This window comes from Nonomuraea sp. NPDC050404, from assembly GCF_040655495.1.
Taxonomy (GTDB): Bacteria; Actinomycetota; Actinomycetes; order Streptosporangiales; family Streptosporangiaceae; genus Nonomuraea.
This window is the reverse complement of sequence record NZ_JBFAKB010000004.1, coordinates 1-112,692: the sequence shown is the minus strand read 5'-3', so window position 1 is coordinate 112,692 and position 112,692 is coordinate 1. Positions and strand designations below refer to the sequence as shown.

The following is a 112,692-nucleotide window of genomic DNA, read 5'->3' as shown; positions in this document are numbered from 1 at the left end:
GCCCGCGTCGTCGGCATCGACGTGCGGCGGATGGGCCTGCTGGCGTTCGCGCTGGGCGGACTGCTCGGCGGCATCGCCGGGGTGCTGGTGACGCCGCTGCGGCCGATCTCGTTCGACACGGACGTCACGCTGATCGTCAACGGCTTCGCCGCGGCCGTCTTCGGCGCGCTCACCCGTCCGGTGGTGGCGCTCGCCGGGGCGCTGCTGCTGGGCGTGGCCGAGACCATGGCCGCCGGGTACGGGTACGGCTCGCACCAGCTGGAGGTCGCGCTGGGACTCATGATCGTCGTCATGATCGTGCAGGCGAGCCGCCGCTCGGCCATCTCGGAGGAGGCGACATGATCAGAAGATTGGGCCTCACGGCCGGGCTGCTGGTCGCCGCCATCACCCTCGTCCTCCCCGCCGTACTCGACGACAGCGCCCTGGCCGTCTACATCCTCCTCGGCCTCGCCGCCATGGTCACGGTCGGAGTGTCCCTGCTCATGGGCTACGCCGGCCAGGTCTCCCTGGGCCAGGGCGCCTTCTACGCCATCGGCGCCTACACCGCCGCCCTCCTCACCCTGGCCGGCGTCCCCCCTCTGGTGGGCCTGCTGGCCGCCCCCGCGGCGGCGGCCCTGTCGGCCCTCATCATCGGCACCCCACTGCTCCGCCTACGCGGCCACCACCTCGCCTTCGCCACCCTGGCCATGCAACTCATCCTGCTCTCCCTGGCCGGCCAGCTCGAATTCACCGGCGGCGACATCGGCCTCCAGGGCATCCCCCAGTTCAGTGTGGGCGGCTTCGAGGCAATCGGCGCCTCGGTCTACGCGTACATGACATGGGCGGGCCTGGCCCTGGTCATGCTGATCACCCACAACGTCATCACCTCCCGCCCCGGCCGCGCCCTACGCGCCCTGGCCACCAGCGAAACCGCAGCCGCCTCCTCAGGAATCCCGGTGGGCCGCTACAAACTGGTGGTCTTCGCCCTGTCAGCCACGTTCGCGGGCCTGGCCGGCGGCATCTACTGCTTCTACACCGGCTACGTCGCGCCAAGCTCCTTCCCCGTGCTCATCTCGATCCAGTACATCGTGATGGCCGTGGTCGGCGGCCTCGGGACAATCTGGGGCGCTGTGGTCGGCGCCACCGCCATCACCCTCCTGGTGCAGGGCCTGGACCTACTGGCCGCACTGCCGGGCATGCCGACGTACGCACCGAGCGTCCTGTCGTACGCCGTGTACGCCCTGGTGCTCATCGTGGTCGTGCTCTTCATGCCCCACGGCCTGGTACCCGCCATTTCCCGCCGCCTGCCGCGTGCTCTCACGAGGCGTCGGTAGGTGTGTATCGGTGAAATCACCGGTCTCTCATGAACGTCCCCTTTCAGTCCTGACATCTGCGCGTAACACTGGATGACGTGTCCCCTGTCATGCCCGTACCCGTGTTACGTGGCCGCGGCGAGGAGGAACGCGCCCTGCAGCGGCTGATCGACGGCGCCCGCGCCGGCTCCGGCGGCGCTCTGCTGCTGGTCGGGGCCCCCGGCATGGGGAAGACGGCGCTGCTCGACCTGGCCGCCGCGCGCGCCGCGCCAGGCTTCCGGGTGCTGAGGGTCTCGGGGGTGGAGTCGGAGTCGCGGCTGCCGTACGCCGGGCTGCACGGCCTGCTGCGGCCGGTCACCGCCTGCGCCGCCGCCACCCTGCCCGGCACTCAGGCCCGCGCGCTGATCTCGGCCCTGGAGTCCGGTACGGGCGGCGCGGGCGGGCTGGCATTGCCCGCCGCCGTACTCGGGCTGCTGTCCGCGGTGGCCGCCCGGCAACCGGTGCTGGCCTGCGTGGACGACGTGGACCTGCTGGACCCGGCCAGCCGCGAGGTACTGTCCTTCGCGGCCAGACGCCTGTCAGGCGAGCCGGTGGCCCTGGTGTTCGCGACCCGCGAGGGCGAGCGGACCCCCGGCGGACCCAAGAGCGGGTTTGGAGGCGGGCCAACACTGGGAAGCGGGCCAGCGTTGGGGGGCGGGCCGACGCTGGGAAGTGGGCCGACGCTGGACGGGCTGGGCGGTGTGCCGGTGCTGGCGCTCAGCGGGCTGGACGCGCGGGCCGTACAGGAGCTGGCCGGTGACCTGGCGCCGGGGAAGGTGGCCGAGGATCTGCTGGCGGCGCTGGACCAGATCGCGCACGGCAACCCCCTCGCCCTGGCCGAGCTGATCGGCTCGCTCACCCCCGACCAGCTCGCCGGCCTGGCCGCCCCGCCCGCGGCGTTGCCCAGGGAGGGCCGGTTGTGGCGGGAGCACGCGGCCCGCCTGGCCGCGCTGCCCGAGGAGGCCGCACGGCTGCTGCTCCTGATCGCCGCCGACCCAGGTCTCGACGTCCCCACCCTCATCCGGGCCGCCCGGCCCGCGTGCCCGCTCACGGCGCTGGAACCGGCCGAGCGCGCGGGCATCCTGCACTCCACCGGCGACCGCTACGACTTCCGCGACCCGGCCATGCGCGGAGTGGCGTACTACGGCGCCTCCCTCTTACGCCGCCGCAGCGCCCACCGCCTGCTGGCCGGCCTCCTCCAAGACGATGAGCATCCCAGACCCGCAACCGGCCACCCCGACCGCGCAACGAACCAACCCGGCCAGAACGGGCCCACCAGCGGCCGATTACGCCGAGCCTGGCATCGGGCCTGCGCGCTCGACGGCCCCACCGCCGTCCTGGCCGACGAGTTGGCCGCCGCCGCGATCGAAGCCCACCCCGCCCACACCCACCCCGAGCCGTACCTGGCCCTCGAACGCGCCTCCGAGCTCACCGACCACCACAACCCCGCCAAGGCCGAACGCCTGGCCGCCGCCGCCAGGTACGCCTGGGTGTCGGGCCGCCCCCAGGTCGCCAGGTCACTCCTCGCCAGACTGCGCAACCTGGCAGCACCGGACGAATTACGCGCCCACGTACAACTCCTGCACGGCAGCCTCGAACTGCTCGGCGGCGAGACCGGAAGCGCCCGCGAAGAGCTGCTCTCCGCGGCGGCCTGGCTGCTGGAGAGCCACCGCATGCTGGGCGTCCGCGCCCTGGTCAGAGCCGCCGACGCCAGCTACCGCGCCGGCGACAACCGGGCGTTCATCGCGATCGCCCGCCAGGCCGCCGCCCTGCGCCGCCCGGACGAGACGGTGCCGACGCAGCTCATGTTCGAGTACCTCGCCGGCATGGCCTCCACGTTCAGCGGCTCGCACCGGGAAGCGGCGGCCCCGCTGCGGCGGGTGGTGGAGCTGGCGGGCACGGTACGCGACCCGGCCGTGCTCGTCTGGGCCTGCGTGGCCAGCATGTTGCTCGGCGAGGACGCCACCGCCCACCGCCTGTCGGCCCGCGCGGTGGAGGCGGCCCGCGTGCGCGGCGCGGTCTCGGCCATGCCGCAGCTCCTGGAGTACATGATCTACCCGGAGATCTGGATGGGCCGCTACGGTTCCGTGGCCGCGACCGCCGCCCAAGGGCTGCGCCTGGCGCAGGAGACCGGCCAGCTCAACACGGCGGCCCAGCACCTGGCCTGGCTGGCGATCACCGCGGCGGTCGAAGGTGACCAGGAGACCTGCCGGGTACGCGCCGACGCCGCCATCGGCCTGGCCGACGCCCACGACCTGGGCATCGCGGGCGCCATCGGCAACTGGGCGCTGGCCTATCTCGACCTGGCCGCGGGCCGCCCGGCCGACGCCGCCGGCCGGCTGCGCGCGGAGCGCCGTAACAACAGCCACGTCGTCATCCGGGTCATGGCCACGCCGCACTTCATCGAGGCGTGCGCGCGTACCGGCGACCATGAGGCGGCCCGCGCCGCGCTGAAGGTGATGGAGGGCTGGGTGGGCAGCACGCGCAGCCCCGACCTGCGCGCGCTGGTGTCGCGCAGCCGCGCGCTGCTCGCGGCCGGCCCCGGCGAGGCGGAAGAGCTGTTCAGGGAGGCGCTCGACCTGCACGGGCAGGGTGTGTACGAGTTCGAGGCGGCCCGTACCCAACTCCTGTACGGCAGTGCGCTGCGCCGCGACCGCCGCCCCGGCGCGGCCAGGACCCACCTGCACTCGGCGCTGGAGACGTTCGAGCGCTACGGCGCGCGCATGTGGACCGAGCAGGCCAGGACGGAGCTGCGCGCGTCCGGCGAACCCGTCCGCCCGGCCCCGGAGGCGACCATGGGCCAGCTCACGGCGCAACAACTGCAGATCGCCCGCATGGTGGCCGAGGGCGCCACGAACAAGGAGGTGGCCGAGCAGCTCTTCCTCAGTCGCCGTACCGTCGAGCATCACCTCAGGAACATCTTCAGCCGGCTCGGCATCCGCTCCCGCGTCGAACTGGTACGCCTCATGTCCTGATTACAGGACCGGTGATTTCACCGATGCACGGCTGACTGCGCATCCGAACAATGGCGACAGACAGCTGTCACCCCCCAGCGACACCCCCAATGAGCAGGGAGTAAGACGACGTGCAGCTTCCTACCCCCCGATCCGGCGCGCGAACGTTGACCAAGCTCGCCCTCACCGTCTCACTGATCGGCGGCGCCCTGATGGCCGCCTCCCCCGCGCAGGCGGCACAAGGCCCGTACGACCGCGGCCCCGACCCCACCGACTCCATACTCGAAGCCAGCCGCGGCCCGTTCTCGACCTCGCAGACCAGCGTGTCCTCGCTGAGCGTGAGCGGCTTCGGCGGCGGCACGATCTACTACCCGACCGACACCAGCCAGGGCACGTTCGGCGCGATCGCCATCTCTCCCGGGTACACGGCCAGGTGGTCCAGCCTGTCCTGGTTAGGCCCGAGGATCGCCTCACACGGCTTCGTCGTGATCGGCATCGAGACCAACTCCGTCTACGACCAGCCCGCCAGCCGGGGCCGCCAGCTCCTGGCCGCGCTGGACTACCTGGTCGAGGACAGCACGACCGCGGTACGCAGCCGCATCGACGGCTCCAGGCTCGCGGTCGCCGGCCACTCGATGGGCGGCGGCGGCACCCTGGAGGCCGCCAACGACCGCCCGTCCCTCCAGGCCGCCGTCCCCCTGGCGCCCTGGAACCTGACGAAGTCGTGGTCGGGCGTACGCGTCCCGACGATGATCATCGGCGGTGAGAACGACAGCGTCGCCTCGGTCACCACGCACTCCGAGCCCTTCTACAACAGCATCCCGTCCTCGTCGGAGAAGGCGTACCTGGAGCTGAACGGCGCCAGCCACTTCTTCCCGCAGACCACCAACACCACCATGGCCAAGTCGATGGTGTCCTGGCTCAAGCGGTACGTCGATGACGACACCCGCTATGAGCGCTTCCTGTGCCCGCCGCCGAGCGGGTCGTCGATTCAGGAGTACCGCCACACCTGCCCCGGCTCCTGATTCTCTTACCCGATGGCGGCCGCAGGCGGGCGGCCGCCATCGGCCTTGTTGTCAGTGCTTCGGGTACGCTCAGGCGGCTCCGTGCCAGGCCTTGCCCGCCAGCGCGGCGTCCAGAGGCGTGCCGGTGGCGTTGGCGACCCAGTTGGCCATGGTCGTGAACGCCGCCTGCGTGATCGCCTCCAGCACCTGTACCTGCGAGAACCCGGCCGCCAGCACCGCGTCGAGCTCGTCAGGGCCGACTGGCCCGCCGGAGCGCGGCAGCGCCCTGACGAAGGTGGCGAGCGCGTCCATGCGCTCGTCCGGCAGTTCGTCCTTGCCGGCCCGCAGCGCCTCGATGACCTCCGGCGCCAGTCCCGCCCGTTCGGCGAAGGCGGAGTGCGCGGCCACGGACCACGCGCACCGGTTGGCCACGCTGACCGCGATCCCGATCACCTCTCGCTCGGCCCCGGTGAGCGTGGTCTGCCGCAGCGCGCGCTGCAACTCGTTGAAGCCGTCGATCGCGACCGGAGACCCGGCGATGGAGCCGGCCAGGTTGGGCACGAACCCCACCCGCTGCCGCAGTTCCTCCAGCGGCTGCCGGGACGCCTCAGGAGCCGATTCGACGGAGTGAACGGTGAAGACGGTCATGGCGAGACCTCCATTGACCGGCCACGGGCTGTTCCCTGGCCGGAGTCCTCACTGTCGGCGGCCCCGCGCCCCGTTCCAATTCCCTCCGAGGGAAGTGCGCTCGGACATCTCAGGCCGTTGACTGTGAGATGTGCGCACACCAGCCCGCTGCCCGCTGGGGGATCTGCTGCGTCATTGGCGGCAGGTACGGCGGATGAGCCAGCTCGCCCTGGCCCACCACGCCCAGGTCTCACCGCGTCATCTCAGCTTCGTCGAGAGCGGCCGCTCCACCCCCAGCCGCGCCATGATCCTCACCCTCGCGGGCGCCCTCGATGTCCCCCTGCGCGAACGCAACGACCTCCTGCTCGCCGCCGGCTACGCCCCCGCCTACCGCGAAACCGCCATCGCGGAACCAGCCATGGCCGCCATCCGCAGGGCACTGGAACGGGCTCTGACCCACCACGAGCCGTACCCGGCCGTCGTCATGGACCGCCACTGGAACATCACGCAGACCAACCGCCCCGCCAACATCATGTTCGCCTTCTTACGTGGCACTCCACCCCCCACCGACAGCACGAACGTGATCAGGCTCATGTTCGACCCCCGCGAGCTGCGCCCGCACGTCGCCAACTGGCCCCAGGTCGCCCCCGCCCTCATCCAGCGGGTCCACCGCGAAGCCGTCGGCGGCATCCCGGACCCCACCACCAAGGCCCTGCTGGCCGAGGTTCTCTCCACCCCGGGCCTCCCCACCGGCTGGCACGAACCCGACCTCACCGCCCCGATCCTGCCGATCGTCCCCATCCACTTCACCAAGGGCGGGGTGGCCGTCAGCTACTTCTCCATGATCACCACCGTCGGCACCCCGCAGGACATCACCGCCCAGGAGCTACGAGTGGAAAGCTTCTACCCCGCAGATCCCGAAACCGAGCTGCATCGCTGGACATAAGCCTCATAGGTTAACTCGATGACCAAAGTCTTCACGGTGTCCCAAGCCACCCCAGCCGATGGCGACGCGGTGGGCGAGATCCACGCCGAATCCTGGCAGGCCGCCTATGCGAGTTTCTTCGCGCCGGAGTTCTTCGCGCAGGCGGTGCTGAACCGGCGTACCAAGTGGCGTGACGTGCTCGCCGAGGGCAAGGACACCGCCCTGCTCGCCGCACTGGACGGCCGCCCTCTCGCCTTCTCCTTCTTCGGCCGCTCCTCCATCCGCCCCGGCTCGGCGGAGATCTTCGGCTTCTACGGCCACCCGGAAGGCTGGGGCAGTGGCATCGCGCAGGCCCTCATGACCGCCGTCCTGGACCGGATCCGCGCGGACGGCTTCACCCACACCCACCTGTGGACCCTGCGCGACACCCCGCAGTCGCGCCGCTTCTACACCAGGAGCGGCTTCACGGAATCGGGCACGGTACGCGATCACGACTACGGCGACGGCAACCCGCTCGCCCAGGTCGAGTACGAACTGCTCCTGCGCTGACGCGTCGCGACAATCGGGTTGATGGCCATGGTCGCGCGTTGGTAGAACTCGGTCATGTTGCACGGAAAGCTCGTCCGCCTGCGCGCCACCACCCCGGACGACTTCGAGGCCATCTGGCGCTGGGGGAACGACCCCGACGTGGTGCGCTGGATGTTCGCCGGATATCCCGAGTCGCTCGAACAGGCGCGCGAACGGCTGGCCGCGATCCCGCCCAACAACTACCGGAACTGCCGGTTCATCATCGAGTCGCTCGACGACGGGCGGGCCGTCGGGTTCATCCGGCTCAGGGACGCGGAACCGGAGGTCGGGCATGCGGAGCTGGATGTCCAGATCGGCGAGAAGGACGTCTGGGGCCGGGGTTACGCGACCGAGGCGATGCGGCTCATGTGCAGGTACGGGTTCCGCGAGATGCGCCTGCACCGGATCGGCCTGGACGTCGTGACGGAGAACGCGGCGGCCAGAAGGATCTACGAGAAGGTGGGCTTCGTCGAGGAGGGCCGGCTGCGCGAGTGCTTCCGCCAGGACGGCGAATGGTACGACATGATCCTTATGGGCCTGCTCGAAGACGAACTGCGCGACGAGTGACCGTCCCGGCAGGGGGTCTACTCGGCTGTGGGCTCGTCCCAGATCGAGGTGCCGTACAGGACCTGGTAGCGGTCGGCGGGGATGATGATGTCGGCGGTTTCGATGGGGCGGGTGTCGGCGTAGTACGTGCGTTCGATGGTCAGGACGATGGCCGGCGCGCGCAGGTCGAGTTGTTTCGCCTCCTCCACCGTCGCGTTCCTGGCCGACACCACCTCGGCGGCGTGGGTCACCTGGACGCCGATCTGGCGCATGCGCTCGACCACGCCCTTGCCCGCGTGCGGCCCGTCCTCGGGCAGGACGATCGGTGTCCCGCGCGTCATCCCCAGCGGCTCCCACGTCGTGGACAACATCACCGGCCGGTCGTCGCCACGGAAGACATAGCGGGTACGGATCACGTCAAGGTCCTCGGCCGACTCGTCGAGGCCAAGCCGCCGGCGGATCTCCGGTGGGGCCGAGGCGGTGCGACTGTCATAGCTCCAGGTGCCCGCCTGCCCCTGAGCCGCCATCTCAGCGGCGAAGGGGCTGCCGCCGCGTGCGTTGCGGTTCCAGCTTCTGACCAGTTGTTGCACTCTTGGCCTTGCCCGCACATAAGTGCCGGAACCCGAGCGAGCCTCAGCGATCCCCTCAGCCACGAGAATGCCGAGTGCCCGTTGCGCGGTGTTGGAGGAGATCCCATGTTCACGGACCAGTTCGGGGATTGAGGGAAGCCGGTCTCCTTCGGAGAGGCCGCCGCTCGTGACGCGGGCCCGAAGATCGTCGGCGATCTCCATATACCGAGGTCGCGCGTCTCCCTCATTCACGGAAGCAGCTTGACAGGCCCGCTCCGCCAGCCTCAAGCTAGGGGTTAAGCAAGCATTTCTGAACCCCTAGCATGGCGGTCTTATGCTGCATCGAACATTCCCCGGCGCTCCCGAGTCCATCGAGACGACCTCCGCATGGATCACGACGACCGTCGACGCCCAGCAGTCCCGGATCTCCCTCGCCGACGCGGTACAAGTCGGCAGCGCGCTGGTGGCCGCGGCACTCCATCACACGCCCCGAGACGGCTCCTTCGAGATCAAGCTGCTCCCGATGCCCGACGGCGGCCTCGTCATTCTCGTCAAGGACCCCAACGCGCCAGCCGCCCCGCGCCCTGGCGGCTGGGCGGAAGTCTCCCGCCGGGTCAGGGCATTCGGCACGACCACCTCCCCGGAAGGCGGCCACATCGCGTGGTGCGAACTACCCCAGGCGGTGTCCCCATGACGCAACCACCCGACGGATGGATCAGCAGAGCCGACAGGCCGCCCCGCTGCCTCAGCCCGCACGTGAGCCCGCCCACCTCCCATTGCGAGCCGTTGAAATGGAACGTTCCAATACAAGACGGACGCGTACTGCTGTGGACGTGCGACTGCACCGGCACCTTCTACGAGCTGCGGCAGGCGGGCGGCCTGCGGTTCATCAGGCGGACCCGGCGCGACAGGGCAGGCGCGGAAGTGATCGAGCACAGCTACTCGTGGCCTGCCCCGGTCGCGGCGGCGCAGTGGAACGCCCTGCTCATGGGCCATCTCCGGTGAGACCTCAGCCCCAGAACTCCGCAAGGAGGGCGTTCACCTGCTCGGACGCCTCCACGTGCACGTTGTGGCCCGCACCGGGGATCGTCACGTGGCGGGCGCCGATGCGTTCGGCGGTGATCTGGGCGCACCTCATGAGGGGTGTGCCGCCCTGCTCCCGGAAGGACTGCGGCACGTTGTCCCAGGCTCCCGCGATCACTAGCTTGGGGAACGTGGCCGCCCGCAGGGCCGGAAGCGGCACTCCCGCCTCCCAGCAGACACGCTCGCGCAGGACGGTGGCGGCGGCGCGCAGGCGGCGCGGGGTGGGCTCAAGGGGTGGCAGGCCCATCGGCTCGGTGGCCGAGAGCAGCCACTGCTCGGGGGTCAGCTCCGGCAGGTTGGCGTAGGCGGCGCGGTTGGCGCGCAGTGCGGCGGCCACGGCCGGGTCGTCGGCGGCGGCCTGGTAGCAGCCCGGCTCGATCAGGGTGAGCGACCGCACCACCTCGGGGCGGCGGGCTGCGGCGATCATGGCGCCGACGCCGCCGTACGAGTGACCGACCAGATGGGCGCCCTCGCCGAGCAGTTCGGCCAGGTCGTCGGCGTCGGCCAGGTAGTCGCTGGCGAACCGCTCCCCCGCGTCCGGGCTGTCGCCATAGCCCCGCCGGTCCACGAGCAGCAGGCGGAAGCGGCCGGCCAGCGGGCGCTGCGCCGCGAACCCGGCCATCGGATCATCACCCCAGCTCGTGGCCCCATGCACGAAGATCACTCGTGGCGCGCCCTCCGGACCCAGCTCGGTCACGTGCAACTCGCCCGGCAGCACCCCGTTGGGGCGGAACAGCGGCTCGGCGGTCGCGGAGGCGGGCATCATGCTCCTTAAACGTCGTTCATCAACCCTTGAACCATGTATAAGACAGTTGAACTCCGGTCGTCAAGATCCGGTACGGTGGTCCCGTGGCGCTCACTGACTCCGACGGTTCCGTGTGGCTGCGCCCGCACCGGCCCCCGCGCGACCGTCAGCTCTCCCGTGACCAGATCGTCTCCGTGGCCGTCACCGTGCTGGACGCCGACGGGCATCGCGGGCTTTCCATGCGCCGGGTCGCCTCCGAGCTGGGGGTTACGGCCGGTTCGTTGTACTGGTACGTACGCACCAAGGACGACCTGCTCGAACTGGCCCTCGACCGGGTCCTGGGCGAGGTGCGCACCGATCCGGCCGAGGCCGACTGGCGGCGTGCGCTGGCGGCGCTGGCCCGTGGCAACCGCGAGATGTTGTTGCGCCACCGATGGGCGCTGCGGGAGCTGACCGTCAGGCCGAACCTCGGGCCGAACGCGTTCGCGCTGGCCGAGACCGGTCTGCAACTGCTGGCCCGTGCCGGGTTCGCCGACGCGGATGTGGACGCGGCGATGTCGGCGATCAATGATCACGTGGTCGGTGCGGTGATCTCTCAGGTGTCCTGGATCGACTCACTTGAGCGCATGAGCGAGGCCCGGATCGGGGCTGGGGCTGGGGGCGGGGGTAGCTGGAGCGAGCATGTCGCCACGACCTACCTGCGGGAGGTCGCCGATCGCCACCCGATGCTGGCCCGCCGAATGGCCGCCACCCGTGAGATCGACGTGGAGAGCGAGTGTGAGCGCCGCTTCGAGTTCGCGCTGAAGTGCCTCCTGGAAGGTCTGGCCGCCAGCCACGACGCGGCCGGCGAGCTTACGCGCCGCCCTTGACGAAGCCCATGACGAGGAACACGGGGAACCTGGCGGCGTCCGGACGCTTGGCCGCCCACTCCTGCGGGGGCTCGGGCTCGTACATCTCCTCCAGCAGCAGGCCGTGACGGCGGAAAGCGTTGAGGTACGTCGAGAGCGTGCGGTGGTTGGCGCCCACCTGACGGCGCAGCGACGACAGCTCGCCATCGGCCCGCCACCAGCCCTCGGCGTAATAACGGGCGTCGCCCGGCCATGACCCCGAGACGCTCTGACCACCGGGGAAGCAGGGGTGCAGGATCGAGCAGGCTAATACGCCGCCAGGACGCAGGGCGGCGGCGGTGGTCGCGAGAGCGCCTTCGAGGTCGTCAATGTCGGAGAGGCCAAAACTGCAGGCCACGGCGTCGAACGGGCCAAGATCTCGCAGCGCGTCCCCCGTTGTGACGTCGGCGCGCAGGTAGCGGATGCCCAGCGGCGTCTCGCGTTCGGCGCTCCGCGCCTTCTCGATCAGCGCGGCCGAGATGTCGGCGCCTACCACCTGGGCACCCCGCCGGGCCAGCTCACGGCTGATCCGCCCGTGCCCGCAGGCGATCTCCAGCACGCGCCGGCCCGCGATCGGCTCCAGCAGGTCGAGCAGGCGGCGGGAGGCCGGGTCGTCGATGACGTCGGTCCAGCCGGACGCGTAGAAGTCGGCGATCTCGTCGTAGCGCGCAACGCCCGTCATGACCAAGACCCTATGATCGGGCGGCCCGGCGGCAGAAGGGTGTTCGTCGAGCGCGGAAATCCGCTGTCTTCGTGCAGCGGACGCGAGCTAGCATGACGAACCATGGAGTGCTTCGCCGCCTGGCGTACCCGCCGCTGAGGGCGCTCGCCGCCAACAACTGGCCGACCGATGCCCTTGTCCATCGGACCCTCAGCCCGAAAGGCGCACTTCCATGCATATCCGTACGTACGTCGAGCACGATCTGGCGCAGCTCACCGAACTGACCATCGAGACGTTCGGCCCGTTCTACGAGGATCACTTCCGCCCCCTGGTCGGCGAGGTGATCTTCGCCAACCAGCACGGCGACTGGCGGGACGACTACCGCAAGCAGGTCGCCGACCTGCACGACCCCGCCTCGCACAAGTACGTCGCAGTCACCGAGGCGGACGACGCCATCGCCGGTTACGTCGCCTGGAGCGTCGATCCGGCCCGCAGGAACGGCACCATCTCGCACGTCGCCGTCGCGTCCGCGTACCGCAGGCACGGCGTGGGCTCCGCCCTGTGCGAACACGCCTTCGCCGAGATGCGTGCCCTCGGAGCCGAAGTGGTCGAAATCGGAACTGGCGGCGACCCCTTCCACGCACCCGCCAGAGCCCTGTACGAGAAACTCGGCTGCACACCACTCCCGGTCGCCGTCTACTACCGGCAGCTCTAAAAGCAAAGAAACGGCCATCACGCCCACGCGGCCCTCCCGGGCAGGAGGAGGATCGTCCCCGGGTCGAGCAGGCAAGACGCGGGGGTAGGACATGGGCGGCAGGCCCGGGATCGCGGCACTCATCGCGCTCGCCGCACTGGGCGGCGGCTGGACATTCGAGCCGGCCGCCGCCCCCACCCCGGCGTCGGAAGCCGAAAGCCCCATGCCTGCCGAAAACCCCAGACCTGCCGAAAACGGAAACCCCAGACCTGGCGACCGCCCCAGGCCACCCGAGACCCCCAGGCCGGCCGTCCTGCGTATCGCAAGCACCGTAACCCCAGACCCGATGATCATCGGCGCGGAGTCCGTCTACACCCTGACCGTCACCAACCTCGGCAACGGCGACGCCACCGACGCCGTCATCACCGACGTCCTCGACCAGAACGTCTCCCCCGGCCCGCTCCCCGGAGACTGCCTGCTCACCAACCGCACAATCACCTGCGGCGGCCCCGGCCTGACGATCCCCGCAGGTCAGCGCATCGTCTACGACATCCCGGTCACAACAGAACCAACCCTCCAGGACGGTACGAAACTCACCAACCGCGCCCACATCACAGCCCTCGACACGAACCCCGCCGAAACCCGGCTCCTCACCAGAACCCAGGCCAGAGCCGACCTGGAGCTCCGAAACAGCGCGGCCACGAGCCCCGGCGGCACGATCACCTACACCTTGACGGTCACCAACCACGGCCCGTCCCAGGCGACGGACGTCACCGTCCAGGGCCCCGGCCAGGCGAAACAACCATCAGAATGCGGCCAGGGCCGCTCCTGCCCCCTCGGCCCCCTCGCGCCGGACGAGAGCAGAACGCTCACGTACACCATCGCCCCCGGCACCACCGGCTTGATCGAGACCTGCGCCACCGTGCACGCCGCCGCCCGCGACGACCGTACCGCCGACAACAGCTCCTGCGCCCGCACGATGGTCGAGCCCGCGCAGCCCCCGAGCCAGAGCCCCGCTCCGGCCCCGCCGCAGCCCGCACCGAGCCCCAGCCACCACGAGCGGCAGGCCGTACAAGAGGACAAGGGCGCAGGTCCGGCGCGGCACGAGCCCCGTCAGGACGACAGCGGCACTCCCCCGGCCGCGGCCCGCGCGGAGGAGCCCGACGTGCCACCCCCGGCGCACCACCGCGACGACACCACCGAACTGCCCCTGACCGGCGCCTCGGTCTGGATGCTCGGCCTGGGGGTGGCGGTGCTGATGGCGATCGGCCTGCTCGTACGCTTCTTCTCACGCCAGGAGCGCGACGACGCCGGGCGACCGAGCTGACGGGCCACTCACGGCACCGGCGCCTCCCGAGTCCACGATCCCAGCACCAGCAGCGTCTTGGTCCCCGTCACGTCCCCCGCCCGGCGCAACCGGTCGATGACCTGCTGGAGGTGGCCGAGGTCGCGCACCCGTACGTGGATCAGCGCGTCCGGATCGCCGGCGATCGTGAACACCGCCTGCACCTCGGGCACGTCCGTCGCGGTGCGGATGATCTCGGCCACCGGCGTCGTGCCCGGATAGCGCAGCTCGGTGAACGCCTCAATGCCCCACCCCAGCTTGGCGTAGTCGATCTGCACGGAGAACCCGGTGATCACGCCGAGCTCCCTCAGCCGATCCACCCTCCGCTTGACCGCCGCGACCGACAGCCCGATACGCTCGGCCATCTCGGAGAAGGTACGGCGCCCGTCCTCCCGCAGGAGACGGAGCACCTGGTGATCGATCTCATCCACGTCAGGCAAGGAGAACGCCCCCCTCAGGCGCAAATAACCACATGCACGAAGCTCATGAACTCATATTGTTTGCGTCTTTGGCCCGCTTTCTCATCTAATACTTGCGCACATCATGCCCGCGTTGCTGTGCTGGAAGCCACAGGAAGAGCGCGTACGACGACGACCAGGAGGTCCGCGTGAGCGTGAGCGAGACTCCCGCCCCAGTGTCGCTCGACGACAAATACACGGCGCTCGACGGCCGGGTGCTCATCTCCGGCATCCAGGCCCTGGTCCGCCTGACGCTGGAACAGCGCCGCCTGGACGAGGCGCGCGGCCTGAACACCCGGGCCTACGTCACCGGCTACCAGGGTTCGCCGCTCGGCGGCGTGGACCTGGAGATGGGCCGCGCGAGCCGCTTCCTCGACCAGGCGGGCGTGGTGTTCCGGGCCGGGCTGAACGAGGAGCTGGCCGCCACGGCCATTGCCGGGACGCAGCTCCTGGAACAGGTTCCCGGCAGGCGCCACGACGGCGTGACGGGTTTCTGGTACGGCAAGAACCCCGGCCTCGACCGGGCCGCCGACGCCATCAGGCACGCCAACGCGGCCGGCACGGCCCCGCTCGGCGGCGCGGTCGCGTGGATCGGCGACGACCCCGGCTGCAAGTCCTCCACGCTGCCCAGCACGTGCGAGCCGATGTGCCAGAGCCTGTCCATGCCGCTGCTCGCGCCCGGCTCGGTCGCGGAGATCATCGAGTACGGGCTGCACGCGGTGGCCATGTCGCGAGCCACCGGCCTGTGGGTGGGCCTGAAGATCGTCGCCGACATCGCCGACGCCTCCGCCACCGTGGACCTCGGCCCGCTGCGCGCCGGCATCCCCGCTCCCGAGGCGCGGGTCAAGGGCGCGGCCCCCATCCTGCTCGGCGCGGCCGCTCTGGACGCCGAGCACGACATGCTCACCCGCCGCCTCGACCTGGCCCGCGAGTACGCCCGCACCCATGGACTGAACCGCGTCATGTCGGGCGCGGCCAACACGACCCTCGGCATCCTCGCCGCCGGCGGCACGTACGCGATCGTCGAGCGCGCCCTGGCGGACCTGGGCCTGGACCCCGACGAGGCCGGGATCCGGCTGATCAGGCTGGCGATGCCGTTCCCCGTCGCCGGGGACGAGCTGGCCGCCATGACCCGCGACCTGGACAAGGTGCTGGTCGTCGAGGACAAGGTGCCGTTCCTGGAGGGCCAACTCAAGCAGGCCTTGTACGGGAGCGAGCGTCCCCCGGCCGTCGTGGGCCGCGAACTCCTGACCGCCCGTGGCACGCTGAGCGCGGAGGACGTGACCAAGGCCATCGCCACCTGCCTGAACCTTGATCAACCCCGCCGGACACGACGGCGCGGCCTGCTTCCCGTGGTGGCCGCGCGCACGCCGTACTTCTGCTCGGGCTGCCCCCACAACATCTCCACCCGTACGGCCGACGGGACGCTGGTCGGCGTGGGCATCGGCTGCCACGCGATGATCGCGCTGGACGGGCACGGGCGTGGCACCCAGGTCGGCATCACCCAGATGGGCGGCGAGGGTGCCCAGTGGTTCGGGCTGTCGCCGTTCACCGAGGACCGGCATTTCGTGCAGAACCTGGGCGATGGCACCTACCACCACTCCGGTTCCCTGGCGATCAGGGCCGCCGTCGCGGCCGGGGCGTCGATGACGTACAAGCTGCTCTACAACGACGCCGTCGCCATGACCGGCGGCCAGCGCCCGGAGGGCAGGCTGGACGTGCCCGCGCTCACCCACGAGCTGGCCGTCGAGGGCGTGCGCCGGATCGTGATCACCACGCCGGAACCACAGACCTATCGCGGGGTCCGGCTGGCGCCGATCGCCTCCGTACGCCACCGCGACGACCTTCCCGAGGTCGAGCGGGAGCTGGCCGCGCTCGGCGGCGTGACCGTGCTGATCCACGACGACCGGTGCGCGGCCGAGGAACGGCGGCTGCGCAAGCGCGGCAAACTGCCCACGCCCACCCAGAAGGTCGTGATCAACGAGCGGGTCTGCGAGGGTTGTGGCGACTGCGGCGACGTCTCGACGTGCCTGTCCGTACAGCCGGTCGAGACCGCGTACGGCCGCAAGACCCGCATCCACCAGGCCTCCTGCAACTCCGACATGAGCTGCCTCAAGGGCGACTGCCCCTCGTTCCTGCTGGTCGAACCCGGTACGAAACAGCCACGCAGGACGCCCGACCTGCCCGTGGAACCGCCGGAGCCGATCCCCGACCACGGCGACGAAGTGCTGATCAGGATGCCCGGCATCGGCGGCACCGGCGTCGTCACCGTCTCGCAGATCCTGCAGATGGCCGCCCACCTGGACGGGCTGCACGCGGCCGGTCTCGAACAGACCGGGCTGGCGCAGAAGGGCGGCCCGGTGGTCAGCGACGTGCGGATCGGGAAGCGGGCGCCGAGCGGGTCCGTCCGCGCCTCGCGGGGCGGGGCCGACGTGCTCATCGGCTTCGACGTGCTGGGCGCGGCGGCCGACGCCACCCTCGACGTCGCCTCCCCCGAACGTACCGTCGCCGTGCTGAACACCTCCGTCGTGCCCACCGCCGCCATGGTGACCGGCCGCGCCCCCGTCCCCGGGCACGCCGACGCGGTGGCGCGCGTGGCCTCCGCCACCCGCGACCAGCTCTGCGTGGACGCCCACGCGCTGTCGGAGGCGCTGTTCGGCGACCACATGCCGGCCAACCTGCTGCTGCTCGGGGCCGCGTACCAGCAGGGCTGCCTGCCCGTCGGCGCCGCCTCGATCGAACGCGCCATCACCCTCAACAGGGCCGCCGTCGAACAGAACCTGGCCGCCTTCCGCTGGGGCCGCGCCGCCGTGTCCGACCCGTCTGCGGTCCTGGCGGCCCTCCTGCCGGACGCCGCCGAGCCTGCTCAAGGGCTGGAGGACGTGGTGGCGGCGCGCGTGACGGACCTCACCGGCTACCAGAACACCACTTATGCGCGTACGTACGCCGAAGACGTCCAGCAGGTGAAGTCGCTCGCCATCGAGCGCGCGGGCCAGGAGGCAGGCACCGCGATCACCCTCGCCTACGCCCGCGGCCTGCACAAACTGATGGCCTACAAGGACGAGTACGAGGTCGCCCGCCTCCACCTCGACCCCGCGGAGGTCCAGCGGCGCGAGCGCGAGTTCGGCGCGGACGCGGCCGTGTCGGTGCTGCTGCACCCGCCCGTGCTGCGCGCGATGGGCATGAAGCGCAAGATCAGGCTGGGCCGCTCGGCCGGGGTGCTGTTCCGCGGGCTGCGGGCCGCGCGGGTGCTGCGCGGCACGGCGCTCGACGTGTTCGGCCGCGCCGGGGTGCGCAGGGTGGAGCGGGAGCTGGTCGGCGAGTACCGCGAGCTGGTACGCACGGCGCTGACCCGCCTCACCCCCTCGAACGCCGACGCCGTCGAGGAGATCGCGGGCCTGCCCGACCTGATCCGCGGGTACGAGGACATCAAGCTCGCCCGGGTCGCCGAGTTCCGCGACCGCGCCAGGAAGTCCCTGGACAACCTCTGAGGGAGTAGTGACCGTGACAGTCGACCGCCTGCTGCCCGACCAGGACGCCAAGGACCTCATCGAGCTGACCAGGGAGATCGCCGACAAGGAGCTGGCGCGCCGGGTTGACGAGCATGAGCGCGCGGAGACGTACCCGGAAGGGCTGTTCGCCACACTGGGCGCGGCCGGGCTGCTCGGGCTGGTCTACCCGGAGGAGCATGGGGGCGGCGGGCAGCCGTACGAGGTGTATCTGCAGGTCATCGAGGAACTGGCGATGCGCTGGGCGGCCGTCGCGGTGGCCACCAGCGTGCACACCCTCTCCTGCTTCCCCGTGGCGGCCTTCGGCACGGCTGAGCAGCGCGAACGCTGGCTCCCCGACATGCTCGCCGGCCACCTGATCGGCGGCTACAGCCTGTCGGAGCCCCAGGCCGGCTCCGACGCCGGGGCACTGACCTGCAAGGCCGAACGCGTCGAGACCGGCTACCGCATCACCGGCAACAAGGCATGGATCACCCACGGCGGCATCGCCGACTTCTACGCCCTCTTCGTCCGTACGGGCCCGGGTTCGCGCGGCGTGTCCTGCTTCCTCGCGCCCGGCTCGGCGGACGGCCTCACGTTCGGACGGCCCGAGGAGAAGATGGGCCTGCACGCCGTGCCGACGACCAGCGCCCACTGGGACGGCGCGATCCTGGACGCCGACCGCCTGATCGGCGCAGAGGGCCAGGGCCTGCAGATCGCCTTCGCCGCCCTCGACTCGGGCCGCCTCGGCATCGCCGCCTGCGCCACCGGCCTTGCCCAGGCGGCATTGGACGAGGCCGTCGCGTACGCCAAGGAGCGGCAGACGTTCGGCAAGAAGATCATCGACCATCAGGGGCTGGGGTTCCTGCTCGCGGACATGGCGGCGGCGGTGGACAGCGCGCGGGCCACGTACCTGGATGCCGCCCGGCGGCGGGACGCGGGGCTTTCCTACAGCCGTCAGGCGAGCGTGGCGAAGCTGGTGGCCACGGACGCGGCGATGAAGGTGACCACGGATGCGGTGCAGGTGTTCGGGGGGTATGGGTATACGCGGGAGTTCCGGGTCGAGCGGTACATGCGCGAGGCCAAAATCATGCAGATCTTCGAGGGCACCAACCAGATCCAGCGCCTCGTCATCAGCCGTCATCTCGCCAAGTAGCTCCTGAATATGCGAGAACCCCGATCAGACGAAACCCTCGGCGACGAGTCGTGCGCCGTGTTCGCCGACAATGTGGCGTTGACCTGATCCTCCAACGACGCGACACCAGCTTTCCACGGTCAGTTCGGCTCGCTCCAATCGATAGCTGAAACCGCCGTACATGCCGGGGACGGCAAACCAGCAGGCTGGGTTTCGCTGCTCGGTGAGTGGTTCCAGCTCGGGAAGGCGCAACTGCTGATCGGTGATCAGATCACCGGCACGGTGGTGAATCAGCGTGTGAAAGTGGTGTTGGATCGACTTCATGGTCTCGGCCGGCAGGCGGTGGTGGATGACCGGGGTGAGCGGTACCAGGAGATGGTGGTGTCCTCTGCGATCGGCGATGTCGACCGGTCGCTCTCCTTGGGCCGTGCGCAGCATGCGCCAGGCGCCGCCCGCGGCCAGCCGGTGGGCGATGTCGGCGTCGGCACCGTGCCAGGCGACCTGGTGAAGCGGGGCGTATCCGCTGCTGCCGCCGACTCTGCCGCTGTTGATCCAATGAGGGTTCGCTTCGAGCAGATCGAAAAGGCCGGCCCAGTTTCCGTCACGTGCCGCGTCGGCCAGCTTGTCGCGTTCCTCGACCGCCCTGTCGTTGTAACTCGATCTCAAGGTGACGCCGTCCCACGTCGAAACCTCGTCCTGTCCCATGCGCCATCCATCTGCTCGACCACCGGAGTATTTCCCGTACAGACTGACATTCATGAGTCAACTGGAGACCGAGCGCCTCATTATGCGTCCTCTCACAGGAGAGGACTTCGACGACTACGCCGCCATGTTGTCCGATCCGGAGGTGGCCGGAGGGCTGGCGGAGGCGGTGGGTACCTCGCCCGCGGATGCCTGGCGGAGCCTGGCCACCTTCATCGGCCACCGGGAGATCCGTGGTTACTCGCACTGGGCGCTGGTGGAGAAGGCGACCGGTGAGTTCGTGGGGCGGGCCGGGCCGTGGCAGCCGTACGGATTTCCTGGGCTGGGGGTTGGCTGGTGTCTGAGTCGTAGGCACTGGGGCAAGGGATATGCGACGGAGGCCGCTCGGGCCGCACTTCGGTACTGTTTCGACGAACTTGGAGCCGGTGAGGTGATCTCGCTCATCCGGCCCGGGAACCGGCCCTCCATCTCGGTGGCTGAACGCATCGGGCACCGGCACCTGCGCGACATCACCCATGGTGGCCAGGTCGTCCATCTCTATGGGCAGTCGGCGTGACAGCGAGGTATCCGCGTGCGCGTTCTGTCATCCGGTCTGACGGTGCTCATCATGGGCGTGGTGTGCGTTTCCTCGATGCCGGTGCGGGCCTCCGTAACCCCTCAGGCCATGGCCGTCGAGGGTGAGTTGCTGGAATTCGCCTGGACGTACCTGAAGGATCGGGCGGCCCGGCTGACGTCGAGACCCGCACACGGTGATCGGCGGGGGCTGACTCGCGTGCCCGTCGGCGCCGCGTTGCGGGAGCGCCTGGCCGCCGACGCCGCCGCGATCGATCGGCGCAGGGAGCGGCTTCGTGCGGTGAACGGTGGCCACAGGGGCTCTCGGGTCACCGTCAGGGACACGAAGTTCAGGCACGAAGGTGACACGGTCGTAACCCTCTACCTCACCGAAGTCACCGAGCTCTTCTTCTCGCGCACGGGGACCAGTGGGCCGCCCGGCGAGGCGTACGGGCTGAACCATCGTTTCGCCTTCCACAAGGCCGGCGGTTCCTGGCTGATCGCCGAGACGGAGCCCGGCCTGACGCCCGGCGGACTGGCTCCCGACACCTACCCCTGACAGGTGAAAACCCCGCTGTGGATGGGGATGCCGCTGTGTATGGGTCAAATCTCGATCGGCTTGCGGCGGGCGGTCTGCGTGGCCGTGCTCGCTCTCGTGGTCCTCCCGATCACCGCCGTCCTCACCGCCCCGGGGGCGGCGGCCGAGACACGTAAACGATCACAGGCGCAGGCCGCGGCCGCCTCGGCCCGGCGTATGCTGACGCAGCTCAAGGTCGCAGGGGCGCTGTCGATCCGGGGCTACAGCCGCAAACGCTTCCAGCCCCGGTGGGAGCACCACAAGGGCAAGTGCAACACTCGGGAGGCGGCCCTGGCCCGTGACGCGCGGAAGGTACGCAAGAACGCGGCCTGCCGGCCGGTCAAGGGGACCTGGTACAGCCCGTACGACGGCAAGGTGCTCAAGAGCGAGCGGCACGTGGACGTGGACCATGTGGTGCCGCTCGCCTACGCCTGGCGCTCGGGGGCCAAGCGGTGGAGTCAGGCCAAGCGGCGGGCCTTCGCCAACGATCTGACCCGCCCCGAGCTGGTCACGGTCAGTCACTCGGCCAACATCGCCAAGGGTGGTCAGGGGCCGCAGAGCTGGCGTCCGCAGCGCCGCGCCTACTGGTGCCGGTACGCGACGTCGTGGATCACCGTGAAGCGTCACTACCGGCTCTTCGTGACCCGTGACGAACGGGTGGCCCTGCTCAACATGCTCCGCACCTGCTGACATCGCCCCCATGGCCCGGTGGCCGGCGCCTGCAGCTGTCTTCAGGCCGTCCCCGGGCCCAGCGGGTTGCCCGAAGGCCGGCTTCCCCATAACGACTCCGCATGTTAGGCAGACGAGCGGCGACAGAGCGTGACACCGTCGGGTGCGTGGCGGGTGAGACTGCGGGTTTGGAAGAAGCCCTGGGCCGCGTGGTACGACTGGCGGGAGACCACATCGGCGCGCTCGACTCCAGCATGCGGTGCATGACGGCACATGCCTGGGTCGGCGGCGGCGCGGGCCCGTTCGCCCAGGCCATGGGTGACCAGCGCGGCCGGCTCCAGCGTGCCTTCGAGAGCGCGGCGGACCAGATCGCCGAACGTATCCGCGCCCTCGGCGGTCAGGCCGCCGCCCCGCCGCCACTGGCCACTCCGCTCGCCACCGCCACCACGTCCGCGCGTGATGGCTACCGGGGGATGGAGGTGGCGGCGGTGACCCGTATGGTGGCGGATCTGGAGCGTGCCGGGAACGATCTCCCGGGCGCGGGAAGCCTGCTCTCCGCGGCGCTTTCCATGGCTTGCGTGAGCGCCGTGCCCGCCCAGCAGGTCGCGGCCGTGGGCACCTGGGCCAGCCAGCAGGTCGCCGAACTGCGCGGGCGGCTGACCGTGCTCCAGCGCCGGCCCGAGACCGACACGGCCACCGCCGCCATGCTCGGCTTCGGGCTGTTCGGTGGGTTCGCGCCCGACCCGGACAGCGTCGGCGCCCTGCTGAGGGGTGTCGCGACCGGCGGCGACCCCGCGGCGTTGAAGAAGGTGATCGAGGCCCAGAACACCGGCAAGGACCCGGCCCTCGCCGCCCGGGTCAACGGCTGGTGGCAGACCCTCGACCCGGCCACCCGCCAGCGGCTCGTCAACTCCGCGCCGGAACTGGTCGGACAGCTCAACGGCGTGCCCGCGGCCACCCGGGACAGCGCGAACCGGCTGTACATGGGCTCGCGCAAGGCGGAGATCGACCGGCGGCTGCAGCAGTTGCGTGCCCTGGCGGAGCATCTGGAAGGCGCGCCGGCCCTCCCGGGGGGTGGGCCGCGGTTCGTGGTACGCAGGGAGATCGAGGAGTTGGAGGCCCAGCGGCGGCAGATCGCGGCGGTGGACAAGAGTCTGGCGCTGGGCGGCGTCGGAGGGCGGCCTCCGGCGTTCCTGCTTCATCTGGAGCTTGGCGGGCCGGGCAAGGTCGCCATCTCCTTCGGCGATCCCGACAAGGCCGACTCGGTGGTGACTTCGGTGCCCGGGACCGGCAGCACGCTGGAGGGGATCGGGGGCGACGCGACCCGCGCCGCGACGCTGTGGGATCAGGCCAACGCCTCCGCCACCGCCGGCACGGAAACCGCTTCGATCATCTGGCTCGGCTACGAAGCACCTCAACTCGATGCGGGGATTGTCCTGAGCGACACCTCCGTGGCATCTCCCAACCTGGCTCAGGCCGGCGCAGGCACGCTGGCCGGCTTCCTCGACGGTCTTCACGCGACACACCAGGCGGCGGGAGCAGCGCGGTTCACGGTGCTGGGGCACAGCTACGGCAGCGTGGTCACCGGCATGGCCGCGCAGACGCGGAAGGGAACGTTCGCTGATCAGCTCATTCTCCTGGGTAGTCCCGGGACGATGGCGGCACGCGCGAGCGATCTCGGAGTCAAGAAGGTCTGGGTGGGCGAGTCTCCACAAGATCCAGTCGCCGACCTGGGGCATCTTCCCCTGAGCGGTGGCAAGAACCCCTTTTCTGGCCTGCTGCTCCCCTGGTTGCCGAACGGTCAGGGCCCTTTCGGGACAGACCCCAGCAACACAGCCTTCGGCGCCAACCGCTTCGCCGTCGATTCCACGCCTGCGGGTTCGCCCGGGTACGACGTCGGGACGCACTCCGCCTACTGGGATCGGCGCTCGAAGTCGCTGAGAAACATGGGATTCATCATCAACGGTCAGGACACTCGAGTGTCAGAGCAGGTGCCGCCACCGACGCCCGCTCAGCACTCCTCACCGACGCCGACGGGAGACTAGATGTCCCACGCCATCAGGTTGATCGTCGCAACGCTGGTTCTCGTCGCCGGGTGTGCACCCGGCGGGGGCCTGGGAGGCGCCATGAATGCATCGGCCAGCAAGCCGACCATCACCAAGGCTCAGGCGCTCGCCCGGATCGAGCAGCTCATCAACGGGACCGTCAGCGTCATCCGTCCCAAGCCCCAGCTGGACCTGTATCAGCCCAGCGTCAACGACGGCCTCTGCCTCGATCCGCTGGACGGGGGCTCAGAAGACCGGATCGTGGTCAGTCGCGAGTACTACCTGCGCGGGCTGCCCAAGTCCAAGGAAGCGCTGGATGAGGTGATCGCCGAGGTGAAGGCGTACTGGGAGAGGGAGGGCCACTACATCTCGGGCGAGAACAAGGAGGGTCTTCAACTTTACGGACGTTCCCGCCCCGACGACTTCCTCATGGCCATCGGCTGGGAGGCCGATGACGTGCTCAGTCTCGGCGCCACCTCTACCTGCCTCTGGCCGAACGGAACTCCCGAGCCGTCCGCGACGCGCTAACCGAGGTACGGCGGGAGGTTGAAGCGGGTGCGGATGGTGCGTTGGACGGTGGCCTTGTCGGCGCGGGCGTCGATCGTCATCACGTACTCCTTGCCCCGGAACAGCTCGATCACCGGGTCGATCTTGCTGTGGTAGTCGGCCAGGCGGCGGGCCAGGGCGTCCGGGCTGTCGTCCTCCCTGGTGACCAGGTCGCCGCCGCACACGTCGCACCGGCCCTCCTCCTTCGGCCGGTGGGCGATGAGGTTGTAGTCCATGCCGCAGCGGGAGCACAGGCGGCGGGCCAGGACGCGGCGGCGTACCTCGTCGTCCGGCAGGTCGAGGTGGATCACCCCGTCGATGTCGTAGCTCTCCAGGAAGAACTCGGCCTGGCGGCGGCTGCGGGGGAAGCCGTCGATGATGAAGCCGTAGTTCCAGTCGTGGGTCTGGAGGCGGTCCCTGACCACGTCCTCGACCAGGTCGTCCCCGACCAGTTCGCCGGCCGCCACCAGGCGGCGGACCTGGGCGCCGAGTTTGGTGTGGTTCTTGACGTGCCAGCGGAAGATGTCGCCGACGCTGATGTGCACCAGGTCGAGGTCGGCGGCGAGCAGAGTGCTCTGCGTGCCCTTGCCGCTCCCCTGTACGCCCATGATCACGTATTTCCGCAACGCATGACCCCACTTCCTGCGCGATGATTCACCTCTTGGGCATCGTCACCATCCCATCCATGGTCATGCGTGCGAAAGTCGTGTGGTGAGAGTGACGGGAGAGCCGCCGCCCACATGGAGGAGGTGGCGGCCGTCGTGGCGCGAGCCTCGTAGTGCGGGCGTCGTGGTGGCGGGCGTCGTGGTGGCGGGCGGAGCGGGGTCTTGCCTGGGAGCATGGTTGATACGTAGATCTGCCGATGTTTCGCGGGCCCGCGATGCCTAGTGTCGGCAGCGTCGGGTGCCCGCTGAACCCGCATCGAGCGTCCGCAGAAAGGTGAGTACATGCCCGCGCTGTCCGCCATCCTTTCCGCCGCCCTCCTCCTGGCCACCACCAGCTTCACCGGGGCGAAACCGGCGCAGGCGAGCACCGACGTCGTCTTCAAGCGGGCCGACTTCGCCGCCGGCACCGCCGAGGGCACCACGGCGGGCGACGGTGGGCTGGCGTTCGGGTCGGCGGCGGGCACGATGTCCTACACCGACGCGCTGGGCACCAAGACCTGGGAGTACGCCCGCTGGACCGGCCCCGAGCAGGCCATCGGCTTCGAGGCAACGGAGCTGATCGCGTCCTGGACGGCGGATGTGCCGGCGGGGAGCTGGATGCAGGTCGAGGCCCGGGGTAAGAACGCCGAGGGCCTGACCAGGTGGTATTCGCTGGGCCGGTGGTCCTACGCCGAGGGTGACATCAAGCGCACCTCCGTACCGAATCAGGGTGACACGGACGCATCGGTGGCCGTGGACACGCTGGTCGCGGCGGCGGGCAAGCCGATGAGCGGCTACCAGTTGCGCCTGACGCTCTATCGCAAGCCGGGCTCGTCGGTGACGCCGCGCGTGCGTACGTCCGGCGTGATGAGCTCCAACGTGCCCCAGCGCAAGAGCGTGCCGGCCAGCCCCGGCGGCGGCGCCTGGGGGAAGGAGCTGAAGGTGCCGCGCCGTTCGCAGAACGTCCACGAGGGGCACTACCCGGAGTGGAACGGCGGCGGTGAGGCGTGGTGCAGTCCCACCTCGACCACGATGGTGCTGGGGTACTGGGACAAGTGGCCGAGTGAGGAGGACACCTCGTGGGTGGATCCGTCCGATCCGAACCCCGAGGTGGACCACGCCGCGCGCTACACCTTCGACCACGCCTACGACGGGGCGGGCAACTGGCCGTTCAACACCGCCTACGCGGGACGGTACGGCGTGGACGGCTTCATCACCAGGCTGCGGTCGCTGACCGAGCTGGAGATGCTGGTCAAGGCGGGTGTGCCGGTGATCACGTCGCAGTCGTTCAAGAAGGGCGAGCTGCCGGGCGCCGGGTACGGCACCGACGGTCATCTCATGGCGGTGGTGGGATTCACCGCGACCGGTGACGTGATCGCCAACGATCCGGCCTCGCCGAGCAACCAGGCCGTACGGCACGTCTATCCGCGGGCCGCGTTCGAGAACGTGTGGCAGCGCAGCTCCAGCAGCGGCGGCGTGGCGTACGTCATCCATCCGCCGGATCACGCGATGCCGCCGACGCCCCCGAACCTGCCCGCCAACTGGTGACCGCCGCCCTAACCTCGCAGCTCGGCCATTCCCTCCTCGCGGGTCTTGACGGGCCGGTAGCCGAGCTCCTCCGTGGCCTTGGAGATGTCGATCGTGCACTCCTGGCCGGCCACCCACACGCTCATGTAGTCCAGCGGCGGCGCGCCGGACAGCCGCAGGCCGCGCCAGATCGTCTCTCCCGCCGACGCCACCGCCAGCGCCAGCCCCAGGGGCAGCGACCTGTCCGGCGGGGTCACGCCGCGGGTGGCCAGCAGTTCGGTGATGAAGTCGCGGAAGAGGACGGGGTGGCCGTCGGTGACGAAGTACGCCTGTCCGGGGCGGCCCCGTTCGGCGGCCAGGATCAGCCCTTCGACGGTGTTGTCCACGTGCGTGGTGTCGGTGCGGTGCCGACCGCCGCCGATCCAGGCGAACCGGCCGCCCTTGACCATGGCGACGAGTTCGGACAGCACGGTCGTGTCGCCCGCGCCCCAGACGAACCTGGGCCGCAGCACGACCGTCTCCAGATCAGCGTCGAGGACGAGGCGTTCGGCGGCGGCCTTGGAGGCGGGGTAGTGGGCGCGGGAGTCCGGTCGCAGCGGCGCGTTCTCGTTCACGCCGACGAGGGGCTGCCCGTCCATGAGCGCCGCCTCGGTGCCGACGTGGACCAGCCGCCGCACCCCCGCCTCACGCGCGGCGCGTACGACGTTGGCCGTGCCCTCGACGTTGTCGGCCCAGAACTGGGTCCTGCTGCCGCCCCGCGAGGTGCGGGCGGCGGCGTGGAAGGCCAGTTCGCTGCCGCCGATGGCGGCCCGCAGCGCCGCCACGTCCCCGAGGTCGCCGCGCACCGCGCTCCCGCCCAGGGCCTCGACCTTGGCGGCGGCCGCGTCACCGCGGGCCAGCGCGCGTACGACGTGACCGTCCTTGACCAGGCGCGCGACGAGCCGCCCGCCCACGAAACCGGATCCCCCGGTGACGAACACTGTAGTCATGATCATCCCTTGATCGTGGAGATCTCTACTCCGGTATTGTGACGCCTGCGCGGGCGGCAAGCGGGCGACAAACCGTTCATGTCCCGATCCGCGACTCGACGACAAACGAAGACCTGCGTAACCTAACAACGCCGATTGACAGACCACTGCGTGGAGCGCCGGATGACTGAGGAAGATTCAGCGACGCTCGAGAAGACCCGGGTCGTCCGGTCTTCCCGGTGGAACGGTCCCCCTCTCTTACTGGCATCCGAGGGCGCGCGGGCCGTTGTGGCGGGTACCGGGGCGCACCGGCCTTCCTCGCGGCTGCCGCAGGTGCCCGCCGTGCCGGCGACGGTCAACGACGTCGGGCAATGCCTGGTGGAGCGGGCGAGCCTGGCCCCCGCCAACCTCACCGTCCTCGTGGACCCGGCCACCCCCGCCAACCTGGGCGAGGCGCTGGAGAAGGCGGCGCGCGAGGCCACGAGCGTGCTGATGTTCCACTTCGTCGGGCACGGCCTGTTCGACGCGGACAATGAGCTGCACCTGGCCACGCGGGCCACGGTGGATCTGGGCCAGGGCGTGCCCGGTTACCAGGCGCTGCCGTGGTCGATGGTGCGCAAGATCCTGTCGGGGTCGCGGGCCGAGCTGGTCGTCGTGGTGCTGGACTGCTGCTTCACCGGCGGCGCGCGGCCGGTGCCGGCCAAGGCCATGGAGCAGCCGCTCGACCCCTCGTGGCAGGGCGCGTACGTGCTGGCCTCCTCCAGCAAGGACGAGAACTCCTGGGCGCTGCCCGGGGTCAGGCACACCGCGCTCAGCGGCGCCTTGCTCAGGCTGCTGAACGAGGGCGATCCCCAGGGGCCGGTCTCGTTCACGCTGGACCACGTGCACCACCACCTGGCGCGCGTCCTGCCGGACGCCGGGTTCCCGCGTCCGCGGCGGCAGGCCGGCGAGCTCAAGGAGCTGCCGCCGCTCGCCGCCAACCCGGCCCACCAGGCCCCCAGTACGCGGACGGGCCCGCCGATCTCCGCCCCCGGCGACCTCAACAGCCCCTACCGCGGCCTGCCCGCGTATGGACCGGAGCACGCCCACCTGTTCGTCGGCCGCGAGGAGGCGACCAGGTCGCTGGCCACGCGCGCCCGGCAGGCGCTGCGCTCGGCCGGTCCCCCGGTGGTCATCGGCTCGCAGGCGTTCGAGACCGGCGGCCCGCTGGTCGTCACCGGCCCGTCGGGCTGCGGGAAGACGTCGTTGTTGCGGGCCGGGCTGATCCCCGCCCTGGGCGAGTCGATCGGCCGGTCGGTCGTCATGACCCCGGGGGCGTGGCCGGTGGCCCGGCTGGCGCACGAGCTGGCGCCCCTGAGCGGCAGCGACCCCGAACGGCTGCGCACGGTCATCGAGTCCGACCCCGGCGCGGTGCTGCGCGGGTTGCCGGCGCGCACGCTCGTGGTGGTGGACCAGTTCGAGGAGCTGTTCACGCTCTGCCCTGACGAGAAGGCCAGGCGGCGCTTCGTCGAGGCGCTCACCGAGCTCTCCCGCGCCGCCGCCGTGGTGATCGCCGTGCGCGGTGACTTCTTCGGCCGCTGCGCGGCCTACCCGGGACTGCTGGAGACGATGCGGCGGCCCGAGGTCATGCCGCCCATGTCCCCTGCCGACCTGCGCCAGGTGATCGAGGAGCCGGCCGTGCGCTCGGGCCTGTCGCTGGAGGCCGGGCTCGCCGACCTCATCCTGGACGACCTGCAGCACCTGGAGGGCACCGACGACCTGCTCGTCCTGCTCTCGCACGCGCTGCTGGCCACCTGGCAGCGGCGTACCGGCGGGATGCTCACCATGTCGGGCTACCGCTCGGCCGGCGGCGTCGCGCGCGCGGTGGCGATGAGCGGCGAGGAGACCCTGCGGCGGCTCGGCAAGGAGTCCGAGCCGGTGGCGCGCGGCCTGCTGGTCCCGCTGGTGCACGTGGACGAGCGGGCGGGCGGCATGCGGCGCCGGGTCCTGGTCTCCGAGCTGAGCTCGGGCAGCACCTCCGTCGAGGGGCAGGTGCTGGCGGAGTTCGTACGGGCCCGGCTGGTCACCGTGGAGCACGAGCAGGCCGAGCTCGCGCACGAGGCGCTCATCCGGGCCTGGCCCCGGCTCGGCAACTGGGCCGAGACCGCCAGGGCGGGCCTGCTGGTACGCCGCCGGCTGGCCGAGGACGCCGACATGTGGCAGCGCGACGGCCAGCAGACCACCTACCTGTACACCGACGACCGGCTCGCCACCGCGCAGGCAGCGGTCTCCCCCGGTGCGCCGGGAGAGACCGCGCCCATCACCCCCGCGGTGCGGGAGTTCCTCGACGCGTCGCGGCGCAGGCAGCAACAGCGCCAGCAGATCGTCCGCGGCGTCATCGCCGCTCTGTCCGTGTTGTTCCTGCTGGCCGGGGTGGGCGCCATCGTGGCCCTGGTGCGGGGCAGCGGCTCATCCACGCTGGCCGCGGAGGCGGGCAGGGAGCGCGACCAGGCGCTGTCCCGCCAGCTCGCCACGGCCGCCAACACCACCCAGGACAGCTCGCTGGGCTCGCAGCTCGCCCTGGCCGCCTACCGCCTGTCGGCCACCCCGGAGGCGCGCGGCGCGCTGCTCGGCTCGTTGTCCCGCCCGGTCGGCGCGCGCATGGTGGGCCACACCTCGCCCGTCGAGCGGGTGGTCTACCGCTCCGACGGCCGCGTGGCCGCCACGGCCTCCGACGACTTCACCGTACGGCTGTGGAATGTCACCGACTCCCTGCGCCCCAAGAGCCTCGGCATCGCCAGGGGGCACACGGGCGGGGTGCTGACGACGGCGTTCAGCCCGAACGGCAAGCTCCTGGCGACCGGCTCCGCCGACGGCACCTCCCGGCTGTGGGACGTCTCCGACACCGCCAAGCCGCGCGAACTGGCCACGATGAAGGGCCACAAGGAGCAGGTCGGCTCGGTGTCGTTCAGCCCGAAGGGCGACCTGCTGGCCACCGCGTCCACCGACGGCTCGATGCGGATGTGGGACATCAAGGACACGGCCAAGCCCGCCCAGGTCTCCGTCGTGAACCAGGACTCCGACCTCAACAGGGCGGCGTTCAGCCCGGACGGGCGCATGATGGCGCTCGCCTCCAGCGGCGGCACGATCTACCTCCTGGACGTGCTCACGCCCGCCAAGCCGCGCAGCCTGGCGACGCTGACCTCGTCGGAGGGCGCGGTCAAGAGCGTGGCGTTCGCGCCGAACGGCTCCTACCTGGCCTCCTCCTCCGACGACGGCGCGGTGCAACTGTGGGACATCACGGCCACCAAGCTCGTCGGCACGGCGCGCGGGCACTCCGCCTCGGTGGACGAGGTGGCCTTCAGCCCCGACGGCGCGGTCCTGGCCAGCGCCTCCGCCGATGCCACGGTCGGCCTGTGGAGCGTGGAGAACCCGCGTACGCCCGAGCTGACCGCGACCCTCGCCGGATCCCCCGACGGGGTGAACGGGGTGGCGTTCAGCCCGAACGGCCAGAACCTGGCCACCGCCTCCGCCGACGGCGTCGCCCGGCTCTGGAACTCCTCCAACACCTCCCGCACCTCGTCCTTCACCCGGCTGGCCCGGCACACCGAGCAGGTCAACGGGGTGGCCATCGCCAAGGGCGGCCGCACGCTGGCCACCACCTCCGGCGATGAGACGGTCAAGCTGTGGGACGTCTCCGACCCGGCGGTCTCCACGCCGCAGTCCACCCTGTCCGGGCACACCGAACCGGTCCTGGCCGCCAACTTCAGCGCCGACGGCCGCCGCCTGGTGACGGCCTCGGCCGACAACTCGGCCAAGATCTGGGACGTCGCCGAACCCGCGACGCCCAAGCTGCTGGGCACGATGAAGGGTCACACCGACGACGTGCGCTCGGCCGTGTTCAGCGCGGACGGCAAGATGGTGGTGACCGCGGGCAAGGACGGCAGGCGGTTGTTGTGGAACGTCGAGACGCCGGCCAGCCCCAAGCAGCTCTCCGCGCCCGCCGCCGCCGACGGGCACCTGAGCGTGGCCACGTTCAGGCCGGACGGCCGCGTCATGGCGGCCGCCGTGGGCGCGGCCTCGGTACGGCTCTGGGACATCTCCAAGCCGGCCGCGCCGAAGGGCCTGATCACCTTCGCCGCCCACCTCGGCAACGTGCTGGACCTGCGCTTCAGCAGCGACGGCAAGACGCTGGCCACGGCGTCGTCCGACGGGACGGTCCGGCTGTGGGACGTGAGCGACACCACCAAACCCAAGCGCGTGGCGGAGCTGGCCGGGCATTCGGCGGACGTGACCGGGTTGTCCTTCAGCGCCGACAACCGCACGCTCGTCACGTCCTCCCAGGACAGGACCGTGCGGATCTGGAACGTCGCCACCCCGTCCAAGCCGGCGCTGTGGGCCGTGCTGGCCGGCCCGAACTCGGCCGGCGACGTGGAGCTCAGCTCCGAGGGCACCATGCTGGCCAGCGCGTCGGGCACGGCCGCGCAGCTCTGGGGCCTGAACGTGGAGCAGGCGAGCGCGAACGTCTGTGAGGCGTCGGGGACGTCGATCTCCAGGACCGAATGGACCCGGTACGTCCCCGGCCGCCCCTACACGCCGCCCTGCACCGCCGCGTCCGCATCGGCGTCCGCGTCCGCCAACTGACAGTCGGTGAAGGTCGCCTGGCAGCCCTCCGCTGCCAGGTCCTGCACCCACAGCCCGACGAACGCGCCGGTGAAGCCGAAGGAGCGCACCAGCCCCTCGACGAACTCCTCGGCGTTCTCGTCGGACAGGACGGTGGCGTCCAGCTCCACCGGCACGGTCGCGCCGTCGTAGGAGAAGCGCAGGACCGGGCCGTCGAGCTCCAGGCCCAGGCGGGTCGGCGTCACCTCGGCGGTGAAGTGCACGGTGCGGTGGCCGCGGTCGCTGCCGGTCAGGACCAGGCCGCCGGTGGTGAGCGCGAGGTGGTACCAGTTGCGCGAGTTGTAGTACGCGGTGATGCCGGCCGACTGGTGCACGCTGACCGGCTCGAAGGTCACGTTCGCGGCGAAGGTGCACCGTTCGGCGGTCACCCGGCGGGCCACCAGGCTCGGGGCGCGCCGCCCGTACGGTGACTGGCCGCCGTTGATCGTGACCTGGCCGCCGTCGAAGCGCACCCAGTCGGGCGTGGCGGGACGGCGCAGCGTGCTCCATTCCTGTTCCGTCTCCTGCCACGGATGCGGCGGCAGGGCGGGGGCGGGGACCTCGACGGCGGGCACGCCCCCGGCCACCCTGGGCCAGCCGTCGGTCCATTCGACCCTCTGGATGGCGCTCTCCCTGCCCAGCACGCACCGGCCGCGCGGCGAGTGGGGCCTGGCGACCAGATGGGCCAGGTACCACTCGCCGCCCTTCGTCCTGACCAGGCTGCCGTGCCCGGCCTTCTGCAGCTCCAGGCCGGGGTCGTGGCGGGAGGTGAGCATCGGCCCCGCCGGGTCGTCCTCGTACGGGCCCTCCAGCGAACGCGACCGCAACACGCTGACACAGTGCTCGTAACCGGTGCCGCCCTCGGCGACCATCAGGTAGTACCAGCCGTCGATCCGGTAGACGTGCGGCCCTTCGGTGACGCTGCGGTTGTCCAGGATGAGCCGCGGCGGGGCGTCTCCGGCCAGCGGCTGCAGCTCGATCCCCGAGAACCCGCCACCGGGGCGGGAGTCGAAGACCATGTTGAGCAGGTACGAGGCGCCGTCCTCGTCGTGGAAGAGCGCGGCGTCGAACCCCCGGCCAGGCAGCCTGACCGGGTCCGACCAGGGTCCTTCGATGGCGGGCGCGGTGACGAGGTAGTTGGCGACGTCCTTGTAGCCGTGCGCGTAGTGGTCCATCACGCTGTAGACCAGGTGGAACAGCCCGTTCGCGTAGGTGAGGTCGGGCGCCCACACGCCGCCGGAGTCGGGCACGCCGGACAGGTCCAGCAGCCTGCGCTCGTTCAGCACGCCGCCCAGCGGGCGCCAGTTGACCAGGTCGCGCGAGTGGTGGATCCGCACGCCCGGATACCACTCGAACGTCGAGGTGGCGAGGTAGTAGTCGTCGCCGACCCGCAGGAAGGACGGGTCCGGGTGGAAGCCGGGCAGGACGGGGTTGCGGATCATCAGCTCTCCACGGGACGGGGGGTGTGGCCCGGTGATCCTACCGATGGCCGATGCCCGCCTTTCCCGCCGCATCCAGCGATGACGCCGTTGTGAAGCAGAAATGCAGCAGCCGCTTCATGGGGTGATGCCGCCAAGCCGAACAACGAACCTGGAACGGAGTCGCACCACATGAACATCAAGAGAACTTTTGCCATCGTCGTGACGGGAACGGCACTGGCCGTCGGCGCCCTCGCGAGCGCCGCGTCGGCGGACCGCGACATGAACCACCAGAGCCGGCACGGCAACGCCGGCCAGCACGAAGGCGGCGTCGTCCCCGCCGACGACAAGGACTCGAAGTAACCGGCCGGGCGCAGGGCCGCCGTGGAACCAGGCCACGGCGGCCCCACCTCCCGGGCGGGCGCACACCCTAAGTAACCGATCCCAGGGACGTCCGGCCGGTGCGGCGCTAAGGTGGGCCAGGTTAAGACCGTGCGAACAGCACATGACCTGACCGCCTCGTTCGTCTTCCCAGAAGGTGACACCGCCAGAGCATGCCGAGCGCCACACGTCCAGGAGACCCATTGTCCGGCCGCAAGAGCACCGTGGACGTGGTGGTCCTGACGATGAACGATCGGCCGGAGGCGTTCCCGCGGGCCATGGCCTCGCTCCTGGCGCAGCGGGACGTCGATCTGCGGGTGGTGATCGTGGGCAACGGGGTCGCGCCCGACCACGTGCCGGATGGTGTACGCACGGTGACCCTGCCGCAGAACGAGGGCATCCCGCAGGGCCGCAACATCGGCGCCGACGAACTGGCGGGACCGGACGCGGGCGAGTTCGTCTTCTTCTTCGACAACGACGCCCTCCTGCCCGCCCCCGACACGCTGGCCCGCCTGGTCGCCGAGGCGAGGCGGCACCCCGAGGCCGCCTACATCCAGCCCCGCATCGCCGACCCCGGCACCGGCGTGACACTGCGCCGCTGGGTCCCGCGCCTGCGCGCGGCCGACGCCACCCGTGCCGGCACCATCACGGTGATGGCCGAGGGCGTGGTGCTCGTCCGCCGCGACGACTACGACCGGGCCGGCGGCTGGCCCGGCCACTTCTTCCTCTTCCACGAGGGCATCGACCTGAGCTGGAAGTTGTGGGACCTCGGCCGTACGGGCTGGTACGCGCCCAACATCGTGATCCACCACCCGGCCACCGACCCCGCCCGCCACGCGGCCTTCTACCGCCTCGTCGCCCGCAACCGGGTCTGGCTGGCCTATCGCCGGCTGCCCGCGCCGCTGATCCCCGTCTACCTGGTCACGTGGATCGTGCTCAGCATCGCCCGCGTCCGTTCCCGCGCCAACCTCGCGGTCTGGTTCGCCGGGCTGCGCGAAGGGCTGAAGGGCGGGCACGGGCAGCGCCGGCCGATGTCGTGGCGCACCGTGGCGCGCCTGACCCGAGCCGGCCGTCCGCCCATCGTGTGAGCGGTGGCATGCAACGCCGCCGCCGAGCTGCCACGCGGGCTGCGCATCAACGTGATCAGTCCGGGCTGGATCCGGGAGACGCTGGAAGGTCTGGGGATGGACGGCTCGACCGGCACACCGGTGGCCGAGGTGGCCGCGGCCTACGTCAAGGCGATCGAAGGCACCGCGCAAGGCCAGACGATCATTCCCTGAGGAGTGCGGTCGTGGTCAGCGGGGCGCCTGCCTGGCCGCCCGCCACTCCGGTGCGAGGACCGACCAGACCTCGACGTCGTACCGCGTGCCCCGGTGCGGGTAGCTCTCGCGCAGCACGCCGTCCCTGGTCATCCCGAGCCGCCGCGCCACGGCGATGCTGGCCTCGTTCTCCGAGGCGACCTGCCACTCCACGCGGTGCACGCCGCGCTCCTCGACGGCCCAATCGATGATCACCCGCGCCGCCCGGGTCACCAGGCCCTTGCCGACCGCCGACGGCTCCAGCCAGCAGCCCGCCTCGGCGCTGCCCCGGGCGAGGTCCATCGTCCTGAACAGGACTCCGCCGACCAGCTTGCCGTCCGTCCAGATGCCGTAGATCCGTCCGGAGTCGGCGATGGCCTTCTCCGCGTACGAACGGAGGAAGGCGCGGCTGGACTCCAGGTCGGTGACGGCATCGGGCAGGACGACGTAGCGCCCGATGAACTCCCGCCCGCGATCCAGGTGCGCCAGGAACTCCTCGGCCCGCCACGGCTCCAGCGGACGCAGTTCCGCCCCGTCGTCACCCAGAGATACCGCGAACATCCGCACCCCCACGTTTGGCTGCCAAACGCTGACGAGACTAGGACGAAAAGACGCGCCTGGCCACCCGATATACGGAACGCACCTTGTTTTACGGAACAAACCGTCGTAATCTTTGCGACAGGTTGTTCCGTAAAAGGAGTTGTCCCATGGCCTCGCCCGCTGATCGTGCCGATCTCATCGAGCTGCTCGGCCGCTATGCCGATATAGCGGACATGAAGGAGTTCACCGAGTTGCCCGGCCTCGTCTTCACCGACCCGCTCACGATCGACTTCGAGTCGGTCACCGGCATGGCGCCCATGACCGTACCGCTCGGCGACTACACCGGGAACGTCCGCAGTGCCTTCGAGCCCTTCACGGCCACCCACCATGCCATCACCGGCCACGTGGTCGAGGTCGAAGGCGACCGCGCGACGATCCACGCGCACGTCCGCGCCGACCACTGGCTCCCCGGCGATCCACCCGGTCACTGGCTGGTGGTTGGCTTCTACGACAACGAGGCGGTCCGGACGGCGGACGGCTGGCGGCTCAGCAGCGTCAAGCTCACCGCTACGTACCAGGAGAACTCACAACCCGAGCGAGGATGAGCGGATGCCGCGGATCCGGGGGGCCAGCATCGAGGAGCACCACGAGATGGTGTGGGCCGACATCGCCGAGGCCGTGCGGCGACTGCTGCGCGAGCGCGACTACGACTCGATCAACATGGGCCACATCGCGGCCGGGGCGGGGCTCGCGCGCAACACGTTGTACAACTACGCAGGCGACAAGGGCGCGCTGGTCCTGGCGCTGACCCGGCGGGTGGGGCGGCCCGCGGTCGAGCGGGTGGCCGCCGTCGCCGCGCGGTCTGCCGACCCTGCGGCGGAGCGGATGCGGGAGATCATCGCGGTGGTCCTGGAGGCGTTCAGGGACCAGATCCTGCAGCTGATGTTCCTGCCGGGTTCCGCCGAGACGCCGAAAGGGCCGGACAGCCCGTTCCACGAGATCGTGGTCGAGGTGGAGAACGTGGTCAGGGCCGGCATCGGGCGCGGGGAGTTCCGCGACGTCGGCGACGTGCGTCTCACGGTGGAGCTGCTGTCCGGGGTCATGCGCTCGGGCGCGGAACGCATCGGCCGGGACCCGGCCGCCTTCACCGGCACGGTCCGTACGGCTCGGGAGATCATCCTCGCGTCCCTGACCCGCCGCCCGGACTAGTCAGGCGTTCGCTCGGCGGAGGCATTCGGCGGCCTGGGTCCAGAGTGCCTTGCCGGACACCGCGGTGTAGCCGTGCAGTGCTTCCCACCGGACGTCGTGAGCCGCAGGCCACAGGCCGGCCGCCCACGCGACCTGCTGCTCCTCGGCGGTGAACAGGCGGCCCCGTGCTTTTTGGTAGGCGGTCAGGAACGCCTCGGTGCTCTCGATCGGCGGCAGGGTGGCCGGTCCCAGCTTGGGGAACACCGCACTCGCGGCTCCCACCAGGGCGGCTTCCGGTTGCCAGGCCAGGCTGTCCCAGTCGTGCACCGTCCACACCCGCCGGTCGTGCCAGCGGAGGTTGTGCGCCTCGAAGTCGGCGTGGCCCAGCACGCGCGGCAGGTCGGCGGCCAGCATTCGGCGACGGGCCCTGTCGGCTGTGTCCGTGACGTAGGCGGGGACGAGGCTCTGGTCTTTTTCGTCGAGTGACTCGATCGACGGCCACAGCCCGGGGTCCTTGTGATCCCACCGCACCCAGCGCGGGTTCGGCAGCGGCGGCGTGACGGCCAGGTCCGCCAGTGCGGTGATCAGGTGGGCGAAGACCTCCGCGTAGCGCACGGCGACGTCCGGCGAGTCCCCGCGCAGCACCTCTCCGCCAGGGCGGAACTCCTCCGCGTGCACGACCAGGGGGCCGACGGTGACGACCGGGGTGAGCGGGCGGGCGCAGGGGAACCCGTTCCCGGCCAGCCACGTTTGCGCCGCGACACATGCTCCCGCCCGGCCGTCGTCGTCGCGGGCCTTGACCACGACGTCCGTGCCGCCGGTCAGCCGGAGGCCGAACACCGCCGACATCGACTGCTGCCGGAACAACACGTCGGCGGGCCGGTCCCCGAGGTGGTCCACACACCATTCGGGCAGCCAGTCCGGCAGATCGTCAAACGGCACAGCGAGAACTATGCCAGACAGGCCCGTTCAAGGCGTCAGGCGCAGGATGCCCCAGTGGCTGGTGTCGAGGTAGCCGCGGGCCGAGGCGTCGTTCCAGGTGACCGCACTCGTACGGGCCGCGCCCGTGGCGTCGTTGACCTGGACGTCAAAGCCCAGGAGCGAGCCAGGCGACAAGGTCACCGTGGGCAGCTTGATGGCGGCCTCCACCACGTAGCCGCCAGGCACCGTCTTGGCCGCCGCCCGCACGTTGTCCTTGACCCCGACGGCGTCGAACGTGCCGCCGACCGTGACCCGGCCCGTGAAGCTCACCCGGTACTGGCCGTCCTCATCGCCGTATCCCTTCGTCTTCCCGTTCTCAGGGTCCACGAAGATCTCGACGGAGTCCTGCTCCCACGGGTTGGCCGACTGCTCGCTCAGCGAGGGATCCGCGACCTGGGCCAGGACGTACAGGGTGGAGCCCTGCCATAGGGAGCGCACCTTGGCGGTCGCGCCCGAGCCGCCCTGGATCCAGGTGCCGGTACTGATCTCGGGCACACCAGCCCATCCCCGGTCCACCACCCCGTCCGGCACGGGCGCCGGGCGGCGGGGAGCCGTGGTGCGCTTGATGGCGGGCACGGCGGTGACCTTGCCCGCCCAGGTGATCTCGGTGCCCGAGTCGCGGACGGTCACGGTCACGTCGGTGCCGGACGGGAGCAGCGCCTCGGCGCGGTACCCGGCCGCCGTCGGCCTGACCCCCGGCCCGCTCCGCCGCAGGGTGCGTGAGCGTCCGTCCACGGTGAACGTCACCTGGTCGTCCTTGGCCGCCGTCGTGTCCTCGACCTCGGCCAGCACGTACAGGCCACTTGAGGACGAGCGGGCCTGGAAGCCGGCCGAAACGTCGCTGACCCGGGCGAGGGGCGCGTCCGGCAGCAGGTCCCACTCCAGGTCCCGCCTGCCGTCCACCTTGATGACGCCGGCGGGCGCCTCCAGGCGGCGCACCAGCGGCTCCAGCTCGGACGGGTCCACGACCCCCCAGTACGCGGGCTTGGCCTGCAGGTCGTGGTCGAAGAGCAGGGGTGCGTTCAGGCGCGGGATGGGCCAGGACTGCAGCCAGCTCACGTCGTCCGACTCGCCCCACACCGTGACCGAGCTCAGGTGGTCGGCCTGCCGCCGGAAGACGTCGAACAGTTCCTTGTAGCGGTGGCCCTGCTGGATGAGGAGCTCGGGCGGGATGCTGTCGTAGCTGGAGACGAAGTCGGTGTAGACGCTCACGTCCAGCTCGGTGACCTGCTGGTCCACGTCGAGCGCGGCGAAGCGCCGGATGGTGTCCTCGACGTTCGAGGCGGGCGGCTGCTCGATGTTGAGGTGGAGTTGGTGGCCGACGCCGTGGATCGGCACCCCCTCGCCCTTGAGCTGCTCGACCAGCTTGTACAGGGCCTCGCGCTTGCGCGGGAACTCGGTGTTGTAGTCGTTGATGAACAACTTGGCGGCCGGGTCGGCCTCGTGGGCGACACGGAAGGCGGTGCGGATGAAGTCGAGTCCGGCGATCTCGTACCACTTCGAGCGGCGCAGGCCGTCCGGCTGGTTCTCGTCCACGACCTCGTTGACCACGTCCCAGGCGGCGATCCTGCCCTTGTAGCGGGTGACGAGCGTGCGCACGTGCCGTTCCAGGCGTTGCAGCAGCACCTCCTTGGTGGCGTTCTCGAACACCCAGTCCGGGGTCTGACTGTGCCAGGCGAGCGTGTGGCCGCGGACCGACATGCCGTGGCCGGTGGCGAAGTCCACCAGGTGATCGCCGTCGGTGAAGGTGAACTCGCCGTCCCTGGGCTCGGTGGCGTCCCACTTCAGCTCGTTACCGGGGGTGAGGCCGTTGAAGTGCTTGGCGAGCAGCTCACCGTGCACGCCGAGCGTCTCGGGGCGGGTGGCGGCCGAGCCCATGGTGAAGGGCACCTCGTCCTTGAGCGAGGGGATGCCGGTCTGGATGGGCTTGGGCTCGACGTACGTCATCGAGAAGTCGTCGAGGTGGAAGGGGAAGGTGCCGGTGTCGGACTCGATGTAGAGGCTGAGGAACTCCACGTCGTACGCCAGCGTGTACGTCCCGGAAAGCCGCACCCACTCCCCCGCCGGCACGTCCTTCGGCGCCACGACGCGCTCGTAACTGGGCGTGCCGCCGCTCCTGCGCTCGATCGACAGCCCGAGCCGCCCGGACGGCGTGTCGGGGCCGAGCCGCACCCAGGCGGACATGGCGTACTTGTCGCCCTTGCCCATCCGGCCCAGGACGTTCAGGGCGGGGCCGTCCCAGGAGGCCGAGCGGCCGGTGACGGCCAGACCGGACGTTCCGGCGTGGGCCACCTCGCCGGTCGCCAGGACGGCGGCGGCGCGCGGTGACCAGTCCTGCGCGGTGCCGTCCTCGAAGTCGCTGGTGATCGGCTCGCGGGTGGGGTCGCCGAGCGGGGTGATGACGATGTCGTCCAGGTGGTACTCGGAGGTGGCGCCGGAGCTTTCGACGTAGAGCTGCATGTCGGTGGATTCGGCGGTGAACAGGTAGGTGCCCGACAGCCGTACCCAGTCGCCGTCGGTGACGGTGGCCGCCGCGACCCGCTCGTACGTGGTCTCGCCGCCGGTCGGGGTGCGCTGCACGGTCATCGCGATCGTGGCGGCGGGCTGCCCGGCGGCCAGGCGGGCGTGGGCGGTCACGGTGTAGCCGAGGCCCCGGGCGAAGGGCGCGGGGATGGACGCGCCGTGCCAGGTGGCGGTGCGGCCGGAGGTGAGCAGGCCCCGGGTGCCGGTACGGGCCGCCTCCGCCGACGCGGTCACGGAGACGCCGTCGCCGCGCGGACCCCAGCCCTGGGCGGTCCCGTCCTCGAAGTCGTGGACGAGGTCCGCCGCGTGCGCGGGAAGCGCCGGCAAGAGGCATAACAGGACAGCCACCACGACGGTTCCCAGGGTGCGCACGGTACTCCTACCGAAGGATGAAAGTTTCAGGGAAGTGCCGATAAATATCAGGCGGACTGTAGAGCCGGGGCGATCGGCCGGTCAATGGGCCCCTGCCCGCCGTCGTCTGTTCTGCAATCGCTTGTTGCAGGAAAGGTGCAGTTTCACTGGTTCTCATTGACGGAGTGAGCTTTTCTGAGCGAGTGTTCATGCAACCGATTGCCGCACTCCTGTGTCGAGGCTGCGCATGCGACTTCCGTTACTCTCCCCACTGATCGCCCTGACGGTCATCGCGACGGCCACTCCCGCGGCGGTAGCCGCGACCCGCTCCACGATCGTGGTGGCGGCCGACGGCTCCGGCGACCACGCGACCGTGCAGGACGCCGTGAACGCCGTACCCCCGGGCAACACCCGGCCGGTGACCATCCTGGTCCGCAAGGGCACCTACAAGCAGCAGGTGGTCATCCCCGCCGACAAACCGCACATCACGCTGGCCGGTGACAGCCGGGACCCGCGCGAGGTGGTGCTCACCTACGACGTCTCGGCCGCCACCCCGAAACCGGACGGCTCGGGCAACTACGGCACCTCCGGCAGCGCCTCGTACGTGATCAGCGCCCCCGACTTCACCGCCCGCAACCTGACCTTCGAGAACGCCTACGACGAGGCCGCCAAGGGCAACAGCCAGGCGGTGGCGGTCAGGACCACGGGCGACCGGCAGGTGTACGACAACGTCAGGTTCCTCGGCAACCAGGACACCCTGTACGCCAACACCGGCTCCGCCGCCACCTTCGCCCGCCAGTACTTCCACAACTGCTACGTCGAGGGCGACGTCGACTTCATCTTCGGCCGCGCCACGGCCGTGTTCGACCGCTGCGTGATCAAGGCGCTGAATCGCGGCAGCGCGGACAACAACGGCTACGTCACCGCCGCCAGCACGGAGATCACCAACCCGTACGGCTTCCTGCTCTACCGCAGCCACCTGGTCAGCGACGCCCCCGCCCGCACCTACCACCTGGGCCGCCCCTGGCCGGCGGGTGGCTCGGTCACGGCGCGCGGCCAGGTGCTGGTCAGGGAGTCCTGGCTGGGCCAGCAGTTCAAGGACGCGCCGTGGACCGACATGTCGGGCCTGAACTGGCGCGAGGCCAGGCTGTCCGAGTACCGCAACCAGGGCCCGGGGGCCGGCGTCAACGACGACCGGCCGCAGTTGTCCGCGGAGCAGGCCAGGGCGTACACACCGGAGAAGTATCTGGCGGGCTCCGACGGCTGGAACCCGATCCGGCGTCACCCGCCGGGCCCGAAGCCCGAGCCCGGACGCGAGGTGCTGCCGCGCGGCGACGGCTGGGCGGCGGCCACGACCGGCACCACCGGTGGCTCGGCCGCCCGGCCCGAGGACGTGCACGTGGTCTCGACCAGGGCGGAACTGCTGGCGGCGCTGGGCGACCCGGCCGGCAACACGCCGCGGATCATCTACGTCAAGGGCGCCATCGACGCCGACACCGACGCTTCGGGCAACGTGCTGACCTGCGACGACTACGCCGTGGACGGGTACGGCCTGCCCGCCTACCTGGCGGCCTACGATCCGGCGGTCTGGGGCAGGACCAGCGTTCCCTCGGGGCCGCTGGAGGAGGCCCGCAAGGCGTCGTACGCCAAGATGGCCGAGCACGTCACGGTCACCATCGGCTCCAACGTCACACTGATGGGCCTGGGCGGGAACGCCGCGCTCAAGAGCTTCGGCCTGCGGATCAGCAACGCCGACAACGTCATCGTGCGCAACCTCACCATCACCGACACCTCGGACTGCTTCCCGCAGTGGGACCCGACCGACGGCGCCGAGGGCAACTGGAACGCCTCCTTCGACAACGTCGAGGTCTCCGGCTCCACGCACGTCTGGCTGGACCACAACAGCCTGAACGACGGCGACAACCCGGACTCCGGCCAGCCGCTGTACTTCGGCCGCCCGTACCAGGTGCACGACGGCCTGCTCGACGTCGTACGCGCCTCGAATCACGTCACCCTGTCCTGGAACCACCTCAGCGGCCACGACAAGGTGACGCTGATCGGCAACACCGACAGCCCGACGCGGTACGGCGAGGAGGACAAGCTCAAGGTCACCCTGCACCACAACCTGTTCGAGTCGCTCGGCCAGCGCACGCCCCGGGTGCGGTTCGGCCAGGTGCACGTCTACAACAACTACTACAAGGGCGGCGCCGAGCACGGCTACAGCATCGGCGTCGGGTTCGGCTCCAAGGTGTACGCCGAGAGCAACGCCTTCGACGGGATCGCCGCGGAGAACGTGCTGACGGTGTTCAACGGCACGGCGATCACGGCGAAGGACAACCTGGTGAACGGCACACCGACGGACGTCGTGGCCGCGTACAACGCCGCCAACGGCACCACGCTCGGCACGGACGCGGGCTGGACCCCGACGCTGGTGCCGCGCGTGCACCCGGCCAAGACGCTGCGGTGGCTGGTCCCGGCGGGCGCCGGGGCGGGCCGCCTGCGCTGACCGGCCCACATGCGAGGCGGGCGGCCCACCTCGGCGGCTCCCACCCCGGGCCGCCCGCCCTCGATCACACGTGCCGGATCAGACGTGGTTGTGGATGTACACCACGCCTCCCGCCACCATCAGCACCGCTCCCACGATGATGGCGAACCAGCCGCCCACCCAGGCCGCAAGCATCAGCCCAGCACAGGCAACGACAATCCCGACAAGCCTGTACAGACCCGCATTCCTGTCCATATATCAACTATTTCCGCGCTAAACACTCAGCAGCGTGACGAAGGGTAGGAGTATCCCACCCTGCTTGGGCACCTTTTCCTGTCCCGTTCCTCGCCTAACCTCGAAGCATGGAGACGGACAACCTGCTCGGCCAGTTCCTCCGGGCCCGCCGCGAGCTGATCCAGCCCGAGGACCTCGGTATGCCGGCCGGCGCCCGCCGCCGGGTGGCGGGGCTGCGCCGCGAGGAGGTGGCGGCGCTGGCCGGGGTGAGCTCCGACTACTACGTACGCCTGGAGCAGGGCCGCGAGCGGCACCCCTCTGACCAGGTGGTGGACGCGCTGGCCCGCGCGCTCGCGCTGGAGGAGGACGCCACCGCCCACCTGCACCGGCTGGCCCGCCCCGCCCCCTCCGCCAGGCGGCGTCCTGCCGCCCGCCGCGAGCAGGTCAGCGACGGCCTGGTCCGCATGATGGCCGCCTGGCCGCACACCCCCGCCCTGGTCCTGGGCCGCTGCCTGAACGTGCTGGCCGCCAACACCCTCGGCAGGGCGCTGTTCGACGGCCACACCTACAGCGATGACCTGGTCCGGCTGGTGTTCCTCGATCCGGACGCGCGCGAGTTCTACCCCGACTGGGACGCGGCGGCGCTCAACACCGTCGCCGGGCTGCGCGCCGCGGCCGGCACCGACTACGACGATCCCCGGCTCATCGACGTCGTCGGCGAGCTGACACTCAAGAGCGAGCCCTTCCGCCGGTTGTGGGCCCGCCACGACATCCGCCAGAAGACCCACGCGACCAAGCGCTTCCACCATCCGCTGGTGGGCGGGCTGACCCTGCACTACGAGACGCTGATTGTGAACAGCGCCCCCGGCCAGCAACTCGTCGTCTACCAGGCCGACCCGGGCAGCCCGTCGCAAGAGGCCCTGTCCCTGCTGGGCAGCCTCACCGCCTAATTCCGCAATATCCGAGCGCGCCGAGCACACACCCCGCCGACGCGCCATCCCACCATGCCCCGAATCGGAGTGAACACCCATGTCCAAAATCATCCTCATCACTGGCGCGAGCAGCGGCATCGGCCAGGCCACGGCGCTGCGGCTGGCCCGCGAGGGCCACCACGTGGTGCTCGGCGCCCGCCGCGAGGACCGGCTCACCGCCACCGCCGAGGCCGTCGAGGCCGCCGGCGGGAAGGCCGACGTGCGCTGCCTCGACGTGACCGACCGCGCGGACGTAGCCGCCTTCGTGGACGCCGCCGCCGAACGGCACGGCCGGGTGGACGTCATCGTCAACAACGCCGGCGTGATGCCGCTGTCCCCGCTGGAGGCGCTGCTGGTCGAAGAGTGGGACCGGATGATCGACGTCAACGTGCGCGGCCTGCTGCACGGGATCGCCGCCGCGCTGCCGCACTTCCAGCGGCAGGGCGGGGGCCACTTCGTCACCGTCGCCTCCATCGGCGCCCACCAGGTGTCCCCGAGTGCTGCGGTCTACTGCGCCACGAAGTACGCCGCCTGGGCGATCACCGAAGGGCTGCGCCAGGAGGTGGACCCGAGCATCCGCGTCACCACCGTCTCCCCCGGCGTCGTCGAGTCGGAGCTGGCCGACAGCATCACCGACCCGTCCGCGCGGGAGGCCATGCGGACGTACCGGGCCGAGACCATCCCGGCCGACAGCATCGCCGAGGGCATCTCGTACGCGCTCGCACAGCCGGCCGGCGTGGACGTCAACGAACTGATCATCCGGCCGGCCCGACAGCGCTGAAGACAGCGCTAGCCGAACCCGTTGGGCAGGCCCTCGCCCTCAGGTTCGAGCGCGTAGGCGATCCCCGCGTCGATGTCGCTGTCGAACCCGGTCCGGTAGGCCACCTCGTAGGCGTTGTCGCCGAGCAGGTCGCGGGCCCGCTCCTCGCACGCCTGCCTGGCCGCCACCCAGGCGGGCACGTCCACCTGGGCCCGCCCGTGGGTGCTCCAGATCCGCTGCGCCAGCCCGAGCAGCGTGGCGGCCCGCTGCGCCCGCCCGGCCGCGCCGGCCGCCACGGCCAGCAGGTCCACCGTCAGGCCGATGCCGAAGCTGTCGTGCAGCCGCCGCTTGGTCTTCAGCGCGGCCTGCCCGTAGGTGATGGTCGTGCCGATCCGCTGGGCGGCCATCTCGACCTGGCCGCGCAGCAGGTCGGCGTGGGAGCGCATGTGCAGCTCGCCCCGCCGGTCGCAGAGTGTGCGCAGGTCTTCGAGCACCTCGATGGCCTCGTCGAACTGGCCGCCGACGGTGTAGGCGTGCGCCCGGCAGATGAGTGACAGCAGGTTGGCGATGGTGAGCGGCTCGTCGTCCCAGCGGGCGCGGTAGGCGATCTCCGACTCGGCCATCGCCCGCATCACGTCGCCGTGGATCACCCCGACCGAGGCCCGCAGCGCCCTGGCGCAGCTGGCCGCGTAGGCGTCGCCCGCCCGCGCGGCCACCTCGCACTGCGCGGCCCTGATCTCGACGCTCTCCGCGTCGCCCTGCGTGGCCGCCAGCAGGCCGTCGGCCCACTGCGCCTGCACCAGCGCCGAACTGGGCCTGGTGTCCAGGTCGAGGGCCTGCCGCAGGTAGTGGCGGCCCTCCTTGGCGTAGCCGCAGCCGTACCAGAAGTAGGCCAGGGTGCCGGCCAGCTCCAGCGCCGGCAGGCCGTCCTTGGCGGCGAGCGCGACCTCCAGGGCGGTGCGCAGGTTGTCGTGCTCGCCGACCAGGCGGTCGTACCAGGAGACCTGGCCTGGGCCGAGCCAGCCGTAGGCGCCGCGGGTGGCCAGCGCGAGGTAGTGCTCGCGGTGGCGCTGCTTGAAGCGCTCCTGCTCGCCGAGGTCGCGCAGCCAGCCCGCGCCGTACTCGCGCAGCGTGTCGAGCATCCGGTAGCGCTCGCCCGCGCCGGTCGGCAGCCAGGTCAGGATCGACTCGTCGGCCAGCGCGTCGAGCAGTTGCGCGATCTCGGCCTCGGGCAGTTGTTCGTCGGTGCACACCTCGCGTACGGCCTCGGTGTCGAAGTCGCCCGCGAACACCGACAGCCGCGCCCAGAGCAGCCGCTCGGCGGGCTCGCACAACTCATGGCTCCACCCGATGGCGGTACGCAGGGCCTGGTGCCACGGCGGGTCGGCGTCGCGCGGCCCGGCGGGGTCGTGCTCCAGCTCGCCGAACCGGTCGTCGAGCCGGTCGGCCAGTTGCCCGACCGGCAGGTCGCGCAGCCGCGCCGCGGCCAGTTCGATGGCCAGCGGGATGCCCTCCAGCCGCCGGCACAGGCGTACGACGGCGTCCTGGTCCTGGGCGGCGAGGTCGTAGCCCGGCATGGTCTCGGCGGCCCGCTCGGCCAGCAGCGCCACCGCGTCGCCGGAGGCCACGCCCGCGCGCGGCACCGGCAGCGGATCCACCACGAACACCAGCTCGCCCGGCGCCTCCAGCGGGCGGCGGCTGGTGGCCAGCACGCGCAGCCCGGGTACGGCCTCCAGCAACGTGCTCACGGTGCCGGCGCAGGAGCCGACCAGGTGCTCGCAGGTGTCCAGGACGAGCAGGACCTCGCGGCCGAACAGGTGCTCGGCCAGTACCTCGACCATGGGCCGGGTGCTCTGGTCGGTGAGGCGCAGCGCCTCGGCGATCGCGTGCGGCAGCAGCGAGCCGTCCACCAGCGGCGACAGCTCCACCAGCCAGGCTCCGCCGCCGAAGTCGGGCCGCAGGTCCGCGGCGGCGCGCAGGGCCAGTCGCGACTTGCCGACGCCGCCGACCCCGGTGAGGGTCACCAGCCGCGAGCGACCGCACGACTGGCGGATCTGGTCAAGCTCGCCCCGCCGCCCGATCAGGCTCGTCAGCTCCGCCGGGAGGTTGCCCGCCTGCCACTTTCCGATCATCGCGCTCGCCACCCATCGGCTGAAGTTGTGAAAAGCAGCTTGCCTTATTCCGCTGCGCTCCGTCACTAAAAGTAAGAAAGTAACTACTCCGATGCATCGAGATGCTCCGCCTCGTCGTCCCTGACGTCAAGAGCGGCGGCGTGAAAAGGGGGCGCGCCCACGGCTTGGGCGCGCCCCCTTTCATGCCGCCGGTCTCAGGTTCCGTAGGCTCTGACCTCCAGCAGGCCGACGGAGCTGGTGCCGGTCCCGGTGAGCGCCACCCGCAGGCGGGTGGTGCCGGTGGCGGTGAAGGTGACGTTGTTGAAGGCGTTCTTGGTCAGCGTGTACGCAGAAGCGCCCGGCACGTCCACGTACGCGCTGCCGTTCCAGTACTGCAGCTTCCACGACGACGGCATGTCGATGCCCTGCTCATCGTCGAAGAAGTACACCTCGGCCCTGTTCAGGTTCACTGAAGAGGGCCAGGTGAGCTCCACCCACTGCTGCCCGGTCTCCGGCCAGCAACCCCAGCGCGGGTTGACCGTGTCGTTGGAGGAGGGCGGCGCGACGCCGTCGTTGACGGCGGCCACGCTCTCCCAGGAGGAGGTGTAGGACGCGGTCGGGGTGGCCGACAGCGCCAGGTTCGACGGCGGCTGCACGCCGCCCCGGTTGTGCACCTTGATCTCGGTGAGGCCGGTCCTGGCCCCGGAGGCCGCCGTGGTCAGCACGCGTACGCGCTGGGCGGTGACGGCGGCGAACTGCACCACGTTGTAGTTGGCGCGCGGCGCGGCCGGGGTCTTGACCTGCGAGGTCGCGCTGACCCAGGTGCTGCCGTTGTGGTACTGCACGTCATAGGAGGCCGGGGCCCGGTAGGTGCCGCTCGCCGGTCGGCTGTCCTTGAAGTACAGGCGCACCTCGTTGAACGTGCGGGCCGAGCCGAAGTTGAGCTCGTACCAGTCCTGACCGGCGGTGTTGCCGCCCCAGAACGGCTCGTTGATCGGGAATCCGTCCACGGCGCCCGCGGTGGAGCTGCCCGAGGCGGTGGTGGAGGCCGTGGCGGTGGCGCCGGCGGCGAGGTTGGTGAGGTTGGCGGTCAGGTCCACGCCGGCCTTGTTCAGCAGGTCGACCATGCGGGCGCTGCCGTGGGAGACCTGGGTCGGAGACTGCAGGCCGGGCGAGGCGGCGTTGTGGGTGACGGTGCCGCTGGTGGTGACCGCGCCGGTGGCCGGGTCCCAGGTGAAGGGCACCAGCGTGGAGACCGTGGCGACCCTGGTGCCGTTGATGAAGATCGAGTAGCCCTGGGGGACGCCGGAGTAGCGGACCACGCCGTCGGCCGGGTCGTCCCAGACGATGGTCAGGTCGGCGTTGCGGTAGCGCAGGTTGTTGACGGTGAAGTGGCTCCAGCCGATGTTGATCGGCGAGAGCTCGACCTTGGCGTCGTTGCGCGGGCGCAGCCCAGCGACGTCCTCGACGACGGTCCAGTTGCTGCTGCCCAGGATGTTGTGGTGGATCCAGGAGCGGTAGGCGATCGAGGAGCCGTTCCAGTCGGCCCAGAACTCGTTGGCGTCCGGCCACTGGGTGTTGCCGCCCACGTACTGCGCCCAGGCGTTCCAGTAGAGCAGCTTCTTGTACCAGGTCGTGTCGATCCACTCGTTGGGGTAGTTGCGCAGCACCGAGGACAGCAGGCGGAACTGCACGGTGGAGTTGATCGTGGAGAAGTTGTTGCTGCCGGTGCCGGAGGCCGCCTTGTCGGCCTGGTTGGCGGTGTAGAAGGGGAAGATCGGGTACTGCGCCGGGTCGTCGAACAGGCGCAGGGCCTGCCTGTAGGTGGCGGTGTTGGGCACCGCGCCGACCGCGAACGGGTAGTAGTTGTTGATCTCCTTCCACGGCACCCACTCGTTGGTGGACTTCAGCCGGTGCTCGAAGAGCTGCCTGCCCGGGTTCCACAACACGCCGGTGATGGCGTTCTGGATCTGGGTGGCGAGTGTGCGCATCTCGGTGGCCTTGGCGGTGTTGCCGATGGCCTCGTACGCCTGGGCGGCGGCCAGCGCGCCGCTGTACTGGTAGGCGCCCTCGGCCCGGTCCATCCGGCCCGGCTTCCAGTGGAAGGACACCGCGTCGGCGTCGTTGCCGGTCAGGGCGCCCCAGTCGTACTCGATCAGCTTGTTGTTGTCGGTGTCGTAGTAGGCGAGCTGACCCTTGACGTCCTGTTCGGCGTAGCGGGCCAGGTTGGCGGCGATGGCCGGTTGGCCGCCGTGGATCTGGTAACTCTTCCAGGCCGCCTCGCCGATGTACTGCGTGTAGCTGTTGGACCAGTTCTCGGGATCGCCGGGATTGTCGAGGAACCGGCCGTTCTTGGAGATCTGGCCGACGCTCAGCCAGTCGCCGTAGGCGTAGATCGGGTTGCGCAGGTACTTCAGATCGTCGATGTGCATGGGCTGGGTCAGCACGATCGCGTTGTTGTAACCCAGCACGCCCTCGGTGGAGGTGGGGAACTGGAAGGTCTGGCCGGGGATGTCGGCGTCGAGGTGGTTGAAGCGCATCAGCCACCAGCGGTAGTAGATGTTCTTCTTGATGGCCGGCTCGGGCACGTCGATGTAGGGCACGTTCTCGGCCCACCAGCGGTTGTAGGCGCGCACGTGGGTGGCGAACGCGGTGGCGGCCGAGTAGCCGGCGTAGGCGTCGTACTCGGTGCGCGAGGCCGGAATCTCGTTGGTGACGAAGCCCATGACGACCTTGACCGTCACGGTGGCCCCGGCCGCGATCGTGACCGAGCGGTTCAGCCCGCCGCTGGAGACCGTGAAGCCGTCGCCGGTCAGGCGCGGGTAGAGGGTGGTCAGGTTGTTGTAGGCGTTCACCTGGCCGGTCAGCTCGCTGCCGCTGCCGCTGGTGGCGTACGGGGAGGTGGCCCGCACCTGCAGCGTCGTGGAGCCGGAGCCGCCGTTGGTGATGGCCAGGTTGGCCACCGCCACGTTGTTCTCGGTGATGAACTTGGTCTGGTTGACGGTGATCGAACCGCTGGTGTGGCGGCTCTTCCAGTGGCTGGGCGCCTGCCAGCGCGAGCCGACCTGTTCGGTGAACGTGCCCGGCGTGACGGCGACCGTGAAGGCGTTGTTGTTGTTGATGCTCTCCCAGTACGCCGCCTGCCCGGCGAAGCCGAGCGTGCCGGGCGTGTGCGTCTTCATGTACAGCGCCCGGCCGCGCGTCATGAGCCAGGTGCCCGCCGGGTCGTTGCCCGGCCGGGCCAGCAGCCGGTCCATCCAGAAGTCGGTGCCGGAGCTCTCGGCGTCGTAGATGGCCTGCATGTAGTTGCCGGTCGTGTACGTCCCCGGCTGCGTCGGGATGGCCGGGCCGCCGAAGGACGGGTAGCCGATGGTCTGGTCCGCGTGTGCCGGGGCGCCGGCCACGAGCATTCCCGCCACCAGCAGCAGAGCCATGATCGCGCGTCTCATGAGAAGGCCCTCCATTCGAGCACGCCGGTCGAGTAGCCGGTTCTGGAGGTGATGTTCAGGCGTAACCGGGTCGTGCTGACCGGGCCGAAGGTGGTGGTGTTGAAGGTGTTGGCCGCCACGCCGCAGCCGGGCACGTTGACGTACGCGCTGCCGTTCCAGTATTGGAGCTGGCACGAGGCCGGCAGGTCGATGCCCTGGTTGTCGTCGAACCAGTACACCTCGGACCTGCGGATCGTCTGCGCCGTGGGCCACTGGTACTCGATCCACTCGGTGCCCTGGTGGTTCCAGTTGCCGTAGGCGCCGTGGCTGTGGTCCTGCGAGTTCGCCGGCGTGTAGCCGTCCTTGATCGCGCCGAGCGTCTCCCACGGCGAGACGTAGGAGGTGGACGGCGTGGCGCCCGCCGCCAGGTTGCCCGGGGTGGTCGGGCCGCCGGTCTGCACGACCTTCTGCATGGTGCCGTCGGCGTTGAAGTAGAGCTTGTCGAGGGTGACCGAGCGGCGGAAGTTGCCCCCGCCCGGGGCCGCTGCGTTGTGGTAGACCATGTACCACTGGCCCTTGAACTCGATGATCGCCGGGTGGTTCGTGGTCGAGCTGACCTGGTCCAGCACGACGCCGCGGTGCGTCCACGGGCCCATCGGGTTACTGGCGGTGGCGTAGCGAATGCACGCGTAACCGGGCGCCGAGCAGGCCGAGTCGTTGGCCGCGTAGGCCAGGTAGTAGACGCCGTTGCGCTTGAACATCCAGGGCGCCTCCCAGAAGTTCGACACGCCGCTCGGGGTGACCACCGAACCGACGGTCGAGGTCATGTTGGCGTTGAGGCGGACGGCGCGCAGGCCGTAGTAGGAGCCCCAGTACATGTAGACCTGGCCGTCGTCGTCGGTGAAGACGGTCGGGTCGATGTTCAGCGGGGAGGAGTTGGGGGTGCTGTCGCTGATCAGCGGGCCGCCGATGGCGTCGGTGAACGGTCCTGTCGGGCTGTTGCCGACGGCCACGCCGATGTTCATCCAGCCGGGGCCGTTGCCGTTGATGGAGGTGTACCAGTAGTAGCGGCCGTCGGCCCCGCGCTCGACCTCGCTGGCCCAGGCGTCGAGGCCGGCCCAGGAGAAGTTCGAGATGGCGAGCTTGGCGCCCTGGTCGGTGAAGGTCGTGGCGTCGGAGGAGGAGTAGACGTGCCAGTCGCGCATGACGAAGTTGCTGCCGCCGCTGGGGGCCTCGTCGTGGCCGGTGTAGAGGTACAGGGTGTCGCCCACGACCAGCGCGGCCGGGTCGGCCGTGTAGATCGCGGTGGTGATCGGCGGGCCCGCCAGGGCGGGCCCGGCGTTGGCGGGCAGGAGGAGGAGTGCCGCGGCGATGGCAGCCGCCCATCGTCGTCTCATGAGTTCGCCCCTAGGGATGTGAGCGCTAACATCAGGACTCGGGACAACCTAAAAGGTTTTCGGGAAGGTAGACCGACCCAGTCAGGGCTGTCAATCGTCGTTTGCAAGCCTCTGCACGTTGGTTGAGCTGGTCCTTTTCAGGAATCGTGGCTGCTGATCAGCTAGCTAACGCTTGGTTACAGTTTCGTATCAACGAAAAGGCTTTCGGTGTTCGGCGTTGGCCGGTCAGTGCCTGTTTGCGCAGGTCAGTGACCAGACACGCGCCTCCGCCTGCGCGGAAAATCCCAGCGATCGTGAGATGTTCCGAACAGTAGCTCATGACCGTTAAGGAACTTCCGTGGGACACGATCACGAAGGCCGGGTCAGCCGGCGGCGGATGATCACCGGGCTCGGCTCGCTCGGGCTCGGCGGCCTGGTGACGGCCGGTGACACCGGCGTCAACGCCATGGTGGACACCGCCTCCGACCCAGAGACCCATGCCAAGGCCGACGCGCTGTTCGCCAGGGCCAGGACGTGCACCCTGGCGCCCAGCACGATGCAGGGGCCGTACTACTTCGAGACGAAGGCGTTCCGCAGCGACCTGCGCGAGGATCGGCCGGGCGTGCGGCTGCGCCTGGCGATCAAGGTGCAGGACGGCAAGTCGTGCCGGCCACGGCCGGGGGCGGTGGTGGAGATCTGGCACTGCGACGCGGCCGGGTACTACTCCGGCGCCGAGGCGGAGTCGCGCGACGCGATGAGCGGCAGCGCGCAGATCAAGATCGACCCCGCGACGAAGTTCACCGACATGAAGCCCTCGGACCGCCGGCGTTACCTGCGCGGCGCGCAGATCGCCGATCCCGGGGGCATCGTCAGGTTCACCACCATCTGGCCGGGCTGGTACCCGGGCCGGACCGTGCACGTCCACGTGATGGTGGTCGTGGACGGAGACCGGGCGCTGTGCACGGAGCTCATGTTCGACGAGGCGTTCAACCGCCAGGTGCTGGCGCTGCCGCCGTACCTGCAGCACGACAAGCCGCGCGACACCTTCAACGGCAACGACCCCATGCACAAGGACGCCATGCTGACGCACGTCACCGAGGACGGCGACGGCTTCCTCGCCGTCATCGTGCTGGCCACCGATCACCGGGACAGGTAGATCTTGCGTTACTCATGAGAAGTTCATCCTCGGCAAAGGCGAGGGCCAGAGGCCCCGTCCTACGGTGTCCGAAAAGTCGGACATCGAAGAGGATTCTCAGTGGGACACGATCACGAAGGTCAGCGGGTCAGCCGCCGCCGGCTGTTCGCGGGCATCAGCTCGCTCGGACTCGGCGGCCTGCTCGCCGCCGCCTGCGGCGACTCGGGCACCACCCCCGTCACCACCTCCACGGGCGCGACCGTGACGCCCCGGGCCACCACGACCAAGGACCTGACCGCGCTGTTCGAGGACGCCGGCACCTGCGAGCTGACCGCCACGACCACGCAGGGCCCGTACTACTTCGACGCGGACAAGGTGCGCTCCGACATCCGCGAGGACAGGGAGGGCGTGCCGCTGCGGGTCGCGATCAAGGTGCAGGACAGCGAGACGTGCGAGCCGCTGAAGAACGCGGTCGTCGAGATCTGGCACTGCGACGCGGCCGGGCTCTACTCGGGCGCCGAGTCGCTGTCGACCGGCGGGGGCGGCGGGGGCGGCGCTCCTCCCAGTGGCGGCCCGCCGCCGGGAGGAGCGCCCACGGGCGGTGGTGAGAACGACGGGTCGATGGACCTGACGCCCACGGACGACAAGCGCTACCTGCGGGGCGCGCAGGTCACCAACGCCGAGGGCGTCGTCGAGTTCACCACCATCTGGCCCGGCTGGTACCGGGGGCGCACGATCCACATCCACGCCATGGTGCACGTCAGCAGCGAGCGCGTGCTGACCACGCAGATCATGTTCGACGAAAAGGTCAACAGCGTGGTCATGGCCAAGGCGCCCTATGCGCAGCACACCGGGCGCGACACGTTCAACGACGGCGACAACATCTACCGGGAGGGCATGCTGATGAAGGTCAGCGGAGAGGGCGACGGCTACGTGGGCGCGATCGTGTTCGCCGCCGACTCCGACAAGGACGGCAATTAGACCCTTCTGACCACGTGCAGGAGGTACTCCTTCCGGTCCAGCGGGTTGTGGTCGGTGCGCGGGCGTTCGGGCAGCGGGCCGCGTACGGGCTCGTACCGGTCGAAATCACACTCCAGCACGCCCTCACCCCGCGTCAGGCCGGGCAACCGCTGCTCCAGCTCGTGCACCCGTGCCGCCGGGATCTCGCCCTCCACGACGGACGGCGGACGGGTGCGCGGGATCGCGCCGAGCCGGGCCAGCACGGGCAACATCGGTCCCAGCGTGTCGGGCGGCAGCTCCAGGCGGAAGCGGTGCAGCGGCTCGTAGACCGTGGTGCCCGCCCGGCGCAGCGCGGTCATCAGCACCAGCGGGACCAGGTTGCGGAAGTCGCCGGCCGTGCTCGACATGCTCTTGTCGAAGACGCCGTTCGCGTGGCTCTGCCTGGCGTAGTAGCCCGAGTGGGTGAGCGTGACCACGCAGTCCAGGACCTCCCAGCCGTGCAGGCCCTGGCGGAGCGTCTCGCGTACGGTCTCCTCGATCGTGCGCATGAACGCGTACGGCAGCGAGCCCAGCTCCACCTCCAGCCGGAACTCCACCCCGCCGCCCACCGGCCCCGGCTCCACCCGCAGGCCGACGGTGGCCAGGAACGGGTTGGGGGCCACGGAGATCAGCTCGAACGCGGCGCCGGTGCCGGACGGGCGTTCCACGCAGATCGTGGTGGTCTCGCGGAAGGTGACGTCGAGGCCGTAGTCGGTGGCCAGGGTGGCCTGGATGACCTCCTTCTGCACCTCGCCGTAGAGGGAGACGGAGATCTCCTGGCGCAGGTCGTCCTGGCGCAGGTTGATCAGCGGATCCTGCTCGGCCAGCTGGGCGAGCGCGAGGTGCAGCGTTCCCCTGTCCCCGGGACGGCCGGGAACCACGACCGTCTCCAGGGTCGGCGGCGCGAACTCCCCCACACCATGACGGGTTTGCGAGCCGATCGGGTCGCCGGACTGCCCTGCCGGGCGGATCGGGTCGCCAGGGTGACCCGCCAGGCGGATCGCGTCGCCGATGCGGACGTCGGCCAGGCCCCAGAGGCGGGCGATCCGGCCGGCGGGCACCTCCTGGCGTCGCACCGCCGTGCCGCCGTCGAAGACGCTGATCGCGGTGATCTTGCCCTCGCGTCCGCCGCCGAAGCTCAGCCGGTCGCGGGCGCGCAGCGTGCCGCCGAACATCCGCGCGTACGCGACCTTCTCCCCCGCCGGACCGCGCTCGACCTTGAAGACAGTCCCGGAGACCGGCCCCTCCCGGTCGTTCATGGCCGCGGGCAGCAGCTCCACGATGCCCGCGATCAGCGCCTCCACCCCGGCCCCCGTGATGGCCGAGCCGAAGAACACCGGATGCGCCAGCGCCTGCCCGGTCTGGGCCACGAGCTCGTCGCGCAGCCGGGGGTAGGTGACGGCGTCCTCGTCGTCCACGTACGCGGCCAGCAACGACTCCTCCTGCGCCGCCAGCACGTCCACCAGGTCGGCGGCGAAGGCGGCCTGGCCGTCGAACGGCGTGAAGCCGGCCGTCCGCGTGCCGGGACCGGTGACGGCTCCCATGGCGACCACCGCAGGGGACAGCTTGGCGGCGATCTCGCGCAGCACGCCCTCGTACCGGGCGCCACTGCGGTCGATCTTGTTGACGAAGACGAGCGTGGGAATGCGCAGGCGACGCAGCGTACGCATGAGCACCCGAGTCTGCGCCTGCACGCCCTCCACGGCCGAGACGACCAGGACGGCGCCGTCGAGCACGCCGAGCACCCGCTCCACCTCGGCGATGAAGTCGGGATGGCCGGGTGTGTCGATCAGGTTGACCGTGGTGTCGCCGACGGCGAAGGAGACGACCGCGGACTTGATGGTGATGCCGCGCCGCCGCTCCAGGGCCAGGGAGTCGGTCTGGGTGTTGCCGTCATCGACGCTGCCCATCTCGTCGATGACCCCGGCGGCGTGCAGCAGCCGCTCGGTCAGGCTGGTCTTACCGGCGTCTACATGCGCCAAGATCCCCAAATTGAGCATTCGCAACGAACGTCATGTCCTCTGATTGGATGGCTCCTTCTGTCTCGGATGACATGAACGTTGTCCGCATTTGTCTGCTCCTCGGGGTCGGCTCGGGCTCCGGACAGCACACCAGAGGCGTCCAGCCCGGGGCAACCGGTTTTCTCCCCGCCTCTCTCCCCGGTTTTCTCGCCGCTTTTTCTCGTCGCGCGCCCGGGACCTCAGCTGACGGTTCCGAGAGACAGGCCCACTCGCTCCCTGCTACGCTGGCTTGGACAGTTGCCCAAGTCGATCGCCCAAGAGGAGAACATGGCCCACGTCTCCGCCGAACGCGGCAAGGCCACCCGGCAGCGACTGCTCGACGCCGCCGTCGCGCTCGTCCCCGAGGTCGGCTGGAGTGCCGTGACGACCCGGATGGTCGCCGAGCGGGCCGGGGTGGCGCCCGGCGTCGTGCACTACCACTTCGCCTCGGTCACGGACCTGCTGGCCGCGGCCGGGCTCGGCTTCACCGCCGTGCTGCTCGACCAGGTCGCGGCCGAGTTGTGCGCGCGGCAGGAGATCGGTGAGGGCGTGGACTGGCTGCTGGGCGAGTTGTCGCGCTACAGCGGCACCGACCCGGCCTCGCTGCTGGTGGTGGAGATGTTCTTGGCCGCCACGCGACTGCCCGACTTGCGCGAGCGGCTCGGGGAGCAGGTCGGCCGCTTCCGCTCGGCGGTGGCGTCCTGGCTGGCCGGGCGCGGCTACGAGGGCGACGCGGACGCGGCGGCGGCGATGCTGGCGGCGGCGGTGGACGGGATCATGCTGCACCGCGCCCTCGACCCCGGCCTCAACCCGGCAGCACTGTCCACACCCCTGCGCGCCATGTTCGGCGCAGGGTCCGGCACAGGGCTCGGCACGGGGGCCGGGGCGGAGTCCGGCACAGGGCTCGGCACGGAGGCCAGCACGGGATCCTGCCCGGGGTCCGGTACTGGGCCCAACACGGAGACCAGCCCGGGGTCCGGTACGGGGCTCGGCGCGGGCGGTGGCACGCGGAGAAAGGGAGCGATGTGAAGGTTTTGATCTGCGGCGCCGGCATCGCCGGGCTGACGCTGGCCTGGCACCTCGAACGCGCCGGATGGGAGGTGGAGCTGGTCGAGAAGGCGGCGGCGTTCCGCGACGGCGGCTACATGATCGACTTCTACGGGCCCGGATACCAGGTCGCCGAGCGCATGGGCCTGCGGCCCCGGCTCCAACGGGACCGCTACCCGGTCGACGAGCTGAGCTACGTCGATCGCGACGGCCGGCAGACCAGCCACCTGAAGCTGACCTCCGGGCTGGAGGACGTGGTCAGCCTGCTGCGGGGCGACCTGGCGCGGGCCATCGCGGACGACGTACGCTCCCCCGTCACCTACGGAGCCACCGTCGAGGCCGCCGACCAGCACGCCGGCGGGGTGTCGGTGCGCCTGACCGACGGCACGACCCGGGAGGTGGACCTGCTCGTGGGCGCGGACGGCACCCGTTCCCGGGTGCGTGAGCTGGCGTTCGGCGAGGTGACGCCGCGCTACCTGGGTCACCGCGTGTCGGCCTACGTCATGACGGACGCCGAGCTGAGCCACCGGGTCGGCACCCGGTACCAGATGCTCACCGAGCCCGGTCTGATGGCCGGCGCGTACGCGCTGCGCGACGACCGGCTCGCCCTGCTGTTCCTGCGGCGCGAACCGGACCCTGTCCTGTCCGACGACCCGGCCGGCGAGCTGCGCCGCCACTTCGGCGGGCGCGGCTGGATCCTGCCCGAGGCGCTGGCCCGCTGCCCAAGACCGCCGGAGCTGTACCACGACCTGGTGACGCAGGTGGAGCTGGAGCGCTGGCACCGGGGCAGGATCGCTCTCCTGGGCGACGCCTGCCAGGCGGTCTCGTTGTTCGCCGGCCACGGAGCATCCATGGCCATGGCCGCCGCTTGGATCCTGGCCGACGAACTCACAACACCCGGCGAACTCACAACATCCGGCGACCTCACAGCACCCGGCCATCTCACGGCACCCGGTGAACTCACCGACGCCCTCGCTCGCTACCAGTATCGGATGACGCCCGTCATCACCGAGGTCCAGCGGTTCGGGCGGCGTTTCATTCAGTGGATGGCCCCCTCCAGCCGCTGGCGCATCCACGCCCGCGACCTCCTCTTCCGCCTGGCCGCCCTGCCCGGCGGAAACCGCCTCTTCGTCAACTCCCTCAGCCCCGGCGGCCACAACCTCATCACCTCCCGCTCGAACGTCCTGGAGAAGAGCTGATCACCGCCCCCATCGAGTGCGCAGCCAGCCGAGCGTGGCCCGCCGGGAGTACTCGCGCCGCTCCCGCAGGTGGGGGGCATGCGCGGGCCCGGGAAGCGCGGCGGTACGCGTCCAGTAGCCGGCCAGCGCCACGAGCAGCGCGTCCACCCGCTCGGGTGGCGCGTGGCGGCCGAGCGGGTGGGCGGTGAAGACCTCCTCGGGGTCGGGGTCGCCGAGGTCGGACTCCAGCAGCAGGCACACCAGGTCGGTCCAGTCCGGGCCGACGCAGGCCCGCCCCCAGTCCACGAGGCGGGCCGTGCCGTGCTCGTCGATGAGGATGTTGTCGTGGCGCGGGTCGAAGTGGAGCATCGTGTCACCGGTGACGAGCGACTCCCACTCCCGCTCGACGGCGGCCAGCCGCCGCAGGTGTGCCCGCTCCCACTCGCCGACCTCCCCGGCGACGACCCCCGTGGCCAGGTCGTGCCAGATCTCACAACGACCCGCCATGCGCTCGGCCACCGTGGGCAGGCCACCGACCGCCGCCGGGGCCGGAAGGCCGGAGGCGGTGCCGGACGCCGGACCCCGCGCGTGGGCCGGGAGGCCGGAGGCGGTGCCGGACGCCAGACCCGGCGCGCGGGCCGGGAGGGGTGCCGGGGTCAGTGGGCCGGCGCAGGCGGTGAGCAGGTCCAGGGCCGCCGCCAGTTCCGCGGGCCGCCACGGCTCGTGCGGGACCCGTCCCGGCGCCTCCTCCGAGCAGAGCAGCACCCAGCCGTCCCGCTCGCAGGAGAACAGGAAACGCGGCGCCGGCACCTCGGGCGGAAGGGCCGCGCCGATCATCGCCTCCGCCCGGTAGTCGCGGGCGGAGTCGGAGTCCGAGGGCACCGCCTTGACGAAGGCTCCGCCCTCGTCGAGGGTCGCCACGCCGAGGACGCCGTACGAGAAGCCGCCCTGCCGCGACTCGAACCCCCGTACGGCGCCCAACCGGCGTTCGACCTCGGCTGTCAGCGAGACCGGCAGTTCGGACCAGTCACGCCGCAGTACCCGGTTCATCGGGCCGCAGCCCGTCGAAATCCTCCTCCTGCTCGTCGCGCCGCAACGCCGACTGAGCGGACCTGTAGCGGGCGCACCGCGCCTCTAGCTCGCGTTCGTCTTCCAGAATCCACTGTTCGATCATGGTCATCACAGTGATCACACACCAGCCTCGGGAACAGCCGACTTGGCATGATCTTGAGATTCCAGCAACTCGACCGTGCCCCGCTCGCCGTCCACCCTGATCCGGTCGCCGTCGCGCAGCCGCATGGTGGCGTTCCTGGTGCCGACGACGGCGGGGATGCCCAGCTCGCGGGCCACGATCGAGGCGTGCGACAGCGGCGCGCCCATGTCGGTCACCACGGCGGCCGCGCGCGGGAACATCGGCGTCCAGCCCACGTTCGTCAGCGTCGTCACCAGGATCTCGCCGGGCTTGAGCCGGTCGCCGTCGTCGGGACCGGAGATCACCCTGGCGATGCCCTCCACCACGCCGGGCGCGCCGGGGAAGCCGGTCACGGTGTCGTCCACCGGCACGGCCGCGCCGCGCGCGTCGTAGACGTCGGCCCGCCGGTCCGGGTCGGCGGCCCAGCGCACGGGGTCGAAGTGGCCCACGATCAGGGCGGGGTAGGGCGGCAGGGCGGCGTACCGCTCGTAGGTGGCCCGCCGCGAAGGCGCCTTCTCCAGCGCCTCCCGGTCGCCGCGCAGCAGCGCGAGCAGTTCCGGCAGGTACAGGTGGAAGACGTCGTCACCGGCCCCGGTCAGCTCCCCGGCGCGCAACACGAAGGCCCGCAGCACCCAGAACGCCCGCATGTTCTCCGAGCGCGCGCTCTCCCGGTCGCGCACGACCGCGTTCCACCGCCGGACCCTGGCCCGCATCCCGCCTTCCTTGCCGGGGTAGTGCTGCGCGAAGACGGCCCACGCCTGCTCCCTGGCCTTGCCCTGGCGCTCCAGCAGCGCCTCGGTGTCGTCGGTCAGGTCGCGCAGGCCCGCGAGCTGGGCATCGATCCACTCGGGGTCCTCGCCGGGCCTGGGGATGGAGATCTCGAACTCGTGCGGGCCGCGATGCCCGTACGAGCGGGCGAACTCGTCCCTGGTGATCTCGCCGCGGGCCAGCCTGGCCAGGCCCAGCACCGGGCCCATGCTGGCCAGCTCGCCGTCGTTGTTGACGCCGGTCAGCATGCCTTCGGCGGCCACCTCGCCCATCATCCTGCGCAGCCGCTGGCGGGTGTAGACGAGCGTGGCGCCGCCCTGGCGGCCCGCGGCCTCCAGCATCCGGGAGGAGGTGACCAGCAGCGGCAGGATCTCCCGCTCCCACAGGCCGGCCAGCTCGGCGCCGGTCTCGACCTTGGCGATGCGCTCGCGCAGCTCCTCACAACGCCGCGGCGACTCGGCCAGGAACGTGCTCATGTTCTTGAGGTTGTCGCGCACGCGGCGCCGGATGTGCACGGCCATGGGCACCACCCGCTTGATGATCTGCCAGCGCGACACCTTCACCATGGGCACGTCCAGGCCGGGCGGCAGCTTGCCGAAGACCTGCTCGACCGCGCCGAGGCGGCCGCGCATGCCCAGCGCCCCGGCGACGGAGTAGACGACGCTCAGGTTCATGTAGAAGCGTCCGCCGATGTTGCCCACCAGGTCGAAGCCGGGCAGCGCGGAGGCGGACATGGCCTCCTCGATGAACAGGCGCACGAACGACCACGTGATCGGCGTCATCACGTCGGGGATGGCCTCGCCCAGGTTGCCCCCGGTCCACAGGTACTCGCCCTTGAGACTGTCGTTCCACTCCTCCAGGGGCGGCTTGAGCCCGGTGATCGGGCGGGCCTGAAGGATGGCGAACGATCCCTCGTGCCTGGCCCACTCCACGTCCATGGGGGTGCCGTACAGGTCCTGGATGCGCGTGCCGAGCCCGGCCAGCTCCAGCGCCTCCTCCTCGTCCAGTACGGGGGCGTCGCGCTTGTCCTCGGGGACCGGCCGCTCCTCGGTTCCGTCGTCGGTGCGTACGGTCATGACCTGTTTGTCGCCGGTCCGCGACTCGGTGACCACTCCGCCGGACACGACGATCGTGTCGGGGCTGACCTGGCCGCCGACGACCGCCTCGCCCAGCCCCCAGGAGGCGTTGACGACGGTCTCGTCGCGGGCGCCGGTGATCGGGTTGGCGGTGAACATGATCCCGGCCGCGTCGGCGTCCACCAGCGCCTGTACGACCACGGCCAGCGCCACGTCGTCGTGCGGCACGCCGTTCTGGTCGCGGTAGGCGATGGCGCGCGGGTTCCACAACGAGGCCCAGCAGCGCTTGACCGCGTCCAGCAGCGCGTCGCCGCGGATGTTGAGATAGGTGTCCTGCTGCCCGGCGAAGGACAACTCCGGCAGGTCCTCGGCGGTGGCGGATGAGCGTACGGCCACGGGTACGTCGTCGCCGAGCGCCTCATAGGCCCGTACGATCTCCTCGGCGATCTCCCCGGGCACGTCGTGCCCGGTGAACAGCGGCGGGATCAGGTCGGGATCGTCGGTGACCGCGCGCAGCAGCTCCTCCAGGAAGGAGGCCACGAACGCGCGGTAGGCCTCGGTGGTGATGTGGAAACCGCCCGGTACGGGCAGTCCCGCCGCGGCCAGTTTCGCCAGGGAGGCACCTTTGCCACCTGCGGTCGCGAGGTCGGCCGCGTCGTCGCCGAGCGGAATGACGGCCTTCATTTAAACCTCCATGGAGAGCGCCAGCTTCTGCTGGGCGATCTCGACTATGGCGTCGAGGAAGACGCCGGTGGCCCGCGCCACGGCCGCCGCGTCGGCGGCCGGCAGCTCCCGGCCGGTGCTCATGGCCCGCTCGATGGTGTCGGCCACCAGGTCCGCGATCCGGTCGTCGGACGCCCTGGCCCCGTCGGGCAAGTTGTCCGGCAGGAACAGGAAACCGTAGACGATCGACTGGACCACCAGCATGTGGTCGCCGGGCTCCGCGCGTACCGCACCGTGTTTGATCAGCTCGGTCACGTAGGCGTCGGAGATCGGCACGAACGGCACCGGGCTCGTGTCGCCGTCGCGCTTGCGGCGGCCGAGCTTGCCCAGCACCTCGGAGTCGCCGGTCAGCACGGCGTGCAGCAGCGGCCTGCCCAGCAGCGCACGGGAGAACTCCCCGAACAACTCGCCCAGCGTGGCGGGGGCCCGCTCACGCAGGGCGGTCAGCAGGAGCAGCCGCTCACGCCGCAGCAGCGCGGCGAAGATCTCGTCGCGGGTCTTCCAGTGCAGGTAGACGGTGCCCTTGGCGACGCCGGCGCGCTTGGCGATGTCGTCGATCGTGGTCGTGTCATAGCCCCGGCGCAGGACCAGCTCGGCCACCGCGTCGAGGATCCGGTGCGCCCGCTGGAGCTGACGCGCCGGATCCCGCGGCGGCCGTCCCGCCTTGGCCATGCGTCTCACCTCATTTGTTTGACTAGATGAGACTATTTGGTCATTTAATTATGCGCAAGCCGGGCTTGTGAGGGTTCAGGCGAGCTTCACGAGCAGCGCCTCGGCGTCGGAGGAGAAGGCCGGGTCGCCGGTCTCGACGGCCGTGGTCAGCAGCCTGCGGGCCAGGTCCAGGTCGCCGCGCTCGTACCGGATCTCGCCGAGCCGGCAGGCGGCCTCGGCCACCAGTTCGCTCCGCTCGCTCAGGCCCAGGGTCAGCTCGTAGTAGCGCAGCGCCCCGTCGCGGTCGCCGAGCCAGTAACACAGCTCGCCGAGGTGCGCCGCGGCCATGCCCGACTCCGTGTCCCCCGCGTCGATGACCCGCTGGTACCAGGTGAGCGCCTCGGGGAAGTCCCTGTTCCGTTTGGCCAGCGCGCCCAGGTACATCGCGCCCAGCGCGCTGACGTGCCCCTCGCCCTCCGCCACGGCCCTGCGGTACCAGGCGTGCGCCCGCTCCTCGTCCTCGTCGTGGTAGGTCTGCCCGAGCGCGATCATGGCCCGCGCCGCCAGGTCGCCGTCGCCGGCCTCCAGCACCCGCAGGTAGACCTGCCTGCCCTCGTCCACCTGCCCGGCGCTCACCAGCGTCTGCGCGTACACGCTGAGCGTGGTCGGCTCGCCGCTGCCGGCCGCCTCGCGCAGCGTGCGCAGCGAGGCGTCGATGTCGCCCTGGCGCTCTTGCAACATGCCCAGCAGGCTGCCGAACACCCCGGGCGCGGGGCTGTCGGCGTCGCCCGCCTGCCGTTCCGCCAGGTCGTAGAACGCCTCGGCCTCGCCGGCCGAGTCGAGCAGTTCCAGCAGCCTGCCGCCCGCGATGAAGCGCACGTCGGGATCCTCGTGCTCACCCAGCCGCTCGTACGTGGCCCGCGCCGCGCCGCTCTCCCCCAGCTCCGCCAGCCGCTCGGCGGCCTCCAGCTCGGTGTACGGGCCGGGACCCGCCAGCTCGAAGTAGCGCGGCACGGCCGCCGGGTCCTCGCATCGCCTCCCCAGCCCGCGGGCCTGCTCGGCAGCCTCGTCGCCCATCAGCGCCAGCACCTGGAGCGCCAGCGCGTGCTCGCCCCGGTCGCACGCCTCCAGGGAGAGGTCGTTCAGCGCCTTCGTCGCCGTCTGGTCCAGTGCGGTGCCGAGCGCGCCCGCGAACGCCCCGGCCGCGGCGAGCGAATCGCCCTCCTCGTAGGCCCAGAAGCCGAGCCGCACGCTCGCCTTGGCCGCCGCGTGCGGATGGCCGGACTCGGTGGCCGTGCGCAGCTCGCGTTCGGCCCCGGCGGTGTCGCCCAGCTCGCGCAGGGCCTCGGCCAGGTTCACCCGCAGGGGCGGCGACAGGTCGGGATGGTTCACCTCGACGCCCTTGGCGTACATGGCGGCGGCCTGCCCGGCCTCGCCCCTGGCGCTCAGCGCGCCGCCCCACGCCCAGTAGCCCGTCGCCACCGTCTCGGGGTCGCCGGAGGCCACGGCCGGCTCCGCGTGCCGCGCCACGGCGTCGTAGTCCTGCTCGTTGAGCAGGAGGGCGAGCAGCCGCCGCAGGGATTCGAGATCTCCGTCGGCCGCCGTCGCGGTCAGCAGCCGCCGCGCCTGCACCGGGTCCCCGCGCTCTTCCAGCAGTTCGGCGGCGAGGATCGCGGTGTCGGGCAGCCCGGCCCTGGCCGCCTCGACGGCCCCGTCGAGGTCGCCGCGGCGGTGCCGGACGACCGCGATGGCGTGCCAGGCCGCGCCGGCCGTGGCCGGGTGCCCGGTGGCGGACCGCAGGCACAGCTCCGAGCGGCAGTTGTCGCCGCCCTCCGCGATCAGCATGCCGAGGTCGAGTGCGGCCTGGGCGGCCATCTCCGGCCCCGCCTCCTCCATGAGCAGGCGGTAGAACGCCGTGGCCGCCGATTCTTCGGCCCGCGACGCCCTGGCCATGATCTCGTCCAGGGCCTCGGCGCGCTGCGCGGGGCCGAGCCCGGCCAGCAGGCGGCGCACCTGCCGTACGTCGTCGTCCGGCAGCGCGAGCACCAGCTCGGCCAGCGGCCGCGATCCGGTACGGGCGGTCATCGCCTCCAGCGCGGCCTCCCTGTCCCCCTCGGCCAGCAGCGCCCAGGGCAGTTCCTCCGGCGGGGTGCGTCCGAGCAGGTGGGCGGCGACGGCGACGGTGTGCCTGTCCTCCTCCTGGGAGGCCGCCCGCTCCAGGGCGAAGTGCGCGGCCTTGGCGTCGCCCGCCCGCAGCAGCCGGCGACCGGCCTCCAGCATCGTCCGGGGCGCCGAGCCGGGGTCGATGGCCGCCGCCCGCTCGAACGCGGCCTTGGCCTCGTCCAGGTCACCGGTCTCGGTCAGCAGGATGCCGAGCAGGCGCTCCGACGCCCCGGACGGCTCGGGCAGCGCGGCCAGCCGCTCGCGCGCCTCCGCCAGGCGGCCGCAGGCCACCAGCGACTCCGCGATCATCAGGGCCGTCCCGTCGCCCGGCACCCGGCTGAGCGCCTCCACCGCCTCGGCGTGCTGCCCCAGCTCCCGCAGCACCTCACCGGCCGAGCGCAGCGCCACGCCGTTGAGGTGCGCGTCCTCGCCCACCGCGTCCAGGAAGGCCGAGACCGCGCCCGGACGGTCGCCGTCGTCGCCGCGCAGCGCGCCGAGCAGGCAGCCGGCCTGCTGCCGCTGGGCCGGGTGGCCGGACGTGGCCACCAGCGACAACGCCCCGTCGGCGGCGGCGATCCGGCCGAGCCTGCGCCAGGCGTGCGCGCACTCCATGGCCAGCATCCCGGCCATCGCCTGCGCCTCCCCCTCGGGGAAGGCCCGCGCCGCCGCCTCGAAGTCCCCGTCGAGCACCAGCCCGCCGAAGACGCACAACTCGTCGTCGCTCAGCGCGAACGCGGCCCGCGCGCCCTCGACGTCGTCCAGCCTGATCCGGTTGAAGCCCAGCGGCAGCGCGCTGCGCTCGGGCCCCTCGCCCTCGGCGATCAGCCGCTCGTGCAGGCGGCAGGCGGCCAGCAGGTCGCCCTGCCGCTCGAACACGTCCATCAGCCCCGCCGCGATCTCGATCCGCAGCCCTCTGTGCCCGGTGTTCCCGAAGGCCGTCAGGTACGACCCGCGCGCCTCCCGGGGATCGTCCTCGGCCACGAGCGCGCCCAGCGTGTACCCCACCCACGCCGCCAGCGCCGGATGCCCGCCCGCCATGGACCGGCGCAGCAGCTCGACGGCCTGGTCCCGGTCGGGCAGCACCTCCTTGCCGAGCACCGCCGTGTACGACAGCGCCAGCGGGTCCCCGCTGTCGGCCGCCGTCAGGAACATCTCGGCCGCGTCCGACAGCTCGTACCCGACCGAGGCCAGCACCTGCGCGAACACGGCGGTCCCGATGGCGGCCACCGCCGGGTCGGGGTGCCGCGCGGCCTCCTGATAGCGCCGCAGCCCCTCCTGCCTGCCCAAACGCTGGTGATCGAGCATCGCGCCCAGCACGGGGTGCGGCTCGGCGCCCGACACGCGCAGCAGGTGCAGCAGGAACGCCGCGCTGAAGCCCTGGAGCACGTCGTCGCCCTCGGCCACGTACGACAGCAGCTCGTCGGCCTGCTCGCGGTCCCCCTCGCCCAGCTCCAGCTTGGCCAGCACCACCATGGCCCGCGGCGACTGGGCGGGCGCGCCCGCGTCGGCGGCCCGGCGCAGCAGCGTCCTGGCCTCGGCCAGCTCGCCCGCCTGCAGCTGGGCCAGCGCGTTGTCGGTGTCCTGCAGCGCCTGCTCCTCGACGGGGTCGGCGAGCGGCTGCTGCATGGCGGCGTGCTGGAGCAGCAGCGTGGCCTTGAACGCGGCGTCCTGGTCGGCGTGCCCGGCCGCCAGCGTGACCAGCTCCATGATCTCGTCGCGCGCCTGCGGATGTTGTTCGAGCAGGAGGCTGAGCATGGTGACGCAGGCGGAGGCCCACTCGTCGTCGTCCGCCTCCAGCACGGCGCGCAGCGCGGCCAGCGCCTCGGCGGGCTCGCCGGCCTCGGTGTGCATCTGGGCCAGGCACGCCTGGGCCTCCAGGGCGTGCTCGCGCTGGCCGCTGGCGATCACCCGGTGGAAGATCGCCTTGGTCTCCTCCTCGTCGCCGAGCTGCGCGGTGACCTTGGCCAGCTCGATGAGCGAGGGCAGCCGGACGTCGGGCCTGGGATCTTCGACGGCCACCCGGTAGGCCGCGGCGGACTCGGCGTACTCACCGAGGTCCACCAGCACCGCGCCGAGCAGCTTGTGCGCCATCGCCAGGTGGTCGGGGTGGCCGACGGCGATGGCGTGCTCGCACGCCTCACGCGCCGCCTGGAAATCCCCCTCGTCGGCGTAGAGCCGGTACAGCTCGAACGCCGACAGCGACACGACCTCGGGATCCCCGCAGGTCAGCAGCTCGCGGTAGTCGTCCTCCTCCTCGGCCAGGTCATAGAGTTCACGGGCGGTGGCGGAGTCCTGGTGGAACTCGGGCAACTCCAGCTGGTCCGCCAGCTCGGCTACGGCGGCGCTCTCGCACCTGCGGGCCCGCCGCAACGCCTCCTCCGCGCCCTGCGCGTCCCCGAGCTGCGTCAGCACCAGCACCAGCGCCGTGTCCGCCAGCGCGGCCACCTCGAAGTCCGCGCCGTCGGAGGCGATCATCAACACGCGGTGCGCCGCCGCCCACTCCTTGGCGTTGACCAGCATCATGCCCATGGCGATCGCCGAGCGCTGGCCGAACACCGGGTCACCCGACTGGATCACCGACCTGTGCGCCGCCTCGGCGCCCTCCAGATCGCCCTGTTCGTGCAACAACCCCGCCAGCAAATGGGAGGCCTCCGGATCCCCCGTGGCCGCGATCTGCCTGAACAGCGCGGCGGCCCGGTCGAGCTCTCCCGCCTGCCAGTGGTTCATGGCCGCGTCGAGCTGCTCTGAAGCCATATCACTCCCATTTCATCCATCAACGTGAAAAAGCTACACATGTGGCACTCGCATCACAGTAAATTCCGAGATCTTCGCCTACGCCCGCGCGAACCAGGAGAGCGCCGTAGCGTAGTGCCCATGGGCAAGGCGTTCTGGATCGATCAAGAGTTCGACAGGGACCGTGACGGGCGCTATGCCGTACACGTGCGTAAGAGGCTCGACGAGTTCGAGTGGGGCGACATCGCACCGGTGCGGTTCGCCTGCACCGCGTGGGAGCTGGCCACGCCACCGTCGCTGACCCCGGGCTTCGTCCGCTGGGACCGGCGCATCCTGGAGGCCACCTGCCACCGCAACACCTGGGACGGCACGCTCACCGCGCGGGTCAGGATCGTCTCGCCGCTGCCCGAGGAGCTGCGCCGCTCGCGGGCCTGGTGGCGCGACCGCGGCTGGCTGGGCTGGCAGGAGACCTTCGGCCAGTACGTCGAGCCGACCCAGCAGGACCTGGCCAGGCACCCGTTCCTGCGGGCCTCGATGCTCGTGGAGGCGCCGGTGCCGCTCGACGACCTGCCGCCCGAGCCCGAAGGCCCGCACGAGGAGGTCGAGCAGAGCGCGCTGCGGGCCGTGGCGGTGCTGGCCAGGGAGCTGAACGCGCTGGTGTCACCGGTGCTCGACCAGCTCGGCTGACCTTCGCAGGCGGTCAGCATGCCTGATCGCCGTGTGGGTAGCAGGGGCGCATGAGGATGCCGATCGCCGTACTGGCGCTGGCGCTGACTACTGTCGGTTGCTCCGTGGACACGGCCGCGCCCGCGCGGGCCGCCGAGCGCTTCCACGCCGCCCTCTCCTCCCACCAGGAGGCCGCCGCCTGCGCGATGCTCGCCCGCAAGACCGCCGACAAGCTGCCCGACCCCGGCGAGGACTGCGCCGCCGCGCTGCGCGGGCTGCGGCTCGGGGCGGGCGGCGCGGTCACGGCGGTGAGCGTCTGGGGCGATGAGGCACACGTGACCTCGCCCGAGTTCTGGGATCGCAGCCTGCAGAATTGGCAGTCGGAGTTGCTGGCGGTGTTGTCGATGGTGGTGTTGTCGATCTATCTGTGGCAGCGGGGCTCACCCGAGTCGAAGCCGGTGGGCGCGGCTCACTCCTCGACCGGGGTCGAGGGCTGACCGATGACGGCCTCCCCGGGCGCGCCAATGACGGCCTCCCCGGGCGCGCCAATGACGGCCTCCCCGGGCGCGCCAATGACGGCCTCCTCGGGCGGGCCAGCGACCGCCTCCCCCGCCGGGGCTTCGGGGCGGCCGGTGACGACGGCGACGATACGGGTGCCCGGGGCGAAGGCGCCCTGGCGAGCCAGGTCGAGGATGCCGTACAACATCTTGGCGACGTAGATCCGCTCGACCCGATATTTCGCGATAAATCCGTCCAAGGCGGGCGTTGACTTGGCGTACCCGCCGAAGTGGTAGTCCAGGTTGACCGACCAGTTCCGCCACGTCCGCCCGTACGCCTCCCGCTGCAGCCTGGCCACCTCCCCCTCCAGGAACCCGCCCCCCTTCAGCACCGCGAACCCGAGCGCTCGCCGCCCCTCCGGCAGCCCCGCCGAGATCCCGGCCAGCGTCCCGCCGGTCCCGACCGGGCAACACAGGACGTCATAGTCCCGCCCGATCTCGTGCTCGATCTCTGGCGGAAGCTCCGCGCACCCGCGCACGGCCGCCGCGTTGCTCCCGCCCTCGGGCAGGATCGCGATGTCCTCCCCCCACCGCGCCCGCAGCCCCGCCAGCACCTCTTCGGTGTGCTTGCGCCGGTAGGAGGCCCGGTCGAGATAGGTGAGCGTCATGCCGCAGGCCGCCGCGCGGGCCAGGGACGGGTTCAGCGGCAGGTGCTCCTCGCCCCTGATGACGCCGATCGTCTCGATGCCGTGCCGCGCCCCGGCCTCGGCCACCGCCCTGATGTGGTTGGAGTAGGCCCCGCCGAACGTCAGCAGCCGGGAATGCCCCAGGTTGTACTTGAGCTTGCGCGGCTTGTTGTCGTCATGCTTCAGGAACACCCGGACCTGGCCGAGTCCTGGATCCAGGAGTTCCTCCATGGCGCTAGTCTACGGTCGGGCCTTTGTTTAGGAGTGTTCGATTATGCGCGTTGTTGAAGCTTTTCGTGCCGCCTACGGCGCGTCCCCCCAGACCGTCTGGCGTGCGCCGGGCCGGGTCAACCTGATCGGCGAGCACACCGACTACAACGACGGCTTCGTGTTCCCGTTCGCGGTGCCGTGGGGCGTCACGGCGGCGCTCACGCCGCGCACCGACGGCACCATCCGCCTCCTGTCGCTCCAGGGCGCCTCGACCGAGCCGGTCACCATGGCCACCCGCGAGGAGTCCCGGGGCTGGACCCGCTACGTGGTCGGGGTCCTGGCCATGCTCGGCGACCGGGTCTCGGGCGCCGACATCGCCATCGACGGCGACGTCCCGCAGGGCGCCGGCCTCAGCTCCAGCGCCGCGCTGGAGGTGGCCGTCGCCTCGGCGCTCAACGACGTGCACGACCTGGGCATGACGCCCATGGAGCTCGCCCTGCTCAGCCAGAAGGCCGAGAACGACTTCGTCGGCATGCCCTGCGGCATCATGGACCAGGCCGCCTCCGCGCTGTGTGAGGAGGGCTCCGCGCTGTTCCTCGACTGCCGCTCGCTCGGCTCGCGCAACATCCCGCTCGACGTGACCGCCCACGGCCTGAGCATGCTCATCATCGACACGCAGGTCCACCACGAGCACGCGAACGGCGAGTACGCCAAGCGCCGCGCCGAGTGCGAGTCCGCGGCCCGCAAGCTCGGCGTCCCCGCCCTGCGCGACGTCACGGACCTGGGGGCGGCGCTGGCGCAACTCCAGGGCGACGAGCGCAAGCGCGTCGAGCACATCGTCACGGAGAACCACCGCGTGGAGGCCCTCGTGGGGCTGCTGCGCGCGGGCGCCGTCACGGAGATCGGCGCCCTGCTCAACGCCTCCCACCTGTCTCTCAGGGACCTGTACGAGGTCTCGGCCCCCGAACTGGACGTGGCCGTCGAGGCGGCGCTCAAGGGCGGGGCCCGCGGCGCCCGGATGACCGGCGGCGGCTTCGGCGGCTCCGCGATCGCCCTGGTGCCGGTGGAGCGCCTGGACAGCGTCCAGGAGTCGGTGTCGGCCGCCTATGCCGAGCGTGGCTTCCAGGCCCCGCGCTTCCTGCCCGCCGCCCCGGCCGCCGGCGCCCACCGCCTCTCCTGACCCTCACCCGCCGGGCCACCGCCTCAACAACCTCAGGCGTGGCCCGGCGTCACGGGGACGAATCAGGACCGCGGGGCGTCAGAGGGACGGGAAGCCGGGCGGGCGGCGCTCCAGGAAGCTGGCCACGCCCTCGGCGAAGTCGGGACGCCCGAACGAGGCGAGCATCTCCTGCGTGGCCGTCTTGGCCGACTCCTCCAGCGTGACCTCCCAGTCGTGCCACACCTGCCGCTTGATGATCGCCATCGACGCGGGCGAACAGTTCGCCGCGATCTCCCCGGCGTACTCGCGCGCCTGCCGCAGCAGCTCGGCCCCCGGCACGGCCCGGTTGGCCAGACCCAGTTCGTAAGCCTCGCGACCGGTGAACACCCGCCCCGACAGCAGGATGTCCATCGCCCGCTGCTGCCCCATGATCCGCGGCAGCACCCACGAGAGCCCGTACTCGGCGACCAGCCCCCGCCGCGCGAAGGCCGTCGTCCACTTGGCCTCCTCGGCGGTGAAGACCAGATCGCAGACGAGCGCGTGCACCAGGCCCAGCCCCGCGCAGGCCCCGTTGACCGCCGCGATGATGGGCTTGCGGATGGTCGTGGGGAAGGTGTTGGGCCGCGGGTCGGGCACACCGTCATACGAGCCGCTCTGGATGGCGTTCAGCGTCTTGAAGTCGGCCCCGGAGCAGAACCCCTTGCCGGAGCCCGTGACCACCACGGCCCGCACCCCGGGATCCTGCTCGGCCTCGGCCAGCAGGTCGAAGTAGCGCCTGCCCATGGCGTCGGTCCAGGCGTTGAGCGTGTCGGGCCGGTTGAAGGTCAGGGTGAGCACGCCCTGATCGTCAAGGTCCGAGAGTACGAGGTCCACCATGCTCCTAACAGAACCATGTTCTAGCCAGAGATCGCAAGGATACAGTGAGCCGCATGGATCGGGAACTTTCGTGGGACGGCTGCGGAAACGTGCGCGATCTGGGCGGTCTGCCGGTCGCGGGCGGGCGGCGTACCCGCTGGGGAGCCGTGGTGCGCTCCGACACGCCCGACAGGCTCACCGAGCGGGGCTGGGCGGCGGCAGCGGCCCACGGCGTACGGACAATCCTGGACCTGCGCGACCCCGGCGAGCTCCGCTTCGAGCCCGGCCTGCGCCCGCGCGGGATGACCTTCGTCAGCGTGCCTTTGGACCGCCGCGACGACCCCGACCGCAGCCGGTACGGCGGAACCCCGCTCTACCTGCGCCCCTTCATGGACCGCTGGCCCAGCCGCTGCGCCGCCGCCCTGCGCGCCATCGCCCGGGCCCCGAGCGGCGGCGTGCTCGTGCACTGCGCGGCCGGCCGCGACCGCACAGGCCTGGTCACGATCCTGCTGCTGGCGCTGGCCGGCGTCGAACACGGCCACATCCTGGCCGACTACGAGCTCTCCACACCCCGCCTGACCGCCCTGTACGCCCGGCTCGGCGAGCCCGATGACGGCCTGCGCGTGGCGTCCGTGCTGGCCACGGCCGGGGTGACCACCGCCGAGGCCATCACGGCACTGCTGCGGGACCTCGACATCGAGGCGTACCTGACGGCGGCCGGCCTGACCCCCGCCGACCTGACCGCCCTGCGCGCCCGCCTGACAGAGGACGCCTGACAGAGGACGCCTGACAGAGAACACCCCTAGTGACGGGGGACGAAGTTGGGGGTCAGGACGCTGGTGTCGTAGTAGCGGTGGAAGACGGGGGTGGCGCTGCCGGACAGCGGCGGCACGATCCACGACCAGTCCGCCGGGCAGACCCGCCCCGCCTTCTCCTCCTTGGACAGATGGGTCAGGAAGCGGTGCGACTCGGTGTGGTGATCGGTCATGGTGACCCCCGCCTGCTCGAACGAGTGCAGCACCGCCACGTTCAGCTCCACCAGCGCGTGGTCGCGCCACAGGGTCCGCTCGGTGGAGGCGTCCAGGCCGAGCCGGTCCGCCACGACCCGGAGCTGGTCGTACCGGTCCGCGTCCGCCAGGTTGCGCGCCCCGATCTCGGTGCCCATGTACCAGCCGTTGAAGGGGGCGCACGGATAGCAGACGCCGCCGATCTCCAGGCACATGTTCGAGATGGCAGGCACGGCGTGCCAGCGCAGCCCCAGCTCCTCGAACCAGCCATAGTCCGGATGCGCCAGCGGCACCTCCAGCACGGCGTCCCCCGGCAGGTTGGCGAGCAGCGGATCGCCGAGTCCCGGCCGGATGACGACGGGCAGCACGTCGAACCGGCCGCCCCTGCCGCGCCAGCCCAGGGCCTGGGCGGTCTCGGTGAGCGGGAGGTTGAGCGGATCGCCCACGACGTGATCGCCTTCGCGGTATCCGGCGTAGCGGATGAGCTGGTCGTTCAGTATCCGGGGGCCGGGCAGGGCGGGGGTGTCCGGGGGCAGCACGGTGACGGTGGGCCTGATCTTGCCGTTCCCGGTGGCCTCGCGCAGGTGGGCCACGCACTCCAGGGCCACCCCCTCGGCCGTGTCCACCTGCCTGCGGTCGCGGACCCTGAGCGAGCGCCAGTACAACCGGCCGATGCACCTGCTGCTGTTGCGCCAGGCCACCCTGGCGCCGAACTCCAGTTCCTCGTACGTGTGCGTGTAGATCCCGTGGCGGGCCACCTGCCTGGCCACGTCACGCAGGCGGGCGCGCAGCCCTCCGGCGGCGGGGTTCTCGGCGTGGAAGAGCCTGACGAAGCGCTCCGCCTCGCGTAGATCGGTGGTGCGCTCCATCACCGCCTGTGAGGCGAGGGCGTCGTACGGGCGAAGAGACCTGATCCAAATGGGCACGCGGAAACCAGCACTTCTCCGTCATCGGAGCACCCCGCCGATTCCGGGTCGGCGACGCCTCCTGCTCGCGGCGCCCTCTCCTCGCCACCCACACGACTTCCCGCGGCTGCGGCCCCCTGTCGGACCTGCTCTTATCTTTCCTGCCGAGGTCTGGCTTGTCCCGCCAATCCGAAAACGTGTCGCCATCACGTCACATAGCGTGAAATCGAGGCACCGGGCCCCCAACGAACAAGGCCCCTTCCGGAACCCGGAAGGGGCCTTGACCTGCTCTGCTCCCGCGAGGGGATTCGAACCTCTAACCTGCCGGTTAACAGCCGGCTGCTCTGCCATTGAGCTACGCGGGATTGAGTTGTCCGCTCACTTCGCCGAGACCGTCTGGCCTCTCCGTCGTGCGCATGAATAGATTAGCGCACTCAGAGAGTGCGTGTCGCATCGTGAGCGGGGTAGTCCCCGAGACAGCGGAGGTGCAATATGCGTTATCGGATGACATTCGCTGTTGGTCTGGCTGTCGGCTACGTACTGGGCAGCCGGGCAGGACGCGAACGGTACGAACAGATCAAGAGGACGGCGCAGCGCGTCGCCGACAGCCCCCGGGTGCAGGAAGTGGCCGGGGTCGTCGGAGCGCAGGCGTCGAAGGCCGCGGGGGTGGCCAGGGCCAAGGTCGGGGGCACGCTGCAGAACCGCATCCCGTTCCTGCACAACGACGCCCACCAGCCCGAGACCGGCACCGGGTGGCCCGACGAGGATGTCGCGGACCAGAAGTCGCGCGACAGCGGCATCCCCTACTGACGCCGGACGCGGCACGGGCGCGTGAATGTGCGGCACTTCAGGTAAGCGTGCGGCACTTCAGGTAAGCGTGCGGCACTTCAGGTAAGCGTGCGGCACTTCACACGTCCACACCCGCGCCGGACGAGGTCTCGGCACGCCCGCGCGACACGGCCCTCACCCGGCCATGCCGCGCCGCACCCCCCTCCCGGGCTCACCCGGCCATGCGCGCCGCACCCCCCTCACAGAGCTCAGACGCCCATGCTGCGTCGTACACCCTCCAGGGCCTGCTCGGCCTGGGCGCGCAGGCCGGGGTCCTGCGGGTCGAGCCCGTCGTCGAAGACGAAGGTCCAGCCGAGCATCTCGCCGCCGGGCCGGCGCCGCGCCACCAGTCGCACACCGCCCTTCCCGGGCAGGCTGACGTGCTTGTTCACCACGATCGTGGAGTTGACGCGCTCGCGGATGGTCTCGGGCAACATGCGCGGCTCGGAGATCGGCTCGAAGTGGCGCACGCCGTCCGTGGTCACCACGCGCACCCCCTCCTCGTCCCACGAGGCCCTGTCGATGCGCTCGTACGGGATCCGGGTGCCGTCGGCCAGGTGGAGGGCGAGGTCGGTGGCCACCACGTGCCCGGTCTCGGTGCGGGTGAAGGTCAGGACCCGCTCCCCCTGCTCGGTGTTCAGTGACTTGCGAACGTCGGCGGGCAGGCGGCGGAAAATGCTCATTCCACCACCGTATCGGCGAGCAGATCGAGGGTGAGCGCCGCGCTCCAGGAGAAGTCCCTGCAGCCGCGCCCGCTGCCGTCGAACGGGTCGAAACACTCGCGGAAGCCGGCCTGCCGGACCAGGCGCAGGGTGCCGTTGGTGAGCTGCTGGCCGAGGTGGTCGAGCGAGTGCACGGCGGCGGCCCTGCGCAGCAGCCAGTTGGTGTTCACCCAGGAGGGGCCGCGCCAGTAACGCGTACGGTCGAACTGGCTGGCGCGGATCTCGCAACTCGGCACCGGATAGCCGGTCGCCCCCATGAACCTGGCCGATTCCAGCATCTCCACGGCGGCCTGCAGCCGGTCGGCGGGTAACCCGGGATCCAGCAGCGGCCCGAACGAGCCGACCGTGCACACCCTGATCAGCTGGTCGGTACGCAGGTCCCTGGCGTAGTAGCAGCCGTCCCACAGGCGGTCGAACATGGCGTCCCTGATGCGCTCCGCCTGTTCGGCGTGCGGGACGGGATCGGCGCCCGCCAGCGGCGCGAGCTCCGCCATGGCCTGGCAGGAGGCCAGCCAGATCCCGTTGAACATGGGGTCCTCGATGGCGAACGGGTGCTCGTCGCGCAGGTACTCGGAGCGGTATCCGGCGTCCCGGTAACGCAGGGCCAGCCAGACGTAGCGGTCGTGGTCGCTGTCGGGGTGGCGCTCGTCCAGCTCGACGTTGCGATAGCCGTACCTGATCACGGGGAGCGCGCCGAGGGCGGCGTCCCAGGCCGGGCTGTCGTCCATGCCCGACTCCCACGGATGCACGATCGCGGCCAGTCCCGCGCCGCCGAGGTCGCGCGAGGAGGTGAGGTAGTCGTTCTGGGCGGCGAGCGCCGGATACGCTTTCCTGACGAAAGCGGCATCCCCGGTGTGGCGGTAGAGCCACCACACCGCCAGCGCGTGCAGCGGCGGCGCGGTGAGTCCCGAGGTGAGCACGTGCGGCGAGGCGTCGTGCTCCTGCGATCGCCACACGGACGGGCCGGGAAAGTACGCCTCGCGCGTGTGGAAGACGATGTGGGGCAACATCCCCGTGGCCCACTGCCCCCGCAGCAGGCTGAGCAGTTCGTCCCTGGCCCGGTCCGGCCGGTGCCTGGCCAGGCCGATGACGACGAACGCGGAGTCCCAGCTCCATTGGTGCGGATAAAGCCCTGGTGCGGGCACGGTGCCAGAGCCCGTCCAGTTCGCGTCGAGCACGGACAGTGCCTCGCGCCCGAGCGCGGCATCGTCGACCGCGGGCCGCGCCTCCATCCCCTAACTATGACGGGGGATGTTGCAGGAAGCTATGTCCTCTTGAGCCACTTCGACACGAAGGTGACGGCCAGCACGGCGCCGCCGATGATGAGCGCCCACTTGAGCAGCGTGAGCGCGAAGCCCAGAAGAGGGCCGAGCAGTACGAGGGCGGCGATGACGGCCGCGACGATCAGAAAAATACGTCCCATGCACGTAACGCTAAGAGATCGTTAAGCCGTTTGCAGGCGGACCGGGGTTGAATCAGGGACGAGTCAGGGGCTACCCGGAGCCAAAGGAACTAAAGCCGTCAAGCCCCCCGTTTGGGAGGTATAAACGGGGCATCGGGGGCCTCTTCACGGGGAGCGTGATGAGCCTGGGACCACCAATGAGCAGGGAAGGCGCCGAGCATGCGCTGCGGACCCGCGCCGAGGAACGCGACCGCATCTCGGGCGACCTGCTCGATCTCGAATCCCATACGACCTACCAGCTGCTCAAAGGCGCCTCCTTACGCGGGACGACCGGGCGGCGCTGGGCGGCGGCGCAGGAGTCGCTGGTCGTGTTGTGGTCGCTGCACGACGCCTACCGGGCCGTGCTGCGCGACGCCGAGCAGGTCAGGGCGGCCCGCGCCAGGCTGGGCGCGGAGCAGCTCGCCCGGCTGACCGAGCTGCTGTCGGGCGCGTCCGTGGTGCTGCGGGCCGCCGCCAAGCCGGTCGAGCAGCGCTCGCTGCGGCCGCAGGCCGACGAGCGGCTGACGCTGGACGCGACCGTGACCCGGATGGACGCCGCCTTCGGCGAGGTCACCTCGGCGCTCAACGACATCGACGCGGTCTGGAACGCCGTGTTGCCCCGTCTCGACGAGGCCGACGCCGACCTGCGGCGGGTCCGCGAGCTGGAGCGCGAGCTGGGCGAGCCCGCCGACCTGGGCGCGCCGGAGACCGAGCTGAAACGCCTGCGTGCGGCGGTCGTCGAGGACCCGCTGGGCCCGCCCGCCGGACACGACCTCGACCGGGTGGCCCGCCTGCTGTCCGACCGGCGCGCGGAGGTCGAGCTGGCGATCGTGGTCAAGGGCGAGTACGCCAGGCGCCGCGAGAACCTGGTGGCCGCGCTGGACCTGGTGCGCGCGGCCGAGAGCGAGGCCCGGCTGGCGCACGGCGCGGTCGTCGTCAAGATCTCCCTGCCGCCCCGGGCGCAGCCGCGCAGCAGGGTGGACGGGCTGAGCGCCGCCCTGGACGCGCTGGACGCCTCAGCCGACCCCTGGGTGACCCGGGCCAAACGCGTGTCGGCCCTGGAGGAGGAGGTCCGCAAGGCCGCCGATCAGGCGCGGACCACGGCGAAGGCGCTGTACGGCCTGGTCAGTAGGCGGGATGAGCTGCGCGGGCGGCTCGGCGCCTGCCAGGTGATGGCGGTGCGCAAGGGACTGGCCGAGGATCCGGCCGCCGGCGAGCTGTACGAACGGGCGCGCACGTTGTTGTGGAGTGCTCCCTGTGACCTGACGAGGGCGGCCACGGCCGTCGAGGACTACCAGCGCGCGATCTCCGGAGGTAATCGATGACCCGCTGCGCGCAGCCCGGCTGCACGGGGACGATCGAGGACGGCTACTGCGACCTCTGCGGCCACGCGGCGAGCTCTCCACCGGTGCCCGCGGCGGCCTCCACCCCGTCGTCCGGCCCGTCGTCGGGATCCGCCCGGACCCGGCCGTCGAGCAGGTCGATGAGCGGCCCCGTGAGCAGCGGCAGGTCGCGGGCCGGCGTGCTGGCGACGGTCGCCGACCTGCCGTCCGCGCCCTACCGCGACCCGTCCACCGCGGTGATGACCGATCCCGAGGTGCCCGAGAACAAGCGGTACTGCGCCAATCCGGCGTGCGGGCAGGCGGTGGGCCGCTCCCGCGAGGGGCGGCCGGGGCTGACGAACGGGTTCTGCCCGCACTGCCGTACACAGTTCTCCTTCACCCCCAAGCTGAGCAAGGACGACCTGGTGGCCGGCCAGTACCGGGTGCTGGGCTGCCTGGCGCACGGCGGGCTCGGCTGGATCTACCTGGCCTCCGACGAGAACCTCGACGGCATGTGGGTGGTGCTCAAGGGCCTGCTCAACACCATGGACGCCGAGGCGCTGGAGGCGGCGGAGGCCGAGCGCAAGTTCCTCATCTCGGTCGACCACCCGAACATCGTCAAGATCATGAACTTCGTGCGCTCCGGTGGCTTCGGCTACATCGTCATGGAGTACGTCGGCGGCCAGTCGCTGCACGAGTTGCGCCGCCAGGGCCCGCTGCCGCTGCGCGAGGTCCTCATGTACGGCAGGGAGATCCTCCAGGCGTTCGGTTACCTGCACGAGAAGGGCCTGATCTACTGCGACCTGAAGCCGGCGAACGTGATCAGGGTCGGCAAGCGGCTCAAGCTCATCGACCTGGGCGCGGTGCAGCCGTTCGACTCGCCGGTGGGGTCGTCGTGGGTGACGACCGGCTACCACGCCCCCGAGTTGTCGGACCGGCCTTCGTCGGTGGCCTCCGACCTGTACACCGTGGCCAGGACGCTGGCCGTGCTGGCCATCCACGGGTTCAGCCCGGCCTCCGGCGGCACCGAGAACGCGCTGCCCGACGACTGCGGGCACGCCTCGTTCACCCGGCTGCTGCGCAAGGCGACCGCGCCGGACCCCGCCGACAGGTTCCAGAGCGCCGAGGAGATGGAGGAGCAGCTCGTCGGCGTGTTGCGGGAGGTCAGCGCGCTGGAGGAGGGGGTGCCTTACCCGGCGCTCTCGACGTTGTTCGGGCCCGAGCGCACGGCCGTCGGGACAGCGCTGTCCGGCGACGACGGCGAGGTGTTCCCGCCGCTCGACCCGGCGGCGGTGGCGCGCGCGCTGCCGGTGCCCCTGGTGGATCCGGCCGATCCGGCGGCGGGCTCGCTGGCCGGGCTGATCGGGCGTGACGGCAGGGACCTGATCGACCAGCTCGCCGCGATGCCGCAGACCCCCGAGACCAGGCTCATGCGGGCCAGGCTGCAGGCCGAGGCGCACGTGTACGAGGCGTACGCCGCCCTGGACGAGCTGGACCGCGACCTGCCGGGCGACTGGCGGGTCACCTGGTACCGCGGCGTGCACGCGCTGAGCGCCGGCCAGGCGGACACGGCGGTGTCGATGTTCGACGCGTGCGTGTCGGAGCTGCCCGGCGAGACGGCGCCCAAGCTGGCGCTCGCCTTCGCCCTGGAGTGCGCGGGCAAGCCGGCGATCTCCTGGTACGACGTCGTCTGGCGGACCGACCACAGTTATGTCAGCGCGGTGTTCGGGCTGGCCAGGGCGGGCCGGATGGGCGTGCTGGACGAGGTGCCCACCTCCTCGGTCTACCGGGTGGCGGCGCAGGTGGCGCTGGCGGCCTCGGTGGTACGGCGGTCCGACCTGAGCACGCTGGGGCCGGATGACCTGGTGGGCGCGGCCGAGCGGGTGACCAGGCAGGCCGACCTCGATCCGCGCCGCCGCGACCAGCTGATCGCGGAGGTGCTGGGCGGGGCGCTGACCTGGCTGGAAGGCAGCCCGCCACCGCCCAAGGACGCCCGGCTGGCCGACGCGCCGTTCACCGAGGCGGGGCTGCGCAGGCGGCTGGAGTCCATCTTCCGCAAGCTGGCGGTGGCGGCGGAGTCCCGCCAGGAACGCCACGAACTGATCGACCAGGCGAACGCCGTACGACCGAGGACGTGGTTGTGATGAAGCAGGCGGACGCCGTACGACCGAGGACGTGGTTGTGATGAAGCAGACGAGCGCCGTGCGACCGAGGACGTGGCTGTAGTGGGCCAGGACGGCATGTGTCCCGTCTGTGAGGCGCCCGTGCTGGCGGGAGACGTGTACTGCGAGGCGTGCGGCCACCCCCTGGGCGCGCCGGCCTGCGCCTCCTGCGGCGCGGCGGCCGTGGACGCGGAGGGTTATTGCGAGCGGTGCGGCCTGCGCCAGCCCACCGGCAGGGATCACGCCGAGAGCGTGCTCCCCGGCGGCGCGGCGGCGCTGACTGACAGGGGATTGCGGCGCAGCCGCAACGAGGACGCGGTGGCGCTGCTGGAGGCGGACGGGTCGGTCGTGACCGTGGTGTGCGACGGCGTGGGCAGCTCGCCCAGGGCCGACGAGGCGTCCGCGGTGGCCGTCGAGACCGCGGCCGCGGCGCTGGCCAGGGGGCTGCCGCAGGAGGAGGCGTTCGAGCTGGCGAGCCGGGCGGTGAGCAAGCTGGCGGCCTCGGTGCACGACGCGCCCGCGTGCACGTACATCTCGGCCGTGGTCGCGCGGGACGGCCGGGTCACGCTCTGCTGGGCCGGTGACACGCGGGCCTACCTGCTGCCCGCCGGCACCCTGCTGACCGTGGACGACGCGGTGGAGACCGGCGAGATCACCGCCTGGCTCGGCGCCGACGCCGGGGACGTCACTCCGCACCTGCGGACCTTCCTGCCCGAGGAGCCGGGCCTGCTGCTGGTCTGCAGCGACGGCCTGTGGCGCTATCTGGACGGCTACGACCTGCCCACCACCGGGACCCCCATCGAGATGGCCCGCGAGATGCTGCGCCACGCGCTCGGCAGCGGCGGCCAGGACAACGTGACGATTGCTTTGATCCCCCTAGGAGAATCGTATGGGTGACCAGCCCGCTTTCACGCTGAACATCGACCAGAACAAGTACCTGCCCATTGACGGCCGTGAGGTGCACGCCATCCTCACCGTCGCCTCGACGGGCAGCGCGCCCGTCTCCGAGGCGCCCGCGGAGGCGGCCGAGGTGATCATCATTGACACGTCGGGCTCGATGAGCGGCAGCAAGATCCGGGAGGCCAGGCAGGCGGCCGCGACCGCCGTGCAGACGCTGCGCGACGGCGTCTACTTCGCGGTGGTCGCCGGCACCGAGAAGGCCACCGTCGTCTATCCGGGTGGCAACGCCGGCCTGATCAGGGCCAACCCCGCCACCAGGGCCGAGGCCGAGCGGGCCATCAGCCGGCTGAGCGCCGGCGGCGGCACCGCGATCGGCCAGTGGCTGCAGCTGGCCGGTCACCTGCTGACCGCCAGCCCCGCGACGATCAAGCACGCGCTGCTCATGACGGACGGGCAGAACAACGAGCAGGACAGGGTGTTCGCCGCCACGCTGGCGGGCTGGAGCGGCAAGTTTGTTTGCGACAGCCTGGGCGTCGGCGACGACTGGGTGCCGGCCGAGCTGCGCAAGGTGGCCGACGCGATGCTCGGCACGTTCGACTTCGTACGCAACCAGGGTGACCTGCCCGAGTTCTTCCGCAGGCTCACGCAGACCTCGATGAGCAAGACCGTGGCCGAGCTGTCGCTGCGGGTGTGGGTGCCGCAGACGGCACGGCTGATGTTCGTCAAGCAGGTCTCGCCGACGCTGCTCGACCTGACCGGCAAGCGCACCGACGTCAACCCGCTGACCGGCGACTACCCGACCGGGTCGTGGGGTCAGGAGGAGCGCGAATACCACATCTGCGTCGAGGTGCCCTCCGCGCAGATCGGGCAGGAGATCAGGGCGGGCTGGGTCAAGCTCGTACGCCCCGACACCCAGGAGGTCCTGGCCACCGGCAACGTGCTGGCCCAGTGGACCGACGACCTGGCGCAGTCCACCCGCATCAACAGGAAGGTCGCCCACTACACCGGCCAGGCCGAGTTGCACGAGCTGATCCAGGACGGGCTCAGCGCCCGCGCCATGGGCGACGTCGACACCGCCACCGCCCGCCTGGCCAAGGCGCGGCAGATCGCCACCGAGTCGGGCAGGGAGGACACGGCCAGGCTGCTGGAGAAGGTGGTGGAGGTGGATCCGGCCACGGGCACGGCGCGGCTGCGCAGGAACGTGGACAAGGCCGACGAGATCGAACTCGACACCGGTTCGGTGCGGACGAGCCGGCTGCGCAAGGACGGAAGCTGATGGCCACCTGCCCGCAGGGGCACCAGTCGGGCGACGACGACTACTGCGACTTCTGCGGCATGCAGATGGCCGCTGCTCCCCAGGCCCAGCCCTCGGCCCCGCCCCAGCCCTCGTCCCCGCCGGAGGCCGCTACAGAGGACTGCCCGATCTGCCAGACGCCCCGCGCCGGGCAGTTCTGCGAGGTGTGCGGGCACGACTACAGCGGCACCGGCGCCGACCTCCCGCTTCCGGGAGCCGGCGCCCGCTTCGAGGCCGTCACCGCCGCCGACCGCGCCTACTACGACAAGGTCATCGCCGAGGGCGGGCCGGACGCCGACGCGATGGCGTTCCCGCCGTACTGCCCGGAACGCTCGTTCGCGCTGCACGGCGAGCAGGTACGCATCGGACGGCACAGCCGGGCCAGGAACCTGCGGCCGGAGATCGACCTGACCGGACCGCCGGAGGACCCGGGCGTGTCCCACCTGCACGCCGTGCTGCTGGGTCAGCCGGACGGCTCGTGGCTGCTGGTAGACCCGGGCTCGGCCAACGGCACCCAGCTCAACGGCAAGCCGCTCAAGGTCAACGTGCCGGTCCAGGTCGGCCCCGGCGACCGGATCCACCTGGGCGCCTGGACCGTCATCACGATCAGGGAGGGCACCCCATGACCGTGGTGCAGGCCCGGAGCGCTCCTCCCGCGCCGCCGGTGCGCAGGAGCGTGCCGGGCCGGATCCGGGTCATCTCCGGCATCACGGTCGCCTCGCTGGCGCTGCTCTTCGCGGCGCTCGCGATCGGCAGTTCCAGCGCCCGCGACGGCCTGCGGGTCATCGGCCGCGACGCCGGCCCGCAGGTCGTCGCCACCGCCGGGCTCTACCTGGCGCTCAGCGACATGGACGCCCAGGTGGCCAACGTGCTGGTGATGGGCAACGGCTATCCCGAGCAGCGGCGGCAGGCGCTGGCCCGGTACGAGTCGCAGCGGGCCCAGGCCAACCGGTCGCTGCTGGAGGCCTTCGAGCTGTCGGGCGACAACGAGGCCGAGCGCCGGACCGTGCAGTCGGTGCTCGACGGGCTCGGCCGCTACGAACGGCTGGCCGGGCAGGCGCTGCTGCTGGACGAGCAGGCGGGGCACGCCCCCGGGCCGCCGCCGCGCAAGGTGGTGCTGACCTACCGGCAGGCCACCGACCTGATGCGGATGGTGCTGCTGCCGCAGGCGTACAACCTGACCTTGGAGAGCGGCACGATCGTGCGCGCCACCTACGACCAGAAGGCCGTCATGGTGCCGCTCCTGCGGGGCGCGGTGCTGGCGGCCGGGCTGCTGGCGCTGGGCTGCCTGATCTGGCTGCAGGTGTTCCTGGCGCGGCGTTTCCGCCGGGTCTTCGGGCCCGCGCTGCTGGCGGCGACGGTGACGACCGCGCTGGCGCTGTTCTTCGGGGCGAGCGTGCTGGCCCAGGACCATGAGGCCCTGCGCACGGCCAAGTCGGCCGGGTTCGACTCGGTGCTGACGCTGGCCAAGGCGCGGGCGATCAGCAACAGCATGCAGGGCGACCAGAGCCGCTACCTGCTGGACAAGGAACGGGCCGACACCTACGAGCACACCTTCCTGGACAAGTCGCTGTCGGTGATCTACTACAACGCGGGCAACCTGACCGCCTATCACCGCGCGGTCGGCGCGGGCGGCAAGGACTTCCTCGGCCTGCTCGGCCCCGAGCTCGTCGGCCGGCAGGGCGCCCAGACCTTCGAGGCCTACCGGTCCTTCCAGGCCGCCGACGCGGAGTTCCGCCGGATGGCCACCGGCGGCCGGGCCAACGAGGCGGTCGCCGAACGGCTCGGGCCGGTCACGACGGCGTTCGACTCCTACGACCGGACGCTGGTGGATCTGTCGAAGACGCACGAGAAGGTGTTCAGCGGCGCGATCGCGACCGGTGAGGGCGCCCTGGACAACCTGTGGCGGCTGCTCCCCTACGCCATCGGGCTCATCGGGCTGCTGGTGATCGCCGGGGTGTGGCCACGACTCAAGGAGTACCGGTGAAGCGGGTGCTGGCGGTGATGCTGGTCCTGGCCGCGGTGGCGGTCTCGGGCTGCGGGATGAACGGCCAGGAGTCGATCCTGGACAAGGACAGGCTCGTCATCGGGGTACGCACGGATCTGCCGTCGGTCGGTTTCCGTGGCGCCGACGGCAGGTTCGAGGGCTTCGACGTGGACGTGGCCCGTTACCTGGCCGGCCAGCTGGGCAAGGAGTTCTCGCTGCTCGGCGTGCTGGCCGCCGACCGGGAGAAGGTGCTCGGCGACGGGCGGGCCGACCTGGTGGTGGCCACGTTCACGATCGACCAGGAGCGCAAGCGGCGGGTGCTGTTCGCGGGGCCGTACCACATCTCCTATCAGGACATCCTGACCCGGCCCGACGAGACGATCAAGAACGTGCGCGACCTGTCGGGGCGCCGGATCTGCGAGGTGCAGGGCGCGAACGCGGCCAAGCGGGTGGTGGAGGAACGCCAGGTGGCGGCGCGGGTCGTGCCGTTCCCCGACTACAAGCAGTGCCTGCAGGCGCTGCGGTCGGCGCAGGTGGACGCGGTCACCACGAACGACATCATCCTGGCGGGCCTGGCCAAGCAGGACGGCTCGGGGCTGCGGCTGGCCGGGGTGCAGTTCAACGAGCAGCGTACGGGGGTCGGGCTGGCCAAGGGCGACGTGCCGGGGTGCGAGGCGGTCAACCGGGCGATCACCGCCATGTACCAGGACGGGACCACGGAGAAGCTGCTGCGCAAGTGGTTCGGCGCGCCGTGGCTCGATCGCGGCATCGTCGCGGTCCCGCAGTTCGAAGGCTGCTCGTAGGGCTTGCGCGAACAAGGGCGGCCGGGTCCTCGGCTCAAGGCATCCGCAACCCACGTAGGAGGGCCACCCGGGCGCTCTTCTCGAAGCGTCCACGCAGGAGGGCGACCCGGGCGCTCTTCTCGAAGCGTCCCACGCAGGAGGGCGGCCCGGGTGCTCTTCTCGAAGCGTCCCACGCAGGAGGGCGGCCCGGGTGCTCGGCCCGGGTCGCCCTCCTGTTTCGCGTGATCAGTCCAGGTAGTCCCGCAACATCTGCGCGCGCGTCGGATGGCGGAGCTTGGCCAGCGTCTTCGACTCGATCTGGCGGATGCGCTCCCGCGTGACGCCGAACTCCCTGCCCACCTCCTCCAGCGTGCGCGGATGCCCGTCGGCCAGGCCGAAGCGGAGCTGGATGATGCGCTGCTCGCGGTCCGACAGCGTGGCGAGGATGTCGTCGAGCTGGTCCTGCAACATGATGAAGGCCGCGGCCTCCATGGGCACGACAGCGTCGGCGTCCTCGATGAAGTCTCCGAGGTCGGAGTCCTCCTCGCCGATCGGCGACTGCAGCGACACGGGCTCCTGGGCGATGCGCTGGATCTCCACCACTCGATCGACAGGGAGGTCCATCTCCTTGGCGATCTCCTCGGGGATCGGCTCGCGGCCGAGGTCCTGATGGAGCTGACGCTGCACTCTGACGAGCTTGTTGATGGTCTCCACCATGTGCACGGGGATGCGGATCGTCCGTGCCTGGTCGGCGATGGCCCGAGTGATCGCCTGTCTGATCCACCAGGTCGCGTAGGTGGAGAACTTGTAGCCCTTCGTGTAGTCGAACTTCTCCACTGCCCGGATGAGTCCGAGGTTGCCCTCCTGGATCAGGTCCAGGAAGAGCATGCCGCGGCCCACGTACCGCTTGGCGATCGACACCACGAGCCTGAGGTTGGCTTCGATGAGCCGCTGTTTGGCCCGGGTGCCCTGCCAGACCAGCTCCCTGAACTCCGGGAAGGCCAGTCGCGAGACCCCGTTGGCCAGCTTGTCCTCGGCGAACAGGCCGGCTTCGATGGACTTGGCGAGTTCCACCTCCTCTTCAGCGGTCAGCAGCGGCACACGGCCGATCTCCCGCAGATATATACGGACAAGATCGCTGGTCGGCGCCCGCTTGCCTACGTCTTCCTCATCGGCGCGGGGGGCCTCCTCATCGCCCTGCGGCTCGAGGACCTCCACGCCGTTCTCGGCGAGCATCCGCACGACGCGCTCCAGCGCGTCGGACGGCAACTCTGATCGGTCAAGCGCGGCTGCGACGTCATCGACGGTTACGCTTCCGCGCTCCCTTCCCTTCGCGACGAGGTCCGCCACCTGATCTACGGATGGCGGTCCACTTGGCAGCACCGATGCACCCACGGGAGACAGTCTGCAGTATTGGTTCCAGCAAATGGCAGACCCATTTTTGTCACGGAAGGTAAGACGATCGTCTTTGCGGATTTGAGATCGCTATAAGGTTTAGCCCGAGTTTGATCAGGATAGTAAAGTCAATTACGCGGTCTGGATTCCCGCGCCCGGCACCGCCGATGGGTCGGACGCAACTCTTTCGCTGCCCGGATGCCGTTGTCCTCCCGCTTTGTCGCAGCTTGGACCGCGCCAAGTTCCACGGTCAACCACCCGGTTATGCAGCTTGCGATCGCTGCCAAACTGTTACCTTCGATGGGCGCGATCTTGCCGGTCGGGGGCCTGTCGGGACGGTCGCCGTCCGGCGCGGGGGTGATCGTCAACCGTGGGACCGGCTCGGCGGGCGGGGCCGTCCGGGTGGCGGAAAGCGGGCGATCTTGACGCCTTGCCGGGTGGTTCCGCATCGAACTTATTGGGAACTTATGGGCGATCGGCATTCGCGCGTTTCTCCATATCCCCGGCGAGACAGGCCGGATGGGGCATGAGGTTATGGTCCGGGCGAATTCGGAGAATGAGCGCCTCGAAGGTGACGCAAGCTCACCTTATTGGCGGCGGTCGCGCGTGGTCGTACGACTCCGGTTACATGTGCCTTTTCCGGGCGGGAAGCCGGCCGTCAGCCTTCCGCAGCAGGTCGGTGCTGGGGTCCGGAGGCCGGGGGTGACGGCGGGTGAGGGGCTCGCGGCCGGGGCGCGCCGCTTCGGGAAACAACCGCGAGCGCCGGAGAAGGGGCCGGCTGAATTGCTCCCGGCGATGGAAGAAGGTCCGCGGCGCCGCTTTGGGCGTGGTGCTCGCCTGGAGTGGATTTCCGGCCGGGCGCCGGGAATTTCCCGGCAGCCGCAGCCGGATGCGCGCTTACCGCGCTCATTTCCACCGGCTCGGTAGGACCGCATTCCTCTTCGCGCCCCCGATCACCACCACCCCAAGGGACGACCGACGGCGACCGGAGCGCAAGACGTCCCGTGGTGTGAGCGGTCCGCGCCTCCGAAGCTCCCTCAGCCGCCTGCCACGCGGTTGCGCAGGACGCGGCGCTGCTGCTCCAGTGCCACCAGCTCGCCGAACAGCTTGTTGTACTCCTGCGGCTCCTCCACCGGATTGAGCCGCTGGATCCGCGACTTCACCTGCGCGATGGCCCGATCGACCGGCATGGCCTCCACGGCCGTCAGGATGTCGCCGGCGTAGCGCTCCTCGGCGTGCGCGTCGGCGTGGATGGCCTCCACCGCGAAGCGGGTCACCAGCGCCCGCGCGCCCTCCTCGTGAGCGTGCTCCAGCAGCCGGTCCACCCACTCCCGCCCGCCGTGCCCGGCCGCCGCCAGCCCGCCGGCCGCGACGATGACCTTGTGCAGGACCACGTGGTCGGGAGCCGTGAACGCCTGCGCGTCGATCGCGTCGAAGCGCGGCCCCAGCAGCGCCGGACGCTGCACGGCCAGCTTGAGCAGTTCGCCCTCGACGCGCACGCTCGGATCCAGCGGCGCCGCCTTGGGCAGACGCTGACGGCGGCCCTGCTGGGCGCCGGACACCTCGCCGATGCGCTGCATGACGAACCGCTCGTCCATGAAGCCCAGCCACCGGTCCAGGTCGATCGCGTACCGCTTGCGCAGGCCCACGTCCTTGATCCCGGCCACGATCGGCGCGGCCGCGTCGAGGGCGGCGATCTTGCCCTCGTTGCTGCGCAGGTCGTAGCGGGAGATGGTGCTCCTGATCGCGAACTGGAACAGCGGCTCCCTGCTGGCGATCAGGTCCCGCACCGCCGCGTCGCCCTGCTTGATGCGCAGGTCGCACGGGTCGAGCCCGTCGCTCTGCACCGCGACGTACGTCTGCGTGACGAACTTCTGCTCATCGGCGAACGCCCGCAACGCCGCCTTCTGCCCGGCCGCGTCGCCGTCGAAGGTGAAGATGACCTCGCCCCGGAACTCGGCCTGGTCCAGCAGGAAACGGCGCAGGATCTTGATGTGCTCCTCGCCGAAGGAGGTGCCGCAGGTGGCCACCGCGGTCGGCACGCCGGCCAGGTGACAGGCCATCACGTCGGTGTATCCCTCGACGATCACGGCCTGCGCGCGCTTGGAGATCTCCCGCTTGGCAAGATCAATGCCATAAAGCACCTGGCTCTTCTTGTAAAGCGGCGAGTCAGGCGTATTCAGATATTTCGGGCCGTCGTCGGAATCGAGCAGCTTCCGCGCGCCGAACCCGATCACATCGCCCGTCGCGTCCCTGATCGGCCAGATCAGCCGCCCGCGGAACCGGTCGATCGGCCCGCGCCGCCCCTCCCTGGCCAGCCCGCCCTTGATCAACTCCTCCACGGTGAACCCGCGCCCCAGGAGATGGCGGCTCAGCGCCTCCCACTCGGCCGGCGCGTGACCCACCCCGAACGCCTCGGCGTCGGCCCGCTCGAAGCCCCGCTCCGACAGGAACCGCCGCCCGACCGACGCGTCGGGCGCCATGAGCTTGTCGGCGTAGAACTCGGCCGCCGCCCGGTGCGCCTCGATCAGCCGGGCCCGCTCGCCATGGTCCCGCTTGGGGACGTAACCGCCCTGCTCGTACTGCAGGTGGACGCCGGCCCGCTGCGCCAACCGCTCGACTGCCTCGGTGAACGTCAGGTGCTCGATCTTCTCGACGAACGTGATCACGTCGCCGCCCTCGCTGCAACCGAAGCAGAAGTACATTCCGCGCTCGGGGGTGACGTTGAAGGACGGGCTCTTCTCGTCGTGGAAGGGGCACAACCCCTTGAGGTTGCCACCTCCGGCGTTGCGCAACTGGATGTGCTCGCCGATCACATCGGCGATGGGGGAACGCTCGCGTACGAGCGCGATGTCGACGTCACGGATGCGGCCAGCCACGCCGGGAAGTCTATGCCGCCCCACTGACGGTTCGGTGCCCCAGTGGGTGTCCGCGGGCGGGTGAGCGGGGAGGAAGGCGGGGGTTACCTCCGGGCTGTGAAAGGGGGAAAGCGGCCTTGCGTGGTCCCCACGTCGGCTACAAAGGTAAAGGTTGTCGGTGGAAACGGTGACACAGGTGGAGATCATGCGATCGGGGCATATCAGTCGATGGACGGCCATCACGGGCGTCGTGCTGCTGACCGGTGCCTGTTCACAGGCCGCCGGGCAGGCGGGAGCCGGAGCCGAGTCCCCCGCCGCGCCCACGATCACGGGCACGCCGGTGGTCACCGCCACGATCCCGACGCCCGAGCACCAGGCGGCCGCGCAGCCGCCCAAGGGTGACGCCCCGACCAAGGTGCCGCCGCCGAAGTTGTCGAAGTACACCTACACCTTCCCGGTGAAGGGCTGTAAGACGACCTACCAGCGCAAGCTGCTCGTCCTGCCCAAGACGACCATCTGGGCCAAGCAGGGGTGCTCGTTCGTCGCGCCGGTCGATGGCGTGGTGGATGAGGTGAACGTGCGGAACAGGTGGTCGCCCTCCACGGACACGGGCGCCACGCGCGAGGGCAGGTTCGTCACGATCATCGGTGCGGACGGCGTGCGGTACCTCGGCGGTCATCTCGACTCGGTGGCCCGTGGGATCAAGCCGGGCGTCCGGGTCAAGGCCGGCCAGGCGCTGGGCCGGGTCGGCAGGTCGGGCAACGCCCGCGACACCGCTCCCAACCTCTACTTCGCGATCTCGTGGAAGACCGGCCCGGCCTTCTGGTGGGTACGCAGGGGGATGGTCAAGCCGTGGGACTACCTCGACGCCTGGCAGACGGGCAACCGTACGCTCTCCCCGAGGGATGAGACGCTGAAGCTGCGCGGGAAGCTCGGCGAGACGCCGGACTGCACGGTCCTGTGCGCCTCGAAACAGCCGCGGCGGCCCCAGCCGAGCACGACCACCCCGAAGCCCAGGCAGGCCAGGGACGGCGGGATCACCACCCTCAACCCGACGACAGCTCCTTTTGGTCCACCGTGACGCCCGACGTGATGAGCTCCTGGATGTCGTCCACGACGTCCCAGACGTTGACGTTCATGCCCGCGACGACGCGCCCGCCGCGCAGCCAGTAGGCGATGAACTCCATGCTCTCGGGGTCGCCGCGGTAGACGATCTCGTCGTGGCCCTCGATGTCGCCGGAGAACTCCATGCCCAGTTCGTACTGGTCGGTGTAGAAGTACGGGAGCCGGTCGTAGGACATCTCCCGGCCGAGCATGGACCTGGCCGCGGCCGGGCCGCCGTGCAGGGCGTTGGCCCAGTGTTCGACGCGGATGTGGCGGCCGTACAGGGGGTGGAAGAACTCGGCCACGTCGCCGGCGGCGTACACGTCGGGGTGCGAGGTGCGCAGGGCGGCGTCGGTGCGGATGCCCTGGCCGACGTCGAGGCCGGCGTCGCGGGCAAGCCCGACCTCGGGCGCGGCGCCGATGCCGGCGACGACGAGGTCGGCGGTGAGCCGTTCGCCGGAGCTGAGCCGCACGCCGGTCCCGGTTACTTCCGCGGCGGCGGTGCCGAAACGCAGGTCCACGCCCTTGCTCGCGTGCAGGCGGGCGAACAGCCCGCCGAGTTCGGGGCCGAGCGCACGGTTGAGCGCGGTGGGCTCGGGCTCGACGACCGTCACCTCACAGCCGGCCTGCCTGGCCGCCGCCGCGGTCTCCAGGCCGATCCAGGACGCGCCGACGACCAGCACGGAGCCGGCCTGCGCGAAGCGCCGCCCGAGCGCCTCGCTGTCCTCGACGGTACGCAGGTAGTGGGCGGGTCCCGGCAGGCGTCTGGGCACGGCGCCGGTCGCTATGAGCAGTTTGTCGTACGGCTGGCGCGACCCGTCCCCGAGCCGGACCAGGTGGTGCCGCGGCTCTATGCGGGTGACCCGGATGCCGAGCCGGAGATCCACACCGTTGCCCGCGTACCAGCCGGGGGCGTGGACGAAGATCTTCTCTCGTTCGCTCTTGCCCTGGAGGTAGTCCTTGGACAGGGGCGGTCTCTCATAGGGCCGTTCGCTCTCCGCGCCGATCAGCACGATCTCGCCGTCGAAGCCCTCCTCGCGCAACGTCTGCGCGGCCTTCGCCCCGGCCAGTCCGGCGCCGACGATCACATATGTGGCCATGGGCGCAGTATGCGCCCGCCGGGGTCTTCGGGAAAGCGGGTTGTGCCAGGCGACCTGGCTCGTTACGAACCTCTGGCACCGCAAGCCGGCGGCCCTTGGACGTCACGGGTCGGCGGGCCACAGGCGTCACGCACGGGTCGGCGGGCCTCACGGCGTCACGGGTCGGCGGGCTTCAGGCGTCACGGATCAGCGGGAGAGTGCGCGGTGCCAGGCCACCGCCGAGGTGTCGGTGAGTGAGGCGATCTGGTCGATCACCACGCGTACGCGGGCGGCGTCGTTCGCGGCCTCCAGGAACGCGGGCCGGAAGGCGGGCTCCAGCGTGCCGGGGGCGCCCAGCATGGTCACGGAGGCCAGTTCGGCGATCAGCTCGCGCTGCCTGGCCTGGTTGGCGTTGTGGCCCTCGGTGGTCATCACGTAGTGCGCGGTGACGCCCTTGAGCAGCGCGCACTCCAGCCTGGTGGCGTGCGGCACGACGAGGTCGGTGCGGTGGCGGGAGCCGTGCGCCTCCTCCAGGGTGGCGGCCTGCGCCGAACGGCAGAAGCGGCCGATGAGCCCGCTGGTGAGCGCCTTGAGCCCGGCCAGGTCGGCGATCGTGGCCTCGAAGCTGCGCGGCCAGAGCGGGTCGGCGATCAGTTTGGTGAAGACCTCCGCCAGCTCGCCCGGGTCGGCGCCGGGGGCGTACCAGGTGCGGGTGATCTCGCAGACGGCGGCGCGCTCGACGGGTGAGCGCAGGGCCTCGGGGGTGACGTGGCCCAGGTGCAGGGCGTCCTCAAGATCGTGTACGGAGTAGGCGACGTCGTCGGCCCAGTCCATGATCTGTGCCTCGAAGCTCACCCTGCCCTCCGGCGCGCCCCGCCTGATCCACTCGAACACCGGCAGGTCGTCGTCGTACACGCCGAACTTGGGCGACTTGTCGCACGTCCACGGGTACTTGATGGAGGCGTCCAGGGCGGCGCGGGTCAGGTTGAGCCCGGCGCTGTGCCCGTCCTCGGTGAGCACCTTGGCCTCCAGCCTGGTCAGCAGGCGCAGGCTCTGGGCGTTGCCCTCGAAGCCGCCGCACGAGTCGGCCAGCTCGTTGAGCGCCATCTCGCCGTTGTGACCGAACGGCGGGTGCCCCAGGTCGTGGGCCAGGCAGGCGGTCTCCACCAGGTCGGGGTCCACGCCGAGGGTGGCGCCCATCTCCCTGCCCACCTGGGCGCATTCGAGAGAGTGCGTCAGCCGGGTGCGCGGGATGTGCTGGCCGCCGCCGAACGTCTCTCCCGGCCCGACGACCTGCGTCTTGGCGGCCAGCCTGCGCAGAGCGGCGCTGTGCAGCACGCGTGCCCTGTCGCGTTCGAAGGCGCCGCGTTCGAACGCGGCGCCTTCCGGATTGCCGGGAAGTTCCGGAGCCCAACGCTCTTGGTCATGCTCGTCGTAATACGGCATCGGTGAAGTGATTTTATCCAGTTTCATGTCTCCGCTAGTGTCGAGCCTCGCGAGATACCATTCCCCGGGAGCCCTTCCCCATGACGACAGCGTTCCGAGCAGTGCTGGCCTTTACCCTGCTCGCCGGCTTCTACGTGCTGGTGGGCCTCTTCGTGGCCGCCGCGATCTTCCTCGACGTCATGCTCCTCGTCGACTTCCACGCCAACACGATCAAGTTCGCGGTCGTGCTCACGCTGGCCGCCGCCGCACTCGTCCGCGCGCTGGTCATGGTCAGCCGCCGGCAGGATGGTGAGCAGCCCGGCGTGCCCGTCGGGCGCGAGCACGAGCCGGTGTTGTGGCAGACGGTGCAGGAGCTGGCCCAGCGGGTACGCACCGCGCCGCCGGACGAGATCCGGCTGGTCGCCGAGGTGAACGCGGCCGTCTCCGAGGACACGCGGTTCCTCGGGCTGCGGGCGACGCGGCGGCGCATGTTCATCGGCCTGCCGCTGCTGCAGACGCTCACCGTGGACGAGATGCGCTCGGTGCTCGGGCACGAGCTCGGCCACTACAGCGGCGCGCACACGCGGCTGGGCGCGCCGGTCTACCGGGGCCGGGTCTCGCTCATCGCCACCGTCCAGGGCCTGCACAACCATCCGTTCATCCAGCGCCTGTTCACCTGGTACACCAAGCTCTACCTGCGGATCTCGCAGGCCGTCTCGCGCAAGCAGGAGCTGGAGGCCGACCAGCTGGCCGTCGCGATCGGCGGACGGCAGGCCATGTCGGGCGCCCTGCGCAAGATCCACGCCACCGCGACAGGCTGGGACCTGTACGTCAACAACTACCTGGTGCTGACCGGCACGGGCGGCTTCAGGCCGGCCACCGTGTTCGGCGGCTTCCACGCGCTCATGAGCGACCCCGACCGCCAGGCCGAGCTCATGAAGCTGGGCGAGGAGCCCGAGGAGGTCTCCCCCTACGACTCGCACCCGAGCCTGGCCGAGCGCCTGACCGCGATCGAGCACCTGCCCGAGCCGCAGCAGGTGCCCGACCCGCGCTCGGCCCTGACGCTGCTGGTCGATCCCAACGTGGCGGTGCAGGCGGTGGAGCAGTCGATGTGGACGCCGGACGCGCTGCGGAACCTGCGGCCGGTGTCGTGGGAGGAACTGGTCGCGCGCGGCATGTACGCCGGCCGCAACGCCGAGGCCCTGCGTGACCTGGCGACGGCCGGGCAGCAGGTGATGGGGGCCGCGCAGCCGTACCTGGACGCGGCGTTCGAGGCGATCGGGCGGGGACGGCAGGCGGAGCTGGAGGCCAAGCTGCTGGAGCAGGGCTGGAACCCGTCGCCGACGCTGCTGGCCGGGGTGCTGGGGCAGGCGCTGGAGGCGGTGCTGATCCAGCTCGGCCAGGCCAAGTGGACGTTGTCGTGGTCGGGGCCCGCGCGGCTGCTGTTCGACGACGGGGAGGAGGTCGCGCTGTCGGAGTACGCGGCCCAGGTGGCGGCCGATCCGGCGGCGGTGGCGGGGCTGCGGCGGTGGCTGGGTGATCATGGCATGCGGCACGACTACGTACCGATCGAGGAGCCCAGCCCGGCCGCGCTGAACTGAACACGGCCGTGTTGAGCTGAGCCCTTCTTTCAGCGCAGGGCCTGTTCCAGTTCCTCCCTGTGCCGCGCGACCCAGTCGTGCGCGGCGCGTACCTGCTCGACCACGCCGTCCGCGCGCAACCTGACCGCGTGTGGCATCCCCGCCTCCGCGTCCGCCTCGATGCCGCGCCTGCAGCGGTCCTGCCACCACAGGACGGTGTCCACCAGTTCGCCCCGGTCGGCGGCCGGCCCGTAGGCGTCGCAGATCACCCGCATCCTGCGGGCCGCCGTGCCGGGTTCCGCGCCCGGACCCAGGCCGGCGTACTGCCAGCAGACGTGCGCCACGTCGTGGATCCGCCGCCCCGGCCCCGCGAGGTCCCAGTCGATGAACGCCACGGGCCGCAGCCCCGCGCCGTCGTCGCGGTAGACGGTGTTCTTCGGTGACAGGTCGTTGTGGCAGGCGACCTCGGCGTCCCCGGCCAGCGGGGTGCCGGCGGTCAGGTCGTGGAACCGCCGTACCAGCTCCGCCGCCAGGGCCAGGCTCTCGTCCGAGGTGACGCCGTCCGGCTGGGCCTCCTCCCAGGCCACGTGCCCCTCCACGTACGTCAGGATCTCGCGTCCCTGATCGTCGAGGCCGAGGAAGCGCGGCGCGCCCGGCCAGCCGTGCCGCTCGAACAGGCGCAGCAACGCATGGACGTACGCGGCGCCCGGGGCGGGTGGGCGGCGGACGGTGTCGCCGACGCGGATGACGGCGTTCACGAAACCGCCGGGGAGAGGTGTCTCGGACATGTGGTCCAGCTTGCCGGACGGCCGCCGCACGCGAAGCCCGGGCGTCATCCCCGACTTGAGAGTTCTGGCCGTTCTCAGCGGGAAGTTCCTGGTCAAAGTCTCAAATAGCACTTCAATGAGACGATTGAAGGCAGGAAATCAGCGAGAAAGAGGTTCCGCATGACCGAGAAGGACATCATCGAGTTCGTGAGCGGCCTGGCCGAAACCATCGCCTTCACCGCGGGGCCGGACGGCGAGGCCCCGGAGGTGGCGTGGGGGGACACGTTCATCTTCTACGCCCCGGAGGGCCGGGTGCCCACCGACGGGCGCCTGCCGTACGCGACGATCGTGACCAAGGACTACGACGGGTTCGACACCGCCTCCGACCTCAACCGGCCCGGCGTCTTCCGGCTGAACGTGGCCGTCGGCCGGGAGGTGTTCGAGCGGCTCATCGGCCACCCGCCCGCGGCCCACGCCGAGCACCACGACGGCACCGACTACCGCGTGATCAACCAGGTCATTCCCAACCCGCTGTACTTCAAGCAGGGATGGATCTCCATCCTGAACCCGGGCGAGGACGAGGAGAGCGTGCGACGTACCCGGACCCTCCTGAGCGACGCGCACGAGCGCGCCGCCAAGCGCCACCGGCCGCGTCCGGCCAAGTGATCCTCCCCGTGGCCGTTTCCCGAACGGCCTTGCCAGCCTGCGATGCGTGGTCATACGGTCACCCTTAGCATTCGCCCGGCTGGAGGAGGCGCTGTGAGCAGGCACGACGGCGGGACCCGGCGAGGCTCACAGACGCTTCCGCACATTGCCTGGCGGCTGGAGGCGATGATCGCGGCCATCACGGAGCGGCGTGCCCCCGCCGCCGGCGCGATCCTGCGGGCCCTGCGGAAGGTTCCGCGCCACTGGTTCGTGCCCTCGCTCGGCCTCGCGCTCGGCGAGGACGGCTGCGCCGTGCCGATCGACCGCGACCGCGATCCGCCGGCCTGGTGGGACGCCGTCTACTCCGGCAAGCCGATCGCCACCCCGCTCGGCGCGTACGGCACCTCCTACACCTGCGTCAACCCGGCCCCCAGTGCCGCCGTCGACCTGCTCGAACTCCTCGACCCGCGCCCCGGGGACCGCGTGCTCGAAGTGGGCACGGGCAGCGGGTGGATCACCGCGCTGCTGTGCCGGCTGGCCGGCGAGCCGGGGCGCGTGACGTCGGTGGAGGAGGACGTCCGGGTGGCGGAGGCGGCCGCCAGGAATCTGGCCGCCGCCGGGGTGCGCCCGAACCTGGTCATCGACGACCGTCTGCGCGGGTGTCCCGAGCGGGGCCCGTACGACCGGGTGCTCGCGCCGTCCACGACGCCCGGGGAGTGGATCGGGCAGACGCGGCCCGGAGCGGTGATCGTCGCGGGCAGCGGGCGGGCCGTGCGGCTCGTGGTGACGGCCGGTCACAATGATGGGCACCTTAGGTAGTGGTTTAACTACTTTCCGCCATAGCCCCTGTATGGGAGGTTGAAGCGAAGCGAAAAGCCCGCTTACCAGAAAGGGGAAGGACATGGTTCACAACGAGCAGCAGCCCGTCTCGTACGAGCCTCCGTTCGTGGCCGAGGTCGGTGGGTTCGGTGAGCTCACGCGGGGCTGGGGCTGGGACGTGCCGGACTTCTTCGACTACATGGACATCTGGTAGAGCGGAGGCCCGGTGCGGAAGCTGAGCGGCGAGGAGTTCGCGGTGCTGCCCGACGGCGCCGCGGCGCGGACCGTCGCTGACGCGCTGGGTGGCGCGGTGGTGCTGGACCACCCGTCCGGCCGTCCGTGTCTGCTGAGCGCCTCCCCCGATGAGGTGGTGCACGCGCGGGCGGGCCGCGCCCGGCTGGCGGTGATCGGCTTCTGCCCGGTCACCGCCGGTCGGCTCCGGGAACTGGCCGCGGGCCTGCGCTGCCTGCGGGACGCCGACGCGGTGGCCGCGGCGTTGCCCGGCAGTTTCCATCTGGTCGCCGTGGTGGACGGGCGGGTCCGGGTGCAGGGCACCGCTTCGGGGATGCGGCGGGTGTACTACGCGCGGGCGCGCGGGCGAATCGTGGTCGCCTCCAACCGCGCCGCGCTGCTCGCGGAGCTGACCGGGGCGGGGCTCGACGACGACGCGCTGGCGGTGCGGCTGCTGGCCCGGGTTCCGCCGGTGCTGGCCGGGCCGCTGTGGGAGGGGGTCTCGTCGGTGCCCGCCGGCGACGCGATCCACCTGGATGCCTGCGGGGCTCGGGCGCGTACCTGGTGGCGGGCGCCGCAGGCCGGTCTGACGTTGCGGGAAGGGGCGCCCGCGGTGGCGGCGGCCCTGGAGTCGGCCGTGGCGGCCCGGGTGGGTGACGGGGCCGTGGTCGCCAGCGACCTGTCCGGCGGGCTGGATTCGACGCCCGTGAGCTTCCTGGCCTCGGCCGCGGCGGGGAGGCGGTCGGCGAAGCTGGTGACGTTCGGGCTCGGGGCGGACGATCCCGCGCAGGATGACAAGGAGTGGGCCACGCTGGCGCAGGCGTACCTGCCGGGTGAGCACGTGGTGGTCCACCCCTGCGAGTTGCCCGGCTGGTTCGCCGGAGTGGCCGAGCCCGTGGTCGGGCTGGATGAGCCGATGCGGTGGCTGCGGGCTCTGGGGCGCGCGCAGGCCACCGCGGCGCTGCTGGCCGAGCGGGGGGCGGCCGTGCATCTGACCGGGCACGGGGGCGACGAGGTCACCCTGCTGCCCGGTTGTTACCTGCATGACCTGGCGCGCCGCCATCCTGCGGCGCTCTGGCCCCATCTGCGGGAGCGGCGGGCCAGGACCCGGTGGCCGCTGACGGCCTGCGTCAGGGAGCTGGCCGATCGGCGTCCCTATGCCGCCTGGCTGGCCGGCCAGTCCGCGCTCCTCACCCGGGGGCCGGCTTCTCCTGATTTCGGGTGGGAGCCGCCGCTGCGTCTGCCCTCCTGGGCGACCCCGGCCGTCGCGGACGCGGTCCGCCGCCGGATCTCGGCCGCCTCCCGCGAGCCCTGCTCCCCCGTACGCGCCCAGCACCAGGCCCTGTCGAACGCCCGCGGCACCGCGGCCACCGTCCAGGGGCTGCAGACGTTGACCGCCCGCGCCGGCGCCGCCGTGCACGCCCCCTTCCTCGACGACCACGTCATCGCCGCCTGCCTGGCCGTCCGGCTGGACCAGCGGGCCGCGCCGGGGGTCTACAAGCCGCTCATGCTCGCCGCGATGCGGCCGGTCATGCCGCCCGAGTGCCTGCGGCGTACCACCAAGGGGGCGTTCTCGGCCGGCTTCTACCAGGGGTTGCGCCGCCATCGCGATCAGCTTCTGGCGTTGCTCGACGGGTCGCTGCTGGTGCGGCGCGGGCTGGCCGACGCGGACGCGCTGCGCCGGGCCTGCGCGCACGATCCGCCCGACGCCGGGCCGAGCATGCTGGCCCTGGACGTGTTCATCGCCGCCGAGAACTGGCTGCGTGCCCTGCCCTTGAGCGGAGGTGCCCGTGCGACTGCGTGAGGAGGTCACCCTCACCCCGATCGGTGCGGAGTGGGCGGTGCTGCTGGATGAGCGTAAGGGGCGTTATTACCAGCTCAATCCCACGGCGTACGCGTTGTTGCGGCTGCTGCTCGACGGCGCGGCCCCCGAGCAGGCCGCCGCGCGACTGGTCGACTGGTGCCCGGACGCGGCCGGCCGGGCCGAGCGGGACACGGCGGGGCTGGTCGCGTACCTGACCGGCGCCGGGCTGTTGTGGGACGAGGGATGAGCAGGTGGGAGTGCGGATGAGTGTGCCGTTCACGTCTGAGCCGCGGCCCAGGGTGGCCTGGTATCGGCGGCCCGCCGTCTGGGTGGTCGTCGGGATCGCGCATCTGCTCGCCCGCGAGCCCCCGTCACGCATCCGCGCCGCGCTCACGCTGGCCCGGCGCGGCGCCCGTCCCGCCACCGCCGGTCAGGCCAAGACCGCGCGGGACGCGGTGGTCGCGGTGAGCGTGTCCTGCGCGGGCGAGGGCTGCCTGCCGCGCTCGATCGCCGCGGCGCTGTTGTGCAGGCTGTGGTACGGGGCGTGGCCGACGTGGCGCACGGGGGTACGGCTGCATCCGTTCGCCGCGCACGCGTGGATCGAGGCCGACGGCCACCCGATCGGCGAGCCGCCCGCCCGCTACGAGCCCACCCTCACCGTCCCACCCGCCTACCATTACTGAGGACTCCCTCGTTATTGCGGCGACATATAGCCCTTTTGCGCCATATTCACCGGATCCCTCTTGACTTAATTCGCATGGACTCCATGATTAGTCGCAAGCCAGACACCCCTCAGCCGGCTTGCCTAGGAGCCCCATGCCCAAGCTCGCACGCAGCCTCACCCTCCTGCTCGCCCTCCTCTGCGGGTCGATCCTGTTCTCCCCGCTACCGGCGTCGGCCGCCATCACCGGCCAGTCGGCCACGAACACGGCGACCACGGTGACGTACCGGTTCGCCTACACCGGCAGCCCCGCACACACCCGCACCTACGTCGACACCGACCGCAACCCCGCGACCGGCTTCGCCCAGGGCGGCGTGGGCGCGGACTTCTTACTGGAGAACGCCTCCCTCTACCGCCACAACGGCGGCGGCTGGAACTGGACGCCGGTGCGCTCGGTCACCCACTCCGCCACCGGCGGCACCGCGACGTGGACGCTCCCGCGGGCGGACCTCGGCGAGGGCGCCACGCCGAACGACGCCGACCTCGTCTTCCAGGTCGAGTCCCCGCTGGAGACCTCCGCCAAGTACACGCACGTCTACAGCGGCGGGAACGGGGGCGGCGGCTCCGTCACGTACACGCCCACGACCGCCGACTTCGCCAACCCCGAGCGCGGCCTCTACCACCACACCGGAGACTGCGACAAGAACGACTTCTCCCTCGAAACCCTGCGCGGCTACCGCACCAGCCAGAACATCTCGCTGGTGATGTGCGTGTTCTACCTGGCCGAGTACAAGACCACCGCGATCGGCCAGGCCGCGCTGGCGCAGTTGCAACAGCAGCTCGACACCGTACGGGCGGCGGGCCTGAAGATGGTCCTGCGCTTCGCCTACACCACCTCCACCGACGGGGCCGACGCCACCAAGGACCGCGTCCTGGCCCACCTGGACCAGCTCGCCCCCTACCTGAACGCGCACAAGGACGTCATCTACGTCATGCAGGCCGGGTTCATCGGAGCGTGGGGCGAGTGGTACTACACCCAGAACTTCGGCAACGCCGGCACCGTCACGGCGGCGGACTGGGCCAACAGGAAGGCCGTGGTGGACAAGCTCCTCAGCGTGCTGCCCTCGACCCGGATGGCGCAGCTGCGCACGCCGAAGTTCAAGCGCACGATGTACTCCACCAGCCCCGTCACCGCAGGCCAGGCCCACGGCGGCTCGTCGGTGGCGCGCCTTGGGCACCACAACGACTGCTTCCTGGCCAGCCCGGACGACTTCGGCACCTACGAGAACGCGGCCGTGGAATACCCGTACCTGGAGGCCGAGACGCAGTACGTGGCCATGGGCGGCGAGACGTGCAACCCCAACCCGCCGCGCTCGGACTGCCCGACCGCCAAGGACGAGCTGTCGCGCTTCCACTACTCCTACCTGAACACCGACTACCACACTGGCGTGCTCGCGAGCTGGAACACCGGCGGCTGCCTGGCGGAGATCACCCGCAACCTCGGCTACCGCTTCACCCTGCAGAACGGCACCTACCCGGCCACGGCGACACGCGGGGGCGCCCTGCCGATCAGCTTCACCCTCAGGAACGACGGCTACGCCTCCCCCTTCAACCCGCGCGGCCTTGAGCTGGTCCTGCGCAACACCTCCACCTCGGCGCTGCACCGCCTGCCGCTGTCCGCCGATCCGCGCAAGTGGCAGGCGGGCGCCACCAAGACGGTCACCCAGACACTCACCGTGCCCACGTCCGTCCCCGCCGGCACCTACGACCTCCTGCTCAACCTGCCCGACCCACTGCTGCCTTCGCGGGCCGAGTACTCGATCCGGCTCGCCAACGAGAACACCTGGGACGCGGGCACCGGCATGAACCGCCTCCTGCACACGCTCACCATCAACTGACCCCTCCCACCCGGCCCGCCGCTCCCGGGCGGCGGGCCATCACCAGGAGTTGGAAGGAGCGGTCCACAGCCGGTCCGCGGGCATCACATAAAGCCTGTCGTCGTGCCTGAACGACTGCTGACCCAGGTTGAGCAGGACACCACCCACGAAGTCGGCGCCGAGCTTGTCCCTGAGCAGGCGGAGACCGCGAAAGTCGGCTTCCTCGATCGAGGATTTCGCCTTGACCTCGACGCCGACGACCTCACCCTCGCTCGACTCGATCACGAGGTCCACCTCGTGCTGCTGACGGGTTCGAAAGTGGCTGAACTGCACCACGGATTCGGCCCACCCCGCTTGCTTGATCAACTCATTGACCACGAACGTTTCGACCACCTTGCCGAACTCGGTCAGCGTCGCCGGGTCACGGCGATTGAGCTTTCTCTGGCTGACACCGAGAAGATGTGCGGCAAGCCCGCTGTCGATGAGGTGGACCTTCGGCGTTCTGCTCACCTTGCCGCTCAGGGTACGGCCGTAGGATTCGAGCCGATGCGCGAGGAAGACGGACTCCAGCAATGTGATGTAGTCACCGACCATGCGCTGATCGAGCCCTACCTGCCGCGCGATGTCCGCGGCGCTCACGGTGCTCGTGGTGCGCGCGGCGAGGTGACGCAGGATGAGTGGCAGAACGTGACGCTGTCTGACCTTCCTTATCTCCAGCACGTCACGGTCGATCACCATGTCGACGAAATCCTTGAACCAGCGACCGCGTTCGGCATCCGGCAGCTCCAAAGCCATGGGAAACCCGCCGGCGAGGATCATGCCAGGATCGTCCGGTGGGTTAAATCGTTTGACGGGGTGGGCCGGTGATCGGGAGGATCGGCTTTCGTGCGGATCGAGTTCTCAAGATTCACCCCCGACGAGGCGGACGCGCTGGTCGAGTTCCTGCTCAGCGATCCATGGCCCTTCCATGCGGGCGTCCAGCAGGAGGAGGCCATCCGGCGGCGCGTCGCCGACGGGGTCTACGACGACGAGGAGAACCGGACGTTCTGGTTGCTGGCCGACGGGGAACGGGCCGGGCTGGTACGCCTGATGGACCTCACCGAGCCGACGCCCATGTTCGACCTGCGCATCCGGAGCGAATGGCGCGGCCGGGGGCTGGGGACGGCGGCCGTCAGATGGCTGACCTCCCACCTCTTCGAGGAATACCCCGAGGTGACGCGGATCGAGGGCAACACCCGGCAGGACAACCGGGCGATGCGGGCCGTCTTCCGCCGGTGCGGGTATGCGAAGGAGTCCCACTACCGGGATGCCTGGCCTTCGCCGGACGGAACGGTGTACGACTCGGTCGGCTACGCGATCCTGCGACGCGACTGGCTCACCGGGACGGTCACGGTTCCCGATTGGAACGACGAGGCCGAGCCTGCCGGTCAGTCATCGGGGAAAGAGAAGTAGAGCCAGTCGCTGTAGAACGAGGCGAAGTGGTTCTCCCAGTCGGCGCGGACGGATGCGAGCCACTGGTCGTTCTCACCGGCCAGGGCCGCTTCGGCCTGCGCCACGGCATCCGGGATGTCATGGGCGACCAGGCCGCGTACCGCCTCCTCAGCATCGTCGCCGCCCAGTGAGACGATCTCACCGGTCTCCAGCAGGAAATACTTCCCCTGCTGCTTGCTCAGGTGGGTCATGGTCTTGTCGGCGCATTCGGTGAAGGCGCCGCCCTCAAGCCCTTGACCCACCACTCGGAGGAGGGCGCCGAGCAGTTCCACGCCACCGGTGAAGTCCGCGGCGATGCAGACGGGTGCGTTCCAGATCATCGAGGGAACGACGGACGTCCCGCGTCCCACCAGCAGTTTGTGGGCGAGCGGGATGCTCCAGTTGTGTTCGGAGATGCACCGCACCGGCTTCGGAGTGACCTCCGTGGTGGGCAGCGAGTCGGCGCTGTAGAGGTAGGAGCGGTTAGCCATGGCGGCGACCCTAGCAACGGACACCGACGCTTTGCCGCGCGACCCGTTCGGCCAGCCTCGCACCGGCCACCACGAGGGCGCCCTGTTCGTGGCGCGACGAGGTCGTCAGGCGGCTTGAGGAGTTCGCTGCCGGTGTGGCCGGAGCTCAGCGCACGAAGGTCGCCATGCGTACGAAACCGCGAAACCCCACCGACTCGTAGGTCCTGCGCGCCATGGGATGGGGCCGTCGTCACCCCGGGGCGCGCCCAGCCAGTCGAGCTCCGCGCGTGCCGGGACGCTGCGCCCACGCGACGACCTGACCGTCGTGCTCCCACAACGACGTGGGCCACTCCGGCTCCCTGCCGACGTGCTGGAAGCGGGACCAGGCCAGGTCTCCGATGTGCCAGCGGCTCCCGGGCGACCAGAGCCGCCGGGTCAGGCCCTGCATCGCACGCAGGTCGCCGGGGCCTTCATAGTCGCGCCGTCTCAGCCGGCGAATCCTACTGTCCTCAGTGCCACCGGCTGATCAGTCCATGTCGATGTCGTCGAGGATGCGGAGCAGGCGGGACAGGACACGCAGGCAGGCGTCGATCTCGGCCTCGGTCAGGTCGCCGCCCACCTGGCGCAGCACCCTGCGCTCACGTTCCCTTACGGCGTCGATGGCCGCCCGGCCCTCTCCGGTGAGCCGGATGAGCGAGGACCTCTTGTGCGCCGGGTTGGCGGTGAACTCGACCAGCCCGCGCTCGGCCGCGTCGTTGACCATGCGCTGGACGAACTGACGGCTCAGCGCCTGGGCCCGGCCCATCTGCGGGACGGTCATCGGGCCCTCTTCGCGGAGCAGGTTGAGCACGGCCCGCACCCCGACCGACAGCCCTTCGATGGGAGCGTCCAACTCGACCTTGCGCAGGGAACGCCGGTACAGCGGCCCCACCAGGTCGAACACCTCGGTCAGCCGGTCGGTCAGCTCTTCGCTCTCGCCCATCGCTCCATCATGACACCTAGGTTGTCATACTCGCGCAAAGATGACACCTTAGTTGTCATGAAAAATCTGTTCTGGATCGATCGCGGCACCGGCCGCCCACTCGTACTGCTGCATGGCGGGTTCCTGGATCACGGCATGTGGGAGGACCAGATTCCGGTCCTCGCCGCCCGGCACCGGGTCATCGCGCCCGACTCGCGCGGCCACGGCCGCTCCGCCAACGCCACCGAGCCGTTCCGGCTCTGCGACGATCTCGCCGCGCTGCTGCGGCACCTGGACACCGGGCCCGCGATCCTCGTCGGGGTCTCCATGGGGGCGGGGACCGCGGTCGACACGGCGCTGGAGCATCCGGACCTGGTCAGCGCCGTGGTCGTGACGGGAGCCGGGGCCAGTGAGCCGTATTTCGAGGACGCCTGGACCAAGCAGGCGCTGGCCACGTGGCACGGAGCCATGGCCGTCGGCGATCTGGAGGCTTCCGTGGAGGCGTTCACGGTGCTCGGCATGGGGCCGCGTCGCGACCTTGACGATCTCGACCCCATCGTCGTGAGCCGGGTGATGCGGATGGCCAGGAGCACGATGTCGAAGCACTCCGTCGGCGAGGCCGATCACCATGTGCCGGTGACCGGCCCGTGGGAACGGATCTCGTCGATCCGGGTGCCGGTGCTGGCCATCCACGGGGGCGCCGATTCGCCTGATCACATCGAGATGGCGGAACGGCTCGTACGGGCCGTGGATGACGGGCGTTCTGTGACGGTTGACGGGACCGGCCACTATCCGAACATGGAACGGCCCGAGGTCTACGACAAGGTGCTGCGGGAGTTCCTGGACACCCTCATCACATGAGGGTGTAGTCCTGCAGCGTCGGCGGCCAGTACGCCTCCTCTCCCTCCATGGCCCCCGGCTCGTAGGTGTGCAGTTCCAGCGAGAGGTCGTCGGCGCACCAGTAGGGCGCGAGGTCGGGCGCGTCCTTCCCGCACCACAACTGCCGGTCCCGCTGGATCACGTAGGCGAAGTAGGCGTAGGACTCGATGCTCCGGTGGGTGACGCGGGTGGTCTCCAGGTCCTCGTGCACCTCGTGGACCAGGCCGGTGGCGCCGTCCAGGAAGAGGTACCAGGTGTGCAGGTCGTCGACCGCGAAGACGGCGGCGACGTCGCAGGGCAGGGCGGCGCGCAGTTCCTCCACCGCGTCGCCGGACTCGGCGACGGACACGGTGAAGCGTCCCTCGTCCTGCGTCCAGTCGGCGCCCTGCACGCCCTGCGCGGGCAGGCCCACCTCGGTCAGGAAACGGCGGGTCGGCTCGTGGGTGATCGCGGGATGCAGTTCGCCGGGGGCCGTCCGGATGACGCCGGCCTCGCCGTACAGGCTCTCCAGCAGTTCACGGGTGACGGCGACCGCCGGCCGCCGCAGCGGTAGCGGCTCGATCGCCTCCCGCTCGCCGCCGCCTCCGACTCGCTCGTGCGCGGCCAGATACGTCTGTACGTACGACGGATGCGGCAACTCCTCCGAAACCGGCCAGCCGCGTACGACGGCCACCAGTTCGCGGTGCGCCTCGGTGGGCGGGGCGACGGCCTCGGCCAGGGCGGGCAGGCCCACGGCGTACGCGGGCACACCGGGCTCGGCGAGCGGCAGCAGAGCGGCGGCCTCCTCGACGGCCCGGGCCGCCGCGTCCGGATCGTCGCGGTGCCGGCCGCAATGCAACAACCGCCAGGTGTACGGGCCGATCGGGGCAAAGGTGAGCGCCAGCGTGCCGACGGCGGCGCGGGCGGCCGGCGACACACCGTCCAGCCAGGCGCGGGCCACGCGCTCGGCAAGAGGCAGGCCGGGGCCAGGATCGGCGCCCCTGGCGCGGGCGGCGACGGCGGCGGGCGCCGGGGAGGGGTAGAGCTGGTGCGCGCCGAAGGGAGAGCCGTTCCCGGCGAGCTCGGCCTCGTACCAGCGGGTGAAGGCGGCCCGGTCGGTGCAGCGCGGATCGTCCAGGTCCAGCACGAAGACCGGCTCTTCCGGCGCCTCCCGCAGGACGGCGGCGGCGTCCTCGCATTCCACGAGCAGACGGACGCGCCGGTCGGCGGCCAGCGGGCGGACCAACCCGGCGAGAACGGCTTCGGGGTCGGCGCCGCGGTGCGGGTCCGCGATCGTGATCAGCAGGTCCCGGCCGAGGCCGGTCAGGTCGTCACCCTGACGCGGGGACCTCCCGGCATCGATCTTGAGCTGGCGGGCCAGATCACGCACGGCCTCCGCCACGCTCAGGCCGCGCAGGCAGGCGGCGGCCTCCGTCGCCTCGGTGCCCGGCGGGTTGTAGGCGTCGTAGCCCGACCAGTAGCCCGCGTCGGAGTTGGTGAACCAGGCCAGCAGGTGGGTCTTGCCCGAGCCCGGCGAGCCGGTGACGACGCAGATCCGCGGCCCGTGCGGGTCCTCGTGCCAGCGCAGCAACGCCTGGGCGGCGGGCGCGCGACCGGCCGTGACCTCGCGGCGGATACCGGCCTCCGGCCGCTGCTCCGCCCAGGCGGGCAGGTCGCCGGCGAGATAGTCGGGCACCGCGGGCACTTCGCTGCGAACCCGCAGCCCTTGGACGGCCTCGCGGGCGAGCCGCCCGGCAGCCGCGTGGTGCTCGGCCATCCGCGCCGCGGTGCCCGCCCACGCCGCGCGTACCTCCTGCACACAAGGTCTGTCCTTGTGACGGATCAGGCGCATGGTGTTGTCACCGCCGTGCCCGTCGGCCAGATCGCGCAGCCCCTGGAAGAACTCCCGCTGGCCGGCGCGTAACTCCAGAACCAGGTCACGCAGTTCCCCCGCCTGGGGGTGGTCGTGCAGTTCGGCCAGCACCCCGTCGAAGCCGGCCGATCGCAGGTCCGGCCAGGGCAGCCCGACGACGCGGAAGGCGGTGTGGAGGTCCGGGGGCAGGTCGCGTGGCAGATCCATGATCTCGGAAGCTTAGCGGCCGGCGATCAGGGCGTTCGCAGGGCGTGATGACATGGGGCACAACGACGGCGAATCGTCGCGCCCCATGCTTTCGCCGCGTCTAACAGCCGCTCACGGGAGTCTGAGTCAGACCGCGTACCTGCAGAGCAGCGCCTGGCTGGCGCCCTGGGCGTGGCCGAGGTAGGTGGCGGTGGGGTAGAGGTAGGCGCACGCGGCGGAGGCGCTGCCGGTGCCGATGTAGGTGGTGCCGGATCCGCCGGTGCTCCAGCGGTAGCAGCCCAGGCTGCCGTTGTAGAAGCCGATGGTGGAGGAGGGGTTGACCTGGGCGGCGCAGTAGCCGCCGAGGGAGATCGGGCTGTGGACGACCTCCACGGTCGCCGCGTGCGCGGTGGAGGAGGAGAGGGAGACGGTGGCGAGCGTGGCTAACGTGGCGGCGAGGAGGACGAGGACACGACGGATCACGGGGACCTCCGGGAAGTAGGGCGCCGAGTCGGCAGGGGCAGGGCAGCACGCGCGCCGGCGACCATGGTGAGCGACGCGCACCGTGACGACCTGCGTTGATCGCAGTATTAAATAGGAAAGCTTCTTATGCAATGGCTGTTTTCTCGCCTTCGCTTGGCGGTTGGTAACCGTGCAGCGGGCTCGGGATGCGACCATTGGCGTCACCGTCAGTCGGCCTGAGCTACAGCGTCGCCGCCGCCAGGGTACGATCGGCGCCGCCAAGGCCCACCTGGAGGACACCGCGCTCCTCCTGGACCGGCAGCTCCGGCCGGCCGGTGGACGGGCCCTGACGTCGGTCAACGGCGCCGCCGTCACGCAGGCGTCCACCGCCATCCCGGGCATCGCCCTCTACACCGGCCTGCTGCGCGGCGTGCTCGGCGAGCGCATGCACTCCCCCATCGCCCAGTCGATCGAGCTGTGGGACCAGCTCACCGGCGCCCGGCCGCTCCGGTTCGACGACGAGGGGCGTCTGCGCCTGGACGGCTGGGAGCTGGACCCCGCCGTCCAGGAGCAGGTGAGCGAGCGTTGGGAGCAGGTGACCGCGGACAACATCGGCGACCTCGCCGACATCGGCTGGTTCACCGGCGAGATCCACCGCCTGTACGGGTTCGACGTGCCCGGCGTCGACTACACCGCCCCCTGCGAGCCGGACCTCCCCTGGCCGGCCTGAAATCGGCCGTCGAGACCTCAGTTGATCGTCACATCGTCACGAGGCGCCGTCAGCCGGCTTCCAGAACGAAGAACAGGAAGTTCAGGAACCTCGTGCCGGTGATCTCGCGGAGTTCGTCGGGGAACAGTTCGCGGGCCTCCGGCACGAACGGCGGTTCACTGATGACGCTGATACGAAAGCCGGCCGCGCCGAAGGCCTCGGTCATCTCGTGCAGCGGCCGGTCCCAGAAGCTCATCTGGGCACTCTGCCCGCCCATGGTCCATTCTTCGTCATCACGACGGACTCTAGCCGTTGATCTTTGCCTTCGTCCCAGTTCGCGCGAATCACGACCCATTACGCCTAACGGGCAGTGGCGGCGAGGTCATATCGGTTTCCGGGAGCCGGCCAGGCTCGCCTCGCCGCGAACTCATCCAGCATCCGGTCATGTGCTTTGAGATCATGACTGTACTCGCTGCGGCGAATCGAGCCGTTGGCCTCTACCCCCAGGGAAAATGAACTCTTTCACCTACGTCGAATCAGCCGAGTCCCATCCCGAGATTCCACTCCTCGGCGGTGATGTCACCGAGGGGGTCGTGCGGGTCGGCGACACCGTACGCCGGTCGATCGGCCCCAGCGCCCCGCTCGTCCACGCGCTGCTGTGCCATCTGGAGGCAGCCGGATTCGCGGGCGCGCCGCGCTTCCTCGGCATCGACGCGGCCGGGCGCGAGGTGCTGACCTTCGTTCCCGGTGAGGTCGCCGGACGGCCGAGGCCGCCATGGATCGCCGACGAGGAACGGCTGGCCTCCGTCGGGCGCCTCGTACGCGACTACCACGCCGCTGTCGCGGATTTCGTCGTGCCCGACGGGGTGCGGCCCGGCCTCGGGGTGTCGATGCCACCGGACATGCCCCCGGCGCCCCCGTACCCGGTTGAGCTGGTCGGGCACGCCGACTACACGCCGGACAACATCGTGTTCCGGGATGGCAGGGCGGCCGCATTGATCGACTTCGACCTCGCCAAGCCGACCACACGGGTGGATGAGGTGGCCAACGCGATGATGTACTGGGCGCCGCTGTGCGACCCCGTCGATGCCGACCCGCTGCTGCGGGAGGTGGACGTGCCGCGCCGCTGCAGGATTCTGGCCGACGCCTACGGGCTGGCGGACGTCGACCGTTCCCGGCTCGTCGAGGTGTTCGTGCTGCGGACCCGGCGGGCGTGGTTCTCGATGAGGCAGATCGCCGTGGAGCGGGGTGGTGGCTGGGCGCGGATGTGGGATGAGGGCGTCGGCGATGAGATCAAGCGGCGCGAGGCTTGGCTGGATCGCCATGGTGCGTCCATAGACGCGGCACTGAACGCACCATAACCACAGCAGGACCACGGCTTCCGTGAGCTGCTCTTCCTCCGGCGCGATAACGATTGCCGCTCCTCGTTGTCCACCGGCACCGCGTGCAGCACCATTTGGACGGTCTCCCCGACGTGCGCGCTGTGGAGCCGGATCGGGAGGTCGGTCATCGCCTCGGCCGTGCGCCGCGTACCCTCATCCACTCCTCCGAGCCGCACCGTGCACAGGGCATCATGCAATAACCGTCGCGGCGCCGGTGGCGTGGCATTCTCCGAGAACCGTGCCGCCGCACGACCGGTGAGAGCACTTCCCGAGCTTTCGCCGGAGCCATTGGCCGCGTCGAACAGGAAGTGCTCGATCGATCCGGCCACTTCTCCCAGTTATGTACACGGGCCGGTGTCGGTCTGGGTTCGCTGAGATGGGCGACCGTGCCGGGTCGTGATGATCGGCGACGTGCGTTCAGGCGTGGCTGGGCACCATCGATTCCAATTCGCGCACGGATCGACGGTCACGCTGTCCCTGCGGCACTGTGCGCAGCACTATCCGCGCCGTCTCCAGTACGTGATTGGTCCGGTAGGCGGCCGGAAGCCCATCCAGGACCTCAGCGGTGTGCCGGATGCCTTCGTCCACGCCGCCCCGCGCCACAGTGCACACGTCCTGGTGGAACAGAACGTTCGTCAGGACCTGGTACGAGTGCTCCGGAGCAAGGCGTTGCACCTGCTCGCGGGCCTCGGCAGCACCATCCTCATCGCCCGCGCAACCATGGACCCAGCTCTGGGCGAAGGGAATGGCGTCCTCCTTCCAAAATCCGAGTTCGTCTCCCTTGAGGCCGCGTTCCACGTGATCCACCAGCGATCGCAGCGTCTCCATAGCTTCCCGGTGACGACCCAGCATGGCCAGCGCCTCGGCCTCGGCCGTCATCATCCTCGGCCACGGGCGAGCGCTGATCCGCCTGGCTTGAGCGATCAAGTGCAGCACCGTATCGGGCGAGCGCTGCCCATAGAGGCCATGACCGGCTTCTTCCGCCCGGACCGTCAATTGCAGCGTCGCATCCTGGGAGGCGTCGGCCAGCCGCCGGGATGTGCGCCACCAGCGGATCGCCTCCCCGTGGCGTGCCAGGCGGGTGAGCGCGTTGGCCTGGATACAGGCCAACGTCGCAGCCGTTCTGTACAGCTCCTGGAGGTCAGTTGCCGGACACTGCGCCATCTGGCGGGCGAGGTCGTGAAGGTCGATCGCCAGATCCGACACCACCTGCGAGGGCGGGCGAGAACGCAGGGTGTGGAGGTGGTCGGTCCGGGCGATGTCCCAGTCCTCGATGCTGCGATGTGCGTACGCGGACAGGTCGAGCATCTGGCGGACCGTCTCGTTGTAGCCGAAGACTCCACCGAATCCGGCACCGGCGGCGAGGCGCAACAACTGTCTGCGTTCCGTGTCTTCCTCCTCCGCTCGCAGGAGAACCCTTTCCTCCAGCGTACGCAGACATGCCGTTTCTCCAGTAGATGGGCGAATACCTACATGAGCCTCATATGCCGCTACAAGCTCGCCATTTGCGGACAGAACCTCATCAAGTGCCATTGCCACTGACCGCGACGGTGCCCTTCGCCCGTTCTGCAGGTCGTGGACATGACTCTTGCTGACGTTCGCCAGGCGACCGATGACGCTCAGTGATTGGCTCCCGCGCAGTCGGCGGAGCATCTGACCGAAGGTCTCACCGTCGTAGTTCATGAGTTGCACCACTCCTGCCGTTACACGTCTGCGCACGTCAGCGAACGCCTCACGCCTGGATCTGACTGTCTGCGATCGACAGGCTACTACTGGCGCGCAAGGAGTTTTTCTTGAACCAACGGCAACACGCTGCACAAATCCAAATGAAGCCTCGAAGCCACATTTCACTAGCCGGAGATTCCCGCCATGCCCCCTTCCCAATGGCCAGATCTGTCCAATTGGATGGATGACACACTTCCTCGCGGCGAAATCCTCTACTCATGGGAAGCGCAGGAAAGTAACCATCGCGGCGCCGGTGGCGTGGCATTCTCCGGGAACCGTGCCGCCGCACGACTGATAAGTGCGCTTGCCGAGCTTTCACCCGGAGCTGACGGCCGCGTTGAGCAGGTGGCGCTCGATCGGTCCGCTCGCTTCCCCAGTTACGTGCACGGGCCGGTGTTGCTCTGGGCTCGTCGGGATGAGCGGACCGGCGAGATCGTGTGCCGCGAGCGGCGACTACATTCGCCTCGCCCATAACACCCTTGTCACCGACAGAAAGAGAATTTACGTGTTCAACCGCGTGCGGTCGGTACGCCGACGCTCAGCGTGCGTGGAGGCTTCACCCGGGAGCATGGGCATCCGCGGGGCTCGCCTGTCGCCAACGAATGGCGACTGACGACCATTCGACTTCCTGCTGGCAAACAGAACCGGTTGCTTTGCGGAAAGGCCCCCGACCTGGTCAGGTAGCAGGTTCGGGCTGATGATGTGTGATCATGTAAGGCGGCGTTGGCGTACCTGTTGCTGTGCGCGGCGCCCCGGACCGGCACTCCCACACTGGGCGTAGGCCTGATCTGAAGGAGCAATACGTACACCCTTGAAGTCAATCCAGTCAGCAGCGATCGAGTCCCGCTCGAAGCTGGTTGAGAGCCTCGGTTCTCCAGTAATCCCGGTCAGGGTACTGGTCGTCTCGGTACCAACGCATTGTCGTGACGCCTGCCCACATGAGGATCCGGAATTGGTGGACGAGGTCTTGGTCGGCCCCCGGATAGTGTTCTGCGACTTGTTCCGGGACATAAGCAAGGTCGTACTCGATCGGCCCCCGTTGGCATGTTCCGACGTCTATGAAGAGCGGCCCTGTACTGGTACTGAGCAGGTTTCCCGGATGCGGTTCACCGTGCAACAGTTGGTCGCTGGAACCCCAACCGCTAATCGCCGCACTTGAGCGGCTGAGTGAACCTATTTCAGGCTCACGCGGCTTGGGCAGCGCGATGGTTCTGAAGGACGGCGATGGCCTTACAGAGGTGGCCGGCCTTTGACGGGCTGCAGCGGAGCTTTCGGAGGATCTTCCAGCTTTTGAGCTGGGCGTTTGCGCGCTCGCCGGGTCCGCGGAG

Annotated in this window: 99 protein-coding genes, 1 tRNA gene and 2 pseudogenes (1 of these 102 only partly in view); 58 read left to right on the top strand and 44 right to left on the bottom strand. The window is 70.6% G+C overall.

Annotated features, from left to right (window positions below; translation table 11 throughout):
* The 4 genes from AB0I81_RS12115 to AB0I81_RS12100 all read left to right on the top strand — a co-directional run.
* Positions 1 to 342 carry the end of a branched-chain amino acid ABC transporter permease gene (locus AB0I81_RS12115; protein ID WP_360654229.1) on the top strand. The gene continues 519 nt to the left of window position 1, outside the view, so only the last 342 of its 861 coding nucleotides appear in the window; the start codon falls outside the window, past its left edge; it ends in the stop codon at positions 340 to 342.
* A complete protein-coding gene (locus AB0I81_RS12110) occupies positions 339 to 1,313 on the top strand; it encodes a branched-chain amino acid ABC transporter permease (RefSeq protein WP_360654226.1) in 975 nt (324 codons plus the stop codon). Before AB0I81_RS12115 ends, AB0I81_RS12110 begins: the two co-directional genes overlap by 4 nt.
* A 101-nt stretch (positions 1,314 to 1,414) precedes the next feature.
* Positions 1,415 to 4,306 (top strand): AAA family ATPase, encoded by a 2,892-nt coding sequence (locus tag AB0I81_RS12105; RefSeq protein WP_360654223.1) that lies wholly within the window; start codon positions 1,415 to 1,417, stop codon positions 4,304 to 4,306.
* 191 nt (positions 4,307 to 4,497) lie between these two features.
* On the top strand, positions 4,498 to 5,310 hold the full coding sequence (locus AB0I81_RS12100; protein ID WP_360655517.1) for an alpha/beta hydrolase: 813 nt from the start codon (positions 4,498 to 4,500) through the stop codon (positions 5,308 to 5,310).
* A gap of 69 nt (positions 5,311 to 5,379) precedes the next feature.
* On the opposite strand, the gene AB0I81_RS12095 is transcribed toward AB0I81_RS12100, so the two are convergent.
* Complete coding sequence (locus tag AB0I81_RS12095; protein ID WP_360654220.1) at positions 5,380 to 5,937, bottom strand: carboxymuconolactone decarboxylase family protein; 558 nt, start codon at positions 5,935 to 5,937, stop codon at positions 5,380 to 5,382.
* 130 nt (positions 5,938 to 6,067) lie between these two features.
* Between AB0I81_RS12095 and AB0I81_RS12090 the strand changes: the two genes are divergently transcribed.
* The 3 genes from AB0I81_RS12090 to AB0I81_RS12080 are packed head-to-tail and all read left to right on the top strand — an operon-like array spanning position 6,068 to position 7,975.
* Positions 6,068 to 6,862 (top strand): helix-turn-helix transcriptional regulator, encoded by a 795-nt coding sequence (locus tag AB0I81_RS12090; RefSeq protein ID WP_360654217.1) that lies wholly within the window; start codon positions 6,068 to 6,070, stop codon positions 6,860 to 6,862.
* An 18-nt stretch (positions 6,863 to 6,880) separates the two neighbouring features.
* On the top strand, positions 6,881 to 7,390 hold the full coding sequence (locus AB0I81_RS12085) for a GNAT family N-acetyltransferase (RefSeq protein WP_360654214.1): 510 nt from the start codon (positions 6,881 to 6,883) through the stop codon (positions 7,388 to 7,390).
* Between the two features lie 54 nt (positions 7,391 to 7,444).
* Positions 7,445 to 7,975, top strand: coding sequence for a GNAT family N-acetyltransferase (locus AB0I81_RS12080; RefSeq protein WP_360654211.1), 531 nt, complete (start codon positions 7,445 to 7,447; stop codon positions 7,973 to 7,975).
* A 17-nt stretch (positions 7,976 to 7,992) separates the two neighbouring features.
* On the opposite strand, the gene AB0I81_RS12075 is transcribed toward AB0I81_RS12080, so the two are convergent.
* Together AB0I81_RS12075 and AB0I81_RS12070 are read right to left on the bottom strand one after the other, a co-directional pair.
* Positions 7,993 to 8,544, bottom strand: coding sequence for a UTRA domain-containing protein (locus AB0I81_RS12075; RefSeq protein ID WP_360655514.1), 552 nt, complete (start codon positions 8,542 to 8,544; stop codon positions 7,993 to 7,995).
* Between the two features lie 27 nt (positions 8,545 to 8,571).
* Positions 8,572 to 8,745: pseudogene (locus AB0I81_RS12070) on the bottom strand (winged helix-turn-helix domain-containing protein); the annotation flags it as partial.
* 112 nt (positions 8,746 to 8,857) lie between these two features.
* Between AB0I81_RS12070 and AB0I81_RS12065 the strand changes: the two are divergent.
* The gene (locus tag AB0I81_RS12065; protein ID WP_360654208.1) at positions 8,858 to 9,217 is read left to right on the top strand and encodes a hypothetical protein; all 360 of its coding nucleotides are present in this window, start codon (positions 8,858 to 8,860) and stop codon (positions 9,215 to 9,217) included.
* Entirely contained in the window at positions 9,214 to 9,528 is a 315-nt protein-coding gene (locus tag AB0I81_RS12060) for a hypothetical protein (RefSeq protein WP_360654205.1), read from the top strand. Before AB0I81_RS12065 ends, AB0I81_RS12060 begins: the two co-directional genes overlap by 4 nt.
* Positions 9,529 to 9,532: 4 nt before the next feature.
* Here the strand turns inward: AB0I81_RS12060 and AB0I81_RS12055 are convergent, their stop codons facing one another.
* Positions 9,533 to 10,372: an alpha/beta hydrolase gene (locus AB0I81_RS12055; RefSeq protein ID WP_360654202.1), complete on the bottom strand. Its 840-nt coding sequence runs from the start codon at positions 10,370 to 10,372 to the stop codon at positions 9,533 to 9,535.
* A gap of 83 nt (positions 10,373 to 10,455) precedes the next feature.
* On the opposite strand from AB0I81_RS12055, the gene AB0I81_RS12050 reads away from it, so the two are divergent.
* Positions 10,456 to 11,220 (top strand): TetR/AcrR family transcriptional regulator, encoded by a 765-nt coding sequence (locus AB0I81_RS12050; protein ID WP_360654199.1) that lies wholly within the window; start codon positions 10,456 to 10,458, stop codon positions 11,218 to 11,220.
* On the opposite strand, the gene AB0I81_RS12045 is transcribed toward AB0I81_RS12050, so the two are convergent.
* The gene (locus AB0I81_RS12045) at positions 11,204 to 11,920 is read right to left on the bottom strand and encodes a methyltransferase domain-containing protein (protein ID WP_360654196.1); all 717 of its coding nucleotides are present in this window, start codon (positions 11,918 to 11,920) and stop codon (positions 11,204 to 11,206) included. The genes AB0I81_RS12050 and AB0I81_RS12045 overlap by 17 nt on opposite strands.
* A gap of 211 nt (positions 11,921 to 12,131) precedes the next feature.
* Here AB0I81_RS12045 and AB0I81_RS12040 point away from each other — a divergent pair, with 211 nt between their 5' ends.
* Positions 12,132 to 12,614, top strand: coding sequence for a GNAT family N-acetyltransferase (locus AB0I81_RS12040; protein ID WP_360654193.1), 483 nt, complete (start codon positions 12,132 to 12,134; stop codon positions 12,612 to 12,614).
* Between the two features lie 91 nt (positions 12,615 to 12,705).
* Positions 12,706 to 13,920 carry a DUF11 domain-containing protein gene (locus AB0I81_RS12035; RefSeq protein ID WP_360654190.1) on the top strand — a complete coding sequence of 405 codons (1,215 nt, stop codon included), beginning with the start codon at positions 12,706 to 12,708 and terminating at the stop codon, positions 13,918 to 13,920.
* A gap of 8 nt (positions 13,921 to 13,928) precedes the next feature.
* Here the strand turns inward: AB0I81_RS12035 and AB0I81_RS12030 are convergent, their stop codons facing one another.
* Complete coding sequence (locus tag AB0I81_RS12030; protein ID WP_360654187.1) at positions 13,929 to 14,369, bottom strand: Lrp/AsnC family transcriptional regulator; 441 nt, start codon at positions 14,367 to 14,369, stop codon at positions 13,929 to 13,931.
* A 176-nt stretch (positions 14,370 to 14,545) separates the two neighbouring features.
* On the opposite strand from AB0I81_RS12030, the gene AB0I81_RS12025 reads away from it, so the two are divergent.
* Together AB0I81_RS12025 and AB0I81_RS12020 are read left to right on the top strand one after the other, a co-directional pair.
* A complete protein-coding gene (locus AB0I81_RS12025) occupies positions 14,546 to 17,887 on the top strand; it encodes an indolepyruvate ferredoxin oxidoreductase family protein (protein WP_360654184.1) in 3,342 nt (1,113 codons plus the stop codon).
* Between the two features lie 13 nt (positions 17,888 to 17,900).
* A complete protein-coding gene (locus AB0I81_RS12020; protein WP_360654181.1) occupies positions 17,901 to 19,040 on the top strand; it encodes an acyl-CoA dehydrogenase family protein in 1,140 nt (379 codons plus the stop codon).
* A 24-nt stretch (positions 19,041 to 19,064) separates the two neighbouring features.
* Here AB0I81_RS12020 and AB0I81_RS12015 read toward each other — a convergent pair whose 3' ends face one another.
* The gene (locus AB0I81_RS12015; protein ID WP_360654178.1) at positions 19,065 to 19,724 is read right to left on the bottom strand and encodes a hypothetical protein; all 660 of its coding nucleotides are present in this window, start codon (positions 19,722 to 19,724) and stop codon (positions 19,065 to 19,067) included.
* Between the two features lie 52 nt (positions 19,725 to 19,776).
* Between AB0I81_RS12015 and AB0I81_RS12010 the strand changes: the two genes are divergently transcribed.
* The 5 genes from AB0I81_RS12010 (at position 19,777) to AB0I81_RS11990 (ending at position 24,092) form a co-directional block, all read left to right on the top strand.
* Positions 19,777 to 20,277 carry a GNAT family N-acetyltransferase gene (locus tag AB0I81_RS12010; RefSeq protein ID WP_360654175.1) on the top strand — a complete coding sequence of 167 codons (501 nt, stop codon included), beginning with the start codon at positions 19,777 to 19,779 and terminating at the stop codon, positions 20,275 to 20,277.
* A 15-nt stretch (positions 20,278 to 20,292) separates the two neighbouring features.
* Entirely contained in the window at positions 20,293 to 20,832 is a 540-nt protein-coding gene (locus AB0I81_RS12005) for a hypothetical protein (RefSeq protein WP_360654172.1), read from the top strand.
* A 39-nt stretch (positions 20,833 to 20,871) separates the two neighbouring features.
* The gene (locus AB0I81_RS12000; RefSeq protein ID WP_360654169.1) at positions 20,872 to 21,540 is read left to right on the top strand and encodes an HNH endonuclease family protein; all 669 of its coding nucleotides are present in this window, start codon (positions 20,872 to 20,874) and stop codon (positions 21,538 to 21,540) included.
* Between the two features lie 146 nt (positions 21,541 to 21,686).
* Positions 21,687 to 23,564 carry an alpha/beta hydrolase gene (locus AB0I81_RS11995; protein WP_360654166.1) on the top strand — a complete coding sequence of 626 codons (1,878 nt, stop codon included), beginning with the start codon at positions 21,687 to 21,689 and terminating at the stop codon, positions 23,562 to 23,564.
* Between the two features lie 81 nt (positions 23,565 to 23,645).
* Positions 23,646 to 24,092 carry a hypothetical protein gene (locus tag AB0I81_RS11990; RefSeq protein ID WP_360654163.1) on the top strand — a complete coding sequence of 149 codons (447 nt, stop codon included), beginning with the start codon at positions 23,646 to 23,648 and terminating at the stop codon, positions 24,090 to 24,092.
* Here AB0I81_RS11990 and AB0I81_RS11985 read toward each other — a convergent pair.
* Positions 24,089 to 24,736: a nucleoside monophosphate kinase gene (locus AB0I81_RS11985; RefSeq protein WP_360654160.1), complete on the bottom strand. Its 648-nt coding sequence runs from the start codon at positions 24,734 to 24,736 to the stop codon at positions 24,089 to 24,091. The two genes, AB0I81_RS11990 and AB0I81_RS11985, sit on opposite strands and share 4 nt — an antisense overlap.
* A 321-nt stretch (positions 24,737 to 25,057) precedes the next feature.
* Between AB0I81_RS11985 and AB0I81_RS11980 the strand changes: the two genes are divergently transcribed.
* Entirely contained in the window at positions 25,058 to 26,302 is a 1,245-nt protein-coding gene (locus AB0I81_RS11980; protein WP_360654157.1) for a C39 family peptidase, read from the top strand.
* Between the two features lie 8 nt (positions 26,303 to 26,310).
* On the opposite strand, the gene AB0I81_RS11975 is transcribed toward AB0I81_RS11980, so the two are convergent.
* Positions 26,311 to 27,270, bottom strand: a complete 960-nt coding sequence (locus tag AB0I81_RS11975; protein WP_360654154.1) for an NAD-dependent epimerase/dehydratase family protein — start codon at positions 27,268 to 27,270, stop codon at positions 26,311 to 26,313.
* Positions 27,271 to 27,591: 321 nt separating this feature from the next.
* Between AB0I81_RS11975 and AB0I81_RS11970 the strand changes: the two genes are divergently transcribed.
* Positions 27,592 to 31,872 (top strand): caspase family protein, encoded by a 4,281-nt coding sequence (locus tag AB0I81_RS11970; RefSeq protein WP_360654151.1) that lies wholly within the window; start codon positions 27,592 to 27,594, stop codon positions 31,870 to 31,872.
* On the opposite strand, the gene AB0I81_RS11965 is transcribed toward AB0I81_RS11970, so the two are convergent.
* The gene (locus tag AB0I81_RS11965; RefSeq protein ID WP_360654148.1) at positions 31,818 to 33,332 is read right to left on the bottom strand and encodes a glycoside hydrolase family 43 protein; all 1,515 of its coding nucleotides are present in this window, start codon (positions 33,330 to 33,332) and stop codon (positions 31,818 to 31,820) included. The genes AB0I81_RS11970 and AB0I81_RS11965 overlap by 55 nt on opposite strands.
* A 168-nt stretch (positions 33,333 to 33,500) precedes the next feature.
* Between AB0I81_RS11965 and AB0I81_RS11960 the strand changes: the two genes are divergently transcribed.
* From AB0I81_RS11960 to AB0I81_RS11950, 3 genes are all read left to right on the top strand, one after another.
* Positions 33,501 to 33,671, top strand: a complete 171-nt coding sequence (locus tag AB0I81_RS11960; protein WP_360654145.1) for a hypothetical protein — start codon at positions 33,501 to 33,503, stop codon at positions 33,669 to 33,671.
* A 221-nt stretch (positions 33,672 to 33,892) separates the two neighbouring features.
* Positions 33,893 to 34,777 (top strand): glycosyltransferase, encoded by an 885-nt coding sequence (locus AB0I81_RS11955; RefSeq protein ID WP_360654142.1) that lies wholly within the window; start codon positions 33,893 to 33,895, stop codon positions 34,775 to 34,777.
* A 3-nt stretch (positions 34,778 to 34,780) separates the two neighbouring features.
* Positions 34,781 to 34,969 carry a hypothetical protein gene (locus tag AB0I81_RS11950; protein WP_360654139.1) on the top strand — a complete coding sequence of 63 codons (189 nt, stop codon included), beginning with the start codon at positions 34,781 to 34,783 and terminating at the stop codon, positions 34,967 to 34,969.
* Between the two features lie 15 nt (positions 34,970 to 34,984).
* On the opposite strand, the gene AB0I81_RS11945 is transcribed toward AB0I81_RS11950, so the two are convergent.
* Positions 34,985 to 35,548: a GNAT family protein gene (locus AB0I81_RS11945; protein ID WP_360654136.1), complete on the bottom strand. Its 564-nt coding sequence runs from the start codon at positions 35,546 to 35,548 to the stop codon at positions 34,985 to 34,987.
* 146 nt (positions 35,549 to 35,694) lie between these two features.
* Between AB0I81_RS11945 and AB0I81_RS11940 the strand changes: the two genes are divergently transcribed.
* The gene (locus tag AB0I81_RS11940) at positions 35,695 to 36,132 is read left to right on the top strand and encodes a nuclear transport factor 2 family protein (RefSeq protein ID WP_360654133.1); all 438 of its coding nucleotides are present in this window, start codon (positions 35,695 to 35,697) and stop codon (positions 36,130 to 36,132) included.
* A 4-nt stretch (positions 36,133 to 36,136) separates the two neighbouring features.
* Entirely contained in the window at positions 36,137 to 36,736 is a 600-nt protein-coding gene (locus tag AB0I81_RS11935; protein WP_360654130.1) for a helix-turn-helix domain-containing protein, read from the top strand.
* Here AB0I81_RS11935 and AB0I81_RS11930 read toward each other — a convergent pair whose 3' ends face one another.
* Together AB0I81_RS11930 and AB0I81_RS11925 are read right to left on the bottom strand one after the other, a co-directional pair.
* Positions 36,737 to 37,657: a phosphotransferase gene (locus AB0I81_RS11930; protein WP_360654127.1), complete on the bottom strand. Its 921-nt coding sequence runs from the start codon at positions 37,655 to 37,657 to the stop codon at positions 36,737 to 36,739.
* A gap of 27 nt (positions 37,658 to 37,684) precedes the next feature.
* A complete protein-coding gene (locus tag AB0I81_RS11925; RefSeq protein ID WP_360654124.1) occupies positions 37,685 to 40,591 on the bottom strand; it encodes an endo-1,4-beta-xylanase in 2,907 nt (968 codons plus the stop codon).
* 226 nt (positions 40,592 to 40,817) lie between these two features.
* On the opposite strand from AB0I81_RS11925, the gene AB0I81_RS11920 reads away from it, so the two are divergent.
* From AB0I81_RS11920 to AB0I81_RS11910, 3 genes are all read left to right on the top strand, one after another.
* Positions 40,818 to 43,076, top strand: a complete 2,259-nt coding sequence (locus AB0I81_RS11920; protein WP_360654121.1) for a pectinesterase family protein — start codon at positions 40,818 to 40,820, stop codon at positions 43,074 to 43,076.
* A 341-nt stretch (positions 43,077 to 43,417) separates the two neighbouring features.
* The gene (locus AB0I81_RS11915; RefSeq protein ID WP_360654118.1) at positions 43,418 to 44,239 is read left to right on the top strand and encodes a helix-turn-helix transcriptional regulator; all 822 of its coding nucleotides are present in this window, start codon (positions 43,418 to 43,420) and stop codon (positions 44,237 to 44,239) included.
* 79 nt (positions 44,240 to 44,318) lie between these two features.
* On the top strand, positions 44,319 to 45,041 hold the full coding sequence (locus tag AB0I81_RS11910; RefSeq protein ID WP_360654115.1) for an SDR family oxidoreductase: 723 nt from the start codon (positions 44,319 to 44,321) through the stop codon (positions 45,039 to 45,041).
* 8 nt (positions 45,042 to 45,049) lie between these two features.
* On the opposite strand, the gene AB0I81_RS11905 is transcribed toward AB0I81_RS11910, so the two are convergent.
* The 3 genes from AB0I81_RS11905 to AB0I81_RS11895 all read right to left on the bottom strand — a co-directional run bounded on the left by AB0I81_RS11905 (position 45,050) and on the right by AB0I81_RS11895 (position 51,956).
* The gene (locus AB0I81_RS11905; RefSeq protein ID WP_360654112.1) at positions 45,050 to 47,152 is read right to left on the bottom strand and encodes an ATPase; all 2,103 of its coding nucleotides are present in this window, start codon (positions 47,150 to 47,152) and stop codon (positions 45,050 to 45,052) included.
* A gap of 194 nt (positions 47,153 to 47,346) precedes the next feature.
* Positions 47,347 to 50,580 carry a hypothetical protein gene (locus tag AB0I81_RS11900; RefSeq protein WP_360654109.1) on the bottom strand — a complete coding sequence of 1,078 codons (3,234 nt, stop codon included), beginning with the start codon at positions 50,578 to 50,580 and terminating at the stop codon, positions 47,347 to 47,349.
* Positions 50,577 to 51,956, bottom strand: coding sequence for a glycoside hydrolase family 43 protein (locus AB0I81_RS11895; protein WP_360654106.1), 1,380 nt, complete (start codon positions 51,954 to 51,956; stop codon positions 50,577 to 50,579). Before AB0I81_RS11895 ends, AB0I81_RS11900 begins: the two co-directional genes overlap by 4 nt.
* Before the next feature lie 337 nt (positions 51,957 to 52,293).
* Here AB0I81_RS11895 and AB0I81_RS11890 point away from each other — a divergent pair, with 337 nt between their 5' ends.
* Positions 52,294 to 53,091: a hypothetical protein gene (locus AB0I81_RS11890; RefSeq protein ID WP_360654103.1), complete on the top strand. Its 798-nt coding sequence runs from the start codon at positions 52,294 to 52,296 to the stop codon at positions 53,089 to 53,091.
* A 99-nt stretch (positions 53,092 to 53,190) separates the two neighbouring features.
* Complete coding sequence (locus AB0I81_RS11885) at positions 53,191 to 54,051, top strand: intradiol ring-cleavage dioxygenase (protein ID WP_360654101.1); 861 nt, start codon at positions 53,191 to 53,193, stop codon at positions 54,049 to 54,051.
* On the opposite strand, the gene AB0I81_RS11880 is transcribed toward AB0I81_RS11885, so the two are convergent.
* Complete coding sequence (locus AB0I81_RS11880) at positions 54,048 to 56,069, bottom strand: translation factor GTPase family protein (RefSeq protein WP_360654098.1); 2,022 nt, start codon at positions 56,067 to 56,069, stop codon at positions 54,048 to 54,050. The genes AB0I81_RS11885 and AB0I81_RS11880 overlap by 4 nt on opposite strands.
* Before the next feature lie 258 nt (positions 56,070 to 56,327).
* On the opposite strand from AB0I81_RS11880, the gene AB0I81_RS11875 reads away from it, so the two are divergent.
* Together AB0I81_RS11875 and AB0I81_RS11870 are read left to right on the top strand one after the other, a co-directional pair.
* A complete protein-coding gene (locus tag AB0I81_RS11875; protein ID WP_360654095.1) occupies positions 56,328 to 57,098 on the top strand; it encodes a TetR/AcrR family transcriptional regulator in 771 nt (256 codons plus the stop codon).
* Positions 57,095 to 58,315, top strand: coding sequence for an FAD-dependent oxidoreductase (locus AB0I81_RS11870; RefSeq protein WP_360654092.1), 1,221 nt, complete (start codon positions 57,095 to 57,097; stop codon positions 58,313 to 58,315). Before AB0I81_RS11875 ends, AB0I81_RS11870 begins: the two co-directional genes overlap by 4 nt.
* Here AB0I81_RS11870 and AB0I81_RS11865 read toward each other — a convergent pair whose 3' ends face one another.
* From AB0I81_RS11865 to AB0I81_RS11845, 5 genes are all read right to left on the bottom strand, one after another.
* Complete coding sequence (locus AB0I81_RS11865) at positions 58,316 to 59,344, bottom strand: phosphotransferase (protein ID WP_360654089.1); 1,029 nt, start codon at positions 59,342 to 59,344, stop codon at positions 58,316 to 58,318.
* The gene (locus tag AB0I81_RS11860; RefSeq protein WP_360654086.1) at positions 59,322 to 59,474 is read right to left on the bottom strand and encodes a hypothetical protein; all 153 of its coding nucleotides are present in this window, start codon (positions 59,472 to 59,474) and stop codon (positions 59,322 to 59,324) included. The genes AB0I81_RS11865 and AB0I81_RS11860 overlap by 23 nt, the downstream gene beginning before the upstream one ends.
* 8 nt (positions 59,475 to 59,482) lie before the next feature.
* Positions 59,483 to 62,014, bottom strand: coding sequence for a PEP/pyruvate-binding domain-containing protein (locus AB0I81_RS11855; protein ID WP_360654083.1), 2,532 nt, complete (start codon positions 62,012 to 62,014; stop codon positions 59,483 to 59,485).
* Positions 62,015 to 62,725 carry a helix-turn-helix domain-containing protein gene (locus AB0I81_RS11850; RefSeq protein ID WP_360654080.1) on the bottom strand — a complete coding sequence of 237 codons (711 nt, stop codon included), beginning with the start codon at positions 62,723 to 62,725 and terminating at the stop codon, positions 62,015 to 62,017.
* Positions 62,726 to 62,800: 75 nt separating this feature from the next.
* Entirely contained in the window at positions 62,801 to 67,621 is a 4,821-nt protein-coding gene (locus AB0I81_RS11845; protein WP_360654077.1) for a tetratricopeptide repeat protein, read from the bottom strand.
* Positions 67,622 to 67,741: 120 nt separating this feature from the next.
* On the opposite strand from AB0I81_RS11845, the gene AB0I81_RS11840 reads away from it, so the two are divergent.
* Together AB0I81_RS11840 and AB0I81_RS11835 are read left to right on the top strand one after the other, a co-directional pair.
* On the top strand, positions 67,742 to 68,287 hold the full coding sequence (locus AB0I81_RS11840) for a hypothetical protein (RefSeq protein ID WP_360654074.1): 546 nt from the start codon (positions 67,742 to 67,744) through the stop codon (positions 68,285 to 68,287).
* A 50-nt stretch (positions 68,288 to 68,337) separates the two neighbouring features.
* Complete coding sequence (locus tag AB0I81_RS11835; protein ID WP_360654072.1) at positions 68,338 to 68,763, top strand: DUF6766 family protein; 426 nt, start codon at positions 68,338 to 68,340, stop codon at positions 68,761 to 68,763.
* On the opposite strand, the gene AB0I81_RS11830 is transcribed toward AB0I81_RS11835, so the two are convergent.
* The gene (locus AB0I81_RS11830; protein ID WP_360654069.1) at positions 68,736 to 69,680 is read right to left on the bottom strand and encodes a pyridoxal-phosphate dependent enzyme; all 945 of its coding nucleotides are present in this window, start codon (positions 69,678 to 69,680) and stop codon (positions 68,736 to 68,738) included. The two genes, AB0I81_RS11835 and AB0I81_RS11830, sit on opposite strands and share 28 nt — an antisense overlap.
* Before the next feature lie 43 nt (positions 69,681 to 69,723).
* Here AB0I81_RS11830 and galK point away from each other — a divergent pair, with 43 nt between their 5' ends.
* The gene (gene galK / locus AB0I81_RS11825) at positions 69,724 to 70,839 is read left to right on the top strand and encodes a galactokinase (protein ID WP_360654066.1); all 1,116 of its coding nucleotides are present in this window, start codon (positions 69,724 to 69,726) and stop codon (positions 70,837 to 70,839) included.
* A 78-nt stretch (positions 70,840 to 70,917) separates the two neighbouring features.
* Here galK and AB0I81_RS11820 read toward each other — a convergent pair whose 3' ends face one another.
* Positions 70,918 to 71,694 (bottom strand): enoyl-CoA hydratase-related protein, encoded by a 777-nt coding sequence (locus AB0I81_RS11820; RefSeq protein ID WP_360654063.1) that lies wholly within the window; start codon positions 71,692 to 71,694, stop codon positions 70,918 to 70,920.
* Positions 71,695 to 71,747: 53 nt separating this feature from the next.
* On the opposite strand from AB0I81_RS11820, the gene AB0I81_RS11815 reads away from it, so the two are divergent.
* Complete coding sequence (locus AB0I81_RS11815) at positions 71,748 to 72,449, top strand: tyrosine-protein phosphatase (RefSeq protein WP_360654060.1); 702 nt, start codon at positions 71,748 to 71,750, stop codon at positions 72,447 to 72,449.
* A 26-nt stretch (positions 72,450 to 72,475) separates the two neighbouring features.
* On the opposite strand, the gene AB0I81_RS11810 is transcribed toward AB0I81_RS11815, so the two are convergent.
* Positions 72,476 to 73,606 (bottom strand): nitric oxide synthase oxygenase, encoded by a 1,131-nt coding sequence (locus AB0I81_RS11810; protein WP_360654057.1) that lies wholly within the window; start codon positions 73,604 to 73,606, stop codon positions 72,476 to 72,478.
* 272 nt (positions 73,607 to 73,878) lie between these two features.
* Positions 73,879 to 73,950: transfer RNA gene (locus tag AB0I81_RS11805), tRNA-Asn, on the bottom strand.
* A gap of 127 nt (positions 73,951 to 74,077) precedes the next feature.
* On the opposite strand from AB0I81_RS11805, the gene AB0I81_RS11800 reads away from it, so the two are divergent.
* The gene (locus tag AB0I81_RS11800) at positions 74,078 to 74,395 is read left to right on the top strand and encodes a YtxH domain-containing protein (RefSeq protein WP_360654054.1); all 318 of its coding nucleotides are present in this window, start codon (positions 74,078 to 74,080) and stop codon (positions 74,393 to 74,395) included.
* A gap of 227 nt (positions 74,396 to 74,622) precedes the next feature.
* Here AB0I81_RS11800 and AB0I81_RS11795 read toward each other — a convergent pair whose 3' ends face one another.
* Genes AB0I81_RS11795 through AB0I81_RS11785 form a run of 3 tightly spaced genes read right to left on the bottom strand, consistent with a single transcriptional unit; the run spans position 74,623 to position 76,558 of the window.
* Positions 74,623 to 75,096 carry a hypothetical protein gene (locus AB0I81_RS11795; protein ID WP_360654052.1) on the bottom strand — a complete coding sequence of 158 codons (474 nt, stop codon included), beginning with the start codon at positions 75,094 to 75,096 and terminating at the stop codon, positions 74,623 to 74,625.
* Positions 75,093 to 76,367 carry a hypothetical protein gene (locus AB0I81_RS11790; protein ID WP_360654049.1) on the bottom strand — a complete coding sequence of 425 codons (1,275 nt, stop codon included), beginning with the start codon at positions 76,365 to 76,367 and terminating at the stop codon, positions 75,093 to 75,095. Before AB0I81_RS11790 ends, AB0I81_RS11795 begins: the two co-directional genes overlap by 4 nt.
* Before the next feature lie 32 nt (positions 76,368 to 76,399).
* Complete coding sequence (locus tag AB0I81_RS11785) at positions 76,400 to 76,558, bottom strand: hypothetical protein (protein WP_360654046.1); 159 nt, start codon at positions 76,556 to 76,558, stop codon at positions 76,400 to 76,402.
* A 176-nt stretch (positions 76,559 to 76,734) separates the two neighbouring features.
* On the opposite strand from AB0I81_RS11785, the gene AB0I81_RS11780 reads away from it, so the two are divergent.
* From AB0I81_RS11780 to AB0I81_RS11750, 7 genes are all read left to right on the top strand, one after another.
* Positions 76,735 to 77,901, top strand: a complete 1,167-nt coding sequence (locus AB0I81_RS11780; protein WP_360654043.1) for a hypothetical protein — start codon at positions 76,735 to 76,737, stop codon at positions 77,899 to 77,901.
* Positions 77,898 to 80,042 carry a tetratricopeptide repeat protein gene (locus tag AB0I81_RS11775; protein WP_360654040.1) on the top strand — a complete coding sequence of 715 codons (2,145 nt, stop codon included), beginning with the start codon at positions 77,898 to 77,900 and terminating at the stop codon, positions 80,040 to 80,042. Before AB0I81_RS11780 ends, AB0I81_RS11775 begins: the two co-directional genes overlap by 4 nt.
* A gap of 72 nt (positions 80,043 to 80,114) precedes the next feature.
* On the top strand, positions 80,115 to 80,957 hold the full coding sequence (locus AB0I81_RS11770) for a protein phosphatase 2C domain-containing protein (RefSeq protein ID WP_360654037.1): 843 nt from the start codon (positions 80,115 to 80,117) through the stop codon (positions 80,955 to 80,957).
* Complete coding sequence (locus AB0I81_RS11765; protein WP_360654034.1) at positions 80,950 to 82,236, top strand: VWA domain-containing protein; 1,287 nt, start codon at positions 80,950 to 80,952, stop codon at positions 82,234 to 82,236. Before AB0I81_RS11770 ends, AB0I81_RS11765 begins: the two co-directional genes overlap by 8 nt.
* Positions 82,236 to 82,880, top strand: a complete 645-nt coding sequence (locus tag AB0I81_RS11760) for an FHA domain-containing protein (RefSeq protein WP_360654031.1) — start codon at positions 82,236 to 82,238, stop codon at positions 82,878 to 82,880. The genes AB0I81_RS11765 and AB0I81_RS11760 overlap by 1 nt, the downstream gene beginning before the upstream one ends.
* Positions 82,877 to 84,241 carry a hypothetical protein gene (locus tag AB0I81_RS11755; RefSeq protein WP_360654028.1) on the top strand — a complete coding sequence of 455 codons (1,365 nt, stop codon included), beginning with the start codon at positions 82,877 to 82,879 and terminating at the stop codon, positions 84,239 to 84,241. Before AB0I81_RS11760 ends, AB0I81_RS11755 begins: the two co-directional genes overlap by 4 nt.
* The gene (locus AB0I81_RS11750; protein WP_360654025.1) at positions 84,238 to 85,044 is read left to right on the top strand and encodes a transporter substrate-binding domain-containing protein; all 807 of its coding nucleotides are present in this window, start codon (positions 84,238 to 84,240) and stop codon (positions 85,042 to 85,044) included. The genes AB0I81_RS11755 and AB0I81_RS11750 overlap by 4 nt, the downstream gene beginning before the upstream one ends.
* 225 nt (positions 85,045 to 85,269) lie before the next feature.
* On the opposite strand, the gene rpoD is transcribed toward AB0I81_RS11750, so the two are convergent.
* The gene (rpoD, locus tag AB0I81_RS11745) at positions 85,270 to 86,406 is read right to left on the bottom strand and encodes an RNA polymerase sigma factor RpoD (RefSeq protein WP_360655511.1); all 1,137 of its coding nucleotides are present in this window, start codon (positions 86,404 to 86,406) and stop codon (positions 85,270 to 85,272) included.
* 1,049 nt (positions 86,407 to 87,455) lie between these two features.
* On the bottom strand, positions 87,456 to 89,297 hold the full coding sequence (gene dnaG / locus AB0I81_RS11740) for a DNA primase (protein ID WP_360654022.1): 1,842 nt from the start codon (positions 89,295 to 89,297) through the stop codon (positions 87,456 to 87,458).
* A gap of 184 nt (positions 89,298 to 89,481) precedes the next feature.
* Here dnaG and AB0I81_RS11735 point away from each other — a divergent pair, with 184 nt between their 5' ends.
* Entirely contained in the window at positions 89,482 to 90,357 is an 876-nt protein-coding gene (locus AB0I81_RS11735) for a M23 family metallopeptidase (protein WP_360654019.1), read from the top strand.
* Here AB0I81_RS11735 and AB0I81_RS11730 read toward each other — a convergent pair.
* Complete coding sequence (locus AB0I81_RS11730; RefSeq protein WP_360654016.1) at positions 90,323 to 91,480, bottom strand: FAD-dependent oxidoreductase; 1,158 nt, start codon at positions 91,478 to 91,480, stop codon at positions 90,323 to 90,325. The genes AB0I81_RS11735 and AB0I81_RS11730 overlap by 35 nt on opposite strands.
* 186 nt (positions 91,481 to 91,666) lie before the next feature.
* Complete coding sequence (locus tag AB0I81_RS11725; protein WP_360654013.1) at positions 91,667 to 92,905, bottom strand: deoxyguanosinetriphosphate triphosphohydrolase; 1,239 nt, start codon at positions 92,903 to 92,905, stop codon at positions 91,667 to 91,669.
* Between the two features lie 80 nt (positions 92,906 to 92,985).
* Here AB0I81_RS11725 and AB0I81_RS11720 point away from each other — a divergent pair, with 80 nt between their 5' ends.
* Positions 92,986 to 94,485, top strand: a complete 1,500-nt coding sequence (locus AB0I81_RS11720; protein WP_360654010.1) for a M48 family metallopeptidase — start codon at positions 92,986 to 92,988, stop codon at positions 94,483 to 94,485.
* A 29-nt stretch (positions 94,486 to 94,514) separates the two neighbouring features.
* Here AB0I81_RS11720 and AB0I81_RS11715 read toward each other — a convergent pair whose 3' ends face one another.
* Positions 94,515 to 95,252, bottom strand: coding sequence for a phosphotransferase (locus AB0I81_RS11715; RefSeq protein ID WP_360654007.1), 738 nt, complete (start codon positions 95,250 to 95,252; stop codon positions 94,515 to 94,517).
* Between the two features lie 159 nt (positions 95,253 to 95,411).
* Between AB0I81_RS11715 and AB0I81_RS11710 the strand changes: the two genes are divergently transcribed.
* The 7 genes from AB0I81_RS11710 to AB0I81_RS11680 all read left to right on the top strand — a co-directional run bounded on the left by AB0I81_RS11710 (position 95,412) and on the right by AB0I81_RS11680 (position 101,289).
* Positions 95,412 to 95,897 carry a DUF6194 family protein gene (locus AB0I81_RS11710; protein ID WP_360654004.1) on the top strand — a complete coding sequence of 162 codons (486 nt, stop codon included), beginning with the start codon at positions 95,412 to 95,414 and terminating at the stop codon, positions 95,895 to 95,897.
* Positions 95,898 to 95,990: 93 nt separating this feature from the next.
* A complete protein-coding gene (locus AB0I81_RS11705) occupies positions 95,991 to 96,695 on the top strand; it encodes a hypothetical protein (protein ID WP_360654002.1) in 705 nt (234 codons plus the stop codon).
* An 82-nt stretch (positions 96,696 to 96,777) separates the two neighbouring features.
* Positions 96,778 to 96,909, top strand: coding sequence for a lasso RiPP family leader peptide-containing protein (locus AB0I81_RS11700; RefSeq protein ID WP_360653999.1), 132 nt, complete (start codon positions 96,778 to 96,780; stop codon positions 96,907 to 96,909).
* Between the two features lie 12 nt (positions 96,910 to 96,921).
* The gene (locus AB0I81_RS11695) at positions 96,922 to 98,730 is read left to right on the top strand and encodes an asparagine synthase-related protein (RefSeq protein WP_360653996.1); all 1,809 of its coding nucleotides are present in this window, start codon (positions 96,922 to 96,924) and stop codon (positions 98,728 to 98,730) included.
* Positions 98,717 to 98,977, top strand: a complete 261-nt coding sequence (locus AB0I81_RS11690; protein WP_360653993.1) for a lasso peptide biosynthesis PqqD family chaperone — start codon at positions 98,717 to 98,719, stop codon at positions 98,975 to 98,977. Before AB0I81_RS11695 ends, AB0I81_RS11690 begins: the two co-directional genes overlap by 14 nt.
* A 16-nt stretch (positions 98,978 to 98,993) precedes the next feature.
* Positions 98,994 to 99,413 (top strand): lasso peptide biosynthesis B2 protein, encoded by a 420-nt coding sequence (locus AB0I81_RS11685; protein WP_360653990.1) that lies wholly within the window; start codon positions 98,994 to 98,996, stop codon positions 99,411 to 99,413.
* Between the two features lie 133 nt (positions 99,414 to 99,546).
* Entirely contained in the window at positions 99,547 to 101,289 is a 1,743-nt protein-coding gene (locus AB0I81_RS11680) for a DUF4832 domain-containing protein (protein ID WP_360653987.1), read from the top strand.
* Between the two features lie 39 nt (positions 101,290 to 101,328).
* On the opposite strand, the gene AB0I81_RS11675 is transcribed toward AB0I81_RS11680, so the two are convergent.
* A complete protein-coding gene (locus AB0I81_RS11675) occupies positions 101,329 to 102,087 on the bottom strand; it encodes a DUF4143 domain-containing protein (RefSeq protein WP_360653984.1) in 759 nt (252 codons plus the stop codon).
* A 66-nt stretch (positions 102,088 to 102,153) separates the two neighbouring features.
* Between AB0I81_RS11675 and AB0I81_RS11670 the strand changes: the two genes are divergently transcribed.
* Positions 102,154 to 102,720 carry a GNAT family N-acetyltransferase gene (locus tag AB0I81_RS11670; RefSeq protein WP_360653981.1) on the top strand — a complete coding sequence of 189 codons (567 nt, stop codon included), beginning with the start codon at positions 102,154 to 102,156 and terminating at the stop codon, positions 102,718 to 102,720.
* Here AB0I81_RS11670 and AB0I81_RS11665 read toward each other — a convergent pair.
* From AB0I81_RS11665 to AB0I81_RS11655, 3 genes are all read right to left on the bottom strand, one after another.
* Positions 102,696 to 103,229 (bottom strand): hypothetical protein, encoded by a 534-nt coding sequence (locus AB0I81_RS11665; protein WP_360653978.1) that lies wholly within the window; start codon positions 103,227 to 103,229, stop codon positions 102,696 to 102,698. The genes AB0I81_RS11670 and AB0I81_RS11665 overlap by 25 nt on opposite strands.
* Before the next feature lie 229 nt (positions 103,230 to 103,458).
* Entirely contained in the window at positions 103,459 to 103,656 is a 198-nt protein-coding gene (locus tag AB0I81_RS11660) for a hypothetical protein (protein WP_360653975.1), read from the bottom strand.
* Positions 103,657 to 103,734: 78 nt separating this feature from the next.
* Positions 103,735 to 104,190 (bottom strand): MarR family transcriptional regulator, encoded by a 456-nt coding sequence (locus AB0I81_RS11655; RefSeq protein WP_360653972.1) that lies wholly within the window; start codon positions 104,188 to 104,190, stop codon positions 103,735 to 103,737.
* Positions 104,191 to 104,247: 57 nt separating this feature from the next.
* On the opposite strand from AB0I81_RS11655, the gene AB0I81_RS11650 reads away from it, so the two are divergent.
* Complete coding sequence (locus tag AB0I81_RS11650; RefSeq protein ID WP_360653969.1) at positions 104,248 to 105,030, top strand: alpha/beta hydrolase; 783 nt, start codon at positions 104,248 to 104,250, stop codon at positions 105,028 to 105,030.
* Here the strand turns inward: AB0I81_RS11650 and AB0I81_RS11645 are convergent.
* Positions 105,023 to 107,107: an SUKH-4 family immunity protein gene (locus AB0I81_RS11645; protein WP_360653966.1), complete on the bottom strand. Its 2,085-nt coding sequence runs from the start codon at positions 107,105 to 107,107 to the stop codon at positions 105,023 to 105,025. The genes AB0I81_RS11650 and AB0I81_RS11645 overlap by 8 nt on opposite strands.
* A gap of 126 nt (positions 107,108 to 107,233) precedes the next feature.
* Entirely contained in the window at positions 107,234 to 107,569 is a 336-nt protein-coding gene (locus AB0I81_RS11640) for a hypothetical protein (protein ID WP_360653963.1), read from the bottom strand.
* Positions 107,570 to 107,738: 169 nt separating this feature from the next.
* Here AB0I81_RS11640 and AB0I81_RS11635 point away from each other — a divergent pair, with 169 nt between their 5' ends.
* Positions 107,739 to 108,278, top strand: coding sequence for a hypothetical protein (locus AB0I81_RS11635; RefSeq protein WP_360653960.1), 540 nt, complete (start codon positions 107,739 to 107,741; stop codon positions 108,276 to 108,278).
* 49 nt (positions 108,279 to 108,327) lie between these two features.
* Here AB0I81_RS11635 and AB0I81_RS11630 read toward each other — a convergent pair whose 3' ends face one another.
* A complete protein-coding gene (locus AB0I81_RS11630; RefSeq protein WP_360653957.1) occupies positions 108,328 to 108,513 on the bottom strand; it encodes a hypothetical protein in 186 nt (61 codons plus the stop codon).
* Positions 108,514 to 108,769: 256 nt separating this feature from the next.
* On the opposite strand from AB0I81_RS11630, the gene AB0I81_RS11625 reads away from it, so the two are divergent.
* Positions 108,770 to 109,618 (top strand): phosphotransferase, encoded by an 849-nt coding sequence (locus tag AB0I81_RS11625; RefSeq protein WP_360653954.1) that lies wholly within the window; start codon positions 108,770 to 108,772, stop codon positions 109,616 to 109,618.
* A gap of 438 nt (positions 109,619 to 110,056) precedes the next feature.
* Here the strand turns inward: AB0I81_RS11625 and AB0I81_RS11620 are convergent, their stop codons facing one another.
* The 3 genes and pseudogenes from AB0I81_RS11620 to AB0I81_RS11610 all read right to left on the bottom strand — a co-directional run.
* On the bottom strand, positions 110,057 to 111,322 hold the full coding sequence (locus tag AB0I81_RS11620) for a helix-turn-helix transcriptional regulator (protein WP_360653951.1): 1,266 nt from the start codon (positions 111,320 to 111,322) through the stop codon (positions 110,057 to 110,059).
* 868 nt (positions 111,323 to 112,190) lie between these two features.
* Positions 112,191 to 112,484 (bottom strand): phosphotransferase, encoded by a 294-nt coding sequence (locus tag AB0I81_RS11615; protein WP_360655508.1) that lies wholly within the window; start codon positions 112,482 to 112,484, stop codon positions 112,191 to 112,193.
* 64 nt (positions 112,485 to 112,548) lie between these two features.
* Positions 112,549 to 112,692: pseudogene (locus tag AB0I81_RS11610) on the bottom strand (IS5/IS1182 family transposase); the annotation flags it as partial.

What these genes read in the sequence shown, in the direction of transcription:
- AB0I81_RS12110 (WP_360654226.1), top strand. Translation starts at nt 339, where the DNA reads ATGATCAGAAGATTGGGCCTCACGGCCGGGCTGCTGGTCGCCGCCATC.
- AB0I81_RS12100 (WP_360655517.1), top strand. Translation starts at nt 4,498, where the DNA reads ATGGCCGCCTCCCCCGCGCAGGCGGCACAAGGCCCGTACGACCGCGGC.
- AB0I81_RS12095 (WP_360654220.1), bottom strand. Translation starts at nt 5,937, where the DNA reads ATGACCGTCTTCACCGTTCACTCCGTCGAATCGGCTCCTGAGGCGTCC.
- AB0I81_RS12085 (WP_360654214.1), top strand. Translation starts at nt 6,881, where the DNA reads ATGACCAAAGTCTTCACGGTGTCCCAAGCCACCCCAGCCGATGGCGAC.
- AB0I81_RS12080 (WP_360654211.1), top strand. Translation starts at nt 7,445, where the DNA reads ATGTTGCACGGAAAGCTCGTCCGCCTGCGCGCCACCACCCCGGACGAC.
- AB0I81_RS12065 (WP_360654208.1), top strand. Translation starts at nt 8,858, where the DNA reads ATGCTGCATCGAACATTCCCCGGCGCTCCCGAGTCCATCGAGACGACC.
- AB0I81_RS12060 (WP_360654205.1), top strand. Translation starts at nt 9,214, where the DNA reads ATGACGCAACCACCCGACGGATGGATCAGCAGAGCCGACAGGCCGCCC.
- AB0I81_RS12055 (WP_360654202.1), bottom strand. Translation starts at nt 10,372, where the DNA reads ATGATGCCCGCCTCCGCGACCGCCGAGCCGCTGTTCCGCCCCAACGGG.
- AB0I81_RS12045 (WP_360654196.1), bottom strand. Translation starts at nt 11,920, where the DNA reads ATGACGGGCGTTGCGCGCTACGACGAGATCGCCGACTTCTACGCGTCC.
- AB0I81_RS12040 (WP_360654193.1), top strand. Translation starts at nt 12,132, where the DNA reads ATGCATATCCGTACGTACGTCGAGCACGATCTGGCGCAGCTCACCGAA.
- AB0I81_RS12035 (WP_360654190.1), top strand. Translation starts at nt 12,706, where the DNA reads ATGGGCGGCAGGCCCGGGATCGCGGCACTCATCGCGCTCGCCGCACTG.
- AB0I81_RS12015 (WP_360654178.1), bottom strand. Translation starts at nt 19,724, where the DNA reads ATGGGACAGGACGAGGTTTCGACGTGGGACGGCGTCACCTTGAGATCG.
- AB0I81_RS12010 (WP_360654175.1), top strand. Translation starts at nt 19,777, where the DNA reads ATGAGTCAACTGGAGACCGAGCGCCTCATTATGCGTCCTCTCACAGGA.
- AB0I81_RS12000 (WP_360654169.1), top strand. Translation starts at nt 20,872, where the DNA reads ATGGGTCAAATCTCGATCGGCTTGCGGCGGGCGGTCTGCGTGGCCGTG.
- AB0I81_RS11990 (WP_360654163.1), top strand. Translation starts at nt 23,646, where the DNA reads ATGAATGCATCGGCCAGCAAGCCGACCATCACCAAGGCTCAGGCGCTC.
- AB0I81_RS11980 (WP_360654157.1), top strand. Translation starts at nt 25,058, where the DNA reads ATGCCCGCGCTGTCCGCCATCCTTTCCGCCGCCCTCCTCCTGGCCACC.
- AB0I81_RS11975 (WP_360654154.1), bottom strand. Translation starts at nt 27,270, where the DNA reads ATGACTACAGTGTTCGTCACCGGGGGATCCGGTTTCGTGGGCGGGCGG.
- AB0I81_RS11965 (WP_360654148.1), bottom strand. Translation starts at nt 33,332, where the DNA reads ATGATCCGCAACCCCGTCCTGCCCGGCTTCCACCCGGACCCGTCCTTC.
- AB0I81_RS11960 (WP_360654145.1), top strand. Translation starts at nt 33,501, where the DNA reads ATGAACATCAAGAGAACTTTTGCCATCGTCGTGACGGGAACGGCACTG.
- AB0I81_RS11945 (WP_360654136.1), bottom strand. Translation starts at nt 35,548, where the DNA reads ATGTTCGCGGTATCTCTGGGTGACGACGGGGCGGAACTGCGTCCGCTG.
- AB0I81_RS11940 (WP_360654133.1), top strand. Translation starts at nt 35,695, where the DNA reads ATGGCCTCGCCCGCTGATCGTGCCGATCTCATCGAGCTGCTCGGCCGC.
- AB0I81_RS11935 (WP_360654130.1), top strand. Translation starts at nt 36,137, where the DNA reads ATGCCGCGGATCCGGGGGGCCAGCATCGAGGAGCACCACGAGATGGTG.
- AB0I81_RS11920 (WP_360654121.1), top strand. Translation starts at nt 40,818, where the DNA reads ATGCGACTTCCGTTACTCTCCCCACTGATCGCCCTGACGGTCATCGCG.
- AB0I81_RS11915 (WP_360654118.1), top strand. Translation starts at nt 43,418, where the DNA reads ATGGAGACGGACAACCTGCTCGGCCAGTTCCTCCGGGCCCGCCGCGAG.
- AB0I81_RS11910 (WP_360654115.1), top strand. Translation starts at nt 44,319, where the DNA reads ATGTCCAAAATCATCCTCATCACTGGCGCGAGCAGCGGCATCGGCCAG.
- AB0I81_RS11905 (WP_360654112.1), bottom strand. Translation starts at nt 47,152, where the DNA reads ATGATCGGAAAGTGGCAGGCGGGCAACCTCCCGGCGGAGCTGACGAGC.
- AB0I81_RS11900 (WP_360654109.1), bottom strand. Translation starts at nt 50,580, where the DNA reads ATGAGACGCGCGATCATGGCTCTGCTGCTGGTGGCGGGAATGCTCGTG.
- AB0I81_RS11895 (WP_360654106.1), bottom strand. Translation starts at nt 51,956, where the DNA reads ATGAGACGACGATGGGCGGCTGCCATCGCCGCGGCACTCCTCCTCCTG.
- AB0I81_RS11880 (WP_360654098.1), bottom strand. Translation starts at nt 56,069, where the DNA reads ATGCTCAATTTGGGGATCTTGGCGCATGTAGACGCCGGTAAGACCAGC.
- AB0I81_RS11865 (WP_360654089.1), bottom strand. Translation starts at nt 59,344, where the DNA reads ATGAACCGGGTACTGCGGCGTGACTGGTCCGAACTGCCGGTCTCGCTG.
- AB0I81_RS11860 (WP_360654086.1), bottom strand. Translation starts at nt 59,474, where the DNA reads ATGACCATGATCGAACAGTGGATTCTGGAAGACGAACGCGAGCTAGAG.
- AB0I81_RS11855 (WP_360654083.1), bottom strand. Translation starts at nt 62,014, where the DNA reads ATGAAGGCCGTCATTCCGCTCGGCGACGACGCGGCCGACCTCGCGACC.
- AB0I81_RS11850 (WP_360654080.1), bottom strand. Translation starts at nt 62,725, where the DNA reads ATGGCCAAGGCGGGACGGCCGCCGCGGGATCCGGCGCGTCAGCTCCAG.
- AB0I81_RS11845 (WP_360654077.1), bottom strand. Translation starts at nt 67,621, where the DNA reads ATGGCTTCAGAGCAGCTCGACGCGGCCATGAACCACTGGCAGGCGGGA.
- AB0I81_RS11840 (WP_360654074.1), top strand. Translation starts at nt 67,742, where the DNA reads ATGGGCAAGGCGTTCTGGATCGATCAAGAGTTCGACAGGGACCGTGAC.
- AB0I81_RS11835 (WP_360654072.1), top strand. Translation starts at nt 68,338, where the DNA reads ATGAGGATGCCGATCGCCGTACTGGCGCTGGCGCTGACTACTGTCGGT.
- AB0I81_RS11830 (WP_360654069.1), bottom strand. Translation starts at nt 69,680, where the DNA reads ATGGAGGAACTCCTGGATCCAGGACTCGGCCAGGTCCGGGTGTTCCTG.
- galK (WP_360654066.1), top strand. Translation starts at nt 69,724, where the DNA reads ATGCGCGTTGTTGAAGCTTTTCGTGCCGCCTACGGCGCGTCCCCCCAG.
- AB0I81_RS11820 (WP_360654063.1), bottom strand. Translation starts at nt 71,694, where the DNA reads ATGGTGGACCTCGTACTCTCGGACCTTGACGATCAGGGCGTGCTCACC.
- AB0I81_RS11815 (WP_360654060.1), top strand. Translation starts at nt 71,748, where the DNA reads ATGGATCGGGAACTTTCGTGGGACGGCTGCGGAAACGTGCGCGATCTG.
- AB0I81_RS11800 (WP_360654054.1), top strand. Translation starts at nt 74,078, where the DNA reads ATGCGTTATCGGATGACATTCGCTGTTGGTCTGGCTGTCGGCTACGTA.
- AB0I81_RS11795 (WP_360654052.1), bottom strand. Translation starts at nt 75,096, where the DNA reads ATGAGCATTTTCCGCCGCCTGCCCGCCGACGTTCGCAAGTCACTGAAC.
- AB0I81_RS11790 (WP_360654049.1), bottom strand. Translation starts at nt 76,367, where the DNA reads ATGGAGGCGCGGCCCGCGGTCGACGATGCCGCGCTCGGGCGCGAGGCA.
- AB0I81_RS11785 (WP_360654046.1), bottom strand. Translation starts at nt 76,558, where the DNA reads ATGGGACGTATTTTTCTGATCGTCGCGGCCGTCATCGCCGCCCTCGTA.
- AB0I81_RS11780 (WP_360654043.1), top strand. Translation starts at nt 76,735, where the DNA reads ATGAGCAGGGAAGGCGCCGAGCATGCGCTGCGGACCCGCGCCGAGGAA.
- AB0I81_RS11775 (WP_360654040.1), top strand. Translation starts at nt 77,898, where the DNA reads ATGACCCGCTGCGCGCAGCCCGGCTGCACGGGGACGATCGAGGACGGC.
- AB0I81_RS11765 (WP_360654034.1), top strand. Translation starts at nt 80,950, where the DNA reads ATGGGTGACCAGCCCGCTTTCACGCTGAACATCGACCAGAACAAGTAC.
- AB0I81_RS11760 (WP_360654031.1), top strand. Translation starts at nt 82,236, where the DNA reads ATGGCCACCTGCCCGCAGGGGCACCAGTCGGGCGACGACGACTACTGC.
- AB0I81_RS11755 (WP_360654028.1), top strand. Translation starts at nt 82,877, where the DNA reads ATGACCGTGGTGCAGGCCCGGAGCGCTCCTCCCGCGCCGCCGGTGCGC.
- AB0I81_RS11735 (WP_360654019.1), top strand. Translation starts at nt 89,482, where the DNA reads ATGCGATCGGGGCATATCAGTCGATGGACGGCCATCACGGGCGTCGTG.
- AB0I81_RS11730 (WP_360654016.1), bottom strand. Translation starts at nt 91,480, where the DNA reads ATGGCCACATATGTGATCGTCGGCGCCGGACTGGCCGGGGCGAAGGCC.
- AB0I81_RS11725 (WP_360654013.1), bottom strand. Translation starts at nt 92,905, where the DNA reads ATGCCGTATTACGACGAGCATGACCAAGAGCGTTGGGCTCCGGAACTT.
- AB0I81_RS11720 (WP_360654010.1), top strand. Translation starts at nt 92,986, where the DNA reads ATGACGACAGCGTTCCGAGCAGTGCTGGCCTTTACCCTGCTCGCCGGC.
- AB0I81_RS11715 (WP_360654007.1), bottom strand. Translation starts at nt 95,252, where the DNA reads ATGTCCGAGACACCTCTCCCCGGCGGTTTCGTGAACGCCGTCATCCGC.
- AB0I81_RS11710 (WP_360654004.1), top strand. Translation starts at nt 95,412, where the DNA reads ATGACCGAGAAGGACATCATCGAGTTCGTGAGCGGCCTGGCCGAAACC.
- AB0I81_RS11700 (WP_360653999.1), top strand. Translation starts at nt 96,778, where the DNA reads ATGGTTCACAACGAGCAGCAGCCCGTCTCGTACGAGCCTCCGTTCGTG.
- AB0I81_RS11685 (WP_360653990.1), top strand. Translation starts at nt 98,994, where the DNA reads ATGAGTGTGCCGTTCACGTCTGAGCCGCGGCCCAGGGTGGCCTGGTAT.
- AB0I81_RS11680 (WP_360653987.1), top strand. Translation starts at nt 99,547, where the DNA reads ATGCCCAAGCTCGCACGCAGCCTCACCCTCCTGCTCGCCCTCCTCTGC.
- AB0I81_RS11675 (WP_360653984.1), bottom strand. Translation starts at nt 102,087, where the DNA reads ATGATCCTCGCCGGCGGGTTTCCCATGGCTTTGGAGCTGCCGGATGCC.
- AB0I81_RS11665 (WP_360653978.1), bottom strand. Translation starts at nt 103,229, where the DNA reads ATGGCTAACCGCTCCTACCTCTACAGCGCCGACTCGCTGCCCACCACG.
- AB0I81_RS11660 (WP_360653975.1), bottom strand. Translation starts at nt 103,656, where the DNA reads ATGCAGGGCCTGACCCGGCGGCTCTGGTCGCCCGGGAGCCGCTGGCAC.
- AB0I81_RS11655 (WP_360653972.1), bottom strand. Translation starts at nt 104,190, where the DNA reads ATGGGCGAGAGCGAAGAGCTGACCGACCGGCTGACCGAGGTGTTCGAC.
- AB0I81_RS11650 (WP_360653969.1), top strand. Translation starts at nt 104,248, where the DNA reads ATGAAAAATCTGTTCTGGATCGATCGCGGCACCGGCCGCCCACTCGTA.
- AB0I81_RS11645 (WP_360653966.1), bottom strand. Translation starts at nt 107,107, where the DNA reads ATGGATCTGCCACGCGACCTGCCCCCGGACCTCCACACCGCCTTCCGC.
- AB0I81_RS11630 (WP_360653957.1), bottom strand. Translation starts at nt 108,513, where the DNA reads ATGAGCTTCTGGGACCGGCCGCTGCACGAGATGACCGAGGCCTTCGGC.
- AB0I81_RS11625 (WP_360653954.1), top strand. Translation starts at nt 108,770, where the DNA reads ATGAACTCTTTCACCTACGTCGAATCAGCCGAGTCCCATCCCGAGATT.
- AB0I81_RS11620 (WP_360653951.1), bottom strand. Translation starts at nt 111,322, where the DNA reads ATGAACTACGACGGTGAGACCTTCGGTCAGATGCTCCGCCGACTGCGC.